The sequence below is a fragment of the Streptomyces sp. NPDC048257 genome, from assembly GCF_043201855.1.
Lineage (GTDB): Bacteria > Actinomycetota > Actinomycetes > Streptomycetales > Streptomycetaceae > Streptomyces.
Genome location: NZ_JBICZI010000001.1, coordinates 458,026 through 547,739, shown reverse-complemented (window position 1 = coordinate 547,739; position 89,714 = coordinate 458,026). Strand labels below are relative to the sequence as shown.

Sequence of the window (89,714 nt, the reverse complement as noted above, 5' to 3'; positions counted from 1 at the left end):
GGGGGGGGGGGGGGGGGGGGCCCCCGGGGGGGGGGGGGGGGGCTCCTCGGGGGGGGGGGGGGGGGGGGCCCGCCGCGCCGGGGGGCCCCCCCCCCCCCCCCCCCGCCCCCCCCCCCCCTGCCGGGTGACGGCTCCGCCCTCAAGGCATCCGGTTCACGTTCCACAGGGGCAGTCCCCGGAAGAACTCCACGGCCTCGGCGCGCCAGTAAGGCTCCCAGGACGCGGCCTCGTCGGCGGCCGACTCCGCGTGCCGCCGGACCTCCGCCTTGAGGAGCCGGTCCACACCGGCGGCGCGGGCGATCTCCCTGATCCGGGTGAGGGTGGCGTCCGGGCAGTCGGGGTCGCCGAGCGCGGCTTCGACGAGGGCCGCGTCGGCCCCGGTCGTGGCGGCCAGGAGGGCACGGACGGCATAGGTGCGGCGGCCCGAGCGGATGTCGGCCCCGGTGGACTTCACCTCGGCCGCCGGGTCGTCGCCGAACGGGCCGAAGAGGTCGAGGAAGTCGTCGCGCATCTGCTCGACCGTGCCCACCAGCCTGGCGTACCGGTGCAGTCGGGCGCGGTGCGGCGCCGGATCCTCGCCCGCGGCCAGCAGGCCCATCGTCAGCGGCGCGAGGATCGAGTACCGGGCGCTCTTGAAGTCGGTGACGGTGTGCAGGAACTCCTCGTCGGGCAGCGCGTGGGAGTCCCGCTCCAGATCGGCGATCTGCCCGGCCACGGTCTCCGCGGCGATGCGCGTGTGCACGGCGAGCAGGGCCTGGCGGAGCTCGGCGGGAACCTCGGCCTCCAGCAGTACCTGGGTGGACAGGAAGGCGGCGAGGTCCCCGGCGAGTATCGCGAGCCCGAGGGCGGTGGCGTCCCGGCCGGGGAACTCCCGACGGTAGGCGTAGTACGTCGAGGGCCCGCCGCGGCGCAGGGGCGCGTCGTCGATGATGTCGTCGTGGACGAGCCCGTGCGTCTGGAGCAGTTCGATGCTCAGCGCGGCCTCCGCGAGCCCCGGTATCTCGTCGGTGGTGACCAGCCGGGCCGCCTCGTACAGGAGGACGACCCGCAGCCGCTTGCCGCCGCGCATCGAGAACTCCCGCAGGAGCTCCAGGCACCGGGGCACGTACCGGCTCGGCACGGGGACGTCGAAACGCTGGCCGAGGCTGTCGAAGTACTGCTCGAACCGGGCGTCGAAGCGGACCCGGTGCCCGGCGACGCGTTCCAGGGTGGCGGCGGTGACGTTGACATGCATGAAGATCAGTATCGACGACCGTCCAAGACACCCCTAGCGCCTCGCTCATGCCGAAGCGCGAGGCCCGGTCACGCCACCAGGCGCAGCCAGGCCGCCGCCAGTGCGGCGTGACCGGCCGGCGTCGGGTGTACGCCGTCCGCGGACCAGTGCTCCGGTCCGGTCGTCGCGGCGAGCCCGGCGAACATGCCGTCGGCGGCGAGCAGATGCGCGCCGTACGTGCGGGCGAGGTCGCGCACGACCTGGATCTTCGGATCCAGGTCGGTGCGCCATTGCTTTCGCTCCTTCTCCCCGATGAGCGCGGCACCGGCCTCGACGACGCCGTGGATCGGCAGGAGGAACGGCTCGATGAGGATCAGCTGCGTGCCCGCCCCGGCGAGGGGTGCGAGCAGGCGGTCGTACCCCGCTTCGAATTCCTCCACGGAAATCACGTGTCCCCTCGGGTCCAGCGTGTGCCAGCCCATGTCGTTGACCCCGACGAGGATCGACACCACGTCCGGGCGCGCGTCGAGCACGTCCTTCTGCCAGCGGGCTTCCAGGTCCATCACCTTGTGGCCCCCGATCCCGGTGTTCAGCCAGGTCACGGGCCGGTCCGGGTGCTGGAGTCCCCACTCGCCCGCGATGCGCAGCGGGTAGCCGGACCCGAGACCGTCCTCGGTCTCCAGCCGCCGGCAGTCGGTGATCGAATCGCCGGTGAACATCACGGTGCTCCCCGGCCGGAGGGTGATCGTCATGCGTGCTCCTCGGAATCGGGTGGGAAAGGAAAAGCGGGTCAGAGCTGCGCATGGCCGAACCACTGGCTGACCGGCCGCTCCAACGCCTCGCGTTCGAAGTCGCGATCGCCCGCCCAGGCGACGATGCCGTCCGGCCGGACCAGCACGGCACCCAGTCCGAGGTCGTTCCTCGCCGCCCCGGCCGCATAACGCAGCCGGCCCTCCCGGCCCGTCGCCGAACCGCGCAGGCGGCCGTCGGTGGTGAAATCCAGCACGACGCCTCGTCCGTCCTGCGTCAGGTCGCCCAGGCGAGTTCCGTCTTCGAGACGGAAGTCCGGGGCGCTGCGGCCGACCAGCGGCTGCTCGCTGCCGAGGTCGTAACGGATCGACGATCCCGCCACCCTCTCGAAGGCGTAGGTCGTTCCGCCCCGGGTTCCGAGCAGGTCGCGGATCACTCCTTGGATCGCCTGGGCGTGCGGGTCCGGCCTCATGACCGCCACCTGGGCGCGCGACCAGTCGAGCACCTGGGCACCGATCGGGTGGCGCTCGCGGGTGTAGGTGTCGAGAAGCCCGTCCGGCGCGTACCCGTGCACGGTCGCCGCGAGCTTCCATCCCAGGTTCACGGCATCCCCGATGCCCGTGTTGAGTCCCTGCCCGCCAAGGGGCGAGTGGATGTGAGCGGCGTCGCCCGCGAGCAGAACGCGTCCCCGCCGGTAACTCGTCGTCTGCATCGCCCGATCGGTGAAGCTCGAGGCGAGGCGCACGTCGCTCAGGGTCACGTCGGTGCCGGACACGCGGCGCAGAACCGCCTGGAGATGGTCGCGAGTCGGCTGCTGCGAGCGATCGAACGCGCCGCCGTCGAAGTCCATCATGCCGATGTGCCCGGCAGCCATCCGGACGTACATGCCCGTCGGCGTCAGGTTGAAGCCGGGGCTCAGCCCGTCGGGATCGGCGACGGTGCACAGCATGACGTAACCGGTGAACAGCGGCTCGGTACCGCGGAATTCGAAGCCCGCGAGCCCGCGCACCGCACTGCGTCCACCGTCACAGCCGACGAGCCAGCGCGCCGCGTACGCGTCCTCGCCGGCGTACGCGACCACGCCCTCGCCCTCCTGCGCGACGGCCGAGACCGTGACACCGCGCCTGATCTCCACGCCGAGCTTGGAAGCCTGCTCGGACAGCACCGTCTCGACCGCTCCGAGGTTCGTCAGCATGCCGTCCATCGCCGGGCTGGGAAGCCGGAACGGCAGGTCGGCCAGGTCGACCCTGGCCGGATCGAGCATCATGCCGGCGAAATGGCCCACGCCCCGAGGAGGCGACGGCGCGTCCGCGTCGGGGCCCGGGCCGCGATCGTCGTGCACGCCCGACGCCGTCAGCAGGGGCTGCAGCAACCCGCGGCGGTAGAACGCCTCAACCGACGTGGCGGACAGGCCCCGCATCCCGAGCGAGCCCGCCCGCCACGGGGAGCCGGGCTCCGGCTCCCGTTCGAGCACCAGGACGGAGCAGCCCGCGAGACCAAGCTCGCACGCAAGGAACAGACCAACCGGGCCGGCGCCCACGATCACTACGTCATGCACGAGAGTTCCCCCTTCGGAGTCCCACAGCCGGATGGGCATCCGGCAGGACTTATGGAAAGGTGCCAAACCCCACCGACATCGGACCGACAGAACCCCGACACACCGCACGCGTTCCATCGGCGCTACGTGGTGGTCGCATGATCGTCCGGACAGACACCGAAGTCCCGGGACTGGTGTGTCCCGGGACCTGGCTGAGTCACTTCGCTGACCGTCCGGTTCAACGAGCGGAGCGGCTCGGTGTTACGGCAGGACACCCCCTGGTCCGCGGCCCCGGCAGGGAGCGGCCCGGCAACCGCAGGGGAGCGGGAGGCGTCTCTGGCGTACGCTCGCTGCGGCGTCCGGAGCACCGGTGGATCGCAACTGCTGTGAACAGGGGATGAGTCGAGAATGAGCAGTACACCGCCCATGGAGCCCTTCCAGCCCTTGAGGGCCGACGACCCCGCTGTCGTGGGCGGGTACCGGCTGGCGGCGGTTCTGGGGGCGGGCGGCATGGGCAAGGTGTACCTGTCGTTCACGCCCGGCGGGCGGCCCGTCGCGCTGAAGGTGATCCGGCCCGAGTTCAGTGAGGATCCCGAGTTCCGGCGCCGCTTCCAGCGGGAAGTGCAGTCGGCCCAGCGGGTGCAGGGCCTGTACACGGCACCGGTCATCGACTTCGACACCGACGGTGCACAGCCCTGGCTCGCCACCGCCTACGTACCCGGGCCCTCGCTCGCCGACGCCGTGTCGGCGCACGGCGCGCTGCCGCTGCGCAGCGTGCTCCTGCTGACCGTGGGGGCCGCCGAAGCCCTGCACGTCATCCATGCCGCGGGCATCGTGCACCGCGACCTCAAACCCGCCAACGTCCTGCTCGCCGCCGACGGCCCGCGCGTCATCGACTTCGGTATCGCCCGCGCCGCCGACACCACGGCCCTGACCGGCACCGGCGTCAGCGTGGGCACGCCGTCCTTCATGGCGCCCGAACAGGCGGCGGGCGCTGCCGTCACGCCCGCCACCGACATCTTCGCCCTCGGCCAGATCGCGGCCTACGCGGCGATCGGGGCGCCCGCATACGGCCACGGTCCCTCCCACGCCGTGCTGTACCGGATCGTCCACGAGGACCCCGACCTCGGCCGGCTGCCCATCGAGCTGCGCCCGCTGATCGCCCGGTGCCTCAGCCGCGAGCCGGCCGGGCGACCCGCCCTGAGCGAGATCATCGAGCTGTGTCAGGGCATCTCACCCGCCCCGCTGCGGCAGGGCGGTGACTGGCTGCCGCAGACGCTGGCCGGCTCCCTCACCGCCCGCCAGCAGCTCCCGGAACCCGCCCGTACGCCGCCCCCCGCCACGCCGACTCCCACCGCGTACTCCCCGCACGTCCCGCCGCCCGGCGGAGTCGATCCCTACGCCCCGACCGGCTTCGGGCCGGCCTCCGCACCCACCCGGACCGCGCCGGCCGGCCCCGGGTTCCCGCCCACCCCGCCGCCCGGCCCCGGGTTCCCGCCCACCCCACCGCCCGTCGTCAGCGGGCAGCAGCCGTGGGGCCCGCCGCCGTCACCGCAGCGGTCCAAGGGCCGCGGCCTGATCATCGCCGGGGCGGTGGCGGCGGCGCTGATCGGACTGGTCGTCGTCAACTCGCTCCTTTCGAACGGCTCCGGCAAGGAAGGCTCCAAGCAGCCCACCGCCGGCAACTCCGCCGCATCGCCGGGCGGGAAGCGGCCGGACCCGCAACCCGCCGAGTACAAGGGCATCGACCTCACCGAGAACTACTTCGTGATGCTGGCCGACAACCCGCCGCATCCGACCGGCAAGGACGGCGCCACCGCCGGCAGCAAGGGCGACGTGTACTTCCAGCCGCGCGTGCTCAACGTGGTGGAGCGCGACGAGATCACCACGCACAACGGCAAGCTGGTGCTGCTGACCGGCGGGCAGCAGGGGTCCCTCGACACCTGCCGCTCGGAAACCCGCTACGCCAAGTCGGTCCGCCTCGACCAGCTCGGCGACGGCTCGCAGTTCTGCGTGCTGAGCGATGCCGGACACATCGCGGTGGCGACGTACCGCGGCAAGTCGGGCGGGAGCGATCCGAGCAAGTACGTCACCCTCGACCTGACGGTCTGGCGCAACGCCGAGGATCCGCAGAAGAAGGGGTGAACGACCCGCCCGGCCGACCAGCCCACTTCCGGCCGGTCTCGGATGCTGATCCGAGTTGCTCCCAGTGGGCTGACGTGGGGCCTGCGAAGTGCCACGATGATCCGTGCTTCAACAGTGTGCCGAACGGGACGCGCCGAGTGCGGTGACAGCGTGTCCCGGAGGCAGCCCTACCCCACGAAAGGGCGGACACCCCATGCGCGTCACCCCCCTCGTAGCGTCCTTAGGCAGCGACCAGGGATCGGCCGCGGACGATCCCATACGTCTCTACTACAGCCACAAGACACAGGAGATCCTGCAGAAGTACGGACCGGGCCCGCGTGTCCACTTCCATGTGGGGCTGTACCCGGAGGGCCCGCCGGACACCACCGTCCCCCAGGACGTGCTGAAGCAGCGCATGCTCGACGCGCAGGAACGGATCGTCGAGCACGCGGCCAGATCGTGGGGCGCGTACGAAGCGCCTCCCGGGCGGCTGCTGGACATCGGCTGCGGCCTGGGCGGGACGTCGCTGTACTGGGCGCAGGAGCACGGAGCATCGGTCACCAGCCTCACCGTCGCGGCGGAACACATCCCGATCGTCCGGCACTTCGCCCTGCACGCCGGGGTCGGGGAGCGGGTGAATCCGGTACTGGCGGATGTGCACGACCTGGACGAGACCTGCGCGTACGACGCCGTCTACGCCAACGAGAGCAGCGGCTACACCGACCGGACCAGACTCTTCGACGTCGTCGCCAAGGCACTGAAGCCCGGTGGATGGTTCGGGATCCAGGAGCACTTCGTGGGCCGCTCCCACTGGCGCGAGTTCATCGACGACTACTACAGAACGCGCCTGGGACTGCGCGGGGAATACCTCGCCGCGGCCGAGGCGGCCGGGTTTGAACTCGTACACGAGGAGGACGTGACGGACTCGGTGGCGGAGTTCTGGGTGCAGTCCATGGCGTGGAACACCGCCGAACTCGACCGGCTCCGCGCGGGTGCCGACGTCGAGCCCGGCGCCTGGACCGGTGAACGGCTCGAACAGTCGACGCTCGCGCACAGCAGGTTCTTCCGGCTCTGGCGTGACCACGCGGTGCAGACGCGGCTGCTGCACTTCCGGATCGGCGGCCGCCGATGACGGTGTCACAAGCACAAGCACAAGCACAAGCACAAGCACAAGCACAAGCACAAGCACAAGCACACGCACAGGCACCGGTACACGCACAGGCACCGCGCCCCTCGCGCCTCGGTGCACGCCTGCCGTCCTTCTACTGCCCCCTGGAACGCGACCTCGTCCATCCCGAGGCGAAGCAGGTGGAGGCCCTCGCGGTCGAGTGGCTGGACGCCTTCGGCATCTATCCCGACCCGGTCGAGCGCGCATGGGGTCTCGCCACCCACAGCGCCGACTTCTCCTGCCGCATCATCCCGGACGGGAACGTGGAGGCCGTCCTGCTCTTCACCGAGTGGAACTACTGGGCCAACGCCGTCGACGACTGGCAGGACTCGGGTTCCGACGAGGTGGGGACTGGTGCCGTCGTCGAACACGGCGTACGTCTCCTGCGGACCATCGAGGACCCGGGGGCGTCGGTGCTGCCCGACGGGCCGATGACCCGTGCGCTGCTGGACCTGGTGCGCCGCACCCATGCCATGCTCACGCCCTACGAGCTGCGCAGGTTCGCGGACGGGACGCGCGACTGGCTGCTCGGAGCGGCCTGGCGGGCCGCCCGGGCCGAGGCCGGGGCCATGCCGGGGCTGAACGACTTCGTCGCCATGGGGCCGTTGGCGAACGGTACGCGCTTCTCGCTCACCTGGTCCGACGTCGCACGCGGGGACCGACTGCCGGCGGAGGTGCTCTGCTCACCCGCTCTGACGGCACTGACGGATGCGGCGGGCTTCGTCGTCAGCGCGGACAACGACCTGTTCTCCTACGACAAGGACGACCACCTGGAGCCGCGGGAGGTGAATCTCGTCAACGTCCTCGCCCACCAGGAGAACTGCTCGCCCGCCGAGGCCGTGCCGCTCGCGGTGGCCCTGCGCGACCGGGTGATGGTCCTCTTCATGACGCTGCGGGCGCAGCTGGAGAACGGTCCGGACGCCGCACACGTGGAACTGCGCCGTCATCTCGCGGCGTTGGGCCACTACGTGGCCGGCTCCATCGCCTGGCAGACCCGGGCGCCGCGGTACGCGAGCCCGCGCAACCGGTACGAACTCCCCCTGCCGGAAGCCCGGTTCGCGGTCCGGTTCGCCGACGCCCCGAGCTTCTCCGGGACCGGGCCACCGGATCTGCCGGCCCTCGCTTCCTGGTGGCGGCGAGTCCGCGACTGAGCGATGCCGAGGCCCCGGCCGGTGCGGCCGGGGCCTCGGTACGGAGGGCAGCGGCTCAGCGGCGGCCGAGCAGCCGCCGCCACCAGCTGACTCCGCGGCGGCGGCGACCGGGGACCGCGGGCGCTGCCGTCGGCTGCGGCGGGATGAGCGCGTGTACGGGGTGCCCGGCCGGCTGCTCGTCCTCGGGCTGCGCGTTCGGCACGGAACGCGGGGCGAACCGTACCGGCAGGGACAGCAGGTGGCGGGACATGAGGGTGCCACGCCATTGCAGCTCGCTCGCGTCGACCGCCAGCTGGAGGTCGGGCAGCCGGTCCAGCAGGACCTCGATGCCGGTGTCCGCGATGGCGCGGCCGATGTCCTGGCCCGGGCACTCGTGCGGGCCGCTGCTGAAGGCCAGGTGGGAACGGTTGCCGTGGACGGAGGCGGCGGGATCCGGCCGGATCTGCGGGTCGGCGTTGCCCGCGGCCAGCCCGAGCAGGATCATGTCGCCGGCCTTCACCTGCTGGCCGCCGAGCAGGGTGTCACCGGTGGCCCAGCGCCCGATGATGGTGTTGATCGGCGGGTCGTCCCACAGGACCTGCTCCAGGGCGTCGGGCAGGGTCATGTGGCCTCCGGAGAGGCTGGCCCGGAAGCGCGGGTCGGTCAGTACGGTCCGCAGCGTGTTGGCGATCAGGTTGGCGGTGGTCTCGTAGGCCGCGATCAGCACGACGCGCAGGTGCATCAGTACTTCGGTGTCGCTCAGGTTCGCGGGGTGCTCGATCAGCCAGGAGGCGAGGTCGCGCGCGGGCTTGGCCTTGCGCTCCGAGACCAGCTGTTCCAGCGTGGCGGTGACGTAGCGGTCGCTCTGGAGGGCCGTCTCGGTCCCCTGGAGCATGTCGCGCGCCGCGTTGACCAGCAGCGGCCCGTGTTCGTCGGGTGCCCCGAGGAGCTGTGTCATGACCAGCATGGGGAGCTGGTCGGAGAAGGCGGACACCAGGTCGGCGTACCCCTCGGCCGCGATCTGGTCGACGAGCTGGTTCGCGAAGCGGGTCACGTAGCGGCGGATGCCGCGCTTGTCGAAGCGCTCCAGGGACTCCACCACGGCCGAGCGCAGCCGCTCGTGAACGGGCCCGTCGGTGAAGTTGCACACCGGCACCCAGGAGACCATGGGGCCGAGCGGGGTGTCGGCCGGCACCCGGCCCTCTCTCATGTCGCGCCAGCCCCGCGGGTCGCGGGCGAAGCGCGAGGACGTGCGCGCCACGTCCAGGTTCTCCCGGTGGCCGAGGACCAGCCAGGCCGGGAGGTCCCCGCTCACCAGTACGGGGGCCACCGCGCCGTGTTCGGCCCGCAGCTTCTCGTACAACGCGAGGGGATCGGCCTGGGCCTCCGCTCCGTGGAGCCGGTACAGGCCGCCCGCCGTCGCCGCCGCGTGGGCGGGGCACTCGGGCGGTGGGATGGGGCTGGTACTCACATTGCCTCCTGGGTGGCTGCCTGGGAGTGCAGGTAGCGCATGAGGGTCAGCAGGACATCGCGGGACGAGTCCCGCAGCCTGGCATCGCAGGCGAGGATCGGGACGGCGGGGGGCAGATCGAGGGCCTGGCGCAGTTCCTCCAGCGGATGCTCGGGCGCCCCGGGAAAGGAGTTGACGGCCACGACGAAGGGGACGCCCCGCTCCTCCAGCCGCCCGATGACATCGAAGCTGATCTCCAGCCGACGGGTGTCGAGGAGTACGACCGCACCGAGCGCGCCCTCGAAGAGCCCGCGCCACAGGAACCAGAAGCGCTCCTGGCCGGGTGTTCCGAACAGGTACAGGACGAGCTCTTCGTTGATGCTGATGCGGCCGAAGTCCATGGCCACGGTGGTGGTGATCTTGCGGTCCACGCCCCAGGTGTCGTCGACGCCGACGCCGGCCCTGGTCATCGTCTCCTCGGTCGTCAGCGGCTTGATCTCGCTGACCGCACCGACCATCGTGGTCTTGCCCACGCCGAACCCGCCGACGATGACGATCTTCACGGCGGCCGCGGCCGTCTGCGGGAGTATGTCCGCCGGGGGCGGCCCGGCGGGCGGGTCAGAGCTTCTGAAGTCCATCGATCACTGCCTCGATCAGAGCAAGGTCGGGTAGCTGCGCTGCGGGAACGGGCGGACGGACGTACACGCGCTGAGCGGCCATCAGGTCCCCGACCAGCACGGTGACGACGCTCACGGGCAGGCCTGCGTACGCGGCGATCTCGGCCACCGACAGCGGTGACTGGCACATCCGCAGGATGTCCGCCTGCTCGGGCTGCATCTCGGGCCGGCCGGCCCCTTTGGCCACGACCAGGGTCACGAGGTCCAGATGGACGGCCGTGGAGGGTCCGCTGCGCCCGCCGGTGATGACGTAGAGCCGTTCGGGACTGCTGTCCTCCCAGCTTGGGGGCGGCTCATTCACGCGGGGTGCCCGTCATGTCGGGGCGGGCTGCTCAGGTGGTCCCCCATTCGGGTCACCAGGTTGCGCATCTGCGCGCCCATCAGGCCCGCGTCCACGCCCTCGTCGGCGAGGACCGCGAGGTAGGAGCCGTCGCCGGCGGCCATCAGGTAGAAGAACCCGCCGTCCATCTCGATCACGACCAGGCGCATCCTGCCCTCCGAGCGGGGCAGTTCCGCGGCCACCGCTCCGGCAAGGCTCTGCAGGCCGGCACAGGCCGCCGCCAGGCGGTCGGCCGTGTCGGTCTCCGCCCCGTACTGCGCCACACAGAGCCCGTCCGCGGACAGTACGATCACGTGCCGCGTCTGCGGCACCCCCGCGGCCAGGTCCTTGAGCATCCAGTCCATGCTGCTGATTCGCTGAGTCATCACGGTTTACGCCCCCTTGGTCGCTGAACCCGACGTGCCTTCGGCGCCCGGCGCATCGTGGCCGGACAGTCCGCTGTGGAACGCCTCCAGCCACATTCCGGGGCCGCCGTCGTCCGCCGACTGAGGCTCCGTGGCCGGCCGGGCGTCGTAGGTGGTCACACGGTCTTTCCGGCGTCGCTGCGGCAGGCCGGTCGCGGTACGTGCGCCGGCCGCCGGCTGCCCGCCGGCGACGGGCGCCGGCCTGGGTGCCGGAGGCGATGGCTGCCGGGGCGCGGACACGCCCGCCGACGAGCGGTCGAAGGGGTGCTCGCGCGGTGTGGCGGCCACGGCCCTGGGCCCCGAAGAGGAGCCGATGCCGTGGGCGAGACCCGTCGCGGAGGACGCCGTGGTGATCAGGTGCTGCGGCACGATGACCACGGCGCGGACGCCGCCGTACGCGGACGAGCGCAGGGACACCTGGAACCCGTACGCCTGCGCCAGCCGGCCGACCACCGCCAGACCCAGCCGCGGCGTCTCGCCCAGGTCGTTGAGGTCGATACCGGACTGCGCCTGCGCGAGCATCTTCTCGGCCCGTGCGCGGGACTCCTCGCTCATGCTCAGGCCGCCGTCCTCGATCTCCACGGCGATGCCCGACTGCACCTCGACGGCCGTGAGGTGGACCCGGGTGTGCGGCGGCGAGTACCGGGTGGCGTTGTCCAGCAGCTCCGCCAGGGTGTGGATCAGCGGCTCCACGATCGGACCGACGACGGCGACCTCGGAGACCGAGTGGAGCTCCACCCGCTGGTAGTCGATGATCCTCGACATCGCACCGCGCATCACGCTGTACAGGGTGACGGCCCTGCTCCACTGGCGGCCGGGGCGCGCACCGCCGAGGACCGAGATCGAATCGGCGAGCCGGCCGATCAGGGCGGTGCCGTGGTCGAGCCGCAGGAGGTCGCCGAACACGTCCGGGTTGGTGCCGTGCCGGTCCTCCATCTCGCGCATCTCGTGGGCCTGCTGATGGACGATCGCCTGCACGCGCCGGGCGACGTTCACGAAGGCCCGCTGGGCGGAATCGCGAAGGCTCTCCTCGTTGTCGACCGCGTCGATGACGTGGGACAGCACGGCCTGCAGGGCGCCTCTGAAGCGCGGGGTCAGGGCCTCGTCGTCGCCCCAGCGGTTGCCGCGGCCGCCGCGCCCTCCCAGGGCGGTCAGCACGTCCTCGGCCAGCTCGCCCTTGCGCAGTCGCTCGATGGCCTCGGGCAGCACCACCTGGGACAGCCGGCCCGCCTCGGTTTCCTGCCGGGCCAGGACGTGCTGGAGTGCCGCGACCTGGGCGCGCCCGGCGGCGAGCGCGCGGCCGCGCCGCAGCGCTTCGACGAAGACCGCTGCGGTGCACACGGCGCCGACGGCGATCAGGGCGGTGTCCAGCGGCGCCGAGGAGGTGACGAGCGCCCCGGCCAGGCAGACGGCGGCCACGACCGCGATCGCGGGCAGCATCCGGCTTGCTCTTCCCTCCAGGCGGGCACTTTCGGGGGGGACATCTCTTTGCTCCATCGGCGTCCTCGAACTATCGAAAAGGGGACCTTCTGACCGGTGGGCGGGAGCATAACTAGGCCCAACTTCCCGGATGTGGGCTTTCGTTGGAGTTCATCGGACCGGAGGAACCGTTATGCGCCATCGATGGCGCCGAATTCCGGCGAGGAAAGGGGCCCGTACCCGGCGAGCGGCCTCGTAACGGCAGGTCGAAGGCGTGCCGCCCCCGTTTGCCGCCCCGGAATCCGCGTGCTCATTCCGATCGGTTCCGGCCGCATCCGTTTGACCGGCGGTGGCGCCCCGGACGCTGATGCGCTAAGAGCGCGGCCCGTGATCGCCGGGCCGCCCGCTCGTACACCGAAGGGCGGGCCGTCACCAGGGGTGACGGCCCGCCCTTCGGTACTGGGGGGAGTGGGGCGGACGGAGCCGGACCTCTCCGCGCATGCGGTCGGCGGTGCCGGCTTCCGGTGGCCGCGGCGGGCCTACCAGGCGGCGCGGCAGTTCAGGAGCCTGGTGGTGCCGACCTTGCGGTCGCAGGCGTAGGCCTTCACGTCCTTCTTGTTCTTGAAGGTCCAGCTCCGCGAGCTGTTGACCACGGCCACGTAGTTCTTCACGGGCTGCCAGGCGCCGTCCTTCCAGTCCTGGTAGGAGAGGGCCAGGACGGCCTCGTAACCGTCGCCCGCCACCTTGTCCTTGGCCGTGGCGCCCTTGAACGAGCCGGCGTAGAGCTTCTCCCCGTTCGGGATCGTGCCCGACTCGTGGTACTCGTACGTACCGCTGATCTCGGCCTTGCCGGTGCTGGAGGTCTGGTTGAAGCCGAAGGTGGCCGCACTGGCCGTGCCGGCCAGCCCGACGACGAGGGCCGAGGCGACGGCGGAGGCGCCGAGGAGCGTGCGCTTGGCGAGGTTGGTCATGGGTGTGTCTCCCTGTCTCGGGGAATCGGAGGACGAGCAGGGCCGCCGTTGCGTACTCGGGTTCCGGCGGCCGGCCCGACAGAAAGCTAGGCGAGCAGGCGGCCGCCCAGCGGCACGCACAGGGATGATTCGGATCTCCACCCGGTGCGGGTGGCGGGCGGCCGACCTGCAACTTCGGTGGTAGCGGGAGCATGCCGGCGCGGTAGGGAGCGGTCCCGCGGCGGGCCCATGGCCCAGCGGTGTGACGGCCCGTAAGCTGCGCCGATGCACGCTGGATTCGGATTCCTCGACAGACTCGGCGGAAGGCACCGGTCGCTGGTCGTCGACTCGCTGCTCGCGCTGGGGTACGTCGGCGCCGGACTGCTGCTCGGGCAGGAGCAGCCGCCGGCCGGATGGCGGCCCATGGACGAGCTGGGGGCGGTCCTGACCGCCCTCGTGGGTCTGGTCATGCCGGCCCGCCGCATCGCGCCCGTCACGGTGTTCGCCACCAGCAGTGCGCTGTGGATCCTCTTCATCGCCTGCGGGTACTGGCCGGTGGTCAACTCGATGCCCCCGCTCCTGGGCCTGTACACGGTGGCGGCGACCCGTCGCCGGCGAACGTCCTTCGGATGCGCGGGCGTGGTGGCCGGGATCTGGGTGTACGCGGGACTGAGCAACCTCGAGAACAGCTCCATGCGCACCGTCCTCGCCCAGGCGGTCCTCTTCCCCACGGTGGTCTTCGTCGTCGGACGCGGCGCGGGAGCACTCGCCGAGCGGAACCGGCAGTTCGCCGAACTGACCGTCCAACTGCGCAGGCAGCAGGAGGAGAACGCACTCCAGGCACTCACGGAGGAGCGGGTGCGCATAGCCCGGGAACTGCACGACGTGGTCGCGCACCACATGTCCGTGATCTCGCTCCAGGCGGGCATGGCCTCCTACGTGTTCCCCACGGACCCGGCGGCGAGCCGGCGGGCCCTGGACACCATCGCCGACACCAGCAGGGAGGCGCTGGAGGAGATGCGCCGCATGCTCGCACTGCTGCGCGTCGGCCAGGAAGGGCAACGGGAAGGGCGGACCGGCCCGGACGGCCCGGACGGCCCGGACGGCGCGCACGGCGCGGACGCACTGGACGACGGCTCCGCAGCCCTCGCTCCGGCCCCCGGGGTCGACCTTCTGGACAGACTGCTCGAGCGGGTGCGGGGCGCCGGGGCCGAGGTCACCATGGACGTCACCGGCACCCCCGCCCGGCTGCCGCAGGGCATGGCCCTGTGCGTCTACCGCGTGGTCCAGGAGGCGCTGACGAACGTGCTCAAGCACGCGGGCCCGACCAGGGCGGCCGTCACCCTTTGCTACGAACGCCACACCATCGTGGTGTCCGTCACGAATGAGCCCGGCGGCAAGTTCCAGCCAAACAAGGGCTTTTCACCTGGTCACGGCTTGATCGGCATGAGGGAACGCGCGACCATCTACGGCGGGTCGGTCACCGCCGGCCCCCGAGCCCTCGGCGGATTCGAGGTACGACTCACCCTTCCGGCGCCCACCACCAGCGACCGGCCGGGTGGTCTCCCGGCCCCGGGTTCCGGGGACACCCGTATCCGATGAGGACTACATTCCCCGATGCCCACGGTCCTGGTGGTCGACGATCAACTGCTCATCCGTGCCGGACTCGTGTCCCTGCTGAACGCCGCGCCGGGGCTGACCGTGGTCGGCGAGGCCCGCGACGGGGAGGAGGCCGTCCGGCAGGCGGAGGCGACCGCACCCGACGTCATCCTCATGGACCTCCGGATGCCGGGCACCGACGGCATCACCGCGACGGAACGCATCCTCGCCCAGGCGGGTGACACGGCGCCGAGGATCCTGGTGCTGACCACCTTCGACCTGGACGAATACGTCTACAACGCCCTGCGCGCCGGCGCCTGCGGGTTCCTGCTCAAGGAAACGCCACCCGAGCGGCTGGTCGCCGCCATCCACACCGTCGCCTCGGGCGACATGCTCTTCGCACCGACCGTCACCAGGCGCCTGATCGAGGCGTACCACCCGGGGCCGACGCCGCCGGAAGAGATCGCCCCGGAGTGGGACACGGTGACCGGCCGGGAACGCGACGTCCTACGGCTCGTGGCCACCGGTGCGACCAACACGGAGGTCGCCCGGCAGCTCTACATCAGCGAAGCCACCGTGAAGACCCACCTCAACCGCGCGATGGCCAAACTGGGCCTCTCCAGCCGCGCCCAGGTCGTCGTCTTCGCGTACGAGACCGCTCTCGTGACGCCGGGCGGCCCCACGAGCCTGCCGGGCCCTGCGGCCCCCCACAATGGAGGCCGGTGAGCGGGAGGGGTGCGGCATGACGGACGAGCAGGCCCCGGTGCGGGTGGAGCGGGACGGCCCCGTGTTCACGGTGGTCCTGAGCAGGCCTGGTGCACGCAACGCCGTGGACGGACCCACGGCGACGCGGCTGGCCGATGCCTTCCGGGAGTTCGAGGACGACGAGAGCGCGGCCGTCGCCGTGCTCTGGGGTGAGGGCGGCACCTTCTGCGCGGGCGCCGACCTCAAGGCCATCGGCACCGAGCGCGGCAACCGGGTCCTCGCCTCCGGTGACGGGCCCATGGGGCCGACCCGGATGCGACTCGGCAAGCCGGTGATCGCGGCCGTCGCCGGGCACGCGGTGGCCGGGGGCCTGGAGCTGGCGCTCTGGTGCGATCTGCGGGTCGCCGAGGAGGACGCCGTCTTCGGGGTGTTCTGCCGGCGTTGGGGCGTCCCGCTGATCGACGGAGGTACGGTCCGGCTGCCCCGGCTGATCGGCGAGAGCCGCGCCATGGACCTGATCCTGACGGGCCGTCCGGTCGACGCCACCGAGGCGCACACCATCGGACTCGTCAACCGGGTGGTGCCCACCGGCCGCTCGAGGGCCGCCGCGGAGGAGCTGGCCCGCGAGATCGCCGGGTTCCCCCAGCTCTGCCTGCGCCACGACCGGCTGTCCGTCCTGGAACAGCACGCTCTGCCCGAAGTGGACGCACTGGCGGGGGAGTACCGGCACGGCCTGGTGCCCCTGACCGCGGGCGAGACGCAGGCGGGCGCGGGCCGGTTCGCCTCCGGGGCGGGCCGGCACGGCGCGTTCGAATAGGCGCCGCAGCCCGGGTCGAGGCGGGCGGGCCGAGGAGGGAGCGCCCTTCCCGCCGCACGTGTGACCCGGATCACCCTCCAGGGAAAACCCGGCCTCCCCGCCGCGCGTCTAGCAGGTGTGAAACGGGTTGGGGCGGCAGCGCCGCAGGAACTGGACGAGGAGCGTCTCCTACGACGCGTGGCCCGGGGTGACCGGGCCGCCTTCGAGGAGCTCTACCGGCGTACGTCGCCGTGGCTCGCGGTGCGGTTGCACCGCCGCTGCGCCGATCAGCAGATCGTCGCCGAGGTCATGCAGGAGACGTACCTGGCGGTGTGGCGCGCGGCCGGCTCCTTCGCCGGGAGCAGCACCGGCGGAACGGCCGTCGGCTGGCTGTGGACGATCGCGGCCCGCCGCCTCGTCGACGCGTTCCGGCGCAGGGCCCACCACGCGGAACCGCCGGCCGCAGCCGCTCCGTACCCCGTGGCGCCCGCGGCCGAGGAGGAGGCGCTGGTGGCCACCGTCGGCGGTGACGTCGGCGACGCCCTGCGGCTCCTCGCGCCGGAGCTCAGGGACGTACTGCAGGCCATGGTGCTCGACGGACTGACCGTCCGGGAGACCGCCGTTCTGCTCGGACTGCCCGAGGGAACGGTCAAGACCCGCGCCCGCCGGGCCCGGATCGCGATGCGGGAGGCGCTCGCATGAACGTGGAACACGCGTCGGCACGGCTCATCGACGGGTACGCCCGCGGCGACACGGACCTCGTCGCCGACGAGGTATGGGCCCTGGAGGCCCATCTGGAGGGGTGCCGGACCTGCCGTGACCGGCTGTCGGCCGCCGTCACCGCCGGGGCGCCCGCCGTGGCGGCCCTGACCGAGGCCGTCTGGTCCGATCTCGAACACCAACTCGCCGCGGCCGTCCCGGCGCCGCCGCGCCGGATCCGGGCACGGCTGTCGGCATGGACCACGCCCGCCATGACGCCGTGGCTGGCCATGGTCCTGGCCGTCACGCTGCTCGCACTGCTGCTGGACCTGGTGGGCCCCGGCTCCGGTCAGGTGTCCCTGATGGTGCTGCTCGCCCCCGTCCTGCCCGTGTGCGGCGTCGCGGCCTCCTGGTCGCGCGGCCTGGACCCGGCGTACGAGCTGACGGCCTCCACCCCGAGGGCGGGGCTGCAGCTGGTGCTGCGGCGCACCGCCTCCGTGCTCGTGCTGGTGATCCCCACCCTGCTGGCCGGGGGATGGGCCACGGGGATCGCGGCCGCACAGTGGCTGCTGCCCTGTCTGGCCTTCACCTCGATGACCCTGGCGCTCGGCGGGCTCATCGGCGTGACCCGCGCCGCCCTCGCCCTGGTGGCCGTATGGGCCGCGGTGGTGGTGGCGCCGACCCTCGCCACCAGCCGTACGGCCGCCGCCCTGCAGGCGGACGGCCTGCCGGTGTGGGGGCTGATCCTCGCGCTCGGCGTCGGCGTCGTGATCGCCCGCAGGGGCGTGTACACCGTGCCGGAAGCCCACCGGTGAACCCCCGCGACACCCCGAGAGAAAGGAAGCGCATGATGCCCGCAGTGAGCAGGGCCGACATCGCCCCCACGCCCTACGCCTGGGAGATCCGGGCGACCGGGCTGAAGGTGAAGGTCGGCAGGAACCGGATGGCCGTCGACGGGCTGGACCTGTCACTGGGCACCGGCGTACACGGTCTCCTCGGCCCCAACGGGGCGGGCAAGACCACCCTCATCCGGGCGCTGGCCACCGTGCTGCGCCCCGCGGCGGGCGAGCTGGAGCTGCTCGGCGAATCCACGGGCGGGCTGGGCGAGCACCGCGCGCTGCGCCGCCGGATCGGCTACCTGCCGCAGGAGTTCGGCTACTACAAGCGCTTCACCGTGCGCGAGTTCGTCGAGTACATGGCATGGCTGAAGGAGGTGCCCGCGGCGGACATCCCCGCGGCGGTGCAGCGCGCCGTGGAGCGGGTCGGCCTGGCCGACCGCGCCGACGAGCGGATGAAGGCCCTGTCGGGCGGAATGGTCCGGCGGGCCGGCATCGCCCAGGCCGTCGTCAACGACCCGGCGATCCTGCTGCTCGACGAGCCGACGGTCGGCCTGGATCCGGCCCAGCGGCTGCGCTTGCGCGAACTGCTCCAGGAGCTGGGCATGGACACCTGCGTGGTCGTCTCGACCCATCTGGTGGAGGACGTGGCCGCCGCCTGCACCGACGTGGTCCTCTTCGCCGAGGGGCGGCTGGTCTTCCAGGGCACCCCGGGCGAGCTGGCCGCGGCGGGCGGCCCGGAACACGTGGGCGACAGCCCGCTGGAGCGCGGCTACTCGGCGCTGCTGGTCGACCCCGCACCGACGAAGGGCGCCTGGTGAACCTCCGTATCCTGCGCATCGAGCTGAGGCGGTCCGTCGCCCCGTGGGCCGGCGCCGTCGTCCTCGCGGCCGCGCTCGCCTTCCTGTACCTCGTTTCCGGACCGTGGTGGAAGGGCACCGCCCAGTGGACGGCCCAGTGGACCTCCATGGCCCTCTGGACCCGCTACCCGCTGATCTTCCTGTGGCCGCTCGCCGTGGGACTCGGTGCGCTGCAGGGACTGCGCGACCACCGCTCGAAGATGTCCGAACTGCTGACCAGCACCCCGCGGCCCGCACGGCACCGGGCGGCCGCCCTCGCGGGCACGACGGCCTTCACGCTGGTGTCGGCCTTCGCGCTCCTCGTCCTCCTGGGCGCGGTACGGGTGCTCGCCGCCGGCGCCCCGTACACCCACCTCGGCTGGCTGCCCATCTCGCTGGTGGGGGCGCTCGCGCTGACCGCCGGGGCCGTACTGGGCATGGGGGTCGCGCGGACCGTACCCTCCGCCCTCACCCCGCCCGCACTGGCCGTGGGCGCCTTCCTGCTCACCAACCTGCTGCGGCAGACCAGCGACGAGGCACTGCCGGCCTCCCGCGCGCCGCACCGCCTCTCGCTGCTGTCGCCGGCGGTGGCCGAGGTACGCGAATCGCTGCTCACGCTCTCCGTACCCGTGCACCTCGGGCAGACGCTCTGGCTGCTCGGCATGGCCGCGACCGGCCTCGCACTGCTGGCCGTCGCCACCCCGCGCGCCCGACTCCTCGCGCTCACCCCCCTGCTGGCGGGCGGGGCCGCCGCCCTGCTCCTGTTCCCGGCCGACCCCCGCCACACGTACGTCGTGGACCGGGCCGCGTCGGCGCAGGTGTGCGAAGGCCCGGTGTGCGTGACGAAGGCCCGGCAGGCGCGGCTGGCGGAGCTGGAGGCTCCCGGTGGGGAGGCGCTGCGCCTGCTGCGCGACGTCCTGGGCGACCGGGCGCCGGTCGCCCTGCACGAGACCACCGCCCCGCGGGCGGTCGGCGCCACCCCCGAACGGTCGCGCGACCTGCTGCTCGTCGACTTCGACGACGGGATGATCGCCAGCGCCGAGGGCGACGAACGGCTGACCCGGGCCCTGGTCGCCCAGGGCATCGCCCCTGTCTGCCGCCCCCGCAGCGACACGGAGAGCGGCACGCTGGAGGAGGCCGCCGCACAGAGCATCGGGGCCGCCTGGATCCTCGGGGAGCTCCGACCGCTCGACGGGACCATGCACGAGGCGAGCCACCAGGCCGCCGTGGCCGGCCCGGTGTGGGAGAAGTTCATGGCGCTGCCGCGGGCGGAGCAGCGGCGGCGGCTCGTGGCCATGCACGCCGCCGCGGTCTCCTGTTCGGGTGACGTGCTCGCCGCGCTGACCGACGGTGCGGCCCCATGAGGGGGCTCACGCTGTACGCGCGCTCGCGGCGGGCGCCCGCCTCGCTCGCCGTGGTACTCCTCAGCGCGGTGACGGTGTGGGCACTGGCCCGGATCGGCGGCGGGGGGACGGGGGACCCGCGGCTGTCCACGCTCGTCCTCGCCGCCGGGGCCACGGCCTGCTCGGCCGGACTCGCCGGGCAGGACCTCGCGTTGGACCGGACGGCCGCGATCAGCTGGACGCCCCGCAGGGCTGCGCACGTGCTGCTCTGCGGGGTGCTCATCGGCGCGGTGCTGCTGGCGGCACAGACGATGAGCGGGCAGCCGGCCACCCCCGCCTTCGTCGTGCGCAACAGCGCGGGGCTGATGGGACTCGTCGCACTCGGGGCGGCCTGGGGCGGGGGGCAGCTCGCGTGGCTCCTGCCGTTCGCCTGGCTGTCGTTCTCCTTCGTCGTCCCGCCCGCGACGGACGCGCCGACGCAGGTGCTGACCTGGATGCTGCTCCCGCCCGGCACGGCGGCCGCCGCCTGGACGGCCCTGGTCCTGGCGGTCGCTGGCACCACGCTCTACGCCGTCGGGGGCCCGAGGCGGTAGGCGCTGCCTTCCAAGCCGGGACTGCGGCGCCGGCGGGGTCAGCGCCGGTGGGCTCGGCGGGCCGCGCGGTCGCGCCAGTCGCAGTACACCCCCGCCGGGTCGCTCCAGCGGTTCCACGGGAGGGCGTCCACGTGGCCGTCGACCAGACGGAACTGCGCCAGCGCTCCGCAGCGGCGTACTCCCGCGGAAGCTGGCCGCGGCCGTTCGCCCCGGCCTCACCGTCAGTGCCGTCTGCACGGGCACGATGCTGCTGGCCGCCGCCGGGCTGACCCGGAACCGTCCCTGCACCACCCACCACCAGGCGCGCCCCGACCTGGAGCAGCAGGGCGGCCTGCTGAAGAACGCCCGAGTGGTGGACGACGGCGACCTGGTCACCGCGGGTGGCATCACCTCCGGACTGGACCTCGCCCTGTGGCTCGTACGCCGGGAACTCGGCGCCGACACCGCGACGGGCGTAGAGGCGATGCTGGAGTACGAGGCCCGCGGGACGGTGTGGACCCCGCCCCCGGCCCGACGGCGGTAACCGCACCTCAGAACGGGGTCAGCGGTGCAGTTGCCGCGTCCAGTCCTGGGGGACCCGGTCGGCCGGTCCCGGTGCCGGCTGGTCGTCCGGGTGGGCGGCCGGAGGTGTCAGCTCGGGGCCGGACTCGTAGAGGGCGTTGGTGTCGTAGTTCCAGAACCACTCCTCGCCCGGTTCGAAGCTCTGCACCAGCGGATGGCCGGCGGACTTCCAGTGGGCGGTGGCGTGCTGGGCGGGGGAGGAGTCGCAGCAGCCGATGTGCCCGCACTGGGCGCAGCGCCGCAGGTGGAACCACCAGCCGCCCACCGCGTCGCAGTCGGCGCAGCCGGCCGAGGCGGGCGCCGCGCTCGGCTCGATGCCGTCGATGTGGTCGGTCATACGTGCTCCTCGGTGGTCTCGCTGGTTCCGGTGTCTGTGCCGGTGTCCTTCTCCGTGCCGGATTCCGCGGCGGTGAGCGGCAGCAGCACCTGGAAACGCGTGTCGCCCGGGGCGGATTCGACCTGCAGGCTGCCGTGGTGCTTGCTGACGACGATCCGCCAGGAGATGTCGAGGCCGAGCCCCGTGCCCTCGCCGACCGGCTTGGTGGTGAAGAAGGGGTCGAAGATCCGGCTGCGGATGTCCGCCGGGATGCCGGGACCGGTGTCCCGGAACTCCACCAGCAGCCGGTCGCCCTCCCGCGCCGTGCGGACGGTCAGCGTGCCCTCGCCGCCGGTGCTTCCGATGGCGAACACGGCGTTGTCGATGAGGTTGGTCCACACCTGGTTGAGCTCCGCCGGGTAGGCGGGCACGTCCGGCAGGGAGCGGTCGTAGTCCTTGACCACCCGCACCCGGGAGCCGATCTTCCCGGACAGCATCAGCAGGGTGCTGTCGAGGAGTTCGTGGACGTCGACGGACCGGTGCGGGGCGCGGTCGAGCTGCGAGTACTGCTTGGCCGCGTCCACGAGGTGGGAGATCCGGGTGGTCGAGTCGTCGATCTCGTCCATCAACAGCTCGGTCTCGACCGTGTAGTTGAGCCAGCCGATGGCCGACGGCAGGATCTCCTCGGCCACGGTCGCCGCCACCTGATCCAGCCAGTCCGTGTCCAGTCCGGCCTGCACGAACACCGGCGCGATCCGCCAGCCCTCCTGGATGCCGTGGTCGTCGAGCCAGTCGGCGAGCTCGTCCTCCCGGTCGGAGGCCTCCAGCGGGCTGAGCGCCGTGGCCTTCGCGACCCGTTCGACGGTGCGCTCCTGGATCTCGATGAGGCCGGCGATCGTCTCGCGCGAGTACCCGCCCTGGGAGATGTGAGCCAGCTTGTGCCGCATCATGCCGACCCGTTCCCGCAGCGTCGCCGTGGCCCGGACGGCCGCCGCCGCCGGGTTGTTGAGCTCGTGGGTGAGACCGGCGGACAACGACCCCAGGGCCAGCAGCCGCTCCCGCTGCCCGATCGCCCGCTGGGTGTTCTTGGAGCCGAAGAACAGTCCCTCCAGCAGGTGCGCCGCCATCGGGAACCACTCCTGCATGATGTCCGCGAACGACTGCGCGGGCAGCACGAAGAACCGCGTCGGCTCCGTCACCCGCATCGAGTTGGTGTACGTCTGCGGCACCTGGTCGCCCAGGTACGCCTGCATGGCCCCCGCGTACACGCCGCGCTGCGAGGTGCGGCTCACCTCGACGTCGTCGCCGCCGACCCGGCGGGACAGGACGACCGTCCCCCCGATCATCACGTAGAAGCAGGTGGCCGGAGCGCCCTCGGCGTACACCGGACCCTCTTCGAAGCGCTCCACCCGCCCCTCGGTGCACAGCCGTCCGAGCTGCTCCGGGGAGAGCTTCTCGAACAGGAACAGCGAGGCGATCTCCTGCGGGCTGCACGGCATGGCCTGTCCGCTCATGACTGCTCCAGGTACCGGTGGACGAGCATCACGGCCATGGCTCCCTCTCCGACGGCGGACGCGACGCGCTTCGCGGACTGGGCGCGCGCGTCGCCCGCCACGAACACGCCGGGAATGTTGGTCTCCAGGTGGTACGGCGGCCGGTCCAGCTCCCACTCGGCCGGCGGCCGCCCGTCCGCCGTGAGGTCCGGCCCGGTCAGGATGAAGCCGTGCTCGTCGCGCAGCACCGTGCCGTCCAGCCAGTCGGTCAGCGGAGCCGCACCGATGAACACGAACATCCACTGCGCGTCGACGAGTTCGGTCGCGCCGCTGTCCGCGTCCCGCAGCGTCAGCTGCTCCAGGTGCCCCTCGCCGTGCGCCGACTCGACGACGGTCCGCGTGCGGACGGTGATGTTCGGGGTCTCCTCGATCTGCTGGATCAGGTAGTACGACATCGACGCCGCCAGGGACGCCCCGCGCACCAGCAGCGTCACCGACTTGGCGCCCCGCGCCAGGTACATCGCCGCCTGCCCGGCCGAGTTGGCGCCGCCCACGATGTACACGTCCTGCCCCTGGCAGGAAGCCGCCTCGGTGAGCGAGGAGCCGTAGTACACCCCGCAGCCGGTCAGCTGGTCGCAGCCCGGCGCCAGCAGCTGCCGGTACGACACACCGGTCGCCAGGATGACGCTGTGGGCGGCGATCGTCGAGCCGTCCGAGAAGCGGACGACACGCGCCGCACCGTTGACCTCCAGCCCCGTGACCTCGCGCGCCGTGAGGATCTCGGCGCCGAACCGGCCGGCCTGGCGGCGGGCGCGGTCGGTCAGCTGCGCACCCGACACACCGTCCGGGAAGCCGAGGTAGTTCTCGATGCGGGAGCTCTGGCCCGCCTGTCCGCCGGTTGCCGACCGCTCGATCAGTACGGTACGCAGCCCCTCGGAGGCCCCGTACACCGCCGAGCCGAGCCCGGCCGGGCCGCCGCCGATGACGACGAGGTCGTAGAAGTCGGCGGTCGGTGTCGTCGCGAGCCCCACGTGGGCGGCCAGTTCGGGCGCCTCCGGCTCGACCAGCACGGTGCAGTCGGGAGTGATCACCAAGGGCAGCCGGTGTCCGTCGGCCCCGGCCGCCTCCAGCAGGCGCCGCCCCTCGGGCTCGTCCGACGAGTACCAGCGGTACGGCACCTGGTTGCGGGCCAGGAACTCCCGTACGTGCGAGGAGCGCGCCGACCAGCGGTGGCCGACCACCTTGGTCGCGGGCACCGGCCGGTAGTCGCTGCTGCGCCAGGCCGTGAGCAGATCGTCCAGGACCGGGTAGAGCTTCTCCTCCGGCGGGTCCCAGGGCTTGAGCAGGTAGTGGTCGAGGTCGACCACGTTGATCGCGTCGATCGCCGCGTTGGTGTCGGCGTACGCGGTCAGCAGCACGCGCCGCGCGCCCGGGTACACCTGCAGGGCCTGTTCGAGGAACTCGATGCCGTTCATCTGCGGCATCCGGTAGTCGGCGAGGATCACCGCCACCAGGTCGCCCCGCAGCTTCAGCTCGCGCAGCGCCTCCATCGCGGAGTCACCGGATTCGGCGCGCACGATCCGGTACTCGGCGCCGTAGCGACGCCGCAGGTCACGGGCGATGGCCCGGGAGACTCCCGGGTCGTCGTCCACGGTCAGGATGACGGTCCGCGCTGCGTCGGCGGCCTGTGCCATACGTCTCCACCCCGAGTGCTCTGGGCGGGCGCCACGGCGAGCCGCCCGCGCCGGTTCCCGCCCATCGTATGGTCGATCCTCCGCGACCGCTCCGGGGCGCAGCGGGGCGTGCGCTCCGGGTACACAGCCGGTCGCTCCTGGTCAGCAGCCTGCGCAGCGGGCTCAGGAACCGGTCCCCGCCCTGACCCATCCGTCGCCGCCGAGGGGGAACTCGTAGCCGGGCCGCCCGTTGCGGCCGCTGGTACGGAAGGGCCTGCCGTTGTGGTCGATCCTGAGCGTGCCGTGACGGGATCCGCTGGACCAGGACAGCTCCAGGTACCAGCTCACGTCGTAGGCGGAGGCATCCGCCTTGATGTGGAACACCTCCGGTTCGGACTCGCTCACCTTGAACGGGAAGTCCGGCTGGTCCGCCTCGGGGACGACGGCCGGGCGCGCGGCGTCGAGGGCCACGGTGAAGGAGCGGGTCGGGACGCCGGCGCCGCAGCCGACCCCCGGGTAGCCCATGGCGTAGTCGTTCCAGGCGAGGGGCGCCCGCTTGCCGGCCGTACGCACGGTCAGGCCGTCCAGGACCACCGTGTCCTTGCCGGCGCCCTGCAGGGTGAGCGTGACGTACTGCTCGCCCGCGGACACGGCTCCGGCCGCCGCGACCCATGCGGGCGCGTCCCGTGCCACGGGTGGCGGGGAGACCTGGGCCGGCGGCTTTTCGATCAGGTAGTGCTGGTCGCAGGGTGTCTGCCAGGTGTGGGGCTGGGTGGTCACCTTCACCGGCGTACCGGGACCGCTCCCGGTCCCGGGGGCGGACGGGGCGCCCGCGGGCGCCGTCCCGGACGGTACGGCGGAGGCCTCCCCGGACGGTACGGCGGACGGCTCCGCGGAGCCGTCCGCCGCGGACTCCGGCGCCCGGTCGTCCGTACGCGCCTCCTCGCCGGGGGCGAGGGGCGCGGCGCCGACGGGGCCGTCCCGGCCGTCGCCCTTTCGCGGCGGCCGGTCCGTATCGAGCGCGAGCGCCCCGGCGAGGGCGGCGACGGCGACCACGGCGATCGCGGCGAGAACGGCCCGGTGGAGGCGGCGCCGTCGCGTCGCCCCGGCCGGGGCGGAGGGATCGGCAGGGTCCGCCGCGTCGGCAGGGTCCGCCGGGTCGGCAGGGTCCGCCGGGTCGGCAGGGTCCGCCGCGTCGGCAGCGTCTGTCGTGTCGGTCGAGAGGACCTCGGTGGGTACCGGACCGGTCGGCTCGGGCTCCTCCGCGGCCGCGGCCGCGGCACGCGTGGTGGCGTCCGTATCACCGCCCCTGCGGCGGCGGCTGGTGTCCGCCAGCACCCAACTGCGGTGCAGCTCCACGAGTTCCCCGGGCGAGGCCTTGCAGAGGCGGGCGAGCCGTTCGACCGGCGCGTAGTCGGTCGGGACGACTTCCCCGCTGCAGTACCGGTGCAGGGTCGACGTGCTCATGTGGAGCCGCTTGGCAAGCGTCCCGTAGCTGTGGCCGGACCGGTCCTTCAACTCCCGCAGCAGTACGGCGAACCCGGACTCAGCAGCGTCCTCCGGCACTGTTCCTCCCACCCCGTGTCCCGTCCCGCGTCCCAGGAACAAGTTGTTTCAGCAGCTCAGGGCCTGTTTCGGCATTCCAGCGTTCCTGACCGCCCCGCAGATGTGGCGGCTGGGACGGATCACCGCACAGGCTGAGGTCAATCCAAACACACCGCTCCCGGCGGCCGGTTCCGACCCGGCCGGTCCCGCGGTCACGCCCTATGAGAGGCCGTCAGCCATGCGCACGTTCCACACCGCCGCCCCCACCACGAGCGGCGTCCGCACGCCGTCCCGTCCCCGCACCCTCCGGCGATTCGCGGGTACCGCCGCGCTGGTCCTTGCCGCGCTCGCCCTCACCGCGTGCCAGGACGGTACGGGCTTCAAGGACGGGGGAGCCGGGGCCGCCCCGGGCTCCGCCCCGGCCGCGCCGTCGGCGACCACTGCGGCTCCGGCCACTCCGGCCACTCCGGCCGCTTCGGACCCGGGTTCCGCGAAGGGCTCTTCGGCCCCGGCCCCGTCCGCCGAGGGGGGCCGCGTCCAGTGCAACGGCTCCAACACCGCCGTCACCGTCCAGCCGGTCTCCCGCCCGCTCAACCACATGCTGATCACGGTGAAGAACACCGGCTCGAAGACCTGCGACCTGACCTACTACCCGCTGCTGCGTTTCGACGAGATGCAGTGGGCGCCGGCCGCGCGGGAGGAGACCCGGCCCCAGGCCGTGGTGTCCCTCGCGCCCGGCCAGTCGGGCTACGCGGCGGCCCTGCTGTCCGCGGCCGACGGCAGCGGTGAGGGCGGCACGACCGGACAGCGGCTCACGATCGCCTTCCAGGGCCGGACACCCAAGAGCGACGGCGGCGCGTCCGCCACCCCGTCCCTCCCGGAGGCCGGTGTCCACTACGACAGTTCGCTGACGGTCACGTACTGGCAGCAGAACAGCGCGGACGCGCTCGGCTCATGAGCCGCCGTCGACGATGCGGCCGTCGCGCAGTTCCACGACCCGGTCGGCGAGTTCGATCAGGCTGGGGTCGTGGGTGGCGACGAGGATGGTCACCGACTCGCTGCGCACCACCGCGCGCAGCAGTTCCATGACCGAGCGGCCGGTCTCCGAGTCGAGCTGGCCCGTGGGTTCGTCCGCGATGATCAGGGCGGGGTCGTTGGCCAGCGCGCGGGCCACCGCGACGCGCTGCTGCTGGCCGCCGGAGAGTTCGCCGGGCCGCTGGTCGGCGTGGTCCGCCAGGCCGACCAGGGCGAGCAGGGTCCGGGCGCGTTCCTCGCGGACCTTGGCGGGGATCCGGCGCAGCCGCATCGGCACGCCGACGTTCTCGGCGGCGGTGAGGACGGGTATCAGGCCGAAGGACTGGAAGACGAATCCGATGCGGTCGCGGCGCAGGGCGAGCAGGCCCGGCTCGTCGAGGGCCGCCAGGTCGGTGCCGTCGAGGGTGATCCGGCCGCCGGTCGGGGCGTCGAGGCCGCCGACCAGGTTGAGCAGGGTGGTCTTGCCGGAGCCCGACCGGCCCCTGAGGGCGGTGAGCTCGCCGCGGCGGACCTCGAAGGACACCCCGCGCAGGGCGTGCACGGCCTGCGGTCCGCTGCCGAAGCTGTGGTGCACGTCGTCCACCACCACGATCGGCGAACCGTCGCCCTCCCGCGCTGCCACCGCGACCGTCCTCGCCGGTTCCCGCTGGTCCCTCATCGTGTCTCTTCCCCCGTCGCGTTGTCCGTGTGGAGCGCCCGGCCCCGAGGTCCGCACCCTCTGCCGCTGCAGCTTTCTGATCGCATTTGCGCATCTGTCACACCCATCACGCAAGCCCCTTCCCCCTATAGCCCGAATCTGGCAGCATCGTCCGCTATCCGGTACCGAGGGTCCGGACAGGGGGAGGAATTCCACACGTGCTCGGCTTCGTCGTGCGCCGACTGCGCGGGCGGTGGCCGCTCGCCGTCGCCGTGCTGCTCACCGTACTGATCACCGCGACCACTCTGACCGCGCTGACGGCGTTCACCCGTGGCGTGAGCGAGGAAGGGCTCCGGCGGGCCCTGACCGGCGCCGAACAGCCCCGGACCACCGTCGTGATCACCAGCGGCCGTCCCGCCCCCTCCCGCGCCAAGGACGACGAGTCCGTACGGGCCTTCGCGGACGAGGTGTTCGGGCGGCTGCCGGTGGGGTCCGAGAGCGTGGCCCGCAGCCGGTCGTACGGACTCCCCGGCGCCGCCGCCTCGGGCCGCGATGCCGACCTGACCCTGCTCGCCGCCCTCGGCAAGGACCACGTACGCCTGCTCGCCGGTGAGTGGCCCGGACCGGTCGCCGCAGCCGCGGCCACCGGAGCCCCGGCGGCCCCGACGCACGTGGCCGTGCCGCGCGCCGCGCTCGCACGGCTCGGCCTGACCGAGACCGCGCTGCCCGCACCCGTCCGGCTGGACGACCGGTTCGGCGGGCCCCCGCTGACCGTGCTGGTCACCGGCGTGTACCGGGCCGCCGATCCGGACGCCGCGTACTGGCGGCTCGACCCGCTCGGCGGCCGCGAGGTCCAGGCCGACACCTACGCCATCTACGGCCCGCTCCTGGTCGACGACACCGCCTTCACCACGGGCGGCATCCTTCAGGACCACCGCCTCACCCTGCTGACCCCGGACCTGCGCACGGTCCGCGCCTCCGAGGCCGAGTCGGTCCGGACCGCGGCCGACCCCGCGAGCGTCACCCTCGAACGCGCCAGCTCGCTCCGTACCGCCACCGAACTGCCCACCCTGCTGGGCGAGCTGAGTGCCGGCACGGTCGTCGCCCGGTCCACCCTGCTGATGGGCGCGCTCCAGCTCGCCGTCCTGTCCACCGCCGCACTGCTCCTCGTCGCCCACATCCTGACCGCCCGCCAGGAACCGGAGCGGGTCCTGCTCACCGCGCGCGGCGCCTCCCGCCGCCGTCTCGGCGCGCTGACCGCGGCCGAGTCCCTGCTGCTCGCCCTGCCCGCGGCCGTACTGGCCCCCCTGCTCACACCGCCCCTGCTGCGCCTGTTCGGCCGGTTCGGACCGCTCGGGCGGGTCCACCTGGAGATCCCGGACACCTGGCTGGTCTGGCCGGTCGCGGCCGGCTGCGCCCTGGCCTGCGTCCTGCTGACGACCCTCCCCTCCGTCCTGCGCGGCGCCTCGGCCGCCGTGCTGCGCCGCGTGGGCAGCAGGCAGGCCCTGGTGACGGGCGCCGCCCGGTCCGGCGTGGACCTGGCCGTCGTGGTCCTCGCCGTCCTCGGCTACCAGCAGCTGTCGCAGTACGGCGGTACGGAAGCCCCCGCGCCCGGCGCCTCCGCCGGCGGCGGGCTCGGCATCGACCCCGTCCTGGTCGCCGCCCCGGCCCTCGCCCTGTGCGGGGGCACCCTGCTGGTCCTGCGGCTGCTGCCGTTCGCGGCGAGGGCCGGCGGACGGCTGGCGGCGCGCGGCCGGAGCCTGGCCCCGGCCCTGTTCGGCTGGCAGCTCGCCCGACGGCCCGGCCGGGCCACCGGGCCCGTGCTGCTGCTCGTACTCGCCGTCTCCAGCGGCATCCTGGCGCTCGGCCAGCACACCGCCTGGTCCGCGTCCCAGCGCGACCAGGCCGACTTCGCCACCGCCGGCGGCCTGCGGATCTCCGGGAGCAGCATGTCCCCGATGGGGCAGGGCGGACGCTACGCGGCCCTGCCCGGCGGAGACCGCCTGACCCCGGTGGTCCGCCGGGAGCAGAAGCTGCCGGACGGCAACCCCGCCGACATCGTCGCACTGGACGCGGCCAAGGTGGGCGAACGGGTCGCGCTGCGCGCGGACCTGCGCGGCGGGCACGAGATGCGGGAGCTCTTCGCACCGCTCGCCGCAGGAGCGGACACCACGCAGGCGAACCCCGGTGTCGCCCTGCCCGGCTCCCCGCGCCGGATCGACCTCGACGTGTCGGTACGGACCGCCGGGACCAGCTGGGCCGCCGTGAGCCTGCTGCTGCGCGACCGGTTCGGGGCCACCTACGGGACGGCCTCGGTCACGCTGCCCACCGACGGCGAGGTCACCCTCCCCTTCCCCCTGGACGCGCTGACCGGCGCCCCGGTCGGATCGGCGGCCACCCCGCTGACGCTGGCCGGGATACGCCTCTCGTACGCCGGGGACGGCGACCATCCGGGCGACGGCAGCGGACTGACCCTGCGCAGGATCGCCGTCTCCGACACCGCGGACGGCGCCGCCGGGAACGTCACCGTGCCCGCCGGCGGCTGGCAGGCGTCACCCCTGCCGGGGCCCGGATCCCCGCGAGCCCCCGAGTCCTCCCCGGTCCCGGCCGGTTCCACCGACCTGCTGCGGCTGCGCTACTGGGGCGGCTTCGGCACCCTGCAGGGCGTGAACACCGTGCTGTTCCCGGCGCCCGCCGCACCTCCCGTCGCAGCGGTGCCGGCGGTCGCCACCACCCGCTACCTTCGGTCCCTGGGCGCCGCCGTGGGCGAGACGGTCCCCGTCACGCTGGACGGCGCGACCGTCCCGATGCGGATCACCGCCGCCGTGGACTCCCTCCCCGTGGCCGGACGGTCGGCGCTCGCCGTCGACCTGCAGGTGCTCGGCCGCTTCCTGCTGGAGTCCTCCGGCCGGCAGCCGGCCACGCCCACAGAGTGGTGGCTCCCCGCTGACTCGGCCGCCGACCCGATACCCGCCCGCGCGGCGGCCCAGCTGCGCGAAGGCGCCCGTATCGAGCGCGTCCAACTGCGCGAGGAGATCACCGAGCGGCTGCTGGACGACCCGCTGAGCGCCGGCCCGCAGAGCGCGCTGGCCGCCCTCGCCGCCGCCTGCGCCGTCCTCGCGGCCATCGGCTTCGCGACCTCCACCGCCGCCGAACGGCGCGTGCGCGGCCGGGAGTTCTCGGTCCTGCTCGCCCTCGGCACACCACGCCGCTCGCTGGCCCTGGCGTCCGCCGCCGAGGGCGGGGTGCTGATCGCCATCGGGACCGCGGTCGGGACCGGACTGGGCATCGCCCTGGTCCACCTGATGGCGCCCCTGGTGGTGCTGACACCCGCCGCCGGGCGGCCGTTCCCGCCCGTACAGGTGGACATGCCGTTCTGGCAGACCCTGTTGACGGTCGCCGCCATCGCCGCCGTTCCCCTGCTGTCGGCCGCGCTCAGCGGCCCCCGGGGCCGCGACATCGCCGCCCGGCTGCGTCCCGTGGAGGAGATGTGACCACCCCGCCGCCGACCGCCACCCCGCCGTCGTCCACGGCCCCGTCGCCCACCCCGTCGCCGGCCCGCGCCCCGCGGCCCGCGCCCTGGGTCAGGACCCGGTTGCGGGCGGCGCCGCTGGGCACCGTGCTCGGCGCCGCGCTGGCCTTCGTGGCCGTCCTGCTGGCCGCCGCGCTGCCGCGGGCCCAGGACCGCGGCGCCGACCAGGCCCTGCGGGCCTTCCTGGAGCGCAGCGGGTCCGCCAGCACCAGCCTGCAGGTGACCGCGCCCGCGCCGGACTCCGGGCAGAGCGCCCAGGCCCTGGACGCGACGCTGGAGAAACTGCTCGCCCGCACCGGACCCGGCTTCCGGGTGGACCCGGACGCCGTGGTCCACGGCACGCGCTCCACCAAGCGGCAGGAGCTGCTGAATCCGGAACTGTCCCGGCCGTCCGGCTTCCCGCCCAGCATGTCCCTGCTGCACGTCCGCCAGGCTGAGGCGCACGTGAAGCTCGCCGAAGGACGCTGGCCGAGCAGCACGCCCCCGCCTGCTCCCCGGGGCGCCGCCGCGGAACCGTCGCCCGTGGAGGTCGTCCTCTCGCAGCGCGCCGCCGAGACCCTGGGCGCCCGCGTCGGATCCGTCCTGAAGAGCGCGCCGCGCGTCGACGGCACGCCGTCCGTCGAGGTCGTCGGCCTGTTCGCGGTACTCGACGAGAGCGAGGACTTCTGGAGGGACGGCCTGGGCTGCCTCGCCCGCGCCTGCGAGCGCTACCTCGGGGAGAACCTCGCCTGGGACGTCGACGCCCTCGTCGGAACCGGGGGCCTCGACCGGCTGGGCAACTGGAGCCGCACCGCCGAGGACTTCTGGCGGCTTCCGGTGGACGTCGGCGGCCTGCGGGCCGACCGGCTCGACAGCACGAGGAAGGAGGTCGCCTCCTACGTCGCCGGACCCGCCGCCGCCACCCTCGCCCGGGAGACCGGCCGCGCGCAGCTGCACACCACCTCGTGGCTGCCCGAACTGTTCGAAGAGGCCCGCGCCCGCACCCAGGCCGCGGCGCCGCTCGCCCTGATCGGACCCGCCGGGGTCGGCGGGGTCGCCTTCGTCGTCCTGTGTCTGGCCGGCGCGCTCGCCGCCGACCGCCGCGACGCCGAACTGCGGCTGCTGCTGGCCCGGGGCGGCTCCCGCGCCGCGATCGCCGGCCGGCTCCTCGGCGAGGGCGCCGTCACGGTGCTCCCGGCGGCCGCGGCCGCCACCGCGCTCGCCGTACTGCTGCTGCCGACCCCCCGGCTCGCACCCGCACTGCTCTCGGCCGGGGCCGTCGCCCTGCTGGCCCTGCTGGCCTTCCCGGTACGGGCGGCCGTGCTGCTGACCCCGAAGCGCCCGGGCGGGCGCTGGCGCAGGCCCGTGGCCGAGCTGCTCGTCCTCCTCGCCACCGCCGCCGCCGTGGTGGAGGTCCGCCGCCGCGGGGTCGCCCCGCCCGGCAGTGACCCGGATCCGCTGCTGATCGCGGCGCCGCTGCTGCTCGCCCTGTGCGGGGGACTGCTGCTGGCCCGGATCCAGCCGGTGGTGACCGGGTGGCTCGCCCGCGCGGCCGGCCGCAGCTCCGGACTGGTCGGCTTCCTGGGACTCGCCCGGGCCGCCCGCGGCCCGGCGGCGCCCGGCACGCAGGCCCGCGGCCGCAACGGCCCCTCCGTCCTGCCGATGGTCGCGCTGCTCCTCGCCATCACCACCGGGGGATTCGGCGCCGCCGTCCTGGAGTCGGTGGACGCGTCCCGGCTGAATGTGGCCCGGCTGACCATCGGGGGCGACGCGGCGATCTCGGCATTCGGCAAATCCCCGCTCCCGGAAGGGATCGCGAAGGCCGCGGGCGAACTGCCGGGCGTACGGACGTCCGTACCGCTGTGGGTCGACCACGACTCCTCCGTACTCGGCACGCCCCAGCGATCCGGCCAGGTCACCGTGGTGATCGCCGAACCGGCCGCGTACGCGGAACTGTCCCGCGTCCTCGGCTGCGGATCCTTCGACCCCGCCCTGCTGGCCACCGGTGGTGCACAGTCCGCCGACGCTGCGGTGCCCGCGCTCTTCAGCGCGGGCCTGGCCGGGCAGGCAGCGCAGGGCGGTACGTACCGAGTGCTGCCCGGCGAGGGCGGAGAGCTGCGGGTCCGGGTCGCGGGCGTGATCGACTGCACCCCGGCCCACCCGGCCCGGGACGCCGCCACCGTCATCCTGCCGGCCGGCGCCGCGACGGCCCTGGTGGGCGGCACCGACCGCCCGAACCGGTGGTTCGGCATCGGGTCGGTCGACGGGGAGCGGCTGCGCGCGATGATCCGGGCCAAGCTCCCGGCGGCGTCCGGGACGCCCACCCCGGGCCCCGCTGCGGCAACCGCCCCGGCCACTGCCGCGGCGCCCGCCGCCGGGCAGGCCCCGTCAGCGGCCGGCGCGAACCCGGCCGACGAGGTGTATTCCGTACGCACCAGCGCCGAGGCCGTCGCCGAGCTCGGCGCCGATCCGCTGCAGCGGTCGGCGCAGCGCCTCTTCTGGGCCTCCGTGGCCGGAGCGGCCGGCTTCGCACTGCTGGCCGTGCTGCTGACGCTGGTACGGACCGTCCCCGAACGCGCCGCGCTGCTGGCCCGGTTGCGCACCATGGGACTGCCCCGCAGGCAGGGCGTGGCGCTGATCCTCGCCGAGACCCTGCCGCAGACCCTGACGGCGACGCTGGGCGGAGCCCTGGTGGCGGCGGCCGCGGTGGCCCTGCTGGGCCCGGCGATGGACCTGTCCACGCTGGTCGGGGCGCGCGTGCCGACCGGCGTACGGCTCACGGCCGCGCCCGTACTGACCCAGGCCCTGAACCTGGCCGCCCTGGTCGCCGCGGCCGTGCTCATCGAGGCGGCGACATCCGGGCGACGGCAGATCACCACCGAGTTGAGAGCGGGAGACCAGCGTTGAAGACCGACCAGCCGACCTACGAGGAGCTGCGCCGCCGGGCAACGGCCGCCGCGGAGCCCCGCACCCCGGCGGCGACCGCCGCGATCGCCTGCGACCGCCTGGTCCGGATCTTCAGCCAGGACGGCATCGAGGTACAGGCCCTCCAGGGGCTGGAGCTGACGGTCGACCAGGGCGACCTGATGGCCCTCGTGGGTGCCTCGGGCAGCGGCAAGTCCACGCTGCTGAACATCCTGGCGGGCCTGGACGTCCCGACGGCGGGGAGCGCGGCGGTCGCCGGCTACGACCTGCTGGAACTGTCGGCGCGGGACCGGCTGCGCTACCGGCGCGAAGCGGTCGGGTTCATCTTCCAGCAGACGGCCCGCAACCTGCTGCCGTTTCTGACGGCAGCTCAGAACGTCGCCCTGCCGATGCAGTTGAAGGGCGGAAGCCCGCGCCGAGGCGCGGGGGCGCGGCACGCGGCACGGGTAGGGGAGATCCTGGACGCCCTTGGGATCGGCGACCTGGCCCACCGGCGCCCGGCGGAACTGTCCGGCGGCCAGCAGCAGCGCGTCGCGATCGCCGTGGCGATGGCGAACGACCCCGAGGTGCTGCTCGCCGACGAACCCACGGGCGAACTGGACTCGGAGACGGCCGCGGCGGTCTTCGAGACCTTCCGCACCGTGAACAAGGAACTCGGCGTGACCGTGGTCATCGTGACGCACGACCCCATGGTGGCGGGCGAGGTCCGCCGCACGGTGGCGATCCGCGACGGCCGCACGAGCAGCGAGGTCCTGCGCCGTCTCGTCACCGACGAGCACGGCGAGGAATCGATCAGCGAGCGCGAGTACGTCGTCCTCGACCGCTCGGGCCGCGTCCAGCTCCCCCCGAAGTTCCTGGAGGCCCTGGGCATGGAACACCGCCTGGCGGTCGACCTGGCCCCGGACCACATCGAACTCCGCCCGGATGCCCCCTAGGACATACCGGCCCGCCCCTGCCCCGGGGCGGCGGCGAGCCGTGCCGCGAGGGCGTCCAGGACCTCCTCGTGCACCGGGTCCCCCTCGATGTCCAGTGCGATCCCGTCCTCGCCGGCCGTGGTGGTGAAGGTGAAGAACGCGCAGCACTCGCCCTCCCGCTCCACCAGGTCGCGCACCCGGTCCCCGACGCCCGGCCCGGACGCCGGTTCGCTCATCGCACCCGCTCCCGTCATCGTGTCCGGTAGGCGGGGACACCTCCGACGGTAAACCTGTACCCGGCTGCGGGTGGCACGTCCGGCCGGCGGACCGTCCCGCACCGAACGCCCCTTGACTGATCCTGAGTCTGAGCGTCTCGCGGGCGAGCCTTTCCCCGCCTGAGCACCAGGGACTGCCCGCCAGTAAGGTCGGTCCGACGAGAGTGCAGATCTGGGGGGCTCATGACGGCTGCGGATGCACCGCCGATCATCTTCGTACACGGGACGCGGCTCAGCGCGGGCCAATGGAGCCCACAGCTCGCCGCGCTCCAGGAGGACTTTCGGGTGGCCGCCGTTGACCTGCCGGGCCACGGCGCCCGCTCTGCTCAACCCTGGAGTCTGAACGCGGCGACGGAGATCATCGCTTCTGCGGTGGACTCGCTCGACCGCGGTCCGGCTCTGGTCGTCGGGCACTCCCTTGGCGGATACGCCTCGCTGGAGTTCGCGCGACGCTGCCCGGGGCGGCTGCGGGGGCTGGTTCTTGCGGGGGCCAGCGCCTCGACACGTGGTGCGTGGGCAACTCCCTACCGGTGGGTCGCCGGGCTGGTCCCTCACCTGCCGGCGGACCGGTTGACCCGCTGGAACGACAGGTTGCTACGCCGGCTCTACTCTCCCGAGGTGGTGGACGCCACCATCCGGGCCGGCTATGCCTTCCACACCCTGCCGGCCGCCTGGGGTGAGGTACTTGGCCGCTTCGATGCGGATGCGATGCGTTATGTGGCGGCTCCCGTGCTCATCCTGAACGGCGAGAAGGACACCGTCTTCCGGTCCGGTGAGATGGACTTCGTCCGTGCGCATCCTCGCGCACGCATCGAGTTGATCCCGCGGGCGAGACATCTCTCGAACTTCGATGCTCCAGAGGCCTTCACCGATGCCGTCCGCCGCTTCGCCCTGCAGTTGCCCGCTCACCACTGAGCGCGCCGGAGCAGGGTTCCACCAGGCTGCCCGGCGCTCGGCCCAGGACACCCCCGAGGGTCCCGGAGAGTGTCTCGGGCTCACTGTGGTGCGACGGCTCCGGAGTCCGGGGACTGCTGGAGGCCGGACGCGTCGACCGCCTCGAAGTCGGAACCCTTGAAGTTCTTGAGCCCGTCGAGCTGGGAGTTGTCCCAACGGGGGTTCTCCTCCCCGGTGATGTACCAGGCCGAGCCGTTGTCCGCGACGATCGCGCCGTACTTCTTCAGGGCGTCGGCCACGGCCTTGGCCTGCGGGGCCAGCTGTGAGGTGTCCACCGAGCTCTTCAGCCGCAGCCGCAGTCCCATGGGCGGCAGGGAGCTGTCCGCCGCGGCGCCCGCCTGGTGCCGCGCGGGCCAGAGGTAGCTCTGGTCCGAGCGGGGGACGGTGACGCGGATCGCGTGGTCGATCCGGCCGCCGGACGCCTCGTCGTAGCGCACCAGGCCGGGGAGGATGGCCAGCCCGGCGGCATCGGCCGAGGTCCATCCGTCGGGCCGCAGGGCGTTGGAACGCAGATCGAAGATCGCACCGGAGCCGGCGTGCCAGGCGTTGCCGCCCTGGCGCTCGGCGTCGAAGAGCTCGTAGGACTTGCACAGGGCCCGGTCCCAGACGACGACGTGCCGGTCCCCGTCGCTCGCCGGGCCGTTCTCGATCCTGGCGTCCGGCGGGATCCGGTACCCGGACTTGTCGCTCTCGTCGGCGTAGTCCAGGGACACCTCGGACTCCGGCACCGTCGTGTCCGAGACGGTGATGGGAATGCCGAAGGGCTGGCCTTCCACGAGCCCCGACCCGAAATCCGGGTGGAGGGGCTCGGTGGAGCCGATCGACGTGACGTACCGGGCGGAGCTCGGATGCACGGGGAGGCTGTCCACGGGCGCACGCCAGAAACTGTCCGGCGGTGCTGTCGGGCAGGAGGGCACCTGCCGGCCCGGGTCCGCGGCCCCGGACAGCAGGCAGGTGGCGGCCGTCATGGTGACGGCCGTGGCGATGGCGGGGATGCGCTTCATGGGCATCGATCGTCCTCAGGCTGGTCGAACGACTCCATCCGGCGGAGCGGAATGTGAAGAATTCACCGTTTCGGCCGTAGTTGTCCATGGTAATGCCGACGCGGTCGGGCCGCCCGAGCTCCCGCCCCGCGGGTACCGTGCCGCTCGTCGTCTGACCCTGATCGCGGTGCGCGGCATCCCGGACGGCTCGCCCGCTCCGGGGTGAGGGAGGTGTGCAATGCGCCACTTGCGGGGGCGGTGGCGGGGCGGGTCGCCGTGCTCGGCGGCTCACCGGAGCCAGGCAAACCGGCTGGTGGCCAGCGCATACACCGATTCCGACCGGTTTATCGGGTGTATCACGCAAGAGATGACAAATCGGGCAAGTGGTGTGGAAATCCACCACAACTGGCCTTCCGGTCATATGCGACTTGATGGTGTGTCAGCCATCAACGCGCGGGCCATAATCGGCCCCGGTCGTCTCCGGAAGCAGTGGAGCCATCGGGACACCGATAGACCTCCCAGGCAGATCGCCGCACCGGACCGACCCTCAAGGCGCTGTACATGTCCCTGGCCAGCCGCACCCGACTCGCGGCCCTGCTCGCCGCGTTCTCCGTCGGCATCGCCGGCGTGACGACCTGGGCCTACGGACAGGGAACCGAGCAGCCTCCGGCGGCGCCCGAGGTGGTGGTCAGCCCCAGCGTGACCGAGGGCTCCGCCCTCCAGGTCGTCGCCCACCCCGACGACGACCTGTTCTTCATGAACCCCGACCTGAGCCGTTCCATATCGACCGGCATCAAGGTCACCACGGTCTACCTGACCTCAGGCGAGTCCGACGGCAGGAACGAGGCCCACAGCCCCCACCTGCAGGACGCCGCCGGACCCGCCGACCGCGCCGCCTACGCCGAGGCCCGGCAGAACGGCATACGGGCCGCCTACGCACAGATGGCCACGGGCGACCGCACCAGCGCATGGCAGCGCAAGTCCGTACCCACCGCCGGGGGCGGCAGCGCCGAGGTGGACGTGCTGGTCGCCCGGCCCCAGGTCAACCTGGTCTGGATGGAGCTCCGCGAGGCCCGCAGCATCTCCGGCGACAACCCGGACAGCCTCCGCGGACTGTGGGACGGCCGGACCTCTGCCCTCGGTGCCCAGCTGACCTCCGGAACGCCGGTCAAGCGCTGGTTCTCGTACACCAAGGACCAGGCCGTGGCCGCCATAGCCGGCGTGTTCGAGGCGTACCGGCCGACGACGATACGCACGCAGGACCCGACCCCCGGGAGGGCGGAGGGCGGCGGCGCCTTCCTCGACCACCAGGACCACATGTACGGCGCCCGCTTCGTGCAGGCCGCCGCCGAGCGCTACGCGAAGTCCGAGGACCGGCCGCACTTCTCGGTCCAGAACTACGTGAGCTACCCGAACAGCTCGCTGCCCCCGACACTCGACCCGCGCACGGCCGAGGAGAAGCTCGGCTACCTCAAGACCTACGCCTGGATGGACCACCAGGACTGGTGCGGCAGCACCGCGGGCTGCGGCGACCGCAAGACCGCGACCCGTCCCGCCGGCGCCGGCTGGAGCCAGACCATCCGCTACAGCCGCGGTGACGGCACCTCCTGGATGACCGAGGGCGTCTCCGGACGGCTCTGGGCCTTCGCCGCGCTGGACGGCCGGATGGCGTACTGGTCGCGCAGCGGCCCGCAGGCCCCCTGGCAGGGCCCCGAGTTCCTGCCCGGCGACGGCATCGACGCCGGGGCCTCGGCCGTCCGGCTCTGGGACGGCAGGATCGCGGTGTTCGCCACCCGCACCACCCTCGGCACGACGCCCCAGGACTACGGTCGCGAGATCGTCTACGCCGTCCAGACCGAGGTCGACGGCGGATTCGGCCCGTGGCAGTCGCTGGGCACCCCGGACACCGTGGACCGGTCCGGCACGTCGGCCATCAGCGGACCGGCCGTCGCCGTGGACCCGGAGGGCCGGATGACGGTGTACGTACGGGACTCCCGCCGGACGCTGCGCGCCCGGGCGCAGGCGGCCCCGGGCGGCGCGTTCGGAGCGTGGCAGGCCCTGGGTGGCGCGGGCCTCCAGGGCGACCCGGTCACCTCGACCGACGTGTCCGGGCGCCGCCACGTGTACGCGGCCACGGCCGGCTCCGTACTGGCCTGGGTCCGCCCGGCGCCGGACGCCCCGTACGGCGGCCCCGTCCCGACCGGACTGCCCCAGACGACGGGCGCGCTCTCGGTGCGCCCGGAGGGCGACGGCGTCCGCCTGTTCTTCCGCCGGCCCGGTCTCGGCACCGTCGCCACCAGCCTGGCCCGCGTGGCCGGGCCCGCGCCGGAGTTCTCACCGGTCGCCGAGGCCGGCGGTCTGGGCGGCTACGGCGCCGTGGGCATCGCGGGCGACCTGCTCGCGGGCCGCGCCGGCGCGGGCACGGTCGGACTCGCGGGCGTCGACGGCCCGCAGCCCTGGCAGGAGTCCCAGATGCTCTACACGGGCGCCCCGGCGGGCGTGGCCGAGTGGGCCGGTACGGCGGTCGCGGCGGCCCTCGGCCTGGACGCCGACCTGCACGTCATCACGACGGTCCCGGCGGGCGGCTCCCCGCCGCTCGGCAGCCGGACCCCCTCCCCGTGGCACCGGGCGGTCCAGCCCTGGACGCTCGCGCAAGCCGGACGCCCGGGCTCCGCCGTCGCCGGGGGACAGCCCCCGCAGTGACCTGCGCCGCCGGGTGGCAGGGCTGATCCGGGCGGGCGAGGATGGCGGGCAGACCACCCCCCAGGGGGATGCTGCCGATCGAGCCCGGACTGATCGGCACGACACCCCCCAGGGCGGCCGCACTCGGACCAACGGGCGATCGGGGCTCCCATGACCCCTCCTCTCACCTCGTGCCGACGCATGTGCGGGGGACCCGGAACGACCCGCGCCGCGGCCGCACTCGTCGCCTGCACCGCCTTCACGGCCCTGGTGACCGGATGCAGCGACGACACCGCGCCCCACTGGGGGTATCCGGAGCTCGCGACGACGCTCACCTCGCTCTCCCGCGCGCTCGACGAGGGCTGCGGCGGGACGGCGACCCCCGCGGGCTGCGCGGCGAAACTCGACGGACTGACCGTGCCGATGGAGCGGGCCTTCGCCGAGGTACTCGACCACAAGCTGCTCGACGTCGCGACGGTGACGGCGATGAACGACCTGGACCGTGCGAGGGAGCTCCGCCTCGCCGCCGCGAAGGAGGCCCGGGCACGGCAGGAGCCGGACCACCCCCCGTTCCGGCAGGCGGTGGCGGCGGAGAAGCTCGCGTACCAGCGCCTCATCACCGAGCTGGAGCGCCTGCGCACCGCTCCGCCGCCGGGTGACGGGAACGATCCGCTCTGATCGGCTAAGGGCTGTCCCGTAATCCCCGGTGGATCGGCGCACGGCGTCAGATGCGGTGCATCGCAAGGCGGAGGGGCGTCCTCATACTGTGCGTGTTCGGGCGTTCCGGCAACGCAGCGAGGTGGCGTAGCTGTCGTCGTGCGCCCGCCGGGGATTACGGGACAGCCCTTAGACACCCCTCAAGGCCGCAGGGGCGGGGTGGGCAGCGCCGTGCCGTCGAGTGCCACCAGGGAGAGCACGACGATCGAGCCCGTCCAGGCCAGCGGCGCGACGGAAGACGGCCTGCCCGCCGGGTCCACCTTCTCGGGCAGCTCGCCGAGCTGGTTCCGCTTGGAGAGGACCCAGTCCAGCACCTGCCCGGCCTTGCCGGTCCTGCCGGTGCAGGCCCAGGCGAGGGCGAAGAACGAGGTACTGGGCGTCCAGGCGTTCGCGCCCCAGGGCGCCGTCGGGTCGTTTCCGGGGGTGAGGCCACCGTTCGGCAGGAGCAGCTTCCGGTACGAGGTCTCGAGCGCCCGGGGCACGTCGGCCGGGGCCGTGTTGAAGGGCGGCGCCATGAAGGCCACCGCACTGTCCTGCCCGTGCTGTCCGTCGACGGTCCGCTGGTAGCCCAGCGGGGCGAACCTGCGGGAGATCCCGGCGGAGAGCCGCCCGGCGGCGCCGGACCAGCGTGCCGCGTCCCCCGGCCGGTCCAGCTCGCCGGCGAGGTCCGCGGCAGCGTTGAGTCCGGCCAGCAGCGGGGCGGCCGTCCCGATGTTCGTGGTGGTCGTCATCACCTCCCAGTAGTCCGGGGAGGCCGGGGGCAGGCCGTCCGCCCCCAGGGAGGCCGTCGCGCGGTCGGCCGCCTTGCGGATCATCGGGTACAGGCCGGCCAGCCGGGCCCCGCGGGTGGCGGGAGGGGCCGTCCGGTACCACTGCCAGGTGGCCCAGGGCACCCAGCCGTTGGCGTCGAGCTGCCACCTCCTGCCGTCGGGCGGCCCGGATCCGTCGAGCTTCGTGCGCGCGTCCCAGGTGCCGTCCTTGCGCTGGGTCGCGGCGCTGTAGCGCAGGATCCGGTGGGCCTCGGCGTCATGGCCGGTGTGCGCGAACGCGGCGGCCGCGAAGCTGGAGTCGCGCGGCCAGGAGTACATCCAGCCGGGAGACCATCCCGCCGCCATGGCCCCGTTCGGCCGGAGCAGGGCGCGCATCGACAGCAGGGCCCGCTCGGCCGCCGCGCGCTGCGCCGGAGAGCGGCCGGGGATCCGGCCGGCGGCCAGCCAGGCGCGGGTCTGCGCGATCTGCAGACGGGCCGTCGGATCCTCGGGGGCCACCACGGCCGAGGCCGTCCGGCCGGCGGGCAGGTACCTCCACCGGCCGGACAGCAGCCGCAGTACGTGGCTCCGCTCGACGTACCGTGCGCCCTCGGCGGCGGACGCGGTGACGCCCTCGGCGGCGGTCGTGTTGGCGAGGAGCCCGATGGTGGGGGCGGCGAGCATCGACCGGGGCGCGTAGCTGCCCTCGGCATCGCCGTGGCTCTGGTGTCCGAGGGGCCGGACGAAGAACACCGGGGGCTCCTTGCCGGAGTGCCGGCCGACGGGGCCCGCCGCGACACACACCGGGAGGACGACGCTGGCGAACGACGCCGTGACGGCCGCCCATCGAACGAGCCGGGCAGCAGGCATCGCCACTCCTTGTGTCGGGCTTGCGCGCGCGGCCCCCGGACGTCCCATCGTGGGACAGCGGCGCGGAGCCCGCCACGACATGCCGCCGCCCGGGTGACACCCCGCGGGGAGTGACTTGCGAGGCCGGGCGTTCCCGCACGGAGTAGCCGGGACCCCGCGCGGATGCCGGTGCACGGCGAACGGTGCACATTGGGGTGACCGGAATCGGCGCGCCGCTGCGAAGGACTGGTGGATGGTTACTGCTTCGACCGAGGGGAATCGCCGGTTCGTCCGCAGGCTCCTGCCGGTCGCGGGCGGTGCCCTCGCCGCGGCGGCCGGCGCCCTGGTCGCCGTCGGCTGCTTCCTCGGGCTCTACGTACGGCCCACCTCGGACGACTGGTGCGCCGCATGGAAGTCCCGCGACCTGGGAGTCCTCGGCATCACGCACGACTTCTACGCGACCCAGAACGGCCGGATCACCAACGCCTTCCTGAGCGGCATCATCTACGGCGACGGACTCGCCGGCGTGAAGATACTGCCGACCGTCATCGCCGTAGCCTTCACCGTAGGCCTGGTCCTGCTCGGCATCCGGTTCTTCCGGTACCTCGGTGCGAGACCCCCGGTGGTCTTCCTGGTCGCCGGGTCCCTGGCCGTCCAGGCGCTGCTCTACTACGGCGGAACGCGCAGCTATCAGGTCCTGCTGTGGGCACCGGCCACCATCTCCCACACCATCCCCAGCGTCATCGGAGTATGGGCGCTGCTGCTGGCCGTCTGGACCGTCCGGCAGCCCCGTGCCGCCGTACGCGCGGGCGGTTTCGCCGCGGCGTTCCTCATCGGGTGCGCGCTCGGCACCCTGAGCGAGTCGTTCGCCCTCGTCAGCGGCCTCCTCGCGGCCGGGGTCGCCCTGCTGGCCCTGCCCCGCCTCGGGCTGGCGCGGACCTGGCACCCGTTCACCTGGTGCCTGCTGTGGTGCGCCGGACTCGTCTGCGGTCTGATCGTGCTCTACACGTCCCCCGGTGCCCGGTGGCGCCGCGCCCAGCAGCCCGCCAAGGAGCCGATGCTCTCCGCGACCGAACTCCGGGGCACCTTCGAGGACTGGCTGCGCATGTGGGACACCGTCACCGGCCAGTGGGCCTACCTCGGGGCCATTGCCGTCGGCGTCCTGCTGGGCCTGGCGGCAGGACTCGGAGCCTCGGCGCTCGGCCAACGGGAGTCGGGCCGGGCCGTCCCGCGGAGGATGCTGATCGCCGTGCTGCTGCTCCCGGTGCCCGTCGTGGTGCTGGGCTCGTTCGCGGTGGTGCTGGGCCTGCGCAGCGGATACGGCCCGACCGGATGGACGTACGCCCGCACCTGGACGAACTACCTCGTGCCGATGGAACTGGCGCTGTGCGTCTACGGGGTGCTGCTCGGGGCGTGGGCCCGCCCGTTCCTGGCCCGCCGGGGGGCCACGGCCGTGGCCCTGTCGGCCGCCGTCGTGGCCGCGGCCGGACTGGCGCTGGCCTCGCTGGCCGTGCTCGTCCCGAGCGTCAAGGAGCTCACCACCACCACGGTCACCCGGGCGGTGGCCTGGGACGCCCAGAACTCCCGGATCCGGACCGAGGCGGCGGCGGGCGGCACCGACCTCGGATACCGGCCCATGTACATCGGAAGCCTGGCCGAACCCTTCTTCACCTCCGACTACGAGCGGGACTGGGTCGCGGCCTGTATCGCCAACTGGTACGGCATCGACCGGATACACCGCCTCTGAGCACGGCTGCGCGGGGTTCAGCCGCGCGGCGCCGCAACGCGCCGGGAAGTGCCCGGCCGCGTCCTCGTACTCGTCCAGGTGCCAGCCCGTGGTCTCCGGCGCGCGGCGGAGGTTGTCCTCGGCGAGGAGGTCGTCGGGGTCGAGGGAGCGGCCGTGCCGGGCGGCGCGGCCCGACGGGTGGAAGAGCAGCAGGACCGTGAGGCGCGAAGAGGCCCCTGCTGTCGAACACCGCGATCGACAGGCAGGGGCCTCTTCCACCGGCATTCCCCATGGCGGCGAGAGCCGCTCGACCGTCACCGGGGCCGGTGCGCATGATCGATTGAACCACCCACCAGGCAAATAAGCCATAGTGAGTGGCATATGCGAGGTGTATGGCCGCATTTTCATGGCGTGTGCACGCACTTGGGCCCGTGTCCGGCCGCGAGCGGCGGCTCAGAGGGCCCGAGGGGGACCCCGGAGACGCGTCGCCGGTGGCCCGAGACGGCACGGGAACGCGCAGCCGGCCGCCCGCCGCGATGATCTCACGGACGGTGACGGGCGACACGGCGCGGGGGCTGCCGGTGTCCGGCCCCCCGCCCCCGCCGGGCCGGCACATCCGGCGTACCGAGGACGCCCCCGCGGGCGGCCGCCTCGCCCCTGCGGGCACCAGGATCGGTCCCGCGCTGCTCGGGCTCGCCGCCTCCTGCGGCCACGACACCCTGGCGGTGCGGCCGAGGCCCCGGGCCGCCGTACTGGTCACCGGGGACGAGCCGGACCACTGCGGTGTCCCGGGCCGCGGCCTGGTGCGATGCACTCGGACCGCTCCTTCCGCCCCTGGTCGCCGAACTCGGCGGCGAGAGCGAAGCGGTGCGGTACGTCCCCGACCGGCCGACGGGGCGGCTGGCCGGGGCCGTTCACGGGGCGCGGGACGCCGACGTCGTCGTGGTCACGGGCTCCACCTCGGCCGGCGCCACGGACCAGCTGACCCGGCTGGTGCCCGTGGCCTGGGACGGCGCGGTGGCCAGGATCGCCGACGGGCACCGCGCGGCCTTCCTCCAGGGAGCCGCCGTGGGCGACGCGCTCGCCGCGATCACCCCGGACTGGACCGAGGGCAGCCCGGCGCCCCTGTTCCTGACGTCCGGCTGACGGCTCTCGGCCGCTCCTGAGCAGGGTGATCTTGTGCCGACGATCCGGAGCCGCTCAGTACACGTCGCGGCCGTAGCGCTTGGCGGCGGAGAGCTGCTTCAGGTACGCGGCGGCCTCGTCCGCATGGAGGCCGCCGTGCGTCACGGCGATCTCGCGCAGCGCCCGGTCCACGTCCTTCGCCATCCGGCTCGCGTCACCGCACACGTAGAAGTGGGCGCCCTCCTGGAGCCAGGACCACAGCTGGGCGCCGTGCTCGCGCATGCGGTCCTGGACGTAGACCTTGGTCCGCTGGTCACGGGAGAAGGCCAGATCGAGCCGGGTGAGCGTGCCGTGCCGGTGGAGTTCGTCCAGCTCTTCGCGGTAGTAGAAGTCGGTGGCGCGGCGCTGTTCGCCGAAGAACAGCCAGTTGCCGCCGCGGTGACCGAGCGCGCGGCGGTGCTCGAGGAACGCCATGAAGGGTGCGATGCCGGTCCCCGGGCCGACCATGATCGCCGGGGTGTCCGCGCCCGCGGGCGGGCGGAAGTGCGCCGAGCTCTGTACGAACAGCGGTACCGGTGTGCCCGGTTCGGCGTCCGCGAGGAAGGTGGAGGCCACGCCCTTGCGGGGGTGGCCGCCGGGCCCCTCGTAGCGCAGGGCCGAGACGGTCAGGCTGACCTCGCGCGGGTCGACGAGCGGGCTGGAGGAGATGGAGTAGAGACGCGGCTGGAGCCGCTTGAGGCGCTCGGCCCACTCCTGGGCGGCGATCCGGACCGGGAACTCGGTCAGGACGTCGACGGGCCCGCGGCCCCAGGTCCAGCGGGCGAGGCCGTCCTTGTTGTCGGGGCGGGTCAGCTGCTTGAGCCCGCGGTCGCCGGTGTGCTCGGTGACGAAGCGCAGCAGGTCGGGCGTGAGACGGGTGATGTCCAGGTGCCGGTGGAGCGCCTCGGAGAACGGCATGGGGTCGCGGCCGGGTACGGCGACCTCCGCGTCCGGGGAGAGACCGGTGGCCGCCAGCCACTGCGTCACCAGGTCGGGGCAGTTGACCGGCTGGACCCCGAGGGCGTCGCCCGGCTCGTACGCCGGGCCGTCCTCGCCCAGGTCGAAGGTGAACCGGCGGACCTCCTTGGTGGCGCCGGGCAGGCTGAGCAGCCGGTTGCCGGACAGCCGGGCGACGTAGGGGGAGTTCCGGTCCGCCGCGCGCCGGGGTTCCCCGGCCTCGGTCCCCGGCCCCGGGGAGGCCGCGAGCGCCTCGCGGACCTGCTCCAGCCACCGGCCCGCGGGCTCCTCGTAGTCGGGCTCGCAGTCGACGCGGGGCAGGAGGCGATGGGCCCCGAGCTCTTCGAGGCGCTGGTCGAGCCGGCGGCCGTGGCCGCAGAAGGCGTCGTAGGAGGAGTCGCCGAGCGCGAGGACCGCGTACCGGACGTCCTGGAGGCGCGGTGCGTCGGCGGCGCACAGGGACTCCCAGAACGCGGCTCCGCTGTCCGGCGCGTCGCCGTCGCCGAAGGTGCTGGTGACGATCAGCAGGTCGGTGCCGGGGGCCAGGGCGGCGGGAGCGCGGTCGGCCATGCTGTGGACGGTCGTCGGGGAGCCGCCCTCGGTCAGGGCCGCTCCGACGCCGGCGGCCAGGTCCTCGGCGTTCCCCGTCTGCGAGGCCCACAGGACGACGGTCCGCCGGGTCGGCCGGTCCGGGGTGGCGGGGACGGGTGCGGGGGCGGCCGGGGGGACGGCGGCCAGGGCGGTCGCCGTACGCGAGTACGTGCCGGCGAGGACACCGTCGATCCAGAGCGCGTGCCCGGCCTCGAAGGGGGCGCCGGCCGGAAGCGACGGGACGCCGGTGCCGGCGCCGGGCGGGGCGGAGGCGAGCCCGGCGAGGAAGCCGGCGAGGTACTGGCGCTCCCGGTCGGACAAGGCGGGCGGGGCCTCGTCGTCCAGCCCGAACAGGGCGGTGAGGGCGGCGACCGCGGGGGCGGCCGCGGGCCGGGTCAGTGTCGCCGTGGCGCCTGCTGACGGTGCCTGGGCGGGAGTCTGGCTGCCGGTACCGGAGCCGGCCGCGGCCAGGGCCGCCACGGGGACCGGTGCACGGGTCTTCGTCAGGGTCACCGCGCACATCTTGAAGCCGGGCTGGAAGGAGACCGGGTCGACGGCGTCGTCGGTGACGGCGTTGACGCTGAGGTACTCGCCGAACAGGTCGTTCCAGTGGAAGGGGGCGAAGCAGTTCCCGGGCCGGACCCGGTCGGTGACGACGGCGGGCAGCACGGCCCGCCCGCGCCGGGAGGCCACCTCGACCCCGTCGCCCTCCACGATGCCGAGCGCGGCCGCGTCCTGCGGGTGGATCTCCACGAACGGTCCCGGGGCGAGCTTGTTCAGCCTGGCCACCTTGCCCGTCTTGGTCAGGGTGTGCCACTGGTGCTGCAGACGGCCCGTGTTGAGGACGAACGGGTAGTCGTCGTCCGGCAGTTCGCCGTCGGGAAGGTGGGGGCGGGCGAAGAATACGGCCCGTCCCGTCACCGTCGGGAACACCAGCCGGGGGCGGCTGCCGTCCGGGCGCTCGGCCGGGGTCTGGCTGACTCCGTCGTTGAGGTAGCGGACCGGGTTGCGGTCCGGACCGCCCGGGGCGGCCGGCCACTGGACCGGGCCCGAGCGCAGCCGCTCGTACGTGATCCCGCGCAGGTCCCAGCCCGTCTTCGGGTTCCAGGCCTGCCGGAGCTCGTCGAACACCTCCTCGGCGCAGGTGTAGGTGAACGCCTCGGCGAACCCCATGGCGCAGGCGACCCGGGCGATCAGCTGCCAGTCGGGGAGGGCCTCGCCGGGCGGGTCGGCGGCCCCCTGCACCAGGGTGAGGTTGCGCTCCGAGTTGATCATCACTCCGTCCGCCTCGGCCCAGAGGGTGGCGGGGAGCGCGATGTCCGCGTAGGCGTTGGTCTCGGTCTCCGCGAACACGTCCTGCGTGATGACGAGTTCGGCGGTCTCCAGCGCCTTGATGACGGTGCTGCGGTTGGCGACGGAGGCCACCGGGTTGGTGCAGATGATCCAGCAGGCCTTGATCTCACCGGCGGCCATCTGCTCGAACATCTCGATGGTGCCGCGTCCGGCGCCGGTGCGCAGGGTGCCCTTCGGCACGCCCCACAGCTCCTCGACGTAGGTGCGGTCCTCCTCCACCAGGACCGAGCGCTGGCCGGGCAGGCCCGGCCCCATGTAGCCCATCTCCCGTCCGCCCATCGCATTGGGCTGGCCGGTGAGGGAGAAGGGGCCGCTGCCCGGGCGGCAGATGGCGCCGGTGGCGAGGTGCAGGTTGACCAGGGCGTTGGTGTTCCAGGTGCCGTGGGTGGACTGGTTGAGGCCCATGGTCCAGCAGCTCATCCACTCGCCCGCTTCGCCGATCCAGCGGGCGGCCAGCCGGATGTCCTCCTCCGGTACGCCGGTGATCCGGGCGACCTCGGCGGGCGCGTAGTCCTGGAGGAAGGCGGGCATGTCCTGCCAGCCCTCGGTGTGCTCGGCGATGAACGCGGGGTCGGTCCAGCCGCCCTCGACGAGCAGGTGCAGCAGGCCGTTGAGGAGGGCGAGGTCGGTGCCCGGCCGGATCTGCAGGAACAGGTCGGCCTTGTCCGCGGTGGCGTTGCGCCGGGGATCGACCACGATCAGCCTGGCGCCGGATGCCTTGACGCGGTCCATCATCCGCAGGAAGAGGATGGGGTGGCAGTCGGCCATGTTGGCGCCGATGACGAAGAAGGCGTCCGCCCGCTCGAAGTCCTCGTACGAGCCGGGCGGTCCGTCGGCGCCGAGCGAGAGCTTGTAGCCGCTGCCGGCGCTCGCCATGCACAGCCGCGAGTTGGATTCGATCCGGCTCGTCCGCAGGAAGCCCTTGGCCAGCTTGTTCGCCAGGTACTGGGCCTCGAGGGACATCTGGCCGGAGACGTAGAGCGCCAGCGCGTCGGGGCCGTGGGTGTCGAGGATCTCCCTGAGGCGCCCGGCCGCCTCGGTGACGGCCGCCTCCACCGGGGCCGCGGCGGGCTCGGCGCCCCGCTCGCCGCGGACCATGGCGGTGGTCAGCCGGCCGGGCGCGGCCAGCATGTCGGCGTGCGTGGCGCCCTTGGTGCACAGGCGCCCGGCGTTCGCGGGGTGCCTCCGGTCGCCACTGGCCCTGGCCACCGTACGGCGCCCGTCGCCGCCCGTGGTGATGTCCAGGACGATCCCGCAGCCGACTCCGCAGTAGGAGCAGACCGTACGCACCTGCTGCACCTGCTGCCCGGTCGCGGCTTTCGCCTCCGCCTCCGCCACAGCAGACCCCCTCGCGCCACCGGCCGACACGGCACCGCTCCGGGCCGCTGCGGCCGTGTGCAGGCAGGTCCCGTTGCGGTCCAACGTAGGAAGTCCCTGTTGCGGGCATGTGACGGGCGGTGCCACACGGGGGTTACAAGCGGCTTCGGCAAGATCACCACGGACGGTGAGGTGGTCCGGTCAGCGGCTGAGCGCGTCGAGGTGCCGGTAGAGCGCGTCGTGGCCTTCGGGGGGTGGGGTGCAGACCGTCGACGAGCAGCCCGGCCTCTCGCGCAGCGGCTCCCGCAGGCAGGGGTCAGGTTCCCCCTGACGGCCCACCGCCGGATCACGGGCTCCAGCGGTCGCAGTACTCGATGTGGAGCTCGCGCGCGGCGCCCAGGATGCCGGCGTCGGAGTGGAGCCGGGTGCAGAAGTGGGAATAGCCCGGGTGGGCGGGGACGTGGGCGGGGCCGTTCCGGGCGACCTCGAGGAAGTGCCGGGCGGTGGTCTTGAACACCTTCGCGCTGCCGGTCATGAACAGGGTCTCGGCGTGGAGGTGCTGGTGGAACAGGTCCCGGTTCTCCCGGTGGTGACGCGCCTCGCGGTCGATCAGCAGTTCGGTGGTGGGCGCGGGGTCGAGAAGCGTCACCGTCTTCGGGCGGCCCGGGCCGAGCCGGGTGCGCAGTTTCTTCCAGCGGGAGGGCGCGAACTGGAGCGAGTGGTGCAGCAGTACGAGATCGAGCTGCCGTGTCCCGGAGTCCGGCAGGCCGTGCGCAGGGGTGCGGTTCCCGCGCATCGGCAGGTGGACCAGCGAACGCGGTGACGAGGCGGCGAGCATCCACAGGGCGCCGATGCGCCGCGCGGCGTCCTGGTCGAGGTAGGCGTCCACGTGGCGGTCGTGGTCGGCGAGTACGGCGCGGTCCAGGGGACGGGACGGCCGGATGACCTTGAACTCCACCCGTCCGAGGCGGCCTTGGTGGATGGTGATCGCCAGCTTCACGTGCCGCACGCCCTCGTCTTGTCCGCGGCGCCCGCCCGGGGGACCCCGTCGACCGTCACGCAGATGCCGAAGACCCGATCATGGCTGGTCCAGCCGTTCACCCGGCCCCGGTTGTTGCTGATCTGCACCCGCCGCCGCGCCGGGTCCACGGAGGACACCAGGTGCAGGTACACCGTCCCCGCGACACGGGCGAGGACGATGTCCCCCACCCTCAGCTTCGACGGGTCGACCGGAGCGACCACCACCTGCTGACGGCTCCGAATCAACGGGACCATCGAGGAGCCGGTCGGCCGGAACTCCACGGTGGCCCCGCCGGCCACCCGGCCGGCCACTGCGTCCAGTACACCCATCCGAGGAGGCTGGCAGATCCGGCCGCAGGAACCCATCGATTTACGAGGTGGGAGTCTTCTGGTCGTTCGGGGCCCAATGACACCCCCGGTGTGGCTGGGCCAGCGGCACCGCTTCGTCCTGCGCGGCCTGCCGGCCCACCGGCAGCGGCAGATCACCGCGCTCTGGGCCGGGCCGACGGACCTCGACGCTCTGAAGCGGTCCCAGGAGGCCTGGTTGGCCGCCGTGGAACCGGGCCCGGACTGACCATCGCCTGCCGGTGCTGCGACCACGAGGCGCTCGCCCGCGAGATGAGGCATGGTCCGCGGCCGTCGTCGACGGGACAGCCCTTGGGCTTCGCCCGGCTGCTCGACGCCTGCGGGATCAACGAGTGCGACGCGTGGCACCGCAGCATCCTCGACCGGTGTCCCGCGCTCGGGGCGCGCCACGCGGTGCTGTTCCGCCGTCTCGCGGGTGCGGAGAGGACGTTCACCGCGGGACTGGACACCTCCGACGCCTACCTGGACGGTGCCGGACCGGTTCACCTGCCGGTGCGTTCCCCCCGCGTTCGCCCGGCAGGTGACGGACGACCTGTGTGCCGGGTACCACGACAGACTGGCGCGGTCCGCCGCCGCCGCGCCTCAGGACGAGGACGACTCCTGGAGGTAGGCGGCGATCAGGGCGAGGTCGTTGGCGATGGACAGCACCTCGGTGGGGTCGGCGCCCGGCGTGGAGGCGCCGTTCACGCCCGCGTAGAAGGTGTCGAAGCGACCGCCGCCCCGGTCCAGGTAGCCCGCGATGGTGATGGCGCCCACGGCCAGCCGGTCGTTGAGGGCGTCCCCGCCGACGGCCGCGCCGGTCTTGGCGAACACCTTCCCGCGCGCCGGACAGCTGCGGCAGTTGTCGGCCAGCAGGCCGTCGACACCCAGGATCGGCAGGGCCTCCCGGAACAGCCGCGCGTCCGGGGTGCGCTGCCAGTACGCCAGCATCTGCACGAGCACCTGCGGCGTGGCCCGGTCGGCGGGGTTGCCGCCGCGGCCGTCCATCAGCTGCGCCTGCTCACGGTCGACGCCCGCCCGGTCGAGGAAGCCGGCGAGCACCGGGAATCCGGCCGCGCACTGGTTGCTGTGCGCGGTGCCGGCCAGCAGGCAGATGCCGAGGTTGGCGCCCAGGTTGTGGCTGACCTTGAGGATCAGCTTGGCGTACTGCGCGTAGGGCGGGGAGGTGTACGCGGCCACCCGCGGCCGCCCGTCGTAGTCGCGCGGCAGCCGTCCGACCGGGTTGGCGGCCGACGGGTCCGCCGTGACGTGCACACCGGCCCGTTCGAGTGCCTCGATCAGCGCGACGCGTCCGAAGGCGGCCGGGTCACCGATCGGCGAGGTGCGCAGCAGCGGCTCGGCGTCCGCCGCGATCGTCCCGGTCAGCCGGATCCGGGTGCCGCCGTCGGTGGCCGTCACCGTGATGTCGGTCGGCTTCCCGGCAGCGACGGTCTTCACGGCCGAGGTGACCTGGTACGGAGCCACCTTCGGCCGCCAGTCCAGCCGGGCGTCCGCGCCCGCCCGGTCCCCCGGGGTGGTCAGGAGGTCGATCAGGTTGTCGTTGATGATCAGCGGCGTCGGGGTGGGCACGAGCTCCGGGTCGGGGAGGAACAGCCTGCTGTCGACGATGACGTCGCCGTCGACACGGGTGATGCCGGAGTCGCGCACCTGCCGGGCGAGCCGGTCGATCCCGGCGAGCGGGTTCTCCGGGGTGAGGGTCGCGCCGGGGAAGTCGTTGGCGTAGGTGTGGTCGAGGTCGGTGTACGCGACCGTACCGTCGGGGCGGGTCCTGCCGCCCATGGTGAGGTCCCCCTGGGCGACGAGGTCGAGGTCGCCGGTCAGGGTGGCGCCGTCGCGCTCGCCGACCGCGTAGACCGGCGTCACGAAGCGGTGGTCCGCGCCGAGGGTCTGCCACGGGCCCGAGACGCTGATCAGTTTGGCGGTGGATCCGGGGATGAAGAACTGCCCGGGAAACAGGCTGTGCACGACGCGGCCGCTGTCCGCTTCGGTCTGCAGCAGGCCCCACTGGGCGTTGCGGTAGTCCGGTTTCCGCATGATCGCCGTGATGCGCGGGTCGAGGCCGGCCAGGCCCGTGTCACCGGACGGAGGTGGCGAGGAGGGCGAGGACGGCGAGGACGGAGACGGGGAGGGCGTCGGGTCCGCCCCGGCCGCCGTACCCGCGGTGAGGGCCACGAACAGCAGGGCGGCGCAGGCGGCGGCCGTACCGCGCCGCCGCACCGGTGCGGGGTGGATCGGTCTGCTCACAGCGCGCTCCGTTCGTCGCGGCTGTCTCCTCCCGAGGCCAAGCAACAGGGTGGCACGGCCGGCGCGGCGCGGCGCGCCGGGCGGGTTCACTCCTCGGTCGGCAGCCAGCAGCCGTGCAGGCCGAGCGGGACACGGACGGGGATCCGGGCGCGGGCCACGGGGCCGGAGGCGGGGTCCTCGGCGGGGATGACCAGGAACCAGCTCGATCCGTCGGTACGGTCGGTGGCGAAGGTCAGCCAGTAGCCGCGCTGCTCGGAACCGGGCTGCTCGGAGCCGGGCTCCGGGGCGAAGACCGGTTCGCCGACCGAGAGGTCCCCGGCCGACCAGACGCGGGAGCTGCCGGTCTCCCCGTCGTACCAGCGCACGGCGTCGTACTCGCCTGCCAGCAGGTCCGTCCGTCCGGTGGCGGTGGCCAGCGCGGTGTACCGGTGGCGCCGCCCGATGCACCGGTCGTCGACCCGGGGGAACTCCACCCGGGAGTCGTCCAGCAGGGTGCGGGCCATGCTGCCCGCGGCCGGGTCGAAGCGCGCCCGGGCCAGGCCGCCGCTGATCGGTTCGGCGCCCTCCTCCGCTCCGCCGACGGTCAGCCGGCTCCACTGCACGTAGTCGAGGACGACGGGGGCGTCCTCGCCCGGGCCGTCGTCGTAGGCGTTCACCGTGTGCCACACCCAGAAGGCCTCGTCGGCCGCCCAGCGCACTGGCCCGCCGTCGCGCGGGATCAGCGCCACGCGGGTGCCGCGCTCGGGGCGCCAGGCCAGGAAGGAGCCGCCCGCCATGGCCGCGGCGAGGTCGAAGAAGGCCGGGGCGAGGACGAGGACGGCGTAGCGGTCGGTCAGGGCCATGTCGTGGATCATCATCGGCTCGTCCACCCCGTCGACGGGCGTGGGCCCACGGCTGACCGTGCCGTCGCGGGCGATGACGGACCAGGTCAGGTAGGGCGGCTCCAGGCCGTAGCAGAAGACGACCATCTCGCCCGTGACGGGATCGATCTTGGGATGGGCGGTGATGCCCGCGGGCAGGCTCCCGTCGAAGTCCTCGCGGCCGAGCGTGGCCAGCTCGGTGTCGATGCGGAAGGGGCAGGCCGACTCGGCGAGGGCCAGCAGGCGGCCGGCGTGCCGGACGACGTTGATGTCGGGGAGGTCCCTGAAGGTGCCCGCGAGCTCCGGTCCCACCTGGTCGGCGTCCGGCACGATCATCGACTCGAGCCCGCCCCACAGGGCTCGGCCGGCGCGTTCCTCGGCCACCAGCGCGGGGGTGCGTACGAAGCGGTTGCGGTAGCGGGCCCGGCCACCGGAGAGCCACACGCCGTGCAGCATGCCGTCGCCGTCGATGGGGTACAGGTACGAGCCGATCGGCGTGAAGCGCGGATTGGGGCCGTTGCGCAGGTACAGGCCGTCCAGGGTGCCGGGGATCTCGCCCGTCACCTCCAGGTCCGCGACGTCGACCTCCTCGGACACGGGCGCGAAGGTCCCCAGCAGGTGGGGGACGCGGGTGGGGTCGATGCGGGGTGGCACGTACGTGTTCACGGGACCTCCCGGATGCGGCTCCTCCGCCGGCGCGCTGTGTGCGCCACCTTCCAGTGAAACGCGCGTCGGGCGGGGCTGCCAGACGGCACGGGCCCGCAGTCCGTCCCGGAATGCGGACGGGCGCGGACACTCGCAGGATGGGGAGCGAGGCGGGTACCGGTCCCGGCGGGCCGGGGGCAGCAGGCGCCCGCTCCGTACCGTTGTGGAGGCCCGATGGCTGCTGCGGACCGTACCGATGGCAAGGCCCCTGGCGCCGGCCGCTCCGGCATCTTCCTGGGGTTCGCGCCGTGGATCATCTTCGACGTGGTGGCGGGCCCCAGCACCTGGAAGCTGGCCGCGCTCACCGCGCTGATCGCCTCACTGGTGCTGAACGTGCCCGACATGCGGCGGGGCAGCGTCAAGCTGCTGGAGGTCACCGGCATGGTGTTCTTCGCCGTCATCTCGATCCTGGCGCTGGTGCTCGACCGGGAGGACCTGCTCTGGCTGGAGACGTACGCGCAGACGTTGGCGAGCGCGGTGATCGCGGCCGTGGCCCTCGGGTCGCTGGCCTTCACCCCCTTCACCGAGCAGTACGCCCGCGAGTCGGTGCCGCGCGAGATCTGGGGCTCGCCGCTGTTCCGCCGGACGAACCGGATACTGACGGCCGTGTGGGGCGGGGTGTTCGTGATCATCGCGGTCTTCGGCCTGATCGCCGTGGAGGCCGGGCACCACGGGGACTGGCTCAACTGGGTCGTCCCCATCGTCCTGCTGGTGCTGGCGGTGAAGTTCACCGCCTGGTACCCGGAACGCGTCCGGGCGCAGGCCCAGGCGCAGGCACGGGACGGAGGACGGGACGCGGGCCGGGTGGCCTGAACCTCAGGCTGACGTGAAGAGTTCCGCGTGCGCGCCGTCGAGGACGAACCCGTTGTCGAAGCGGACGCGGACCGTCACGCGCAGCTTCTGCTCCTGGTGGGAGACCCACGCAGGTTCCAGGGAAGCGACCTTCTCCTCGAGCTGCTTCCTGCTCCCTTCGGGCATCTGATGCCCGAAGGAGCCGAGGAGGGACTTCAGCCGCTCGTACTCGCGCACGTCCTCGCCGCTCTGCCGCCGGGGCTCGTCCACCCGCTCGACGGTGCCCTCGGTGCCCGCCGCCAGGGCCAGGAACCCGGCGACGAGGTCCCCCTCCGCCGCAAGGGAATCGGTCAGCCTGAGGTCCGCGGCGAGCTGCACCCGGAGGCCTTGGTTCAACGTCATCGATCGTTCATCTCCCCGGTCGGTGCACGAGCCTATCGGTGACTCGCCCGCCGGGCTCGACCGGCACCGCTCGGTACGGGAAGGCCATGGGCCGACCGGCCTGCCGGTCGGTGTCGTCGTGGTCGCCGCCGATCCGTGCGGGGGCGCGCGGGGTTGCCCCGGACGGTCGTCAGCGGCGGGCCGACAGGTGGTCGGCGAGGGCCTCGTGGGTCAGGTGGAGGCCCGCCCGCAGGACGGCGTCGTGCCGGGTGGGGTGGGCCGCGCGGTGGGCGAGGTCCAGGCCGCGGGACCGGTCGAGGTCCGCGGCGCAGTCCTCGCCGCGCAGGGCGGCGTCCAGGGTGCGGGCGGTGGCCCGGACCAGCGGGACGAGGTCGCGCAGGGCGAGATCGGGGGGCCCGCCGCGGCCGACGTCCCCGGCGCGGCCGCATCGGTGGGCCCTGCCCTCGCCGCGCCGCAGACCTCGCCCGCGCCGGTGAGCCGTACGGTGGCCGCCGCCCCGTCCGTGGTCAACCCGGGCAACCAGGTGTCCCTCCAGTACGACCACGCCTCCTTACCGATGACCGCCACCGGCGGCGCGGCTCCCTACACCTGGTCGGCGGTCAACCTGCCCGCCGGTGCCTCGATCAACGCCTCGACCGGCCTGATCTCCGGTCTCCTGCGCGGCAGCGGAATCCGTACCGTGACCGTCACCGCCACGGATGCCAAGGGCGCTGCCGCCTCCACCACCTTCACCTGGCGCGTGATCCGCGACGCCTGCCCCCGCTGCTGACCCACCGCCCGGTGCCCCCGGCTGCCACCCCGGCCGGGGGCGCAGGCCCTGTTCCCCGGGCATGATGTGCGGATGCGTACGACGGAACCGGTAGCGAGGGCGCGGGCGCTGGCCGCCTCGGGCACGCGGCGCATCCTGGGCATCGCCGGGCCCCCGGGAGCCGGAAAGTCGACCCTGGCTGCCCGGCTCGCCGACGCGCTGGGTCCGGAGCGGGCCGTGGTGGTCCCGATGGACGGGTTCCACCTCGCCCGGGCCGAACTGGACCGGTTGGGCCGCGCGGACCGCAAGGGCGCCCCGGACACCTTCGACGCCGCCGGCTACGTCGCCCTGCTGCGCCGGCTGCGCGCGGAGAGGGGGCCCACGGTGTACGCGCCCGCCTTCGACCGCTCCCTGGAGGAGCCGATCGCGGGCAGCATCCCCGTGGCCCCGGACGTACCGCTGGTGATCACCGAGGGGAACTACCTGCTGCACGACGCGGGGGAGTGGGCGTCGGTACGGCCGCTGCTGGACGAGGCCTGGTACCTCGCCCCGGCCGAGGGCCTGCGCCTGGACCGGCTGATCGACCGGCACGTGCGCCACGGCAAGGACCCCGCGTACGCGCGTGCGTGGGTGGCCCGGTCGGACGAACCCAACGCCCGCCTCGTCGCCCTGGGCCGCCACCGCGCCGACCTCGTCCTCGACGCCGGCTGACAGCGCGGGCCGAGCAGCCCGCGCACCGGATCCGACCAGGCGTCACACCGGTTACGGAACGCGCCAGACGTTGGCGAACGCCGCGTTCTCGATGGACCGCCGTTGCCGGACGGCCTCCAGTTCCATCACCGCGTCGCCGACGACGGCCAGCACGGTCGTCACCGCTTCGTCGTCGACGCCCGGCTCGTCCTCGGACCGCGGACCACGGATGCCCACGGCCGCGGCGAGCGTGGCGAGGACGGGCTCGTCCTCGTCCCAGCGGCTGCGGGCCTGGCGGTGAGCGGGCGTATCGGCGACTTCCAGACGGTCGGTTCCGAAGGGCAGCAGGCCGCGGCGCCCCCGCGTCAGCTGACCGGCCTCCTCGAGAGAGGCCTGGTACGCCGCGGACAGGTCACGGCCGCGGCGCCACAGCCAGTCCTCGACCCGCTCGTAGGGCACCTGCCGGGTGAGCGCCGACGAGGCCTCGGCCAGGAGTTCGTCGTCCAGCGGGGGCTGCCCGCCCGGCACGATGCGGTCACCGTCCAGGACGGCGGCCTGCGCGTCGAGGAGATCGATCAGCTCGGCGCCGGCGAGGGCGAGCGACAGGTCGCCCTGCCCGACCGAATGGTCCGGCTGCGGGTCCATGGCGATGATGAACAGGTCTTTCGCCGTGCTCATGAACGGCTCCCCTCGAAGTCATCGGAAGTCGGATCCCGCTGATCACCTTCCCATGGTCGCACCAACGCCCACCATCGCCCCCGGGTTCCCGGACATCGCCCGGACGGACGCCTGGTCTTCCAGGAGGGCCTGGCCGACGTAGCCGCCGGGCGGGATGCCGCCGGGGACCACGAACGGGGACGAGGCCTCGGGGACCAGGTAGCGGCCGAGGGCGTCGCCGCGGGCGAGGCGGTGCTGGACGGGGACGAAGCCGGCGCGGGGGTCGCACTGCCAGGCGACGAAGAGCATCCCGGCGTCCGGCGTGGCGTCGGAGCGCAGGCCGTCGTAGTACGACCAGCCGCGGCGCAGCATGGTCGCGCCGTCGTCGGTAGGGGCGCGGCGGCCCGGCCCCGGTCGGTCCGCACCCCGAAGTCGAAGGCGGCCAGGCGGCCAGGCGGTCAGCCGGTCGGCGGCCGGGAAACCGGAGCCGGACGGAACGCGTTGCCCGCTTCGCCCCTCTTGCCGGGTGCGCCGCCCCACCGGGGGGGGGCTCCGGACCCGGGCGTCCGGATCGGCACGGGGCAAGAGGGTCTGCTGATTCATGGGTCTGACAAGTGGCACGCTCCTCGCGTGCGTAGCGGTCTGCACGGCGCTGCTGTTCGCCCTCACGGTGTGGCTGTGGCCGCGGTTGGGGCAGCGCGGCGCCCGCTGGGTGCTGGGGCGCGTCGGACTGGTCGCGCTCGTGCAGCTGTTGGTGCTCGCCTCGGTCGGGGCCGCCGCCAACCGCACCTTCCTCCTCTACGACTCCTGGGCCGATCTCGCCGGTACGAAGCGCCAGGCCCCGGCCGCCCCGGGCGGCGCCGCCGTGGAGGTTCTGGGCCGTCAGGCCCCGGAGGTTCCCGGGGGCCGGAACCCGCAGGTGGGCGGGGTGATCGAGAAGGTCACCATCCACGGCGAGCGCTCCCGGGCCGCCGCCGAGGCGTACGTGTACCTGCCCCCGGAGTACTTCGACCAGAGCGACCGGCAGCGCAGGTTCCCGGCAGCCGTCGTCCTCACGGGTTACCCGGGCATGGCGGAGAACCTGATCAAGAAGCTGCACTACCCGAGGCTGGCCTGGACCCTGGCCAAACAGAAGCGCATGCAGCCGATGATCCTGGTGATGATGCGGCCCACCATCGCCGCGCCCAACACCCAGTGCATCGACGTCCCCGGCGGCCCGCAGAGCGAGGCCTTCTTCGGCGCGGACGTCGTCAAGGCGGTGTCCGGCGCCTACCGCGTGGGCACCGCGCCACGGAACTGGGGCATCATCGGCGACTCCACCGGGGGCTACTGCGCCCTGAAGATGGCCGTGCAGCACCCGGAGGCGTACGCGGTCGGCGTGGGCCTGTCGGCGGAGTACAAGCCCGAGATCGACAAGGACTCCGGTGATCTGTTCCAGGGGAACAAGGACGAGGAGAAACGATCCGACCTGCTGTGGCACCTGGATCACCGGCCGCAGGGGAACACCTCGTTCCTGGTGACCTCTTCGCTGCGGGGCGAGCCGAACTACGGTGAGACGCAGGAGTTCATCCGCAAGGTCAAGGCGCCGGCGCACGTCTCGTCGATCATCCTCGACAGCGGGGGCCACAGCTTCAACACCTGGCTCCGGGAGATCCCGCCGGCGCTGGTCTGGACGGGCGCGCGGCTCGGGGCCGAGTGAGCGGGTGAGCGGGTGAGGAGCGGGAGAAACAGCGAGGGGCGGGGAGCGGCGGGTGAGCCGCGTCTCACCTGACCGCTGCCGCTTGTCTATGCAACGAGTTGCATAGAAGGATCGGGGCATGGCGCTCGACCACGCGATCCTCGTCTCCCTGCTGGAGAAGCCGGGCTCAGGCTATGAGCTGGCCCGCCGGTTCGACCGGTCCATCGGCTACTTCTGGACCGCCACCCACCAGCAGATCTACCGCGTGCTCGGGCGCATGGAGGGCGCCGGCCTGCTCGCCGTCCGCGAGGTGCCCCAGCAGGGCCGGCCGGACAAGAAGGAGTACTCCGTCGCCGGGCCCGGCCGCACCGTCCTCGCCCAGTGGCTGCACGAGCCGATCGAACCGGAGAGCCTCCGCCACGACCTCGCCGTCAAGATCCGCGGCGCGGCCTTCGACGACCCCGCCGCCCTGATCCACGAGGTCGAGCGGCACCACCGGGCACACAGCGACCGACTGGCCCGCTACCTCGCCGGCGAACTGCGCGACTTCACCGGGTCCGGCGCCCCCGCACCGCTGGACCCGGGGCAGGAGCTCCAGCACGTCGTGCTGCGCGGTGGCATCGCGTACGAGCGGATGACGATCGCCTGGCTCGACGACGTCCTCGCCACCCTCCACCGGATCGGCGGGGCACCGTCGGCCGGCACCCCCTGAGCCACACGGCACCACACCGCGCCGCGGTCACCGCACCCCGCCGCCCCCCCCCCCCCGCACGAGACCGGCCTTCGATCCTCCAACCCCTCGGAAGGTGAACCTCCATGGCAGACGCCCTGCTCTTCAACCCGCACACCTATGACCCGGCGCACTTCGACCCCGAGACCCGCAGGCTGCTGCGCGCCACCGTCGACTGGTTCGAGAGCCGCGGCAAGCGCCGGCTGATCGAGGACTACCGTTCCCGCGCCTGGCTGGCGGACTTCCTCGCGTTCTCCGCGAAGGAGGGGCTCTTCGCGACTTTCCTGACGCCGGCCGCGGCCGCCGGTGAGGAGGAGACCGACAAGCGCTGGGACACCGCACGCATCGCGGCTCTGAACGAGATCTTCGGCTTCTACGGCCTCGACTACTGGTACGCCTGGCAGGTCACGATCCTCGGCCTCGGCCCGGTCTGGCAGAGCGACAACGCCGACGCCCGCGCCCGCGCCGCGGAACTCCTCGCCGAGGGCGAGGTGTTCGCGTTCGGCCTGTCCGAGAAGACCCACGGCGCCGACATCTACTCCACCGACATGCTGCTGGAGCCCGACGCCGAGGGCGGTTTCCGCGCGAGCGGCTCCAAGTACTACATCGGCAACGGCAACGCCGCCGGTCTCGTCTCCGTCTTCGGCCGCCGCACCGACGTCGAGGGACCCGACGGCTACGTCTTCTTCGCCGCCGACAGCCGCCACCCGGCGTACGAGCTCGTGAAGAACGTCGTCGACTCCTCCAAGTACGTCAGCGAGTTCCGTCTCGTCGACTACCCGGTCCGCGCCGAGGACGTCCTGCACACCGGCCGGGCCGCCTTCGACGCCGCCCTGAACACCGTCAACGTCGGCAAGTTCAACCTCTGCACCGCCTCTGTCGGCATCTGCGAGCACGCGATGTACGAGGCCGTCACCCACGCGCACAACCGCGTCCTCTACGGCCGCCCCGTCACCGCCTTCCCGCACGTGCGCCGGGAGCTGGCCGACGCGTACGTCCGCCTGGTCGGGATGAAGCTGTTCAGCGACCGCGCCGTCGACTACTTCCGCTCCGCGGGCCCGGACGACCGCCGGTACCTGCTGTTCAACCCGATGACGAAGATGAAGGTGACCACGGAGGGCGAGAAGGTCATCGACCTGATGTGGGACGTCATCGCCGCGAAGGGCTTCGAGAAGGACAACTACTTCGCGCAGGCGGCCATCGAGATCCGCGGGCTCCCCAAGCTGGAGGGCACGGTCCACGTCAACCTCGCCCTGATCCTCAAGTTCATGCGCAACCACCTGCTGAACCCGGCCGAGTACCCGGTCGTGCCGACCCGTCTCGACGCGGCCGACGACGCCTTCCTGTTCCGGCAGGGACCGGCCCGGGGCCTCGGCTCCGTACGCTTCCACGACTGGCGCACCGCCTACGAGGCCTACGCCGAGGTGCCGAACGTGGCCCGGTTCCGCGAGCAGGCCGACGCGCTCTGCGCGTTCGCGGCCACCGTCGCCCCGGACGAGGAGCAGAGCCGCGACCTGGACTTCCTCCTCTCCGTGGGCCAGCTGTTCGCGCTGGTCGTGTACGGGCAGCTGGTCCTGGAGCAGGCCCGCCTGACGGGCCTGGACGAGTCCGTGCTGGACGAGCTGTTCTCCGTCCTCGTACGCGACTTCTCCGGCCACGCGGTCGAGCTGTACGGCAAGGACTCCGCCACCGCCGCCCAGCAGGAGTGGGCGCTCGGCGCGGTCCGGCGCCCGGTCGTCGACGAGGCCCGCTCGGCGCGTGTCTGGGACCGGGTCGAGGCCCTGTCGGGCACGTACGAGATGGCCCCGTAGGAAAGCGATCCGCCGGGGACCGGCACGGCCCGCGCGGCCGGTGCCGGTTCCCGTCGCCGTCTCCCCCGTCAGGCCTGCGCCGTGGGACGTACGACGATGTCGCCCACGTCGACACCGTCCGGCTGCTCGATGGCGATGGCGAAGGCGATGGCGAAGGCACGGGCCACCGCGTCCGTTGAGAGCGCGGTCTCCATACGGGGAGCGCCGCGGCGATGCCGTAGAGGACGCCCTTGAGGTTGACGTGCCCGTGACCAGCCCTCTCGCGACACCGCTTAGCCGACGAGGCGTCTGCGCCAGGTCAGCGGGGTGACCGTGATGGACCGGCCCGGGTCGCCGTCCCACTCCGACGGCAGACCCGCACGGGCGAGGGCGGCCACGACCTCACGGCCGACGGCGGCGGTCGTCGCGGAGGTCCCGTCGAAGCCGCCGTACAGCAGCGTCAGGCCGTGGCCGGCCGATGCCGCGTCCGTGCACTGGTTGTGGAAGTACACGAAGCCGCGGGCGTCCGGCCCGGCCTCCGCGCCGATCTCGGCCTGCCCGCAGCTGCGGCAGCAGGTGAAGTTCTCGCGCGCCGTGATGCCCGCCGCCTCCAGCTCGGCGAAGGCCCCGGACAGCCGTTCCGGATCGGTCTCGCCCTCCCAGCCCGTCTGCTCCTCGACCCGTTCGAGCCACATCCGGTCGGCGAGGGCTTCCGCCTGGGCGCGGGAGACGGGCCTGCGGTCCCCGGACACGAGGTAGTCCTCGGCCAGTTCGGCAAGGCCGGCCCGCGTCGTGTACCCGCCGGCCAGCACCTCGCGGATCCGGCCCTCCAGCAGCCCCCGCTCCTCCTCGTCGAGTACGAGCGGGGGCGCCGGCTGCGCGGGCGGGAACTCCACCCGCTCCCAGACGTGCCCGGCGTCCCAGCCGTCCCGGCGGCCGTCCGCCCACGCGGTCATGGCGGCGACGACCGCCCCGGGGCCTGCGGCCGACGCCCCGAAGTGCCGCTCCGGGTCCCCGTCGCGGTGCTCCAGGGTGTAGTCGCCGCCGGTACGGTGCCACACCTGGAGGAAGACGTCGGGCAGGTCGGGGATCGTCTGGACGACGAGGAAACGGTCACCGTCACCACCGATCCGGTGGACCAGCGCGGCGAGTTCCCCCTCGGTGGGCCGTACGTGCCGGGGGCCGGGTTCGGTCAGGACCGTGATCGCGAGCATGGTCGCCAGTGTGCCGGGCGGCACTGACAACGGGACCCGCGGTCAGACGAGCACGTCCGCCAGCAGCTTCGCGGTCCTGGCGATCAGCGTGTTGTCGCGCGGCGCCGTCGCCTCCTGCATGGTCGAGAGGATGGACAGGAGCACCGGCGGGCGTCCCGGGGGCCAGGCGATGCCCACGTTGTTGTTCGTCCCGTACGACCCGGCGCCCGTCTTGTCCGCGACGGCCCAGTCCTTCGGCAGTCCGGCCCGCAGGCGATCGCCACTGGTGGTGTTCGACAGCAGCCACCGGTTCAGCAGCTCCCGGTGCCCGGCGGCCAGCGCGTCGCCGAGTACCAGCCGTGCGTACGTCCGCCCGATCGCCCGGGGGCTGGTGGTGTCGGTCACCCGCCACGGCTCGGCCGTGTTCAGTTCGGGCTCCCACCGGTCCAGCCGTGTCGTACGGTCCCCGAGCGAGCGGCAGAAACGCGTGATGGCGGTGGGGCCGCCGAGCTCGCGCAGCAGGAGGTTGCCGGCCGCGTTGTCGCTCTGGGCGATGGCCGCGGAGCAGAGCTCCGCCACGGTCAGGCCGCTCGCGATGTTCTCGGGCCGTTCCGTGACGGATCCGCCGCCCGCGTCCGTGACGTCCTGGAGCGTGTAGTGGATGCGCTTGGCGAGGCGGTCGCCGCCGTGGTCGAGATCCCGCATCACGGCGGCCGCGGCGACCGTCTTGAACACCGAGCACATGGGGAACAGTTCGTCGGCCCGGTGGACCACGGTCCGGCCGGTGGCGGTGTCCCGCGCGAACACCCCCAGCCGTGCCCCGTACTCACGCTCCAGTGCGCGCAGTCCGGCCACGACGTCTCCATCGCCGCGTGCCGACGCGGCACGGGCCGCGCCCACCGGCAGCGCGGCGGCCAGCGCCGCACCCGCCCCCACGGTCAGCAGTGCACGACGGGAAGGTACTGCGCGGGGGGTCTTCACGTCAGGTTCTCCTCTTCCTGGCTGGTCATGTGCCCCCGAAGACGTCAAACGTGATCAATTCGGTTCCCGGAGGCACCCGCTCCCGAACACTCGGCCCGCGCGGGGCCGGGTTCCGGACCCGGTTGGCAGCCGGATCGCCGGCCCGCCCGGCGGTGACGGCGATGCGACCGGACGGGCGCACACCGGCGGACACTTCCCAGCAGAGGCGGGCGGCCCCACGGACGAACACGGCCGAGCGCCGCGCCGCTTTTCGGCCGTGTTCGTGAGCAAGGCCGAATATCATCCACAACCCCGGCAAACCACCTGCGGGAGGAGATCACTGCATCGAGGTAATGCGAACGGTTTTCAGGCTCAAGTGGGTGTACCCGTCGATACTGTTCCCCCGAATCTGGATGGATTCCCGGATATTCGCCCCCATTTTTCCTCGTTCTCTGGTGACGCGCGCGCCCGCCGATCACCGCCCTTACGAAGGAGAGCTCGCCCGATGACCGTTGACACCAGCCCGGAAGCGCAGCTGGAGCAGCCCCGGCAGTCCAGCCTGAGCACGGCGGCTGCCCGCAACCTCGCCAGCACGACCAAGTCCGCCCCGCAGATGCAGGAGATCACCTCCCGGTGGCTGCTGCGCATGCTCCCCTGGGTGGAGACCAAGGGTGGCACCTACCGGGTCAACCGCCGGCTGACGTACACCGTGGGCGACGGGACCATCGAGTTCGTCCAGGACGGCGCCAACGTCCGGGTGATCCCGCGCGAGCTCGGCGAACTGGCCCTGCTGCGCGGCTTCGACGACGACGACGTGCTGAACGCGATCGCCAACCGCTGCGTCCAGCGCGACTTCCGGGCCGGTGAGGTGATCGTCGAGCGCGGTGCCCCCGCCGACCAGATCCACCTCATCGCCCACGGCCGGATCAGCCAGACCTCCGTCGGCAAGTACGGTGACGACGTCGCCGTCGCCGTCCTGGCCGACGGCGACCGGTTCGGCGAGAACGCGCTGCTGGACGCCGACGCCACCTGGGACTACACGGCCACCGCCGAGACCCCCGGCATCCTGCTCACCCTGTCCCGCGGCGACTTCGCCACCGTGCTCTCCGCGGCGCCGCAACTCCAGGCCCACATCGAGCAGTTCAGCTCGCTCCCGCAGCAGCGCCAGAACCGGCACGGCGAGGCCGAGATCGCGATGTCCGCCGGCCACACCGGTGAGGCGGACCTGCCCGGCGCCTTCGTCGACTACGAGCTGAAGCCCCGCGAGTACGAACTCTCCATCGCGCAGACCGTGCTGCGGATCCACACCAGGGTCGCCGACCTCTACAACGGGCCGCACAACCAGACCGAGGAGCAGCTCAGGCTCACCATCGAGGCGCTGCGCGAGCGCCAGGAGCACGAGCTCATCAACAACCGGGACTTCGGTCTGCTCCACAACGCCGCCTTCAAGCAGCGGATCCAGACCCACTCGGGCCCGCCGACCCCGGACGACCTGGACGAGCTGCTCTGCCGCCGCCGCGGCTCCAAGTTCTTCCTCGCCCACCCCCGGACGATCGCCGCGATCGGGCGCGAGTTCAACGCCCGCGGGCTCTACCCGGACCACGTCGACGTCGGCGGGCAGCAGGTCCCGGCCTGGCGCGGGGTCCCGATCCTGCCGTGCAACAAGATCCCGATCAGCAAGGAGAACACCAGCTCGGTTCTGGTCATGCGAACCGGCGAGGACAACCAGGGCGTCATCGGCCTGCGCCAGACCGGCCTGCCGGAGGAGTACGAGCCCGGCCTCTCGGTGCGCTTCATGGGGATCAGCGAGCAGGCGATCATCTCCTACCTGGTCACCACCTACTTCTCCGCCGCGATCCTGGTGCCCGACGCGCTCGGTGTGCTGGAGAACGTGCAGATCGCCCGCAGGCGGGACTAAGAGGACCTGCCCGACGGCCGCGACAGCCAGGACCCGTGCCTGTCCTGGCCCGCCGAGCCCGCCCGGGATCCGGGACAGCCCACTTACCTCTCCAAGGAGTCACGGATGCCCGATCCTGGGCCTTCCCCTCTGCAGTCGAGCCTGCCTGCCGCCGCGGCCTCCTTCGGGGCCCACGTCCTCGCCGACGCCCTGACCGCCGGCGTCGAGGCCGCCGACGCCGGCGCGGGGCCCGTCCAGCCTTCTCCGCCTTCTTCCCCCGCCCCGCCCGCCCTGCCCACGGGTCCGCCCGTACTCGCACCCGCCTCCGGACCCGTACCCGCCCCGGCGGCGGCCGCTGCGCCGCAGCCGAGCCCCGCCCTCGAACGGATCCTGCGCGGTCCCAGCGGCATCGGTACGGCGAGCCTGCACTGGGGCCGGAGCGAGGCGCCCGCGACGCCCGAAGCGCCGGGGCCGACGGCCGGCAACCCGATCCCGGGCCTCTACTACCACCCGGTTCCGGAGCCCGATCCGGCGCGCGTGGAGGAGGTCAGCCGCAGGATCAAGGCCTGGGCGCTGGACGAGGTCGCGTTGTACCCGGAGGACTGGGAGGACCAGTTCGACGGCTTCTCCGTCGGGCGCTACATGGTCGCCTGCCATCCGGACGCCCCCGGCGTCGATCACCTGATGCTCGCCACCCGGTTGATGGTCGCGGAGAACGCGGTCGACGACTGCTACTGCGAGGACCACGGCGGCTCGCCCATCGGCCTCGGCGGACGCCTGCTGCTGGCACACACGGCTCTCGACCCGCTCCACACGACGAAGGAGTACGCGCCGCAGTGGGAGCAGTCGCTCCTCTCGGACGCACCCCGACGTGCCTACCGCTCCGCCATGGAGTACTTCCTCCAGGCGAGCACGCCCTCCCAGGCCGACCGGTTCCGGCACGACATGGCCCGCCTGCACATGGGCTACCTCGCCGAAGGGGCCTGGGCGCAGACGGAGTACGTCCCCGAGGTGTGGGAGTACCTGGCGATGCGGCAGTTCAACAACTTCCGCCCCTGCCCCACCATCACCGACACCGTCGGCGGCTATGAACTGCCCGCGGACCTGCACGCACAGCCCGCCATGCAACGGGTCATCGCGCTCGCCGGGAACGCCACCACCATCGTCAACGACCTGTACTCCTACACCAAGGAACTGGCCAGCCCCGGACGGCACCTCAACCTGCCGGTGGTGATCGCCGAACGCGAGAACTGCTCCGACCAGGAGGGTTACCTGAAGGCGGTCGAGGTCCACAACGACCTCATGCGCGACTTCGAGGCCGCCGCCGCCGACCTGGCCGTCACCTGTCCCGTTCCGAGCGTGCTGCGCTTCCTGCGGGGGGTGGCCGTGTGGGTCGACGGCAACCACTACTGGCACCAGACCAACACCTATCGCTACAGCCTGCCCGATTTCTGGTAAAGATGGGAATTGTTCATGACTAGCACCGATCTCACCGCCGCCGCCGGTACCTCCTCCGTGTTCATCCCCGGCCCGGTGACCCCCTACCAGGGGGACATCGCCCGCTACTGGGACCACGAGGCCAGGCCCGTGAACCTCCGTCTCGGCGACGTCGACGGCCTTTACCACCACCACTACGGCATCGGTGACATCGACCACGCCGCCCTCGGCGACACCGAGGACAGCGCATACGAGAAGAAGCTGATCGCCGAGCTCCACCGGCTGGAGTCGGCGCAGGCCGAGCTCCTCCTGCAACACCTCGGGCCCATCGGGCGCGACGACACCCTCGTCGACGCCGGCTGCGGCCGCGGCGGCTCGATGGTGATGGCCCACCAGCGCTTCGGATGCAAGGTCGAGGGTGTCACCCTGTCGGCCAAGCAGGCCGACTTCGCCAACCAGCGCGCCCACGAACTCGGCATCGAGGACCACGTCCGGGCCCGGGTCTGCAACATGCTCGGCACGCCGTTCGAGACCGGTCAGGCCGCGGGTTCGTGGAACAACGAGTCGAGCATGTACGTCGACCTCCACGACCTCTTCGCGGAGCACTCCCGTGTCCTCGAGGTCGGCGGCCGGTACGTGACCATCACCGGCTGCTGGAACCCGCGTTACGGCCAGCCCTCGAAGTGGGTCTCCCAGATCAACGCGCACTTCGAATGCAACATCCACTCCCGGCGGGAGTACCTGCGCGCGATGGCCGACAACCGTCTCGTCCCGCAGGCCGTCATCGACCTGACCCCCGACACCCTGCCGTACTGGGAGCTGCGGGCCACGTCCTCCCTGGTCACCGGCATCGAGGAGGCGTTCATCGAGTCCTACAAGGACGGCTCCTTCCAGTACGTCCTGATCGCGGCCGACCGCGTCTGACCCAGCGCCCGGTCAGGGGGCCGGGTCCGTCCCCCGGTCCCACCCGCTCCGCCCGCCCCCACCCGGCCCGGCCTGCCCGGTCCACTCAGTCCACGAGCACCCCGGGGTTGAGGATGCCCCGCGGATCGAGCGCCCCCTTCGCCGCCCGCAGGGCGAGGGCGAAGGGCTCGGGGCGCTGGCGGTCGTAGCCCGGCCGGTGGTCCCGGCCGACGGCGTGGTGGTGGGTGATGGTGGCCCGGTGGCGGTGCAGGACCTCGCCCGCCACGGCCTTCAGCTCGTCCCAGACGGCGACCTCGTCACCGGGTCGGCCCGCGGCGAGGACGGTGAAGTACGGCGCCGCGCCGTCGGGATACACGTGCGTCAGACGGCAGTTGACGGTCGCCGGGTGTCCGGTGGCCTTGACCGCCGCCTCGCCGACCTCCTTGCGTACGTCGTCGATCAGGCCGGGGATCCGGTCCCAGGTGGCCGCCGTCTCGAAGGTCTCCGCGACCGCGCCCATCCTGGCCAGACCGTCCCGGAGGTAGGGCATCCGCAGGAAGGCCGAGCGCCAGGCGCTCACGGCGGCGTCCTCGCCCGGGGCCTCCTCCGGGGCGCCGGTCCCGTCGCCCTCCCCGCCCCCGTACCGGCCGCCGTGCGAGCGGGCCAGCGCGACGGCCCGTTCGAGCCGGGCGGTCACCGGTTCGTCCGCCGACTCGAAGCCCAGGACCAGTACGGAACTCCCGTCGTGCGCCGCGCCCGACAGCGCGGCCTCACCGGAGTCCAGCAGGCGGCAGTTGGCGGGGGAGAGGTCGGACTGCGCGAGGGCGCGCACCGCCCGCAACGCGTTCCGGAAGTCCGTGAAGGCGACGGCGGCGGACGCCTTGTGGCGGGGGCGTTCCTGCAGGCGGACCCATGCCTCGGTGATGACCCCGAGGGCTCCTTCGGAGCCCAGGAACAGGCGGTCGGGGGAGGGGCCCGCCCCGGAGGCGGGCAGCCGCCAGGAGCTGCTGGTGCCGGCCGGGGTGACGACGCGCAGCGACTGCACGAAGTCGTCGATGTGCGTACGGCCGGTGGCGTAGTGGCCGCCGGCCCGGGTGGCGAGCCAGCCCCCCAGCGTCGAGAACTCGAAGCTCTGCGGGAAGTGGCGCAGGGTGAGGCCGTGGGGCCGCAGCTGGTCCTCCAGGCTCGGCCCGAGGGTGCCGGCCTGGATGCGCGCCGCCCGGCCCTCGGTGTCGACCTCCAGGACGCGGCCCATGGCGGTCAGGTCGAGGGACATGACCGCCCGGTGGGCGTCGCCGCGGTACTCCACACCCCCCGAGACCGAGGAACCCCCGCCGTACGGGACGACGGCGACCTGGTGTTCACCGGCCCAGTCCAGCAGATCGGCCACGCCCCGGTCGTCCGTGGGGCGGGCGACGAGGTCGGGGATCCGGCCGGGGCGCCCGCGCAGGGCGCGCACCACGTCCCGGTAGGCCTTGCCCATGGCGTGCGAAGCGCGGTCCGCGGGATCGGCGGTGACCAGGTGGGCGAGGCTCCGCGGGGGTGCGGCGGCGGGGCTGCCGATGCCCAGGTCGCTCACCCGGGGCACGGGGAGCGGGCGGCTGAGGGTGCCGGGGAGCAGGGCGCCGATCGCGGTGCACTCCGCGTCGTCGGGGTGCGCGTCCGCATAGCCCCAGCCCCACCAGGAGCGGGTACGGGACGTGGGCTGCGGGGTGGTGCCGGCCATGGCGGCGCTCCAGGGGTCGAGGTAATTTACCTTGCGGTAAATTACCTACTGATAATATCCGCTCATGGCAACCCCCGTCCCGCGTTCCCCGAAAGCCGGCACCAAGGGAGTCCCGCGGCAGCACCGCCGGCAGCAGATGCTGGAGGCGGCCACGGAGGAGTTCGGCACCCATGGGTACGCGGCCGCGTCGCTCCCGGCCATCGCCGCGCGCGTGGGCGTCACCAAGACGCTGCTGCACCAGTACTTCGGCACCAAGGAAGACCTGTACGTCGCCTGCCTGGTCCCCGTCGGTGACCGGCTGCTGGGCACCATCCGCGCGGCGATGGGCGAGGGCGGGGCCGCGCCGCACACACCGCTGCGCGTGCTCCACGGCATCTTCACCGCCCTGGAGGGGCAGCGAGAGGCGTGGTTCGTGCTCTACGACACCACCCTGCCGCCCGGGGGCGAGGCCGCGCGCCGGGCCGCGGAGTACTGGGCGGCCATCGACCGGCTCGCCGCCGGCGGCACCGCGGAACTGCTGCGCGCGGCCGGATCCACCGACCCGCTGGACGCCGACGCGCTCAAGTACGTCTGGCGGGACCTGGTCGCCACCCTCGTCCGCTGGTGGGTCAAGCACCCGGAGCAGACCCCGGCGGCCATGACCCAGCGCTGCGCCCGCCTCTTCGCGGCCGCCGCCACCCTCACCCCCTAGGAGGTGTCCGGGCGCCTTCCTGCTCGGCCTGCGCCGCATTCGCGGCCTTGAGCTTGCGCCACACGGTGCCCAGCGCCTCGAGGTCCCGCTCGTCGAGGAGCTCGGTGAAGACCGGGGCCAGGGCTTCGCGCCGGGTGGCGTCGGCGGCGGTGAACACCGTGCGGCCGGCCTCCGTGAGGGCGACCTCCACCGACCGGGCGTCGCGCGCCGAGGGTGTGCGGGTCACCAGGCCCCGGGTCTGCAGGGCGTCCACGACGCGGGAGACCTGGCTGCGGCTGAGCAGGGTGCTGTTGCCGAGGACGGAAGCGGGAACCGGCTCGGGGCTGGAGGCGAGCCACAGCATGACCTCGAACCAGGACACGGGGAGGTCGTGGGCCTTGACCAGGGCCCGGTCCACGCGCTCGGTCATGACCGTACCGGCCCACACCAGCCCGTAGAAGGCGTAGTCGGCCGCCGGCATCTCGGCTTCGGTGAGCTTCTTCGGCATGTCGGCAGTCTAGAGCTTGCGTGCGCACGCACATAATTTTATAGTGTGTGTGCACGCACATAAATCCCCCTTCGTGGAAGGCCCTGCCATGTCGACCCTCCCCACCACCCCCGCCGGCTCCTCCCGCACCGTCCTGATCACCGGCACCTCCTCGGGTATCGGCCTGGCCGCCGCGATCGCCGCCGCCCGCGCGGGCTGGCGTACGGTCGCCACCCTGCGGGACACCAGCCGCGCCGACGCCCTGCGCAAGGCCGCCGTCGAGGCGGGCGTCGAACTCGACATCCGGCACCTCGACGTCGTCGACGAGGCCTCCGTCGCCGCCGCCGTGGAGGGCGTGATCGCCGACTACGGCCGACTGGACGCCGTCGTGAACAACGCCGGCGCCGGGCACGTGGGCACCCTGGAGCTCGAAACCGTCGCCGACGTCCGCGAGGTCATGGAGGTCAACTTCTTCGGCGTACTGAACGTCTCCAAGGCCGCCCTGCCGCACCTGCGGGCCACCGGCGGCCGCCTGATCACCGTCACCAGCGTCGGCGGCGTCGTCGGCCAGCCCTTCAACGAGGCCTACTGCGCCGCGAAGTTCGCCGTGGAGGGCTACATGGAGAGCCTGGCCCCCGTCGCCGGTACCGTCGGGGTGGGCGTCTGCGTCATCGAGCCGGGCGCCGTGGCGACGGAGTTCGTGAACAACATCGGCCTCGACCTCGAAGCACGGATCGCCGCGGCCGGGCCGTACTCCGACGCGCTGCGCCACTACGTCGAGCGCACGGTCGGCCAGTTCATGGACGGCGCACAGACCCCGGCCGGCGCGGCCGAGTCCGTCATGGAGGCGCTCACCGTCGACCGGCCCGCGTTCCGCATCCAGACCTCGCAGTGGGCCCGTGATTTCACCGGGAACAAGCTGGCCGACCAGGACGGCTCGGCGGTCGTCGGCATGACCGGAACCTGGGTCGCCTGAGCCGCCGCGCGCGTCCGGGCGCGGGCCCCTGGCGCCGCCGACCTGTGCTCCGTGCGGAACGGGGTCATCATGGCCAGAGGTGGGCGAGTCCCCGCGCGGTCCCCGGACCGGGCGGGGCGGCCCGTCCGGGTCGGGAGGTGACTCGTAGGCATGGACGAATCGCGCAAGGCCTGGTTCATGATCGGCATGGTCGTCGCCGTCATCTTCCTGAACCTCATGGCCATCATCCTGATGAACGCCCTCGGGCGCTGACCGTGTGACGGTCCGCCGCCGCTCCCCGTGGTCCACGGGGCGGCGGCGTTCGTCCGTTCTGCCCCCGCACCATTTCTGACGTTCAGTCAACTTTCCTTGCATACAAGGCCTTGCGGGCTCCTCGCCATGCAAGGAACGGAGTCTGCCCCAACCCTTGCTGTGCCGCCCCGGTTCGCGAATGATGCTCCCGGCGTGTCGGTCGAAGGTGCTCGGTATCGATCCGTCCGCCACCCTCGCACCCGGCCGGCCAGGAGGCCCGTTTTGCGGACGAACCGTCACATCCGGAGATCGTCAGTGGTCGTCGGCGCCGCCCTCGCGGTGGTCGTCGCCGTTCCCCAGGTGGCCTTCGCGGCGCCGCCCCCGGCACTGCCCGGCAAGGCCGAGGCGATCGAGCTGGCCTACCAGCCGGCCTACGACTACGACACCGACGGCTGTTACCCGACACCCGCCATCGGCCCGACCGGAGTGCTGAACGGCGGACTCAAGCCCACCGGCGCCCTCAACGGCAGCTGCCGGGACGCCTCGGACCTCGCCAACACCAACGGATACTCCCGCTGGACCTGCAACAACGGCTGGTGCGCCGTCATCTACGCGCTGTACTTCGAGAAGGACCAGGCCCTGCCCGGCATCGAGCTCGGCGGCCACCGCCACGACTGGGAGCACGTGGTCGTGTGGATCCAGGGCAACGAGGCCAAGTACGTCGCGACCTCCGCCCACGGCGACTTCAGCATCCACTCGCGCGACCAGATCCGCTGGGACGGCAACCACCCCAAGATCGTCTATCACAAGGACGGCATCGGCACGCACTGCTTCCGCGCGGCCAACACCAACGACGAACCGCCCGAGAACCACCGCGGCGCCTGGCAGTTCCCCACCCTCGTCGGCTGGTCGGGCTACCCGGCGACCCTGCGGGACAAACTCACCCAGGCCGACTTCGGCAGCGCGCACTTCGGCCTGAAGGACGGCTCCTTCGCATCCCATCTGGCGGAGGCCAAGCCGGCCGGCATCCCCTTCGACCCGTACCAGTAGCACCCGCCACCGCACCTGTGCCGTGGCGTCAGCCGCCCCAGATCCTGCGGTACCCGTCGCGGTAACCGGACGGGTCCCAGGACGTGGCGCCGGCGCTGTTCCCGGCCGTGGAGATGTGCACGGGGGCCACGTAGCCGCTGGCGGGCCGGCCGGCGAAGGCACGGTTGAACTCGTCGACGATCTGCCAGCCCTGCTGGTTCAGCGGCTCGGGGACGGTGGCGGCCTGGAACTGCCTGCTGTTGATCCGCTGGAAGGCGGAGGGGTCGCCGTCGCCCGCACCGATGTTGAAGGGCGGACCGGATCCCTGCCGGCCGGCCGCCCGCAGGGCCGGGGCCGCGTCGGCGAAGTAGAGGTCGTTGATGGCGACGGAGTACGTCCAGTCGTCCTGGAAGCGCGAGAGCAGCGAGGAGACCGCCTGCGGGGTGCGGCTCGCGGCGTCCGGGATGGGAATGTTCTCGTACGTGAGGAGCCGTACGCCGGAACAGGTGGCGAGCTCCTTGCGGATCAGCTCGGCCTTGTTCTTGGCGAACGGGATCGAGTCGTCGGTGAAGAGGACGACTCCGGCGTCGCCCCCGGACCGGGAGATGATCCAGTCCGCGCTGATCCGCGCCACCTCCTCCACCTTCGTGGTGACGTTGGTGAACAGCCGGGGCCTCTCGCTCGGGCCGGGGGAGCCCACCGCGTGCCAGCCGACGACGGGGATGTCCGCCGCTTCGGCCCGCGCCATCTGCTGCGAGGTCAGCTGGGGATCGAAGCCGCCGATGACGATGCCCGAGGGGTGCAGGGTGATGGCCTGGCTGAGCGCTGCCTGGATGCCGGCGGGGGTGCCCTCCCCGTCGATCACCCGGACCCGCCAGCCGATCGCCTTCGCGGCCTCCTCGACGCCCTTCGCGACGCCCGCGACGCCGGGGTTGGTCATGGTCTGCGCCACGTAGACGACGGACTTGCCGGGCACCGCCGCGGGGCCCGTGGTGGGGCCGTGCCAGGAGGCGTCGGCGTTCTCGGCCCGCGCGACGGCCGTCCCGGCGCTCGCCAGGGCGGTGGGGCAGCCCGCGCTCGGCGGCGCGGCGCCGGTCGAGGGGCCGCTGCCGCAGCCGGCGACGAGGGCGGCGGCCGCCGTCAGCAGGGCTGCGGTCGTGAGGGTGGTCCTGCGGTGCGGGTCCTTCGGGTGCACGGTGCTCCTGACGGGGTGCGCGTATGAACGTTTCCGGCTCTTCTAGGGGCTGCTGTCCTTCGCCGGTGCGCCCGAGGTGCGCAGCCGGCGGCGGGCGGAGTAGCCGGCCAGGCCGACGGCGATGAGCAGGGTGCCGCCGTTGAACAGGGGCGTGGCCCAGAAGTCGGCGCCGAGCTGGCCGATGCCGGCGAGGCCGATGGCGAGGACGGCGACGGCCACGACGGTGCCGAGGGCGTTGACGCGACCGGGTTTGACCGTCGTGGCGCCGAGCAGGGCGCCGACGAACGCGGGCAACAGGTACTCCAGCCCGACGCTCGGGTTGCCGGTCTGCTGCTGGGCGGCGAGGAGGACGCCGGCGAGGCCGGCGACCAGGCCCGATCCGGCGAAGGCGTAGACGGAGTACCGGTGGGTGGGGATGCCGATGATGTCGGCGGTGCGCCGGCTGGAGCCGATGACGTAGAGGTACCGGCCGAGCGGCAGCCGCTCCAGGACCAGCCAGAGCACGGCGGTGAGGGCCAGGACGTAGAAGGCGGGCAGCGGCACGCCGAGATACCGGGAGTCGTAGAGGCCGGTGAAGGCGGCGGGCAGGCCGTTCGGGCCGGGGACGATCCGGGTGCCGTCGGTGATCCAGCCGGTGCAGGCGTACATCATGCTGCCGGTGCCGAGGGTGGCGATGAAGGAGTCGATCCGCCCGAACTCGACGATGACGCCGTTGAGAACACCGACCAACGCACCGCCGAGGACGACGGCGAGGCAGGCCGCCGGCCAGGGCCAGCCGGCATGGACGATGAGCTGCATCACCATCACGTGGGCGAGGCCCAGGCCGTAGCCCATGGACAGGTCGAACTTGCCGGTGGCGATGGGGATCGTCGCGCCGAGCGCCAGGATGGCGGGGATCGACTGGTTGGAGAGGATCGAGGAGACGTTGTCCCGGGTGGGGAAGGTGTCCGGCAGGACGAGGGAGAAGACCAGGAAGAGCAGCACGGCGAGGGCCGGCAGGCCGTAGGTGCCGATGTGGTGACCACGCAGGTGGTCCGGCAGGGATCGCGGCGAGGGCGGGGGTGAGGTGGTCATCGGTCCGTCGCGGTCCCGGTGATGGCGGGCATCGCCGAGGCGGTGCGGGTGAGTTCGGCGACGGTCAGGGCCGCGCCGGTCAGCTCGGCGCTCACGGACCCGCGGACGAACACCAGCGCGCGATGGCACACGTCCGCGACCTCTTCGAAATCGGTGGAGATGAGCAGGACCGCGAGGCCCGAGCCCAGTGCGTCCCCGAGCAGCCGGTGGATGCCGGCCTTGGCGCCGACGTCCACACCGGCGGTCGGCTCTTCGAGGACGAGCAGGCGCAGGTGCCCCCGGAGCCAACGGCCGACCATGACCTTCTGCTGGTTGCCGCCGGACAGGGTGGCGATCGGCACCTCGCTGTCGCGGGGGTGCACCGAGAACCGGTCGATGAGGGCGGCGGCCTCGGCGCGCTCGCGGCGGGGACCGAGCCAGTGCACGGCCGGGGCGCCGGACGCGCGGGGGTTCGCCAGGAAGTTCTCCCGGACGGTCAGGTCGGCGGCGCAGCCCTCCTCCTGACGGTTGGCCGCCACGAAGCCGACACCGGAGTCGAGGGCGGCGCTGACCGTACGCGGACGGTACGGACGGCCGTCGAGCAGCACCCGCCCGCCGAGGATCGGCCGGGCGCCCGCCAGGGCGCGACCGAGTTCCATGTGGCCGGCGCCGGTCAGGCCCACCATGCCGAGGATCTCACCGGCCCGCAGGTCGAGGCTGACCTCTCCGGTGGACGTGGTCCGCACCCGGTCGAGGCTCAGCCGGGTTGCGCCGACGGTGGGGGGAGTGCCCGCCGGCCGGCCGGCGGGGGCGTGGCCGACGATCGCCCGGACCAGGCGGTCGGGGCTGTGACCGGCGAGCGGGCCCCGGTCGACCAGCCGGCCGTCCCGCAGTACGGCGAAGGTGTCGGCGACCTCGTAGACCTCGTCGAGCCGGTGGCTGACGTAGAGGATGCCGTGGCCGCGGTCGCGCAGGGTGTGCAGGACGTCGAAGAGCCGCGCGCAGTCGGCGGCGGGGAGGGTGGCCGTGGGTTCGTCCAGCACGATGAGCTCGGCCCGGGTGGCGAGGGCGCGGGCGATGGCGACGAGGGAGCGCTCGGCGGGGGCGAGGCCGGAGATACGGGCGTCGGCGTCCAGGTGGCCCGCGACGATGCGCAGGGCCTCGTCGCACCGTTCCCGGGTACGCCGCCAGGAGATCAGTCCGCCGCGGCGGGGGTAGCCGGTGCCCAGGGCGATGTTCTCGGCCACGGTCATCCACGGGACGAGGCCGAGGTCCTGGTGGATGAAGGACATGGTCCGGGTCGCGGCGTGGGTGCCCAGGGGGTGACCGGCCACCGTCACCTGGCCCTCGTCGGCGTGGTGGACCCCGGCGAGCACCTTGATGAGGGTGGACTTTCCGGCTCCGTTGGGGCCGAGCAGGGCGAGGACGCTGCCGCGGTGGACGTCGAGATCGACCGAGGCCAGTGCGTGGGTGCCGCCGAACCGCTTGCTCAGACCGCGCATACGGACGAGTGGTGCGGCACCGGCGTGCGGGGGTGGGCCCGCCCAGGTGTCGGGAGCGTCATGCACAGACTTCTCCGGGGGTCGGCCTCCGAGTTCTTCCCGACGGTACGGGGCACTCTACGGGGATATGGCGGTCTGTTCCCGGTATATCCCCGCACCCTTTGACCCCATTGGCCGAACGGCCGGGGGTCATGCCGCAGCCAGGGTGCACTCGGCCCAGATGACCTTGCCGTCGGTGGTGTAGCGGGTGCCCCAGGCCTGGGCGAGCTGCGCGACGAGGAACAGGCCGCGGCCGCCCTCGTCCGTGGTGGCCGACTGGCGCATGCGCGGGGCGCTGCTGCTGGCGTCGTGCACCTCGCAGATCAGGTTGCGGTCGTGGATGAGGCGTACCCGGATGGGCGCGGTGCCGTAGCGGACGGCGTTCGTGACCAGCTCGCTGAGCAGCAGTTCCGTGGCGAAGGCGGATTCCTCCAGCCCCCACCGGTCCAACTGGCGCACGGACGCGGCGCGGACCTCGGAGACCAGGGCCGGGTCGGCGGCCAGGTCCCAGGTGGCGATCCGGTCCGGGGGCACGGCGTTGGTGCGGGCGACGAGGAGCGCGATGTCGTCGGCGGGGTGGTCGGGCGCCACGGCGTCGAGGACCGCCTGGCAGGTGTCCTCGGGGGCGCGGTCCGGGTGGGCCAGCGCGCGCGTCAGGGCGTCGAGGGCCACGTCGATGTCGCGGTGGCGGTCCTCGATGAGGCCGTCGGTGTAGAGGACGAGCTGGCTGTGCTCGGCGAGCGGGAACTCGACCGACTCGAAGGGCAGTCCGCCGAGACCGAGCGGGGGACCGGCGGGCAGGTCCAGGAGCGACACGGTGCCGTCGGGCCGGACCAGCGCGGGTGGCGGGTGGCCGGCGCGGGCCATCGTGCACTGCTGCGAGGTGGGATCGTAGATGGCGTACAGGCAGGTGGCGCCCACGATGCCGGTGCTGCCGGAGTCGGGGCCGTCGCCGCCCTCCTCCCGGTCGAGGCGCACCATCAGGTTGTCCAGGTGCGTGAGGAGCTCGTCGGGGGCGAGTTCCAGTTCGGCGAAGTTGCGGGCGGCGGTGCGCAGCCGGCCCATGGTGGCGGCGGCGTGCAGTCCGTGGCCGACGACGTCGCCGACGAGGAGCGCGACGCGGGTGCCGGACAGCGGGATCACGTCGAACCAGTCGCCGCCCACCCCCGACTCGGCGGGCAGATAGCGGTGGGCGACCTCGACGGCGCTCTGCTCGGGGAGGCCGCGCGGGAGCAGGCTGCGCTGCAGGGACAGGGCGAGGGTGTGTTCGCGGGTGTAGCGGCGGGCGTTGTCGATGCAGAGGGAGGCGCGGGCGGCGAGCTCCTGAGCCAGGGAGCGGTCGTCGTCGCCGTAGGGGGCGGGGTCCTGCGAGCGGTAGAAGCTCGCGATGCCCAGGATGGCTCCGCGGGCGAGCAGGGGGACGGTGATGAGGGAATGGATGTTGTGGGCGAGGAGCAGTTCGGCGTGCTCGGGGTCCTGGGCGATCCAGCCGAAGGCGGCCTTCAGATCGGGTTCCAGCACCGGCTGTCTGGTGGCGATGGAGCGCATGTGGGGCGTGGTGGGCCGGAGACTGACCTGAGTGCCCACCGGGTAGAACGGGCAGTCCTCGCGGATGCCGTGGACCACCGTCCGGTGCATCTCGGTGGTCGGGTTGGGGGACTCCTCGCCCCGCAGCACGGCCCCGGGCAGGTCGATGGTGACGAAATCGGCCAGCCGCGGGACGGCCGTCTCGGCGAGCTCCCAGGCGGTACGGCTCACGTCCAGGGTGGTGCCGATGCGGTTGCTGGCCTCGGCCAGCAACTCCAGGCGGCGGCGCGCCGCGACGGCGTACTTGCCCACTTCGGGCTCGCCCACCAGCACCAGCCCTCTGACCCGGCCCCGGGCGGGGTCGCCGGCGGACCCGGTCGCGCGTTCGTCCGCGGTGCTCTCGGTGCGCGGGCCGCCGCGTGCGCGGACCGTCGCCGGCTCCGGACCGGGGGTGACCAGGCGCAGGCCGGGCGGCGGCCCGGCGGACGGGGCGCGGGTGGGGGCCGGTGCGTGCCGTTCCGCGTCCTCGGGGAGCAGGGCCTCGACGACGACGCCCTCCACCCCGGAGGCGCTCGTCACGGGGTGGCTGACCAGCGTGACCCACCGGCCGCGGGACAGGGACACCTCGGCGGCGGCCCGCCGGTCGGCGGACATCAGCTCCGTGGCCTTCTCCTTGAGGGTCGTCTGATCGCTCTGCTCCAGCTCGCTCAGGAGCAGGTCGGCCATGGGGACCGGGTGCCCGTCGAGACCGTGCTCGCTGGTCCGGGCCAGGCTCGCGGTGTCGAGGTAGGCCTGCAGGAGATCGCGCTCGCGCGCCGAACTCTGGTCCATCAGCCGTCGTTCGATCGCCTCGGCCGCCTTGCGCACCACGGCGATCAGTGCCGGGTCCGCGTCGGTGTAGGGATATCCGAGGCACAGGACGCCCTGGATGTGCCCGCTGAGCTGGTCGCGCAGCGGGATCGCGGTACACGCGCTCGACTGGGACCGCTCGGCGAAGTGCTCGGCGCCGTAGACCTGGCAGAGCCGCCTCTCCGCGAGGGTCAGACCGATGCCGTTCGTGCCGGCGAACTGCTCGGCGAACACGAACCCGGGGAAGATCTGGATCGGGGGGAGATGCCTGAGCATGGATTTCTCGCCGAAGCGGCGGGCGAGCACCATGCCGTGACCGTCGGCGAGGGAGATGTTCGTCCGGCTGCCCGCGAAAATGGCCTGAAGCCGGTCGAGCACGGGCCCGGCGGCGCGCAGCAGCGGACCGTCCGGCTCGAGGTCCTCCTGGAAGGGGAGCTCGGACTGGTCCGGCGACAGCCCCAGCAGCCGGCTGCGCTGCCACGAGCTCAGGATCGGACTCCTCACGCTCCCCTCGACCGACTCGCCCTGCAGGAATCGGTCACGGGAACGCACGGGGCCGATGCGGTCTCCGACGACCCCCATGTGCATCACTTCCCCTCGCCGGAGCACCCTCGATCGCCAGATTTGAGTATATTCCTCACATTTCGGCTATGAGCAGGAGAGCGAAGTGATCAGCGGGCCGCCCGTCACAGGACGGCGACCGGATTGACGGGCGATCCCGTGCCGCCGGGGACGTTCAGGGGCGTCACGACGACCATGAACGCGTATCGCCCCGCATCGGCGCAGGCGGCCGACAGCGGTTCCAGGTCCAGGTTGTCCAGCAGCGGTACCCCCATCGCCGTGACGGCGAGCGCGTGCACGGGGGAGTGCAGCCCCTCGACCGGCGAAGGCCTCACATCGCTGTCCCCGTCGCCGCCGAGCAGCGCGATCGCACGCTCGGCCAGCAGCGGCAGGGCGTCCACGTGCCAGCCCGCGCTCGCCTCGCCCGGGTCCCAGGGCCCGAGCTCCCGGCGCCGGCGGTAGGCCCCGGAGCGCAGCAGCACCGCGTCCCCGTCCCCGATCGTCACACCGAGCGCCTTCTCCGCCGCGACGAGGTCCCGCGCGTGCACCGCACGTCCCGGTTCCAGCCAATCGATCCCGAGGACGGCGGGCAGGTCGACCAGGACGCCCCGTGTGACCAGGGGGCCGAGCGCCGACACGGCGCCGAAGCGGGCACCCGCCGCATCGACCACCTCGCCGGCCGCCCGGCCGTCGTACAGTCGCCCTCGGTAGGCGACGTGTGACAGTGCGTCGAGATGGCTCACGCCCTTGCCGTGATAGTCCGCGGCGAGGAAGTCCTTGTAGACGGCCGGTTCCGGGGCCTCCACATCGCCGAGCTCGGACATGTAGTGCAGCGCGGGCCTGGCGTTGTCCGGGCCGGGACGGGTGTCCCAGGGCCGCCCCATCGGGACCGCCGTCCCGGACCGGACCGTGGCGGTGGCCCGGCGTACGTGGTCCGCCGTCACCCGGTTCCAGGCGCCGCGGTCGGCCGCGGTCCACCGGCCCCACGTACGGACCGCGTCGAACAGCGCGTCGAACTCCCGGCGGGAGACGGCGGGCCCGTTGCCGGGAGCTTCGGTGGCGCAGGTGGGGTTGCTGCCCATGTGCCCAGTGTCCGGCCGTTCGCGCCCCCGCGCTGGCCGGTACGCGATCACCCCGGCCGGGGGCGCCGGCCGCTCGCGCTAGTGTGCGTCCCGTGAGCTTTCATGTCGTCATAGGTTTCGGACCCGCCGGTTCCGCCACTGCCCGGCTCCTCGCCGAACAGGGCCACAGCGTAAAGGTCGTCACCAGATCGGGCCGAAGCCCGGAACCCGGAATCGAGCATGTCGCGCTGGACGCGACGGACACGGCGCGGCTGACCGAAGTCGCGCAGGGCGCGGCCGCCCTCCACAGCTGCGCCGCACCGCCCTACCACCGCTGGGCCGGCGAATGGCCGCCACTCGCCTTGTCGCTGTGCGCCGCGGCCGAGGCGACCGGGGCGGTACTGGTCATGCTGGGCAACCTCTACGGCTACGGCCCGGTGGACGGCGCCCTGACCGAGGAACTGCCCCTCGCGGCGACCGGTCCCAAGGGGCGGGTGCGCGCCGCGCTCTGGGAGCAGGCGCGGACCCTGCACGAGCAGGGGCGCATCAGGGCGGTCGAGGTGCGCGCCTCGGACTTCTTCGGACCCGGGGTCACCGACGGCGGCCACCTGGCCGCACGGGTCGTGCCGCCGCTGCTGCGCGGCAAGCCGGTCACCACCCTGGGGGACCCGAACGCCCCCCACAGCTGGACCTACCTCCCCGATGTGGCCCGGACGCTGACCGAGGTCGCGGGCGACGAGCGGGCCTGGGGGCGGGCCTGGCACGTTCCGACGCAGCCGGCGCTGTCCGTCCAGGAGATGGTCGACCGCCTCGCCGCCCAGGCCGGGACGGGTCCGGTCGCCGTGCGCAGGCTCCCGTCGGCGGTGGTCGGCGTCGCTTCGCTGTTCTCCCCGCTGCTCCGCGAACTGAAGGAGATCCGCTACCAGTTCGACCTCCCGTTCGTCGTCGATTCGAGCGCCTACGAGGTGGCGTTCGGGGTCGGGGCCACCCCCGTCGACGCGCAGGTCAAGGCGACCGTGGACTGGTGGCGCGAGCGACTGGCGCCCGGCGAATGACACGTGTGACAGGACAGGGATGGACCACATAGACGACCCGAGGGGACCGCGGCGCGAGGACGTCGCCATCGTGGGGATGGCGTGCCGCTTCCCGGGAGCGCGCAACCCGAACGAGTACTGGCGGCTCCTGACGGCTCCGCAGGCACAGTTCGCGAAGATTCCGGACTCGCGGTGGCGCACCGCGACCTTCCTCAGCGACAACTTCCGTGACACCTCGTCGGCGTACACCGACACCATGGCGCTGCTGCCTGACGTGGGCCACTTCGACGCGGCCCACTACGGCATCCCACCGCGGCGGGCCCGGGCAATGGACCCGCAGGCCCGGCTGCTGATCGACCTCGCCCGTGAGGCGATCCAGGACGCGGGGTGGGAGGCCGACGGCTTCGGCCGCGAGGAGACCTCGGTGATCACCGCGCTCACCGAGGGCGGCTACCGCGAGCTCAGCACCCTGCAGGTCCGGATGCGCCAGCTGGCCGGGGGCGAGTTCGGGGCGCGGGCGACCCACCCCCGCCTGCTGGAGACGGTCCGGGCGGTCGACGGGCTCAACGGCACCTCGGTGGCCGGGCTCCTGCTCAACATGGGCCCGAACACCGTCAGTTCGGTCTTCGATCTGCACGGCGAGAGCTATGCGCTGGACTCGGCGTGCTCGGGCGGACTGATGGCCGTCGCCAACGCCGTGCACGCCCTGCGCGCGGGCCGCTCCCGCATCGCCCTCGCGGGCGGCGCCCAACTGGTGCTCACCCCCGACCTGCTGGTGGGGCTCTGCCGGATCGGTGCCATCTCGCGCAGCGGCAGGTGCCTGCCCTTCGGCGCGCAGGCCGACGGCTTCGTGCTCGGCGAGGGCGCCGGGGTCCTGGTGCTGCGGCCCCTGACCGACGCACTGGCGGCCGGTGACCGGGTCTACGCGGTGATCCGCGGCGTGGGAACGGCCAACGACGGGACCGTGCAGGGCGGCATGCACCCCCAGGCGGCCGGCCAGCTCCGCACGCTGCGCCGGGCCTACCGGGACGCGGGCCTGGCCCCGGACGCGGTCGGCTACCTGGAGGCGCACGGCACCGGGACCACCGTCGGCGACCCCGTCGAGCTGGAGGTCCTGCGCGAACTGCGCGGTGAGGGGGCGCAGCCCGCCTACCTCGGCGCCGTGAAGGCGGTCGTCGGGCACTCGCTGAACTCCGCGGGGATCGCCGGGCTCATCAAATCGGTCCTGGCCGTGCAACGGGGCGTGATCCCGCCGCAGCCGGCGAGCGAGGGCGGCCTGGCCGACCGTGCCGGGCTCGACGCCGCGCGGCTGACCGTACCGACGGCCCCGGCCCCGTGGCCGGACTGCGGTGGACCGCGCCGGGCCGGGGTGAGCGCGTTCGGCTTCGGCGGCACCGGGGTCCACCTGGTGGTGGAGGAGTGCACCACGGCGCCGGCAGCGCCGGAGCCCGCGGCGCCCGACGACGGCCCGCACGTACTGGTCCTCAGCGCGCGCGACCGGGAGGGGCTCGCCCGCTACGCCCGGGAACTGGCGGACACCATCTCCGCGGACCGGCTGCCGCCGGCCGTCGTGGCCGACACGCTCGCCCGTCGCGCACCCCTCGCGGAACACCTCACCCTGGTGGTGCGGGACGCGGCCGACGCCACCGCCCAGCTGACCGCGGCGGGCCGTACGGAAGGCCTCGCGGAGCACACCGCCCCCGGCCCGGTACCCCGGCCCGCGACGGTGCGGACACCCCCGTGCACCCTGCCGCCGAGCCCACTCGCCCCGCGCCGCCACTGGGTGGTGGACGACGCGGCGCGCGAGGTGGCGGACCCGGCCGGACCGGTGGACGCGCCCGGGGCGACGCCCGCCACACCCGCCGTGACACGCCCCGAGCGCGTCTCCGCCGCCTCCGCCGCCTCCGCCGCGGCCGCCGCGGCCGTCGTGCTCGAAGAGGTCGCGCGGACCGGCGTCTTCCCGCTCTCCGAGCTGAGCGAGCCCATGAAGCTGGTGGCCGATCTCGGCTTCGACTCCCTGATGCTCCAGGAACTCGAGGTCACCATCGGCAAGCGAATACCGGGCTTCCGCGCCGAGGAGCTGTTCTCGCGCGAACTCACCGTCGGCCGGTTGATCGAGCTCGTCGACCCGGACCACGCGCCCGCGGCAGCGTCCGCCGAACCGGAGATCCCGCAGGCCCCTGCCGCGTGGGACCCGGATACGGCCGGCGTCGACGCGTTCCCGGAAGTGGCCGAGTTGGAGCAGCGCCTCAGCTGGATCACCGACAGCGGCGCCGCCAACCCGTACTTCCGGGTCCACGAGGGCACCATCCGCGACACGACCGTCATCGGCGGTCGCGCCTGCCTGTCCTTCGGCAGCTACAACTACCTCGGCCTGTCCGGCCATCCGGCGGTCAGCGAAGCCGTCCACCGGGCGGTCGACCGGTACGGCACCTCGGTCTCGGCGAGCCGTGTGCTCTCCGGCGAACGGGACCTGACCGTACGGCTGGAGCGGGCGCTGGCCGACTTCCTCGGGGTCGGCGACTGCCTGACGCTGGTGAGCGGCCACGCCACCAACGTCACCGCGATCGGCCACCTCCTCGGCCCGGGGGACCTCGTGATCCACGACGCGCTCGCCCACGACAGCATCCTCCAGGGCTGCGCCCTGTCGGGGGCTGCGCGAAGGCCCTTCGCCCACAACGACATGGGCCGGCTCGAGCACATGCTGCGGCTCAACAGGTCCCGGTTCCGGCGGGTGCTGATCGCCGTCGAGGGCGCCTACAGCATGGACGGCGACCTCGTCGACCTGCCCGCCGTGATCGAGCTGAAGAAGCGCTACGGCGCCCTGTTGCTGGTCGACGAGGCCCACAGCATCGGCACCGTGGGCGAACGCGGCCGGGGCGTGGGCGAGTTCCACGGCGTCGACCGGTCCGACGTGGACCTGTGGATGGGCACCCTCTCCAAGGCCTTCGCCAGCTGCGGCGGTTACCTCGGCGGCTCGGCCCGGATGGTGCGCTGGCTGCGCCACACGCTCCCCGGCTTCGTCTACAGCGTCGGTCTGACCCCGCCCAACGCGGCCGCGGCGCTGGCCGCCACCGAGCTGCTCACGGCGCAGCCGCAGCGGGTGCGGGCGCTCAGACGCAACTCCGAACTCTTCCTCGGCCTGGCCGCCTCGGCCGGTCTGGCGACGGGCTCCAGCGCCGGCACCCCGATCGTGCCGTGCATCCTCGGCGATTCGGCGAGGACCCTGCGCGTCGCGGACGGCCTGTTCTCCCGGGGCGTCATCGCCGATGCGATCTTCCACCCCGCCGTGGAGGAGGGGCAGTCGAGGCTGCGGTTCTTCGTCACCAGCGAACACCGGGAGGACGACATCCGACGGGCCGTGACGATCCTGGCCGAGGAGGTGGCGGCCGCCGGGCGGTAAGGGAGCCACGTCAGATCAGGGTGCGTTCGATGCGGCTGAGGGTGGCGCTCGCGGCAGGACCGCCGTCCTCGCCCGTCACCGCGGCCGGCTCCGCGCCGTGCCGCTGCTCGGCGTCGCCCATCCGCTGGGACAGGAGGTAGGCGATGATCTCCGCCTCCTGCTCCTGGACGTCGTCGTAGGTCGCGCGCAGGAGCATGTCGCGTACGAGATCGGGGTCGAGGTTGGGGAAGAGGAGGCGGGCGGCCGCCTCGTCCAGCCCGCCTGCGCCGCGATGGCAGCAGATGATGTGGCCCAGCTCGTGCAAGATGATGTGCTCCTGATGCGCGCCGGTGGTGTTCGCGTCGTAGAAGATGAGGTCCTCGTCGCGGGCGGCCACCCACATGCCGCACGGATGCGACGAGGGCATCTGCATCGGGACCAGCGTGATCGGACGGTCGCGCACCTCACCGAGGTGGCGGCACAGTTCGGCCACATCGGTCACCTCGGGCAGGGCCAGTTCGGCGATCCGCTGCGCTCCGGCCTTCCGGAGCTTCTTGAGCCGGCTGCGGCGGTCGTGGTCGGCCGCCCACTCCTTGCGGACGCCCCTCATGGCGACTCGGAGGGGTCGGCGACGGGCGGCAGGCCCTGCATCTGCCGGTACTGGTCCATGATGGCCGTGATGGCCTGGAGGTTCTCCTTCTTCATGCCGGCCGCCCGCATGGCCACGGCGCGTACCCCGGACTGCCGCAACGCCTCGATGGCGGCGAGCTCGCCCAGTACGGACTCGGCGACCTTGTCGTCGAAGAAGTACGCGACCGAGACCCCGAAGAAGCGGGCCAGGGCGGACAGCAGGTCGGGTGACGGGTTGGAGCGCTTCCCCGTGCGCAGCTGCGACAGGTACACACCCCCGACCTTGAGTTCGGGGTTGGCGCGCTTCAGCTCGTCCGCGACCTCCGCGTTGGTCCAGTGCCTGCCCTTGGGGCGGACCGTTCTGAACAGGTCGTCGAGGCGCACCGCGAGCAGGGGGCGTTCCCCACTGCCGCTCTCGGCGCCGTTGTCGGTCCCGGTCATGGTGAACCTTCCTCCCGTCCCCTCCGCGGTATAGCCCTCAGCTATACGCCAGTTTCACAGATTAGCGGTCAGTTGACAATTGAGCAGGACTCGGCCAACGTGGGGTCCGGCCGATAGCTGGCAGCTAACTTGACTCACGGGGGACGCCAAGTTGGTCACCGGTGACATCGGACTGGCCCGGCCCTCGGGGGATGGGCCGGGCCAGTCCGGGCGGGAGCCACCCGTCCGGCCGCTGCGAAAGCGGGGGAAACGGGAATACCCGCCCGGTTTGACGGGGGATGCAAACCGGGCGGGAGTTCTCAACTCGCCTTGCCGAGCTTACTGTAGGCGGCTGCCACTTGGGTGAGCCATGCCAGCTCTGCCGCGAAGTTGTTCGTATCGCGGTCGTCGAAATCGCCGGCGTCCTTGTTGTCCTGGGGGATGGTGTCGGTCAGTTTTGCCTGCAAGGCCTGCTTGATCCGGGCTGCTTCGGTGAACGCCTGCCGCAACTCCGCGCTCACCTCCCTGTCCGGATCGCACCCCCCGTTGGTGGTGCGGTCGATGTACGGACGCAAGTCCCGCCACCCGTCCCGTATTTCGACGACCCGGCGGTGCAGCCGGTAGTCGAGGTCGGACACCGAGGCCCCGGGCGGCTCCAGGGCGATGTCCGGGGAGGACTCGTACAAGTCCCGCCAGAGCGGGTAGAGGGCCCGGTACGAGCGGTACGTGCGGGCCCAGTCCAGGAGCCGGGTCGCCGCCGGGCCCCAGGAGGAGTTGGTCAGGCTGAGCGAGAGCAGGACGATGCCCGCCGCACTGAAGACCGAAGCGGCGACCTTCCAGGCGCCGATGTCCACCCCGCTCGCGGCCGTGAGGATGTTGACCGTCCTCGCCGCGCAGTAGAGGAAGAGGACCACCGCGGTGACGGAGAGCAGCCGCAGGGCCTGGCGCAGCGAGGCGTTGTCGGTCATCCGGGCGTACGGGCCGCATTGGAGGTAGATGGTGACGCACGGAATGGCCTGGGAGACGATGAAGGCCAGGAGATAGGTGAGGAGCAGCGGCTCGCTGGTGCCGTCGAAGTCCGACGCGGGCCGGCCGGTGCCGTCGGCGAGCAGGAAGAGGGCCGTCAGCAGCACGTCGAGGACGATGCCGGTGATCAGCCAGTAGCGGGTCTTGCGTACGGCCACCTCGTCCGCGGCGGCCCAGCGAAGCAGGATGATCTGCGCGCTGACGCAGAAGGCGACCGCCGACAGGTGCATCAGGAGGACGGCGAGGTTGCCCACTCCCAGGAGGGGCCCGCCCCCCATGGCCAGAGCGCCCATGGTGAAGGTGAGGCACTGGAGCAGCAGGGTGACGATCAGCGTGCGGTACGCGCCGTCCTTCCAGCTGCGCCGCGCCTGGCACAACCGGTAGACGAGCGCCGCGTACGACGAGAGCGCCGCTATGACGAAGCAGAGGGTTCTGGTGGTGTTCACGACCTGGTTTTCTGCAAGTGCCGGGTGTGTGGCGGACGGTCAGTCGGTGTTCTCGGCCAGGGGGACCACGAGGCCGATGCTCTCGGCCGCCACGGCGATCGCGTAGTCGAAGAACGCGGCCTCGTCCCGGACACTGTCGTGCGTACGGCTGAAGACCTGGAAGACCAGGAGGCCGATGAGACTGCTCCACAGGACGATGCCGCGCTCGACGATGTCCGAGAACGGAGCCTCGGGCGCGCCGCCGAAGAGCTGCACCGCCTCCGGCAGGAGCAGCGGCGGACCGGGCACCGGCCGCCGGGGCGGGGTGAGTTCACCGGCCTCCAGCGAGGAGCGCACGATGCCGGCGAGGACCGCGGGGGTGCGCGAGGCGGAGAGGACGGTGTCCTGCGGGGCGTGGTAGTCCGGTACGGGCGAGCCGTAGATGAGCGTGAACTCGGCGGAGTTGTCGAAGGACCACTGCCGCAGTGCGCGGGTGACCGCGAGGAGCCGGGCGCCGCCGGAGGCACCGGCCTCCCTGGCGGCGCCGTCGGCCTGCTCCATCGCCTCGCCGGACGCGTCGTAGGCGTCGATGACCAGTGCGGTCAGCAGATCGTCGCGGTGCGGGAAGACGGCCTCGACATCGGCGACGGGAAGACCGCTGTCGCGCGCCACGGCCTCCAGGGACAGCCCTGCGGCGCCGAGCTTCACCAGCTGCTGACGCGCGATGTCCTTGATCACCACCGCCAGGGTGATGTCGTCGTCGGTCGAACTCATTGCGGAAACGTCCATGCCGGAACCGTACCCGCCGAGTCCGGGGGCCGTGCGTGTGGTCTCGCCAACGCCCTGGTCATGCGCTGTGATCCGGCCACGGGGCGATCGGTGGGCGTCAGATGTCGGCCAGGGCGCTGGGCCCGCCCGTCAGGGCGACGTGCAGTCCGTCCGGCCGGACCTCCACGGAGGTGGCCGCGAGCCCGAGCGGGTACTCCTTCGGCGCACCCGCCTGCGGTCCGAGGCCGCCGTCGCCGATCCCGAGCCGGTCGGTGGGCACGGAGCGGCCGAACAGGGTGAGCCCGTCGACGGCGAGGGTGACCTTGCCGTCCGCGAGTACGGGACGCAGCGTCAGCTGCCCGACCCCGCCCGGGCCGACGTTCGCGACCACCCTCCCGCTCGCCGGATCGGCGGTGACCGAGGCCACCGCCCCGGACGGTACGGCGTCGCGGATCGCGCCGGCGAGGGACTGCGTGGAGACCGTCACGTCCACGTGGGCGCCGGCGACCGTGGCCGTGCCGCTGAGGCGGACGTCGTCCAGCCGGGCCCGGA

At 73.0% G+C, this 89,714-nt stretch carries 75 protein-coding genes and 1 pseudogene (1 of these 76 running past the window's edge); 36 read left to right on the top strand and 40 right to left on the bottom strand.

Annotated features, from left to right (window positions below; translation table 11 throughout):
* Positions 1-139 precede the first annotated feature (139 nt).
* The 3 genes from ACGFZK_RS02645 to ACGFZK_RS02635 all read right to left on the bottom strand — a co-directional run bounded on the left by ACGFZK_RS02645 (position 140) and on the right by ACGFZK_RS02635 (position 3,521).
* Positions 140-1,234 (bottom strand): polyprenyl synthetase family protein, encoded by a 1,095-nt coding sequence (locus ACGFZK_RS02645; protein WP_393846990.1) that lies wholly within the window; start codon positions 1,232-1,234, stop codon positions 140-142.
* Positions 1,235-1,302: 68 nt separating this feature from the next.
* Positions 1,303-1,965 carry a GDSL-type esterase/lipase family protein gene (locus ACGFZK_RS02640; RefSeq protein WP_393846989.1) on the bottom strand — a complete coding sequence of 221 codons (663 nt, stop codon included), beginning with the start codon at positions 1,963-1,965 and terminating at the stop codon, positions 1,303-1,305.
* A gap of 38 nt (positions 1,966-2,003) precedes the next feature.
* Positions 2,004-3,521, bottom strand: coding sequence for an FAD-dependent oxidoreductase (locus ACGFZK_RS02635; RefSeq protein WP_393846988.1), 1,518 nt, complete (start codon positions 3,519-3,521; stop codon positions 2,004-2,006).
* Positions 3,522-3,908: 387 nt separating this feature from the next.
* Between ACGFZK_RS02635 and ACGFZK_RS02630 the strand changes: the two genes are divergently transcribed.
* From ACGFZK_RS02630 to ACGFZK_RS02620, 3 genes are all read left to right on the top strand, one after another.
* Positions 3,909-5,645 (top strand): serine/threonine-protein kinase, encoded by a 1,737-nt coding sequence (locus ACGFZK_RS02630; RefSeq protein ID WP_393846987.1) that lies wholly within the window; start codon positions 3,909-3,911, stop codon positions 5,643-5,645.
* A gap of 193 nt (positions 5,646-5,838) precedes the next feature.
* Positions 5,839-6,756: an SAM-dependent methyltransferase gene (locus ACGFZK_RS02625; protein WP_393846986.1), complete on the top strand. Its 918-nt coding sequence runs from the start codon at positions 5,839-5,841 to the stop codon at positions 6,754-6,756.
* A gap of 176 nt (positions 6,757-6,932) precedes the next feature.
* A complete protein-coding gene (locus ACGFZK_RS02620; protein ID WP_393846985.1) occupies positions 6,933-7,943 on the top strand; it encodes a hypothetical protein in 1,011 nt (336 codons plus the stop codon).
* 55 nt (positions 7,944-7,998) lie between these two features.
* Here the strand turns inward: ACGFZK_RS02620 and ACGFZK_RS02615 are convergent, their stop codons facing one another.
* The 6 genes from ACGFZK_RS02615 to ACGFZK_RS02590 all read right to left on the bottom strand — a co-directional run bounded on the left by ACGFZK_RS02615 (position 7,999) and on the right by ACGFZK_RS02590 (position 13,183).
* The gene (locus ACGFZK_RS02615) at positions 7,999-9,393 is read right to left on the bottom strand and encodes a cytochrome P450 (RefSeq protein ID WP_393846984.1); all 1,395 of its coding nucleotides are present in this window, start codon (positions 9,391-9,393) and stop codon (positions 7,999-8,001) included.
* Positions 9,390-10,010, bottom strand: a complete 621-nt coding sequence (locus ACGFZK_RS02610) for an ATP/GTP-binding protein (protein ID WP_393846983.1) — start codon at positions 10,008-10,010, stop codon at positions 9,390-9,392. Before ACGFZK_RS02610 ends, ACGFZK_RS02615 begins: the two co-directional genes overlap by 4 nt.
* Positions 9,991-10,350 (bottom strand): DUF742 domain-containing protein, encoded by a 360-nt coding sequence (locus ACGFZK_RS02605; protein ID WP_393846982.1) that lies wholly within the window; start codon positions 10,348-10,350, stop codon positions 9,991-9,993. The genes ACGFZK_RS02610 and ACGFZK_RS02605 overlap by 20 nt, the downstream gene beginning before the upstream one ends.
* Positions 10,347-10,754, bottom strand: coding sequence for a roadblock/LC7 domain-containing protein (locus ACGFZK_RS02600; protein WP_393846981.1), 408 nt, complete (start codon positions 10,752-10,754; stop codon positions 10,347-10,349). The genes ACGFZK_RS02605 and ACGFZK_RS02600 overlap by 4 nt, the downstream gene beginning before the upstream one ends.
* 6 nt (positions 10,755-10,760) lie before the next feature.
* Positions 10,761-12,233 carry a sensor histidine kinase gene (locus tag ACGFZK_RS02595; RefSeq protein WP_393846980.1) on the bottom strand — a complete coding sequence of 491 codons (1,473 nt, stop codon included), beginning with the start codon at positions 12,231-12,233 and terminating at the stop codon, positions 10,761-10,763.
* A 518-nt stretch (positions 12,234-12,751) separates the two neighbouring features.
* Positions 12,752-13,183, bottom strand: a complete 432-nt coding sequence (locus ACGFZK_RS02590) for a hypothetical protein (RefSeq protein ID WP_393846979.1) — start codon at positions 13,181-13,183, stop codon at positions 12,752-12,754.
* A gap of 264 nt (positions 13,184-13,447) precedes the next feature.
* Between ACGFZK_RS02590 and ACGFZK_RS02585 the strand changes: the two genes are divergently transcribed.
* The 9 genes and pseudogenes from ACGFZK_RS02585 to ACGFZK_RS02545 form a co-directional block, all read left to right on the top strand.
* Positions 13,448-14,764: a sensor histidine kinase gene (locus ACGFZK_RS02585; protein ID WP_393846978.1), complete on the top strand. Its 1,317-nt coding sequence runs from the start codon at positions 13,448-13,450 to the stop codon at positions 14,762-14,764.
* Positions 14,765-14,779: 15 nt separating this feature from the next.
* Positions 14,780-15,487, top strand: coding sequence for a response regulator (locus tag ACGFZK_RS02580; protein ID WP_393846977.1), 708 nt, complete (start codon positions 14,780-14,782; stop codon positions 15,485-15,487).
* 16 nt (positions 15,488-15,503) lie between these two features.
* Positions 15,504-16,283, top strand: a complete 780-nt coding sequence (locus ACGFZK_RS02575; protein ID WP_393846976.1) for a crotonase/enoyl-CoA hydratase family protein — start codon at positions 15,504-15,506, stop codon at positions 16,281-16,283.
* A 177-nt stretch (positions 16,284-16,460) separates the two neighbouring features.
* Positions 16,461-16,964 carry an RNA polymerase sigma factor gene (locus ACGFZK_RS02570; RefSeq protein ID WP_393846975.1) on the top strand — a complete coding sequence of 168 codons (504 nt, stop codon included), beginning with the start codon at positions 16,461-16,463 and terminating at the stop codon, positions 16,962-16,964.
* Complete coding sequence (locus ACGFZK_RS02565; RefSeq protein WP_393846974.1) at positions 16,961-17,776, top strand: zf-HC2 domain-containing protein; 816 nt, start codon at positions 16,961-16,963, stop codon at positions 17,774-17,776. The genes ACGFZK_RS02570 and ACGFZK_RS02565 overlap by 4 nt, the downstream gene beginning before the upstream one ends.
* A gap of 32 nt (positions 17,777-17,808) precedes the next feature.
* Positions 17,809-18,618, top strand: coding sequence for an ATP-binding cassette domain-containing protein (locus ACGFZK_RS02560; protein WP_393846973.1), 810 nt, complete (start codon positions 17,809-17,811; stop codon positions 18,616-18,618).
* Entirely contained in the window at positions 18,615-20,000 is a 1,386-nt protein-coding gene (locus tag ACGFZK_RS02555; protein WP_393846972.1) for a hypothetical protein, read from the top strand. The genes ACGFZK_RS02560 and ACGFZK_RS02555 overlap by 4 nt, the downstream gene beginning before the upstream one ends.
* The gene (locus ACGFZK_RS02550; protein WP_393846971.1) at positions 19,997-20,572 is read left to right on the top strand and encodes a hypothetical protein; all 576 of its coding nucleotides are present in this window, start codon (positions 19,997-19,999) and stop codon (positions 20,570-20,572) included. Before ACGFZK_RS02555 ends, ACGFZK_RS02550 begins: the two co-directional genes overlap by 4 nt.
* Positions 20,573-20,738: 166 nt before the next feature.
* A pseudogene (locus tag ACGFZK_RS02545) lies at positions 20,739-21,095 on the top strand (DJ-1/PfpI family protein); the annotation flags it as partial.
* Between the two features lie 18 nt (positions 21,096-21,113).
* Here ACGFZK_RS02545 and ACGFZK_RS02540 read toward each other — a convergent pair.
* The 4 genes from ACGFZK_RS02540 to ACGFZK_RS02525 form a co-directional block, all read right to left on the bottom strand.
* Complete coding sequence (locus ACGFZK_RS02540) at positions 21,114-21,470, bottom strand: UBP-type zinc finger domain-containing protein (RefSeq protein ID WP_393846970.1); 357 nt, start codon at positions 21,468-21,470, stop codon at positions 21,114-21,116.
* Positions 21,467-22,963, bottom strand: coding sequence for an ATP-binding protein (locus ACGFZK_RS02535; RefSeq protein WP_393846969.1), 1,497 nt, complete (start codon positions 22,961-22,963; stop codon positions 21,467-21,469). Before ACGFZK_RS02535 ends, ACGFZK_RS02540 begins: the two co-directional genes overlap by 4 nt.
* Positions 22,960-24,636 carry an FAD-dependent oxidoreductase gene (locus ACGFZK_RS02530; protein ID WP_393846968.1) on the bottom strand — a complete coding sequence of 559 codons (1,677 nt, stop codon included), beginning with the start codon at positions 24,634-24,636 and terminating at the stop codon, positions 22,960-22,962. The genes ACGFZK_RS02535 and ACGFZK_RS02530 overlap by 4 nt, the downstream gene beginning before the upstream one ends.
* Before the next feature lie 162 nt (positions 24,637-24,798).
* Complete coding sequence (locus tag ACGFZK_RS02525) at positions 24,799-26,181, bottom strand: helix-turn-helix domain-containing protein (RefSeq protein WP_393846967.1); 1,383 nt, start codon at positions 26,179-26,181, stop codon at positions 24,799-24,801.
* A 217-nt stretch (positions 26,182-26,398) separates the two neighbouring features.
* Between ACGFZK_RS02525 and ACGFZK_RS02520 the strand changes: the two genes are divergently transcribed.
* Positions 26,399-27,118, top strand: a complete 720-nt coding sequence (locus ACGFZK_RS02520) for a DUF4232 domain-containing protein (RefSeq protein ID WP_393846966.1) — start codon at positions 26,399-26,401, stop codon at positions 27,116-27,118.
* On the opposite strand, the gene ACGFZK_RS02515 is transcribed toward ACGFZK_RS02520, so the two are convergent.
* A complete protein-coding gene (locus ACGFZK_RS02515; RefSeq protein WP_393846965.1) occupies positions 27,113-27,853 on the bottom strand; it encodes an ABC transporter ATP-binding protein in 741 nt (246 codons plus the stop codon). The genes ACGFZK_RS02520 and ACGFZK_RS02515 overlap by 6 nt on opposite strands.
* A 197-nt stretch (positions 27,854-28,050) precedes the next feature.
* Between ACGFZK_RS02515 and ACGFZK_RS02510 the strand changes: the two genes are divergently transcribed.
* Genes ACGFZK_RS02510 through ACGFZK_RS02500 form a run of 3 tightly spaced genes read left to right on the top strand, consistent with a single transcriptional unit; the run spans position 28,051 to position 35,203 of the window.
* On the top strand, positions 28,051-31,326 hold the full coding sequence (locus tag ACGFZK_RS02510) for an FtsX-like permease family protein (RefSeq protein ID WP_393846964.1): 3,276 nt from the start codon (positions 28,051-28,053) through the stop codon (positions 31,324-31,326).
* Entirely contained in the window at positions 31,323-34,250 is a 2,928-nt protein-coding gene (locus tag ACGFZK_RS02505; protein ID WP_393846963.1) for a hypothetical protein, read from the top strand. Before ACGFZK_RS02510 ends, ACGFZK_RS02505 begins: the two co-directional genes overlap by 4 nt.
* Positions 34,247-35,203: an ABC transporter ATP-binding protein gene (locus tag ACGFZK_RS02500; protein WP_393846962.1), complete on the top strand. Its 957-nt coding sequence runs from the start codon at positions 34,247-34,249 to the stop codon at positions 35,201-35,203. The genes ACGFZK_RS02505 and ACGFZK_RS02500 overlap by 4 nt, the downstream gene beginning before the upstream one ends.
* Here ACGFZK_RS02500 and ACGFZK_RS02495 read toward each other — a convergent pair.
* The gene (locus ACGFZK_RS02495; protein WP_393846961.1) at positions 35,200-35,418 is read right to left on the bottom strand and encodes a hypothetical protein; all 219 of its coding nucleotides are present in this window, start codon (positions 35,416-35,418) and stop codon (positions 35,200-35,202) included. The genes ACGFZK_RS02500 and ACGFZK_RS02495 overlap by 4 nt on opposite strands.
* Positions 35,419-35,640: 222 nt before the next feature.
* Between ACGFZK_RS02495 and ACGFZK_RS02490 the strand changes: the two genes are divergently transcribed.
* On the top strand, positions 35,641-36,372 hold the full coding sequence (locus ACGFZK_RS02490; protein ID WP_393846960.1) for an alpha/beta fold hydrolase: 732 nt from the start codon (positions 35,641-35,643) through the stop codon (positions 36,370-36,372).
* A gap of 80 nt (positions 36,373-36,452) precedes the next feature.
* Here the strand turns inward: ACGFZK_RS02490 and ACGFZK_RS02485 are convergent, their stop codons facing one another.
* Positions 36,453-37,415, bottom strand: a complete 963-nt coding sequence (locus ACGFZK_RS02485; RefSeq protein WP_393846959.1) for a hypothetical protein — start codon at positions 37,413-37,415, stop codon at positions 36,453-36,455.
* Between the two features lie 540 nt (positions 37,416-37,955).
* On the opposite strand from ACGFZK_RS02485, the gene ACGFZK_RS02480 reads away from it, so the two are divergent.
* Together ACGFZK_RS02480 and ACGFZK_RS02475 are read left to right on the top strand one after the other, a co-directional pair.
* Entirely contained in the window at positions 37,956-40,097 is a 2,142-nt protein-coding gene (locus ACGFZK_RS02480) for a PIG-L family deacetylase (protein ID WP_393846958.1), read from the top strand.
* 180 nt (positions 40,098-40,277) lie between these two features.
* Complete coding sequence (locus ACGFZK_RS02475; RefSeq protein WP_393846957.1) at positions 40,278-40,754, top strand: hypothetical protein; 477 nt, start codon at positions 40,278-40,280, stop codon at positions 40,752-40,754.
* A gap of 179 nt (positions 40,755-40,933) precedes the next feature.
* Here the strand turns inward: ACGFZK_RS02475 and ACGFZK_RS02470 are convergent, their stop codons facing one another.
* A complete protein-coding gene (locus ACGFZK_RS02470) occupies positions 40,934-42,412 on the bottom strand; it encodes a hypothetical protein (RefSeq protein ID WP_393846956.1) in 1,479 nt (492 codons plus the stop codon).
* 232 nt (positions 42,413-42,644) lie between these two features.
* Between ACGFZK_RS02470 and ACGFZK_RS02465 the strand changes: the two genes are divergently transcribed.
* Positions 42,645-44,138, top strand: a complete 1,494-nt coding sequence (locus ACGFZK_RS02465) for a hypothetical protein (protein ID WP_393846955.1) — start codon at positions 42,645-42,647, stop codon at positions 44,136-44,138.
* A 762-nt stretch (positions 44,139-44,900) separates the two neighbouring features.
* Positions 44,901-45,263 carry a molybdopterin-binding protein gene (locus ACGFZK_RS02460; RefSeq protein ID WP_393846954.1) on the top strand — a complete coding sequence of 121 codons (363 nt, stop codon included), beginning with the start codon at positions 44,901-44,903 and terminating at the stop codon, positions 45,261-45,263.
* A 54-nt stretch (positions 45,264-45,317) separates the two neighbouring features.
* Here ACGFZK_RS02460 and ACGFZK_RS02455 read toward each other — a convergent pair whose 3' ends face one another.
* The 3 genes from ACGFZK_RS02455 to ACGFZK_RS02445 all read right to left on the bottom strand — a co-directional run bounded on the left by ACGFZK_RS02455 (position 45,318) and on the right by ACGFZK_RS02445 (position 50,849).
* The gene (locus ACGFZK_RS02455; RefSeq protein ID WP_393846953.1) at positions 45,318-49,520 is read right to left on the bottom strand and encodes a molybdopterin-dependent oxidoreductase; all 4,203 of its coding nucleotides are present in this window, start codon (positions 49,518-49,520) and stop codon (positions 45,318-45,320) included.
* A 325-nt stretch (positions 49,521-49,845) separates the two neighbouring features.
* Positions 49,846-50,499, bottom strand: a complete 654-nt coding sequence (locus tag ACGFZK_RS02450; protein ID WP_393846952.1) for a hypothetical protein — start codon at positions 50,497-50,499, stop codon at positions 49,846-49,848.
* Positions 50,496-50,849, bottom strand: coding sequence for a S26 family signal peptidase (locus ACGFZK_RS02445; RefSeq protein WP_393846951.1), 354 nt, complete (start codon positions 50,847-50,849; stop codon positions 50,496-50,498). The genes ACGFZK_RS02450 and ACGFZK_RS02445 overlap by 4 nt, the downstream gene beginning before the upstream one ends.
* A 76-nt stretch (positions 50,850-50,925) precedes the next feature.
* Here ACGFZK_RS02445 and ACGFZK_RS02440 point away from each other — a divergent pair, with 76 nt between their 5' ends.
* Complete coding sequence (locus ACGFZK_RS02440; protein ID WP_393846950.1) at positions 50,926-51,093, top strand: hypothetical protein; 168 nt, start codon at positions 50,926-50,928, stop codon at positions 51,091-51,093.
* A 374-nt stretch (positions 51,094-51,467) separates the two neighbouring features.
* Here the strand turns inward: ACGFZK_RS02440 and dacB are convergent, their stop codons facing one another.
* Together dacB and ACGFZK_RS02430 are read right to left on the bottom strand one after the other, a co-directional pair.
* Positions 51,468-53,129 carry a D-alanyl-D-alanine carboxypeptidase/D-alanyl-D-alanine-endopeptidase gene (gene dacB, locus ACGFZK_RS02435; protein WP_393846949.1) on the bottom strand — a complete coding sequence of 554 codons (1,662 nt, stop codon included), beginning with the start codon at positions 53,127-53,129 and terminating at the stop codon, positions 51,468-51,470.
* A gap of 86 nt (positions 53,130-53,215) precedes the next feature.
* A complete protein-coding gene (locus ACGFZK_RS02430) occupies positions 53,216-54,655 on the bottom strand; it encodes a carotenoid oxygenase family protein (protein ID WP_393846948.1) in 1,440 nt (479 codons plus the stop codon).
* 213 nt (positions 54,656-54,868) lie between these two features.
* Here ACGFZK_RS02430 and ACGFZK_RS02425 point away from each other — a divergent pair, with 213 nt between their 5' ends.
* Positions 54,869-55,507 (top strand): hypothetical protein, encoded by a 639-nt coding sequence (locus ACGFZK_RS02425; protein WP_393846947.1) that lies wholly within the window; start codon positions 54,869-54,871, stop codon positions 55,505-55,507.
* A gap of 3 nt (positions 55,508-55,510) precedes the next feature.
* On the opposite strand, the gene ACGFZK_RS02420 is transcribed toward ACGFZK_RS02425, so the two are convergent.
* The gene (locus tag ACGFZK_RS02420; protein WP_393846946.1) at positions 55,511-55,888 is read right to left on the bottom strand and encodes a hypothetical protein; all 378 of its coding nucleotides are present in this window, start codon (positions 55,886-55,888) and stop codon (positions 55,511-55,513) included.
* A 22-nt stretch (positions 55,889-55,910) separates the two neighbouring features.
* On the opposite strand from ACGFZK_RS02420, the gene ACGFZK_RS02415 reads away from it, so the two are divergent.
* A complete protein-coding gene (locus tag ACGFZK_RS02415; protein WP_393846945.1) occupies positions 55,911-56,657 on the top strand; it encodes a putative Ig domain-containing protein in 747 nt (248 codons plus the stop codon).
* 72 nt (positions 56,658-56,729) lie between these two features.
* Positions 56,730-57,347 carry a nucleoside/nucleotide kinase family protein gene (locus tag ACGFZK_RS02410; RefSeq protein WP_393846944.1) on the top strand — a complete coding sequence of 206 codons (618 nt, stop codon included), beginning with the start codon at positions 56,730-56,732 and terminating at the stop codon, positions 57,345-57,347.
* Between the two features lie 51 nt (positions 57,348-57,398).
* On the opposite strand, the gene ACGFZK_RS02405 is transcribed toward ACGFZK_RS02410, so the two are convergent.
* Both ACGFZK_RS02405 and ACGFZK_RS02400 read right to left on the bottom strand, forming a co-directional pair.
* The gene (locus ACGFZK_RS02405) at positions 57,399-58,004 is read right to left on the bottom strand and encodes a GPP34 family phosphoprotein (protein WP_393846943.1); all 606 of its coding nucleotides are present in this window, start codon (positions 58,002-58,004) and stop codon (positions 57,399-57,401) included.
* 42 nt (positions 58,005-58,046) lie between these two features.
* Complete coding sequence (locus ACGFZK_RS02400) at positions 58,047-58,586, bottom strand: hypothetical protein (protein WP_393846942.1); 540 nt, start codon at positions 58,584-58,586, stop codon at positions 58,047-58,049.
* Between ACGFZK_RS02400 and ACGFZK_RS02395 the strand changes: the two genes are divergently transcribed.
* From ACGFZK_RS02395 to ACGFZK_RS02385, 3 genes are all read left to right on the top strand, one after another.
* Positions 58,585-59,682 (top strand): alpha/beta hydrolase, encoded by a 1,098-nt coding sequence (locus ACGFZK_RS02395; RefSeq protein WP_393846941.1) that lies wholly within the window; start codon positions 58,585-58,587, stop codon positions 59,680-59,682. The two genes, ACGFZK_RS02400 and ACGFZK_RS02395, sit on opposite strands and share 2 nt — an antisense overlap.
* Before the next feature lie 118 nt (positions 59,683-59,800).
* Positions 59,801-60,373 (top strand): PadR family transcriptional regulator, encoded by a 573-nt coding sequence (locus ACGFZK_RS02390; RefSeq protein ID WP_393846940.1) that lies wholly within the window; start codon positions 59,801-59,803, stop codon positions 60,371-60,373.
* A gap of 104 nt (positions 60,374-60,477) precedes the next feature.
* Positions 60,478-62,202 carry an acyl-CoA dehydrogenase family protein gene (locus ACGFZK_RS02385; protein ID WP_393846939.1) on the top strand — a complete coding sequence of 575 codons (1,725 nt, stop codon included), beginning with the start codon at positions 60,478-60,480 and terminating at the stop codon, positions 62,200-62,202.
* A 68-nt stretch (positions 62,203-62,270) separates the two neighbouring features.
* Here the strand turns inward: ACGFZK_RS02385 and ACGFZK_RS02380 are convergent, their stop codons facing one another.
* From ACGFZK_RS02380 to bla, 3 genes are all read right to left on the bottom strand, one after another.
* Positions 62,271-62,396 carry a hypothetical protein gene (locus ACGFZK_RS02380; protein WP_393847274.1) on the bottom strand — a complete coding sequence of 42 codons (126 nt, stop codon included), beginning with the start codon at positions 62,394-62,396 and terminating at the stop codon, positions 62,271-62,273.
* Between the two features lie 78 nt (positions 62,397-62,474).
* Positions 62,475-63,395 (bottom strand): DUF6891 domain-containing protein, encoded by a 921-nt coding sequence (locus tag ACGFZK_RS02375; protein WP_393846938.1) that lies wholly within the window; start codon positions 63,393-63,395, stop codon positions 62,475-62,477.
* A 42-nt stretch (positions 63,396-63,437) separates the two neighbouring features.
* Complete coding sequence (bla, locus tag ACGFZK_RS02370) at positions 63,438-64,355, bottom strand: class A beta-lactamase (protein ID WP_393846937.1); 918 nt, start codon at positions 64,353-64,355, stop codon at positions 63,438-63,440.
* Positions 64,356-64,839: 484 nt separating this feature from the next.
* Here bla and ACGFZK_RS02365 point away from each other — a divergent pair, with 484 nt between their 5' ends.
* From ACGFZK_RS02365 to ACGFZK_RS02355, 3 genes are all read left to right on the top strand, one after another.
* The gene (locus ACGFZK_RS02365) at positions 64,840-66,252 is read left to right on the top strand and encodes a family 2B encapsulin nanocompartment shell protein (protein WP_393846936.1); all 1,413 of its coding nucleotides are present in this window, start codon (positions 64,840-64,842) and stop codon (positions 66,250-66,252) included.
* Between the two features lie 105 nt (positions 66,253-66,357).
* A complete protein-coding gene (locus ACGFZK_RS02360) occupies positions 66,358-67,689 on the top strand; it encodes a family 2 encapsulin nanocompartment cargo protein terpene cyclase (RefSeq protein ID WP_393846935.1) in 1,332 nt (443 codons plus the stop codon).
* Positions 67,690-67,704: 15 nt separating this feature from the next.
* Complete coding sequence (locus tag ACGFZK_RS02355) at positions 67,705-68,592, top strand: geranyl diphosphate 2-C-methyltransferase (protein WP_393846934.1); 888 nt, start codon at positions 67,705-67,707, stop codon at positions 68,590-68,592.
* A gap of 85 nt (positions 68,593-68,677) precedes the next feature.
* Here ACGFZK_RS02355 and ACGFZK_RS02350 read toward each other — a convergent pair whose 3' ends face one another.
* Complete coding sequence (locus ACGFZK_RS02350) at positions 68,678-70,297, bottom strand: FAD-binding oxidoreductase (RefSeq protein ID WP_393846933.1); 1,620 nt, start codon at positions 70,295-70,297, stop codon at positions 68,678-68,680.
* A gap of 64 nt (positions 70,298-70,361) precedes the next feature.
* Here ACGFZK_RS02350 and ACGFZK_RS02345 point away from each other — a divergent pair, with 64 nt between their 5' ends.
* Positions 70,362-70,988 carry a TetR/AcrR family transcriptional regulator gene (locus tag ACGFZK_RS02345; protein WP_393846932.1) on the top strand — a complete coding sequence of 209 codons (627 nt, stop codon included), beginning with the start codon at positions 70,362-70,364 and terminating at the stop codon, positions 70,986-70,988.
* Here ACGFZK_RS02345 and ACGFZK_RS02340 read toward each other — a convergent pair.
* Complete coding sequence (locus ACGFZK_RS02340) at positions 70,978-71,475, bottom strand: MarR family winged helix-turn-helix transcriptional regulator (protein ID WP_393846931.1); 498 nt, start codon at positions 71,473-71,475, stop codon at positions 70,978-70,980. The two genes, ACGFZK_RS02345 and ACGFZK_RS02340, sit on opposite strands and share 11 nt — an antisense overlap.
* 88 nt (positions 71,476-71,563) lie before the next feature.
* On the opposite strand from ACGFZK_RS02340, the gene ACGFZK_RS02335 reads away from it, so the two are divergent.
* Together ACGFZK_RS02335 and ACGFZK_RS02330 are read left to right on the top strand one after the other, a co-directional pair.
* Positions 71,564-72,430 carry an SDR family NAD(P)-dependent oxidoreductase gene (locus ACGFZK_RS02335; RefSeq protein ID WP_393846930.1) on the top strand — a complete coding sequence of 289 codons (867 nt, stop codon included), beginning with the start codon at positions 71,564-71,566 and terminating at the stop codon, positions 72,428-72,430.
* A gap of 513 nt (positions 72,431-72,943) precedes the next feature.
* The gene (locus tag ACGFZK_RS02330) at positions 72,944-73,711 is read left to right on the top strand and encodes an NPP1 family protein (protein WP_393846929.1); all 768 of its coding nucleotides are present in this window, start codon (positions 72,944-72,946) and stop codon (positions 73,709-73,711) included.
* A 28-nt stretch (positions 73,712-73,739) separates the two neighbouring features.
* Here the strand turns inward: ACGFZK_RS02330 and ACGFZK_RS02325 are convergent, their stop codons facing one another.
* From ACGFZK_RS02325 to ACGFZK_RS02305, 5 genes are all read right to left on the bottom strand, one after another.
* The gene (locus ACGFZK_RS02325) at positions 73,740-74,885 is read right to left on the bottom strand and encodes a substrate-binding domain-containing protein (RefSeq protein WP_393846928.1); all 1,146 of its coding nucleotides are present in this window, start codon (positions 74,883-74,885) and stop codon (positions 73,740-73,742) included.
* 42 nt (positions 74,886-74,927) lie between these two features.
* Positions 74,928-75,959, bottom strand: a complete 1,032-nt coding sequence (locus tag ACGFZK_RS02320; RefSeq protein WP_393846927.1) for an ABC transporter permease — start codon at positions 75,957-75,959, stop codon at positions 74,928-74,930.
* Positions 75,956-77,506, bottom strand: a complete 1,551-nt coding sequence (locus tag ACGFZK_RS02315) for a sugar ABC transporter ATP-binding protein (RefSeq protein ID WP_393846926.1) — start codon at positions 77,504-77,506, stop codon at positions 75,956-75,958. The genes ACGFZK_RS02320 and ACGFZK_RS02315 overlap by 4 nt, the downstream gene beginning before the upstream one ends.
* Before the next feature lie 123 nt (positions 77,507-77,629).
* Positions 77,630-80,437, bottom strand: a complete 2,808-nt coding sequence (locus ACGFZK_RS02310; RefSeq protein ID WP_393846925.1) for a SpoIIE family protein phosphatase — start codon at positions 80,435-80,437, stop codon at positions 77,630-77,632.
* Positions 80,438-80,541: 104 nt separating this feature from the next.
* On the bottom strand, positions 80,542-81,498 hold the full coding sequence (locus tag ACGFZK_RS02305) for a cyclase family protein (protein ID WP_393846924.1): 957 nt from the start codon (positions 81,496-81,498) through the stop codon (positions 80,542-80,544).
* A gap of 92 nt (positions 81,499-81,590) precedes the next feature.
* Between ACGFZK_RS02305 and ACGFZK_RS02300 the strand changes: the two genes are divergently transcribed.
* Together ACGFZK_RS02300 and ACGFZK_RS02295 are read left to right on the top strand one after the other, a co-directional pair.
* On the top strand, positions 81,591-82,532 hold the full coding sequence (locus ACGFZK_RS02300; protein WP_393846923.1) for an NAD-dependent epimerase/dehydratase family protein: 942 nt from the start codon (positions 81,591-81,593) through the stop codon (positions 82,530-82,532).
* Between the two features lie 19 nt (positions 82,533-82,551).
* Positions 82,552-85,914 (top strand): aminotransferase class I/II-fold pyridoxal phosphate-dependent enzyme, encoded by a 3,363-nt coding sequence (locus tag ACGFZK_RS02295; protein WP_393846922.1) that lies wholly within the window; start codon positions 82,552-82,554, stop codon positions 85,912-85,914.
* Positions 85,915-85,924: 10 nt separating this feature from the next.
* Here ACGFZK_RS02295 and ACGFZK_RS02290 read toward each other — a convergent pair whose 3' ends face one another.
* The 5 genes from ACGFZK_RS02290 to ACGFZK_RS02270 form a co-directional block, all read right to left on the bottom strand.
* Positions 85,925-86,503, bottom strand: coding sequence for a toxin (locus tag ACGFZK_RS02290; RefSeq protein WP_393846921.1), 579 nt, complete (start codon positions 86,501-86,503; stop codon positions 85,925-85,927).
* On the bottom strand, positions 86,500-86,964 hold the full coding sequence (locus ACGFZK_RS02285; protein WP_393846920.1) for a helix-turn-helix domain-containing protein: 465 nt from the start codon (positions 86,962-86,964) through the stop codon (positions 86,500-86,502). Before ACGFZK_RS02285 ends, ACGFZK_RS02290 begins: the two co-directional genes overlap by 4 nt.
* Positions 86,965-87,263: 299 nt before the next feature.
* Entirely contained in the window at positions 87,264-88,415 is a 1,152-nt protein-coding gene (locus ACGFZK_RS02280) for an MAB_1171c family putative transporter (protein WP_393846919.1), read from the bottom strand.
* Between the two features lie 39 nt (positions 88,416-88,454).
* Positions 88,455-89,183, bottom strand: coding sequence for a TetR-like C-terminal domain-containing protein (locus ACGFZK_RS02275; RefSeq protein WP_393846918.1), 729 nt, complete (start codon positions 89,181-89,183; stop codon positions 88,455-88,457).
* A 97-nt stretch (positions 89,184-89,280) separates the two neighbouring features.
* A protein-coding gene (locus ACGFZK_RS02270; protein ID WP_393846917.1) for an LmeA family phospholipid-binding protein crosses the window boundary here: on the bottom strand, positions 89,281-89,714 show its 3' portion. It continues 295 nt past the right edge of the window; the window shows 434 of its 729 coding nt (coding positions 296-729); its start codon lies off the right edge, out of view; the stop codon is at positions 89,281-89,283.

What these genes read in the sequence shown, in the direction of transcription:
- ACGFZK_RS02380 (WP_393847274.1), bottom strand. Translation starts at nt 62,396, where the DNA reads ATGGAGACCGCGCTCTCAACGGACGCGGTGGCCCGTGCCTTCGCCATC.
- ACGFZK_RS02310 (WP_393846925.1), bottom strand. Translation starts at nt 80,437, where the DNA reads ATGGGGGTCGTCGGAGACCGCATCGGCCCCGTGCGTTCCCGTGACCGA.
- ACGFZK_RS02535 (WP_393846969.1), bottom strand. Translation starts at nt 22,963, where the DNA reads ATGAGCGGACAGGCCATGCCGTGCAGCCCGCAGGAGATCGCCTCGCTG.
- ACGFZK_RS02590 (WP_393846979.1), bottom strand. Translation starts at nt 13,183, where the DNA reads ATGACCAACCTCGCCAAGCGCACGCTCCTCGGCGCCTCCGCCGTCGCC.
- ACGFZK_RS02345 (WP_393846932.1), top strand. Translation starts at nt 70,362, where the DNA reads ATGGCAACCCCCGTCCCGCGTTCCCCGAAAGCCGGCACCAAGGGAGTC.
- ACGFZK_RS02485 (WP_393846959.1), bottom strand. Translation starts at nt 37,415, where the DNA reads ATGAAGCGCATCCCCGCCATCGCCACGGCCGTCACCATGACGGCCGCC.
- ACGFZK_RS02515 (WP_393846965.1), bottom strand. Translation starts at nt 27,853, where the DNA reads ATGAGGGACCAGCGGGAACCGGCGAGGACGGTCGCGGTGGCAGCGCGG.
- ACGFZK_RS02640 (WP_393846989.1), bottom strand. Translation starts at nt 1,965, where the DNA reads ATGACGATCACCCTCCGGCCGGGGAGCACCGTGATGTTCACCGGCGAT.
- ACGFZK_RS02295 (WP_393846922.1), top strand. Translation starts at nt 82,552, where the DNA reads ATGGACCACATAGACGACCCGAGGGGACCGCGGCGCGAGGACGTCGCC.
- ACGFZK_RS02385 (WP_393846939.1), top strand. Translation starts at nt 60,478, where the DNA reads ATGGCAGACGCCCTGCTCTTCAACCCGCACACCTATGACCCGGCGCAC.
- ACGFZK_RS02285 (WP_393846920.1), bottom strand. Translation starts at nt 86,964, where the DNA reads ATGACCGGGACCGACAACGGCGCCGAGAGCGGCAGTGGGGAACGCCCC.
- ACGFZK_RS02540 (WP_393846970.1), bottom strand. Translation starts at nt 21,470, where the DNA reads ATGACCGACCACATCGACGGCATCGAGCCGAGCGCGGCGCCCGCCTCG.
- ACGFZK_RS02360 (WP_393846935.1), top strand. Translation starts at nt 66,358, where the DNA reads ATGCCCGATCCTGGGCCTTCCCCTCTGCAGTCGAGCCTGCCTGCCGCC.
- ACGFZK_RS02335 (WP_393846930.1), top strand. Translation starts at nt 71,564, where the DNA reads ATGTCGACCCTCCCCACCACCCCCGCCGGCTCCTCCCGCACCGTCCTG.
- ACGFZK_RS02595 (WP_393846980.1), bottom strand. Translation starts at nt 12,233, where the DNA reads ATGCTGCCCGCGATCGCGGTCGTGGCCGCCGTCTGCCTGGCCGGGGCG.
- ACGFZK_RS02560 (WP_393846973.1), top strand. Translation starts at nt 17,809, where the DNA reads ATGATGCCCGCAGTGAGCAGGGCCGACATCGCCCCCACGCCCTACGCC.
- ACGFZK_RS02420 (WP_393846946.1), bottom strand. Translation starts at nt 55,888, where the DNA reads ATGACGTTGAACCAAGGCCTCCGGGTGCAGCTCGCCGCGGACCTCAGG.
- ACGFZK_RS02355 (WP_393846934.1), top strand. Translation starts at nt 67,705, where the DNA reads ATGACTAGCACCGATCTCACCGCCGCCGCCGGTACCTCCTCCGTGTTC.
- ACGFZK_RS02565 (WP_393846974.1), top strand. Translation starts at nt 16,961, where the DNA reads ATGAACGTGGAACACGCGTCGGCACGGCTCATCGACGGGTACGCCCGC.
- ACGFZK_RS02600 (WP_393846981.1), bottom strand. Translation starts at nt 10,754, where the DNA reads ATGACTCAGCGAATCAGCAGCATGGACTGGATGCTCAAGGACCTGGCC.
- ACGFZK_RS02350 (WP_393846933.1), bottom strand. Translation starts at nt 70,297, where the DNA reads ATGGCCGGCACCACCCCGCAGCCCACGTCCCGTACCCGCTCCTGGTGG.
- ACGFZK_RS02495 (WP_393846961.1), bottom strand. Translation starts at nt 35,418, where the DNA reads ATGAGCGAACCGGCGTCCGGGCCGGGCGTCGGGGACCGGGTGCGCGAC.
- ACGFZK_RS02645 (WP_393846990.1), bottom strand. Translation starts at nt 1,234, where the DNA reads ATGCATGTCAACGTCACCGCCGCCACCCTGGAACGCGTCGCCGGGCAC.
- ACGFZK_RS02480 (WP_393846958.1), top strand. Translation starts at nt 37,956, where the DNA reads ATGTCCCTGGCCAGCCGCACCCGACTCGCGGCCCTGCTCGCCGCGTTC.
- ACGFZK_RS02425 (WP_393846947.1), top strand. Translation starts at nt 54,869, where the DNA reads ATGGCTGCTGCGGACCGTACCGATGGCAAGGCCCCTGGCGCCGGCCGC.
- ACGFZK_RS02320 (WP_393846927.1), bottom strand. Translation starts at nt 75,959, where the DNA reads ATGACCACCTCACCCCCGCCCTCGCCGCGATCCCTGCCGGACCACCTG.
- ACGFZK_RS02470 (WP_393846956.1), bottom strand. Translation starts at nt 42,412, where the DNA reads ATGCCTGCTGCCCGGCTCGTTCGATGGGCGGCCGTCACGGCGTCGTTC.
- ACGFZK_RS02390 (WP_393846940.1), top strand. Translation starts at nt 59,801, where the DNA reads ATGGCGCTCGACCACGCGATCCTCGTCTCCCTGCTGGAGAAGCCGGGC.
- ACGFZK_RS02445 (WP_393846951.1), bottom strand. Translation starts at nt 50,849, where the DNA reads ATGGGTGTACTGGACGCAGTGGCCGGCCGGGTGGCCGGCGGGGCCACC.
- ACGFZK_RS02550 (WP_393846971.1), top strand. Translation starts at nt 19,997, where the DNA reads ATGAGGGGGCTCACGCTGTACGCGCGCTCGCGGCGGGCGCCCGCCTCG.
- ACGFZK_RS02340 (WP_393846931.1), bottom strand. Translation starts at nt 71,475, where the DNA reads ATGCCGAAGAAGCTCACCGAAGCCGAGATGCCGGCGGCCGACTACGCC.
- ACGFZK_RS02410 (WP_393846944.1), top strand. Translation starts at nt 56,730, where the DNA reads ATGCGTACGACGGAACCGGTAGCGAGGGCGCGGGCGCTGGCCGCCTCG.
- ACGFZK_RS02520 (WP_393846966.1), top strand. Translation starts at nt 26,399, where the DNA reads ATGCGCACGTTCCACACCGCCGCCCCCACCACGAGCGGCGTCCGCACG.
- ACGFZK_RS02580 (WP_393846977.1), top strand. Translation starts at nt 14,780, where the DNA reads ATGCCCACGGTCCTGGTGGTCGACGATCAACTGCTCATCCGTGCCGGA.
- ACGFZK_RS02365 (WP_393846936.1), top strand. Translation starts at nt 64,840, where the DNA reads ATGACCGTTGACACCAGCCCGGAAGCGCAGCTGGAGCAGCCCCGGCAG.
- ACGFZK_RS02400 (WP_393846942.1), bottom strand. Translation starts at nt 58,586, where the DNA reads ATGAATCAGCAGACCCTCTTGCCCCGTGCCGATCCGGACGCCCGGGTC.
- ACGFZK_RS02305 (WP_393846924.1), bottom strand. Translation starts at nt 81,498, where the DNA reads ATGGGCAGCAACCCCACCTGCGCCACCGAAGCTCCCGGCAACGGGCCC.
- ACGFZK_RS02395 (WP_393846941.1), top strand. Translation starts at nt 58,585, where the DNA reads ATGGGTCTGACAAGTGGCACGCTCCTCGCGTGCGTAGCGGTCTGCACG.
- ACGFZK_RS02490 (WP_393846960.1), top strand. Translation starts at nt 35,641, where the DNA reads ATGACGGCTGCGGATGCACCGCCGATCATCTTCGTACACGGGACGCGG.
- ACGFZK_RS02275 (WP_393846918.1), bottom strand. Translation starts at nt 89,183, where the DNA reads ATGGACGTTTCCGCAATGAGTTCGACCGACGACGACATCACCCTGGCG.
- ACGFZK_RS02440 (WP_393846950.1), top strand. Translation starts at nt 50,926, where the DNA reads ATGACACCCCCGGTGTGGCTGGGCCAGCGGCACCGCTTCGTCCTGCGC.
- ACGFZK_RS02465 (WP_393846955.1), top strand. Translation starts at nt 42,645, where the DNA reads ATGGTTACTGCTTCGACCGAGGGGAATCGCCGGTTCGTCCGCAGGCTC.
- ACGFZK_RS02475 (WP_393846957.1), top strand. Translation starts at nt 40,278, where the DNA reads ATGTGCGGGGGACCCGGAACGACCCGCGCCGCGGCCGCACTCGTCGCC.
- ACGFZK_RS02290 (WP_393846921.1), bottom strand. Translation starts at nt 86,503, where the DNA reads ATGAGGGGCGTCCGCAAGGAGTGGGCGGCCGACCACGACCGCCGCAGC.
- ACGFZK_RS02530 (WP_393846968.1), bottom strand. Translation starts at nt 24,636, where the DNA reads ATGGCACAGGCCGCCGACGCAGCGCGGACCGTCATCCTGACCGTGGAC.
- ACGFZK_RS02585 (WP_393846978.1), top strand. Translation starts at nt 13,448, where the DNA reads ATGCACGCTGGATTCGGATTCCTCGACAGACTCGGCGGAAGGCACCGG.
- ACGFZK_RS02610 (WP_393846983.1), bottom strand. Translation starts at nt 10,010, where the DNA reads ATGGACTTCAGAAGCTCTGACCCGCCCGCCGGGCCGCCCCCGGCGGAC.
- ACGFZK_RS02630 (WP_393846987.1), top strand. Translation starts at nt 3,909, where the DNA reads ATGAGCAGTACACCGCCCATGGAGCCCTTCCAGCCCTTGAGGGCCGAC.
- ACGFZK_RS02405 (WP_393846943.1), bottom strand. Translation starts at nt 58,004, where the DNA reads ATGAGCACGGCGAAAGACCTGTTCATCATCGCCATGGACCCGCAGCCG.
- ACGFZK_RS02575 (WP_393846976.1), top strand. Translation starts at nt 15,504, where the DNA reads ATGACGGACGAGCAGGCCCCGGTGCGGGTGGAGCGGGACGGCCCCGTG.
- ACGFZK_RS02625 (WP_393846986.1), top strand. Translation starts at nt 5,839, where the DNA reads ATGCGCGTCACCCCCCTCGTAGCGTCCTTAGGCAGCGACCAGGGATCG.
- ACGFZK_RS02375 (WP_393846938.1), bottom strand. Translation starts at nt 63,395, where the DNA reads ATGCTCGCGATCACGGTCCTGACCGAACCCGGCCCCCGGCACGTACGG.